The following is a 109419-nucleotide window of genomic DNA, read 5'->3' as shown; positions in this document are numbered from 1 at the left end:
GCCGGCCGACGGCGCGGGCGCCCGACCCGCCGCGCACCGCCGGTGCGGTGCGCACCCGGGGCGACCCGGGCGGGCACCCGGCGCGGGGTTCGCCCCGGCCACCGCCACCGGCTCCCGGCTGATCCGCAGCGCGCCCCCTCCCCGGGGACGCGCGTCCGCCCCTCGTCGACGTGCTCGACGGGCCCGGCCGCCCCCTTCCCCCCGCGGGTGGCCGGACCGCCGGCCCGCTCCCCGAGCAGATCCACCCCCGGCCGACCACGGCCGCCCCTGGCCTCCACCGCGGCACCCCGCCGCCGGGCAGACCCCTCCGCACGACGATCCGGCCTCGACCCCCCGCCGACTCACCCACCGGGTGCAGCGCGCGGACCCTCCAGGGAGGCCCCGGACCGCACCGCGGAGCGGCGCCCGGCAGCGGGAGTCCACCCGCCGCCCGACAGACGCTCCCGCACGACGATCCGGCCTCGACCGCCCGCCGACCCACCGACCCGGTGCAGCGCGCGGACCCTCCCGGGAGGCCCGGACGAGCGCGGCGCGGCCTGTCCGGCGACGGTCGCCGCGGCGGGAGGACCGGGTCCCGCCGGTACCCGGTGGGGGACGACCCGCCCCGTCGTCCCCCCGGGTCTCTGACCGAGCGCGACCCGGCCAGGCAGGCGCCCGGCCCGCCGGAGGAGGTGGACGCCCGCGGGACCCGGCCACGGTCACGGCCCGGCGCCGCGAGGAGGACGGCGGACGCGGCCCCGCTCCGGGGCGCGCCGCGACGAGACGACACGACGGGCGCTCCCGGGCGGCCCGGACCGGCACCGCCGCCGGCCCGCGCCGCCGGGAGCGCCCGTCCCGCGCGTCGGCACGCGGTGTCGACTGGGGCACACCGGTTGTCCTCCCCGCCCCGGCATGGGAGAAAGGACGGCGGACCACCGCTCCCGCACCGAATGGACTCCCGCTTCCCGTGACCGTCCCCGAGCAGCGTCCGGGGCCATCGGGAGCGACAGACCGCCCGCTGTCCGTGCTGCCCGACGACCCCGACTTCGCCCGGCTGCGCTTCGAGCTGGCCATCGACGCCGCCGGCATCGGCAGCTTCGACTGGGACCTCGAGACCGGCCGGCTCGCCTGGGACGACCAGCTGGTGGCGATCTTCGGCCTCGAGGCCGACGGCTTCGGCGGGACGATCGAGTCCTTCGCCGAGCGCCTGCACCCCGACGACCGGGACCGCACCCTCGCCGCGCTGCAGGAGGCGATCGACACCGTCGGCGCCTACGACGCCGAGTTCCGCGTCGTGCTGCCCTCCGGGGGGACCCGGTGGGTGCAGGGCCGCGGCCGTGCGCTGGCCGACGACCGCGGGCGGGCGGTGCGGCTGCTCGGTGCCGGCATCGACACCACCGACCGGCACGAGGGCGACGCCCGGGTGTCCCGGGTCCTCGAGACGATGCGGTCGGCGTTCTTCGCCCTCGACCGCGAGTGGTGCTTCACCTACGTCAACGCCGAGGCCGAGCGGGTGCTGCACCGCGGCCGCGACGAGCTCCTCGGCGGGGACATCTGGGAGCTGTTCCCCGCCGCCGTCGGCAGCGACTTCGAGGTCAACTACCGGGCGGCCATGGAGGGTGGCGAGGAGCGGGTCTTCGAGGCCTACTACCCGCCGCCGCTGGACGCCTGGTACGAGGTCCGCGCCTGGCCCGGTCCCGACGGGCTGTCGGTCTACTTCCTCGACGTCACCGAGCGCCGCGCCGCCGAGCAGCGGGCCCGGGACAGCGCCGCCCGGCTGTCGCTGGTCGCCGAGGTCAGCGCGCTCATGTCGGCGTGGCTGGGCTCCGGCGGCGCCGAGGAGCCGGCGCTGCAGCGGGTCGCCGAGGCCGTCGTCCCCGTGCTCGGCGACTGGGCGATCCTCACGCTGTCCGCCGGCGAGGACGGCCGGATGCGCGACGTGGCGAGCTGGCACCGCGACCCGGCGCTGCGGGCGGCCGCGTCGGCCTACGCCGACCTGCGGCTGGCGTCGATCCCCCCCGATGCGCCCGTGCTGCGGGCGCTGCACTCCGGCCGGCTGCTCACCGTCGACGACGTCCCGGCGGCCATCCGCCCCACGCTGCCCGAGGGCGAGGTGCGCGAGGTCTTCGACGCGCTCGCCCCGCGGACGGCGGTCACCCTGCCGCTGCTGGCCCGCGGGCGCACGCTCGGCGCGCTGAGCGTCTACCGCGGCGCCGACCGGCCGGCTGCCAGCGCCGAGGAGGTCGCCGCCGCCCGCGAGGTCGCCGACCGCGTCGCCCTGGCGCTGGACAACGCCCGGCTGTTCGACCAGCAGCGGCGGCTGGCCGAGGCCCTGCAGCGCAGCATGCTCACCGCGCCGCCGCAGCCCGACCACGCCGAGATCGTCGTCCGCTACCAGCCGGCGGTGGAGGCCGCCCAGGTCGGCGGCGACTGGTACGACGCGTTCCTCCAGCCCGACGGGGCGACCGTGCTGGTCATCGGCGACGTCGTCGGGCACGACACCGAGGCCGCGGCGACGATGGGCCAGCTGCGCGGCATGCTGCGCGGCATCGCCTACCGCGGCGACGTCCCGCCCGACGCCGTCCTGGCCGAGCTCGACGCCGCCGTCGACGCGCTGGGCATGCGGACGATGGCCACCGCGGTGGTCGCCCGCGTCGAGCAGACACCGGAGCAGCGCGCCGCCGGGACGACGACGCTGCGCTGGTCCAACGCCGGGCACCCGCCGCCGCTGCTGCTCACCCCCGACGGCGAGGTGCACACCCTGGGCACCGAGCGCGGCCAGCTCATGCTCGGCGTCGACCCGGGCGCCCGGCGCAGCTCGGCCGCGGTGGAGGTCCCCCGCGGTTCGACGCTGCTGCTCTACACCGACGGGCTGGTCGAGGGCCGCGACCTGCTGCTCGACGACGGGATCGGCCTGCTGGGGACCGCGCTGGCCCGCCTCGCCGACCTCCCGCTCGAGCGGCTCGGCGACGCGCTGGTCGCCCGGCTGCGCCCGGAGGGCCTCCAGGACGACGTCGCCCTGGTCGCCATGCGCCTGCACCCCCAGTAGGAGGACCCTCCTGCCCCCACCGCTCGCAGGCCCGCGGCGGGCCCCTGCAGGAGGGCCGTTCCGTCACCTCACCGGGGAGGGAGCACCGCCCAGACGGTCTTGGTGCCGTCGTCCGCGTACCAGCCGTGCGCCGTCGACAGCTCGGCGATGAGGTAGAGCCCCAGGCCGCCCTCGGAGGGGTCGCGGTCGACCGCCGGGGTGGGCGGGGTGCCGGCGGCGCCGTCGGACACCGCGACCAGGAAGGCGTCCCCGGTGTGGCGCACCACCGCCTCGACCGCGCCGCCGCCGTGGCGCAGCGCGTTGGAGGCCATCTCGTCGAGCACGAGGACCAGCCGGTCGCGCACGTCCGGGGAGCCGGGCGCGACGTGCGACCGCCGCAGCTCGTCGCGCACCCGGGGCAGCTCGGCGACGTCGGACAGCTCCCAGGACAGGCCGTCCCCGGCGGGCGGGGGTGACGCCGACGGCCAGGCAGGACCGGCCGTTCCGCGTGTCACCCCGTGCGCTCCTCGTGTCGGCGCCCGGTCGTGGACGCGAAGTCGAACACCTGCGTATGGCTCGCGCGACGGTCCCGTAAACCCGGCTGCGACCAGCGTCACAGGCGCGGAGTGCGGAACGGCACCGCCACGTCGCCGACACGGCTCCGGAACACGGGGCCGGGAGTCCCCCCGGCGTACCGACGAACCCGGCCGAGGAGCACCCGGATGGCCCTCCCCTCCCTGCGGGCGCGCACCGCCGCGCCCGCCGCGCAGGACCCCACCGACCCCGACGGCCGGCCGCCGTGGAACGTCGCCGTCCCGCTGGGACTGCAGCACGTCCTGGCCATGTTCACCTCGAACCTGGCGCTGGTGCTGGTCGGCCTCTCGCTGCTGCCGCAGGTCGCCGGCGTCCTCGCCGCCATCCCGCCCGCGGTGCTCGGCGGCGGGGTGCTCGTCCTGTTCGGCATGGTCTGCGCGATCGGCGTCCAGATGCTGGCCAGGGACGGCCTGGACACCCGCTCGCTGCTCGTGGTCGCGCTGTCCCTCACGCTCGGCCGCGGCATCGCCTCGGTGCCCGGCGCGCTGGACCGGGTCACCGGGCAGTGGGGCGCGCTGTTCGACTCGGGCATCGTCGTCGGGGCCGTCGGTGCTCCCCGGCCGGCCGGGGGCACGTCAGGCGGCGGCGAGCGCGGCGCAGTAGGCGGCGACGACGGCGGGGTCGCGCATCACCGGCCCCATCACCGCCACGCCGGACGCCCCGGCGGCGAGGCAGCCCGCCACGTCGCCGGGGCGCACGCCGCCCAGCGCCAGCACCGGCGGGGCGCCGGGGGCCAGCGCCGCGAGGCCGGCGGTGCCCAGCGCCGGCCCGTAGCCGGGCTTGGAGGCGGTGGGCGCGACGGGGGACAGGGTCACCCAGTCGCAGCCCTCGGCCGCCGCCCGCCCGAGCTCCGCCGCCGAGTGGCAGGAGCGGCCCAGCAGCGGCGGGCGGGCGGCGGGGACCGGGTCGGCGGCGGACAGGTGCACCGCCACCCCCGCCGGCGCCCCGGTCGCGCCGCCCCACACGAGCAGCCCGCCCACCGGGTCGAGCACCGCCCGCAGCTCGCGGGCCAGCTCCGCCCGCTCGGGCAGTGGCAGGTCCTTGTCCCGCAGCAGCACCGCCCGGGCACCGGCCGCCACGGCGTCCGCGACCACCTCGGGGAGCGGGCCGCGCGCCTGCGTCCGGTCGGTGACGACGAGCAGGCGGGGGACGGTCACAGCGCGGGCAGCCCCTCGAACGGCGTCGACGCCTCGGCGTGCCAGCGGCGCGGGATGCGCCCGGCCAGCTTCGCCAGCCGGCCGGCCTCCACCGCCTGCCGCATCGCCAGCGCCATCCGCTCGGGGTCGCGGGCGCGGGTGACCGCGGTGGCCAGCAGCACCGCGTCGCAGCCCAGCTCCATGGCCAGCGCGGCGTCCGAGGCGGTGCCGATGCCGGCGTCGAGGACCAGCGGCACGTCGACGGCCTCCCGCAGCAGCGCGATGGCGTGCGGGTTGCGGATGCCCAGGCCGCTGCCGATCGGCGAGCCCAGCGGCATGACCGCGGCGCAGCCGGCGTCGGCCAGGCGGCGGCCCAGCACCGGGTCGTCGGTCGTGTAGGCGAGCACGGTGAAGCCCTCGGCGACCAGCTGCTCGGCGGCGTCCAGCAGCTCGACGGCGTCGGGGAGCAGGGTGACGTCGTCGCCGATGACCTCGAGCTTCACCCAGTCGGTGCCGAACGCCTCGCGGCCCAGCCGGGCGGTGCGCACCGCCTCGCGGGCGGTCCTGCAGCCGGCGGTGTTGGGCAGCAGCCGGACGCCGGCCCGGTCGAGCACCTGCACCATCGAGCCGGCCGCCCCTCCTGCCCCGGCGACCGCCTCGACCCGCCGCAGCGCCACGGTCACGACCTGGGTGCCCGAGGCGCGCACCGCGGCCTCGAGCGCCTCCAGGCTGGGCACCCCGCCGGTGCCGAGCAGCAGCCGGGAGCCGAACGTCTCACCGCCCAGCTCGAACGGGTCGGCGGCGTCGTCCGGGCCCCCGTGCAGGGTCCCGCCGCGAGCCTGCGAGTGGTGCGGGGGAAGGGGGTCCTTCACTCATCCTCCTGCGGTCGGGGCGAGCACCTCGACGGCGTCGCCGGGGGCCAGCCGGGTCGCCGCCCAGCTGCTGCGGGGCACGACGTCGCCGTTGCGGGCGACGGCCACGCGGTCGTGACCCGCGGCGCGCTGGGCCACGAGGTCGGCCACGGTGGCGTCGTCGGCCAGGTCGGCCGGGGCGCCGTTGACGGTCAGCTGCACGTCAGTCCCTCCGGAAGCGGTCGGCGGTGAACGGGGCAGCCACCGCGGGCAGGGCGCCGGTGACCAGCAGCTCGGCGGTGGCCTCGGCGGTCACCGGGGTGAGCAGGACGCCGTTGCGGTGGTGCCCGGTGGCCAGCACCAGCCCGGGCAGCGACGACGGGCCGAGCAGCGGCGCGTTGTCCGGCGTCCCCGGCCGCCAGCGGGCCAGCGTCTCGGTGAGCTCCAGCTCCGAGACCTCCGGGACGACGTCGATCGCGTCGTGCAGCAGGTCGTGCACGCCGCCGGCGGTGACCCGGGCGTCGAACCCGCGGTCCTCGCTGGTGGCGCCCACGACCAGCCGGTCGCCGGCGTAGGGGACGAGGTAGACGGGCCGGCCGCGGACCAGGGCGCGCACGGTGCCCTCGAGCAGCCCGGCCGCGCCGGCCAGCCGCAGGACCTGGCCCTTGACCGGGCGGACCGGCAGCGGCGGGACGCCCGGGACCTGCCCGCTGCGCGCGCCGAGCGCGAGCACCGTGGCGCCGGCGGCCAGCAGGTCCCCCGTCGCCAGCCGCAGGCCGGCCGCCCGTCCGCCGTCGACGACGACCGCCGCCACCCGGTCGCGCAGCAGGGTCACCCCGGCCGACGCCGCCGCGGCCAGCAGCGCGGCGTGCACCGCCCGCCCGTCCACCGAGTGGTCGCCCTCGACCAGCAGCCCGCCGCGCACGCGGGTCGCCAGCGCCGGCTCGCGGCGGCGGGCCTCGCGCGGGGTCAGCCGCCGCGCGGCCAGGCCGAGCTCGTCCTGGAAGGCGTGCAGCGCGTCGAGCTCGCGGACGTCGTCCTCGTCGAACCCGACCACCAGCGTGCCGGCGGTGCGCAGCCCGACCGGCGTCCCGGCGGCGGCCTCGAGCTCCGCGGCGAACGCCGGCCAGCGGGCGAGGGAGTCCAGGCCCAGCCGCAGCAGCGGCTCCTCGCGGTAGCCGGCCTCGGTGACCGGCGCGAGCATCCCGGCCGCCGCGGCGGAGGCGCCGGTGCCCGGGGCGTCGTCGACGACGGTCACCGACAGCCCGCGGCGGGCGGCCCGCCAGGCCACCGCGAGCCCGACCAGGCCGCCTCCCGCGACGGCGACGTCGGTCACCGCCGGTGGCCCGCCAGGACGAGCGGCGCGGTGAGGACGACGGCCACGGCGAGCCCGACCAGCGACGCCGACCAGCCGTTGGCCGGGTCGATGCCGAGGTCGGCCTGCCGCGCGCTCCACCACGCCGTCCAGCCCGCCCCCGGGCCGGGGAAGTACGTGGGCAGGGTCAGCTGGTAGGCGACGAACCCCGCGGCCCACGGCAGCAGGAACAGCGGCCGGGCGGGCGCGGTGTCGGAGGTGTCCCAGCGCCCGCGCGGGGTGAGCCAGTAGGCCACGATCAGCACCCCGGCCAGCGGCACGAACACCGCGCCGATGAGGAAGAGGAACGGCTCGTAGGCGGCGACGTCGAAGGTCAGCGCGAGCAGCGTCGCGACCGCACCCACGGCGACGGCGAGCACCCGCCGGTCCAGCCGCGCGACGACGTTCTGCGCCGACACCGCCGTCGAGTAGAGGTTGGCGAACGCCTCGTCGAGCTCGACCGCGACCAGCACGAGCACCGCGACGGCGCCCAGCGGGACGGCCAGCAGCGCGCCGATGACGTCGATGCCCGCGCTGCCGTAGGCGGCCAGCGCCAGCACGCCGAGGGTGAACATGACGACGGTGGCGGCGCCGTAGCCCACCGCCGACCCGACACCGGCGGCGCGGGCGCTGCGGGCGTGGCGGGTGTAGTCGGCGGCCAGCGGCAGCCAGGACACCGGCAGCGCGATGACGATGTCCGCGGCGGTCCAGAACGACGTCGCCCCGCCGCCCTCCAGCGGCGGCAGCGGCTCGGCCAGCACCTGGACGAACAGGTAGGCGACGGCGGCCAGCGCGGCCCAGACGGCGTACCGGGCGAGCACCCGCACGACACCGAGGGGCCGCAGCGCCATCGCGGTGGCCAGCACCCCGGCGGCGACGACGAACGGCCAGCGCGGCGCGTCCAGCACCCGAGCGGCGGCCTCGGCGATGACCACGATCTCGAACGTCGCCCAGCCGACGCACTGCACGAGGTTGAACGCCGTCGGCAGCCAGGAGGTGCGCCGGCCGAGCAGCCCGCGCAGCAACACCATCCCGGGCACGCCCTCCCGCGCGCCGGCGGCGGCCACCAGCCCGAGCAGCGCCGACCCGAGCACCGCGCCGACGACGACCGCGGCGAGCGTGACCGCCAGCGACCGCCCCGGCAGGACGACGAACACCGCCGCCACCGGCAGCAGCAGGCTGACGCCGAGGTTCGCCCACAGGCCGAGGTTGGCGGCCGGGCCCAGCGTGCGCGGCGGCGCCTGGTCGAGGGTCAGGGGTGCGTCCGAGGTACGGACAGCGTCGGTACGGACAGGGTCCGAGGTGCTCACGGCCGCTCCCTACGCCGGCATTACCCGGTCAGGTTCCAGCGGTCGGCGGCGCGCTCAGCCGCCCTCTCAGCCCGGTTGCCCCGAGCTCCCGCACATGGCGGCGCCACCATAGCCACCCCGTAGGGTCGGGCGCCGTGCCGGTCGCCGACCTGCTCGTCCGCCACGCCGACGCCTGGGGCCGAGCCACCCGCCACCCGTTCCTCGACGCCGTCCGCGACGGCACGCTGCCACCCGCCGCCTTCGACACCTGGCTGGTGCAGGACGCGTACTTCGTCGCCGACCTGCTGCGCTTCCAGGCGCGGCTGCTCGCCCGGGCGCCCCGCGCGGCGCAGGGGGTGCTCGCCGCCGGTTGCGTCGCGCTGGTCGCGGAGCTGGACTGGTTCGGCGAGCAGGCCACCGCCCGCGGGCTGGACCTCGACGCCCCGCAGCTGCCGGCCACCATCGCCTACGGGGACCTGCTGTACCGGCTCGACGCCGCCGACCTGCCCACCGCGCTCACCGCGCTGTGGACCGTCGAGCGGACCTACCTCGACGCGTGGTCGGCCGCCCGGCCCGGCGCGGAGCCGTACCGGGAGTTCGTCGAGCACTGGACGGCGCCGGGCTTCGCCGAGTACGTGGCCGGGCTGGAGGCGGTGGCCGGCGGGGCGCCCGACTCCGTCTTCCTCGAGGTGGTCGCGGCGGAGACCGCGTTCTGGCAGATGGCGCTGGACGCGTGACCCTCGCGGCGGACCTCTGGGCGGGCAGCGCCGACCTCGCCGCCGCCGCGCGGGAGCACCCGTTCGTCACCGGGATCGCCGACGGCACGCTGCCGCGCGAGCGGTTCGCCGGGTACGTCGCCCAGGACGCGTTCTTCCTCGAGGCCTTCGCCCGCGCGTACGCGCTCGGGGTGGCGCACAGCCGCGACCGGGCGACGCTGGAGTCCTTCGCCGACCTGCTGGCCGGCGTCCGCGAGGAGCTGCGGCTGCACGACGGCTACGCCGCCCGCTGGGGCATCGACCTGGCCGCCGTGCGGCCCGCCCCGGCGACGCTCGCCTACACCGAGTTCCTGCTGGCCACGGCCGCGCTCGGCGACGTCGGCGAGGTGGCTGCGGCGATGACGCCGTGCATGCGGCTCTACGCGCACCTCGGCCAGGCGCTGGTTCCACGTGCAACAGGGCCGTACCGGGAGTGGGTCGACACCTACGCCGACCCCGGCTTCGAGGAGCTCGCCGCCACGCTCGAGGCGCTGCTGGACCGGCTGGCCGCCGGCACCCCGGCCGTGCGCCGGGCCTACCGGCGGGCGATGGAGCTCGAGGTGGCCTTCTTCGACAGCGCCTGGCGGCCCGGGGGTAGCGTCGGCGGGCAGTGACTCGGGGTGTCCGCCGTCCGGCGGGCTGAGAACACACCCGTCGAACCTGTCCAGGTCATGCTGGCGAAGGGATGTCACGGCGTGGATGCCGCTGCTCTGACCGCTGCCCGTCAGGCCCTGACGGGCGCCGCACCGCTGGTGCACTGCCTGACCAACACCGTCGTGCAGACGCTGACGGCGAACGCGCTGCTCGCCGTCGGCGCGGCCCCGGCGATGGTCGACGAGCCGCTGGAGGCCGAGGGCTTCGCCGCGGTGGCCTCGGCGGTGCTGGTGAACGTCGGCACCGTGAACCAGCGCACCGCGCAGGCGATGCGGCTGGCCGCCCGCTCGGCCGCGGCCGCCGGCACGCCGTGGGTGCTCGACCCGGTCGCCGTCGGCGCGCTGCCCTACCGCACCGAGCTCGCCGCCGAGCTGCTGGAGGCGCGCCCGGCCGTCGTCCGCGGCAACGCCTCCGAGGTCATGGCGCTGGCCGGCGCCGGGACCGGCGGCCGCGGCGTCGACTCCACGAACGAGGCCGACGAGGCGCTCGACGCCGCCGTCGCGCTGGCCGGGCGCACCGGGGGAGTGGTCGCCGTCAGCGGCGAGGTCGACGTCGTCACCGACGGGACCCGCACCGTCCGGGTGGGCGGCGGCTCGGTGCTGCTCACCCGCACCACCGGCGCCGGCTGCGCGCTGGGCGCGGTGGTCGCCGCCTACGTCGCGGCGACCGGCGACCCGCTGACCGGCGCGGTCGCCGGGCACGCGCACGTGGCGCTCGCCGCCGAGGCCGCGGCCGCCGTCGCCGGCGGGCCGGGGACCTTCGCGCCGCTGTGGCTCGACGCGCTCGACGCGGTCACCGACCTGTCCGCCGCGCGGGTGGACCCGTGAGGCCGGCGTTCGACCCCACGCTCTACCTGGTCACCGACACGGCGCTGGCCGGGCCCCGGGGCGTGCCCGACGTCGTCCGGGCGGCGGTGGCCGGCGGGGTGACCGCGGTGCAGGTCCGGGACAAGACGGCGTCGTGCCGGCAGCTGTACGCGCTGACGCTGTCGGTCAAGGAGGTCCTGGCCGGCACGGGCGTGGCGCTGTTCGTCAACGACGACGTCGAGGTCGCGCTGATGGCCGGCGCCGACGGGGTGCACGTCGGGCAGGACGACACGCCGGCCGCCGAGGTCCGCGCGCGGATCGGCCCCGACCGGCTGCTCGGGCTCTCGGCCGGGTCCGACGAGGAGCTCGCCGTCGCGCTGGCGCTGCCGCCGGGCACCGTCGACGTCGTCGGCATCGGGCCGGTGTGGTCCACCCCCACCAAGCCGGACGCGGGCACCGGCCTGGGGCCGGAGCGGGTGGCGGCGCTGGCGGCGGAGGCGGCGGCCGGCGGGCTGCGGTCGGTGGCGATCGGCGGCATCGACGTCGAGCGGGCGCCGCTGGTCACCGGCGTCGACGGGATCTGCGTCGTCTCGGCGGTGTGCGCCGCGCCCGACCCGGCCGCCGCGGCGCGGGCCCTGCGGGCGGCCCGGTGACCGGCCGGGCGGGGGTGCCCGTGGCGCTGACCGTCGCCGGCAGCGACCCCAGCGGCGGCGCCGGCATCCAGGCCGACCTCAAGACGTTCAGCGCGCTCGGCGTCTACGGCACCGCCGTCCTCACCGCGCTGACCGCGCAGAACACCCGCGGCGTCACCGGCGTGCACCCCGTGCCCGGCGCGTTCGTGGGCGAGCAGGTCCGCACCCTGCTCGACGACGTGACCGTGCACGCGGCCAAGACCGGCATGCTCGGCACCGCCGACGTCGTCCGGGCGGTCGCCGCGGCCCTGGCCGGTCGCGCCGCCGGGCCGCTCGTCGTCGACCCGGTCATGGTCGCCACCAGCGGCGACCGGCTGGTCGACGACGACGCGATCGCCGCCGTCCGCACGGAGCTGCTGCCGGTGGCCGAGCTGGTCACCCCGAACGTGCCCGAGGCGGCCGCGCTGCTGGACACCGCGCCCGCGAGCTCGGTCGACGAGCTCGCCGCCCAGGCGGAGGCGCTGCTGGAGCTCGGGCCCGGCGCGGTGCTGGCCAAGGGCGGGCACCTCGGCGGGGCGGAGAGCGTCGACGTCCTGGCCACCGCCGACGGCGTCGTCGTCACCCGGCGGCCGCGGGTCGACACCACCGCCACCCACGGCACCGGCTGCACGCTGTCCTCGGCGATCGCGGCGCTGGTGGCCCGCGGCGTCGGCGGGCCGGGGCGCTGGGAGCCGGTGGTCGAGCAGGCCCGCGACTTCCTGCAGCGGGCGCTGCAGGCGGGGGAGTCGCTGGGCATCGGCTCCGGCCACGGCCCGGTGCACCACTTCGCCGGTACCTGGCCCGCCTGAGCCCCGCCGCCCGCGGGAATCCCGTTGCGCCCCCCGATAGGACGGACGGGTGGAGATCGTGCGGACCGGCCCCGACGACGCCCGGTTCGCCGCCTGGTGCGGGGTCTGGGCGGCGGCGCAGCGCGCCGACCGTCCCGGCGAGGCCCCGCGGCCGGCGAGCGACCACGTCGCGCTGGGCCGGCGGCTGACCACCCCGGGCGGCGCGCTGCGGGGCACCCACCGGGCCGCGGTCGCCGACGGCGCCGTCGTCGGCGCCCTGCGCCTGCTGCTGCCGGTGCGCGACAACACCTCGGTGGCGTACGTCGACGTCGCCGTGCATCCCGCCGCCCGCCGGCGCGGCGTCGGCACCGCGCTGCTGGCGGAGGCGGCGCGGCTGGCCGCGGCGGCCGGGCGCTCGTCGCTGGTGGCCGAGGTCGACGAGCCCGGGCCGGGCACGGCCGGCCGCGCCTTCGCGCAGGCGCACGGGTGGACCTGCGGCCTGCAGGAGACCCGCCGCGACCTGCTGCTGCCCGTGGACGAGGACCGGCTGGCGGCCCTGGAGGCCGGGGCGGCCGCCGCGAGCGCCGGCTACGAGGTGCTCACCTGGCGGGACCGGACGCCGGACAGGCTGCTCGAGGACCGGGCGCTGCTCGGCCGCCGGATGTCGACGGACGCACCGAGCGGGGACGTGCCGGTCGGCGAGGAGGACTGGGACGCCGCCCGGGTCCGGGAGCAGGAGACCGTCGTCCTGGACCGCGGCCGCACCGTCCTGTCCGCCGGCGCGGTTCGGGACGGCCGGCTGGTCGCCTTCACCGAGCTGCACGTGCCGCTCGCGCAGCCCGAGCGCGCCCACCAAGGCGCCACCCTGGTCCTGCGCGAGCACCGCGGCCACCGCCTCGGCGCCCGCGTGAAGACCGCGGTCCTGCGCGAGCTCGCCGCGACGCTGCCCGAGGTCCGGCGGATCAGCACGTACAACTCCGACACCAACCGGCCGATGGTCGCGGTCAACGAGGCGCTCGGCTTCGTGCGCGCCGGCGGGCTGTCCACCTGGTCGACGCGCCTGCCCGCTTGACGCGGTCCCGGCGTCGCCGGGACCGTGCCGCATGGCGACCGATCGCCCCCGCCCCGTCTTCAGCCGCTGCTACGACCGGGTGAGCCGGCGCCTCGAGGAGGCCGGCATGGCCGACCTGCGCCGCGAGCTGCTCGCCGGGCTGACCGGCGTGGTGGTCGAGGTCGGGTGCGGCAACGGGCTGAACTTCCGCCACTACCCGCCGGCGGTCACCCGCGTCGTCGCGGTGGAGCCCGAGCCGCGGCTGCGGGCCGCGGCCGAGCGGGCCGCGGGGACGGCCGGCGTCGCCGTCGAGGTGCACGCCGGCACGGCCGACGCGCTGCCGCTGCCCGACGGCGCGGCCGACGCCGCCGTGCTGTGCCTGGTGCTGTGCAGCATCCGGGAGCGGGCGCGGGCGCTCGGCGAGCTGCGCCGGGTGCTGGGTGCCGGCGGGGAGCTGCGGTTCCTCGAGCACACCGTCGCCGAGGACCGGCGGCTGCGGCGGGTGCAGCGCCTGGTCGACGCCACCGTCTGGCCGCTGTTCGCGGGGGGCTGCCACACCGCCACCGACCAGGTCGCCGACATCGAGCGCGCGGGCTTCACGGTGCGGCGGGTGCGGCGCTTCGACTTCCCGCCCGCGCGCGTCCGCGTGCCGGCCAGCCCGCACGTGCTGGGGACGGCGGTCGCCTGATCAGTCCCCGCCGCGCGGGCCGGACAGCCGGTCCAGCCGGTAGCCGACGACGGCCAGGGCGTCCTCGACCGCCGACGACGTCCGGGCCACCGCCGACCTCGCCGCCGCCCGCTCCTGACCCGTCGCGCCTGACCGGACCCGCTGGTTGACTCGGCGGATGGTCTCGCCGATCCCAGAACCGGACCCGGTCATCGACCCGACGGAGCCGGTCCCCGACGACCCGGGCGAGCTGCTCCCCGACGCGCCGGAGCCCCTGCCGCCGGCGCCGGTCGAGCCGACGCCGGACGATCCCGGCGGTGACCCCGGCGGGGTCCCGGAACCCGCCTGAGGCCCGCGGCCGGCTCAGAGGACCAGGCCCACCAGCAGGTGGGCGTTGAGGCTGATGATCAGCAGGGCGACCACCGAACCCGCCACCGTGGTCACGCGCCGGTTCACCCAGCCGCCCATGAGGTCGCGGCGGCTGGTCAGCCACAGCAGCGGCACCAGCGCGAACGGGATCCCGAAGCTGAGCACGACCTGCGACCAGACCAGCGCGGTGGTGGGGTCGCCGCCGAGGACGAGCACGGCCAGCGCCGGGGCGAGGGTGACCAGCCGGCGGACGAGCACCGGGACGTGCCGCTTGAGGAACCCGGCCATCACGACCTGCCCGGCGTGCGTGCCGACCGAGGAGGAGGCGAACCCGCTGGCCAGCAGCGCGACGGCGAAGGCCAGCGCCGCGCCGGCGCCGAGCTGGTCGCCCAGGCCCGCGTGCACGCTCTCCAGCGACGCGATGCCGTCGTCGGCGGTGAACAGCTGCGCGGCGATGACCAGCATCGCCGCGTTGACCAGCCCGGCCAGCCCCATGGCCACCAGGACGTCGATCCGCTGGGCCCGCAGCAGCCGGCGCCGTCCCTGCTCGGTCCGGCCCGCGGTGACGACGTCGCCGTAGCGGCCCGGGGTCAGCGCGGAGTGCACGTAGATGACGTGCGGCATGACCGTGGCGCCGAGGATGCCCGCGGCCAGCACCAGGCTCTCCGGGCCGTCGAAGGAGGGCACCATGCCGCCGGCCAGCCCGCCGACGTCGATCCCCGACCCGACCAGCGTGTAGGCGAACCCGGCGCCGATGACCAGCAGCAGCCCGGTGATGACCCGCTCGAACGGCCGGTGCCCCCGCGACTGGGCGCCGAGCAGGACGAAGGCGACGACGGCGGTGATGACCCCGCCGATCGGCAGCGGCACGCCGAACAGCAGGTTCAGCGCCACCGCGCCGCCGACGATCTCGGCGAGGTCGGTGGCGATGGCGACCGCCTCGGCCTGCAGCCACAGCCCCCAGGTGACCGGCCTCGGCAGCCGCTCCCGGCAGTTGGTGGCGAGGTCGCGGCCGGTGGCCAGGCCCAGCTTGGCGGTGAGGCTCTGGATGAGCATCGCCATGAGGTTGGCCGCGACGATCACCCACAGCAGCGTGTAGCCGAACGAGGCGCCGCCGGAGAAGTTGGTGGCGAAGTTGCCCGGGTCGACGTAGGCGACGGCGGCGACGAAGGCCGGGCCGAGCAGCGGCCAGACGCGCCGGCGCCCGGTGGCGGCCGGCGGGGGCGTCCTGGGGGTGCCGACGAGCGTCGTCGGCAGGACGGCGGCCTCGGTCTTCGACAGGTACACGGGGGCCTCGCAGGGGACGGGACGGGGGTTCCTGCCCCCCGCTCTGCCCGCCCCGGGTGTCACGGTGGGGCCAGGACGTGGCCCCCGCGGGCCGAGGTGAGGCTGTCCTGGGTCAGCCGGCGGTGAGCCGCCGCGCGCGCTCGACGAGGGCGTCGATCCGGCGGGCGTGCGCTCCGCGCCAGTAGACGCGGCCGCAGTCCGGGCAGCGGGAGAAGTCGGTCGCGGTGCGCCGGGTGCCCGGCTCCAGCTCGCCGGCCACCGCGGCGGCGTCGACGGCGACCGGCACGCCGTTGCAGGCCGGGCAGCGGGTGAGCGGTGCGAGCGGCGGGCGGAAGCGGTCGAGGACGTCGGCGAGCTGCTCGTCGGGCGCCGCGCCGCGCACCCAGGCGCCCGCCGCCAGCGCGCGGCGCATGAGCAGCCCGCGGTCCTGGGTGAGCAGCACCCGGTCCTCGGCGACGGCGGCCGCGACCAGCTCGGCGTCGTCGGCGTCCGGGGCGCGGGCCTCCGGCGACCACGCGGCGTCCAGGCCCAGCAGCCGCATCCGCCGGGCCAGGGCGCCCAGCCCGACGTCGAGCAGGAAGCCCCCGGGCGGCACCGGCTGGGGCCGGGGGACGGGACGGACGACGACGGTCGCGCCCGGCGGCGGCCGCGCGTCCCGGGACAGGGGGACGCCGTCGACGAGCAGCTCGCCCACCTCGGTCAGCGGGACGCCGGCGGCCTGCACCAGGTGGCCCGCGGTCGCGTCGGGGTCGGCGGCGAGCACCCGCCGGCCCGACGCCCGGTCCCGCGCCGGCAGCAGCGGGCGCAGGGCGTCGTCGACCGCGACCGTGACCGTCACTCGGTGCTCATCCCGCCGCTCCGCGGCCCGTTCGCTCCGCTCCTCGCTCGCCGGCGCCCGCTGCGGTGCCCACTCACTCGATGACGACCCGCAGGCTCTTCATCGTCGGGTCGGCCGCGTCGGGGACGAGCATCCCGGCCTCGACCCCGCTGGTCAGGTAGTCCAGCGCCTCCTGGCTGACCCGCTCGCCCGGTGCGAGCACCGGCACGCCCGGCGGGTAGGGGCTGATCATCTCCGCGACGACGCGGCCGGCCGCCTCCGCGATCGGCACCTGCTCGACGCGGCCGAAGAAGGCGTCCCGCGGGGTCATGGCGTTCTCCAGCTCCAGGGCGCGCGGCTCGGGCAGGTCGACCCGCGGCGGGCGCTCCATCGAGCCCGCGCCGTCGACGAGCGCGCGCAGCGCCTCGACCAGCGTCGCCTCCGTCGCGTCGTCGTCGGCGTGGGTGAGGCGGGCGCTGATCCGGCAGGCGTCGGCCGAGCCGACGTCGACGTGCCGCTCGGCGCGCAGCCAGTCCCCGGCCTGGTAGCCGGTGATCCCCAGCTCCCGGACGTCGATCGTGAGCACCAGTGGGTCGAGGTCGAAGGCCATCCCGGGGCCGACGACCTCGCGGCCCATGAGGCGGAGGCCCGCCGTGCCCCGGACCGCCTCCGCGACCCGGCCGGCCCGCTCGATCGCCGCGCCCAGCAGCTCGTGGCCGTGCTCGACCATCTGCCGCCGCCAGCCGTCGAGGGTCAGGTAGACCAGCGCCGAGGAGCTCGTCGTCCCCAGCAGGTCCTCGCGCTGCTTGAGCACGTCGGGGTCCACCCGGTCGCCGCGGAGGTGGAAGACCGACGACTGCTCGACCGCCCCACCCATCTTGTGCACGCTCGTGACCACGACGTCGGCGCCGGCGTCCATGCCCCAGGCCGGCAGGTCGGGGTGGAAGGGCAGGTGGGCGCCCCACGCCTCGTCCACGATCAGCGGCAGGTCGCGCCCGTGCAGCACCTCGGCGACGCCGGCGACGTCGGCGCAGGTGCCCCAGTCGGTCGGGGTGATCAGCAGCATGCCCTTGGCCTCGGGGTGGGCGTCGAGCGCGCGCCGGACGTCCTCGGGCTCCGGCGGGTGGGCCAGCTGCCGCTCGGCGTCGAAGTGCGGGTGCACCCACACCGGCCGGATGCCGCTGATGATCAGCCCCGCGACCACCGACTTGTGCGCGTTGCGGCTGACCAGCATGGTCTCGCCCGGCCCGGCCACGGAGATCATCGCGCTCTTGACCGACAGCGAGCTGCCGCAGGTGGAGAAGAACGCCCGGTCGGCGTCGACGGCGTCGGCCATGAGGTCCTCGGCCTGGGTGACCACACCCTGCGACTCCCGCCGGTCGTCGAGCCCGTTGAGCGACAGGACGTCGCTGCGGAAGACGTCGGCACCGACGACCTCCAGCACCCGCGGGTCCACGCCGCGGCCCTGCTTGTGCCCCGGCGGGCCGTAGACGACGTCGCCGCGGCGGCGGAACTCCTGCAGGGCCTCGAGGACGGGTGCGCGTGAGTGGTCCATGCCGGGCCCCCTACCCCGTCGTCCCGCCGCGCAACTGCTTGAACGTTCATTGATCCCCGCGCACACTGGGTGCGCACCTCCGCGGAGGTGCACCCGTCCTCCCCGCACCAGGAGCCCGCGATGCCGGTCCAGCGCCTCAACCACGCCGTCCTCCACGTCCGCGACGTCGAGCGCAGCACCGCCTTCTACCGCGACGTGCTCGGCTTCCGGGTCAAGGCGGAGATCCCCGGCCGGGCGGTGTTCCTGCAGGCCGAGGCGTCGACCAACGACCACGACCTCGGCCTGTTCGCCGCCGGGGCCGGCGCCGGGCCGTCGCAGGCCGGCCGCTCGACCGTCGGGCTGTACCACCTGGCCTGGGAGGTGGACACGCTCGCCGAGCTGGCCCGGGTCCGCGACGCCCTGGCCGCCGCCGGGGCCCTGGTCGGCGCCTCCGACCACGCCACCACCAAGGCCCTCTACGCCCAGGACCCCGACGGCCTGGAGTTCGAGGTCTCCTGGCTGCTCCCCGCCGACCGGGTCACCGACGACGTCCGCGCGCAGGCCATGACGACCCGCCCGCTGGACCTCGACGCCGAGATCGCCCGCCACGGCGCCGACACCCGCGGCGGGATCGGGGTCTCCGTCGCGGTCTGAGCGGATGGGTCGGTCCCCGCCGGACCGGGCATGACCGGGGCGACCGCAGCCCGCGACCGACCCCCGGGAGTCCCCGTGACCCTGCCCACCGACCGCCCCCTCGCCCTCGTCACCGGAGCCTCCAGCGGCATCGGCCTGGAGCTGGCCAGACAGTTCGCCGAGAACGGCTTCGACCTGATCGTCGCGGCCGAGGACGACGAGCTGGACGCCGCCGCCGAGACGCTGCGCGGCCTGGGGGCGCACGTCTCGCCGGTCCGCGCCGACCTGTCGCGGTACGAGGGCTGCGAGCTGCTGGTGGCGGCCGTCCGCGGCGCCGGTCGTCCGCTGGCCGCCGCCGCGCTGAACGCCGGGGTCGGCGTCGGCGGGGCGTTCACCGACACCGACCTGTCGCGGGAGCTGGAGATCGTCGCGCTCAACTGCGGGTCGACGGTGCACGTCGGCAAGGCCGTCGCGCAGGACATGGCCAACCGTGGTGAGGGCCGGATCCTCATCACCTCGTCGGTGGCCTCGCAGGCGCCCCAGCCCTTCCAGGCCGTCTACGGGGCCAGCAAGGCGTTCACCCAGCACCTGGCGCTGTCGCTGCGCGAGGAGCTGTCCGACCGCGGCGTCAGCGTGACCGCCCTGCTGCCCGGGCCCACCGACACCGAGTTCTTCGACCGCGGCGACCTCACCGACACCCGGCTGGGCGCCACCGACGCCAAGGACGACCCGGCGCAGGTCGCCCGGCAGGGCTTCGAGGGCCTGATGAAGGGCGAGGCGTCGGTGTTCGCCGGGTCGCTGGCCAGCAAGGCGATGGGCCGGCTGTCGGCGATCACGCCGGGCAACGTGGCGGCCAAGCTCAACCGGAAGATGGCCGAGCCGGGCTCCGGGGAGGACTGAGCCCTCCGGCACGATCGGGGGCGTGACCGACGTCGTCCCCGCCCCCGTCGAGGTGCCCGCCGGCCCGCTGCGCCTGCGCCCGTGGCGGGCCGGCGACGCCGGGACCGTCCACGCCGCGCTCACCGACCCGGCCACGACCGTGTGGAGCAACCCGGGCCGGGTGGCAACGCTCGAGGACGCGCGGATCTGGGTGGCCCGCCGCGCCGACTGGAGCAGCGGGCGGATCGCCGCCTGGGCCGTCGTCGACGCCGCCGGCGGCGAGCTGCTCGGCTCGGTCAACCTGCACTCGATCGACCTCGACCAGGGCGACGCCGAGGTGGGCTACTGGACGGTGCCGGCCGCACGCGGCCGCGGGGTGGCCCCCCGCGCCGTCGACGCCGCGCTGCGCTGGGGCTTCGCCGCGCTGCCGGTCGACCGGGTCGAGCTGGTGCACGCGGTGGAGAACCCGGCGTCGGGCCGGGTGGCGGAGAAGGCCGGGTTCACCTTCGAGGGCCGGCTGCGCCGCTCGTTCCGCTACGGCGACGGCGTCAAGCACGACGAGCTGCTGTGGGCCCGCCTGGCCGACGACGACGTCCCCGACCTCAGCACCCGCAGCTGACCGGCGCGGTCAGCGGGTCGACGTCCGGGCGGGTGAGGCCGTCCGCGGTCTCGACCGGCAGCCCCTCCCGCGCCCAGTACTCGAAGCCGCCGATCATCTCCCGCACCCGGTAGCCGAGCAGCGCCAGCGCCAGCGCCGCGCGGGTGGCCCCGTTGCAGCCCGGGCCCCAGCAGTAGGTGACCACCGGGACGGACCGGTCCAGCTCGGCCTCCGCGCGGGCGGCGACCTCGCGGCCGGGCAGGTGGACGGCGCCGGGCACGTGCCCCTGGTCCCACGCCTCCCCGCTGCGGCTGTCCAGCAGCACGAAGCCCGGCTCACCCGAGCGCAGCGCGGCGTGGACGTCGGACACGTCGGTCTCCACGGTCAGCCGGCGGGCGAAGTGCGCAGCCGCGTCGGCGGGTTCGGTGTTCCAGTCCATGTCCGGGATCGTGCGGTCCGGCCCCCGCCCCGACGAGGCCCGCGCCTGCCACCGGGCGCCGGTTTCCCGCCTTCCGCGCGCGGAAGGCGCCCGGGGGTTGACGCCACGATCTCTGACATCTGAGATGTCAGTTGTGACCGCTCCGCTCGTGCCCGTCGGACGGGTGCTGCTGCGCGACCAGGCGCTGGCCCGCATCCGGTCCGCGATCGTCAGCGGCGACCTCGCGCCCGGCGTCGTCGTCAAGGACACCGAGCTGGCCACCCGCCTCGGCCTGTCGGTGGCGCCGGTGCGTGCCGCGCTGGCCAAGCTCGTCGACGAGGGGCTGGTCGAGGCCAAGCCGCAGAGCCACACGCGGGTCACCCCGCTGCGGCCGCGGCAGGTGCACGACGCCGCCGTCGTCGTCCGGGCGATGCACGAGCTGGCCGCCCGGGAGGCGGCCAGCCGGGTGACCGGCGACGACGTCGCCGCGATGCGCGCGGCCAACGAGCGCTTCGCCGCGGCCGTGGACGCCGGGGACCTCGACGCGGCGCTGGCCGCCGACGACGAGCTGCACGGCGTGCTGCTCGACCGGGCCGGCAACACCGCGCTGACCGCGACCGTCGAGCGGCTCACCCCCGCCGTCCGCCGCCTGGAGCGGGCCCGGTTCGCCGCGGCGCACGGCCGCGGGTCCGTCGCCCTGCACGAGCGCCTGATCGCCGCCTGCGAGGCCGCCGACGTCGACGCCGCCGTCGCCACCACCACCGAGATCTGGACGGCCCTGCTGTCCGAACTGGAGGACCCCCATGACGACCCTCGCTGACTTCCCCCGCACCCCGCTGCTGTTCGGCCCCTCGCCGGTGCACCGGCTGGACCGGCTCACCGCACACCTCGGCGGCGCCGGGGTCTGGGCCAAGCGGGAGGACTGCAACTCCGGCATCGCCTACGGCGGCAACAAGACCCGCAAGCTCGAGTACCTCGTCGCCGACGCGCTCGCCCGAGGCTGCGACACCCTCGTCTCGATCGGCGGCGTGCAGAGCAACCACACCCGGCAGGTGGCCGCCGTCGCCGCGCACGTCGGGCTGTCGTGCGTGCTGGTGCAGGAGAGCTGGGTCGACTGGCCCGACGCCGTGTACGACAAGGTCGGCAACATCCTGGTCAGCCGGCTCGCCGGGGCGGACGTGCGGCTGGTCAGGGCCGGGTTCGGCATCGGGTTCAAGGAGAGCTGGGAGGCCGCGCTCGCCGAGATCGAGGCGCGCGGCGGCAGGCCCTACGCCATCCCGGCCGGCGCCAGCGACCACCCGCTCGGCGGGCACGGGTTCGCCAACTGGGCGCTGGAGGTGGCGCAGCAGGAGGCCGAGCTCGGCGTCTTCTTCGACACCGTCGTCGTCTGCTCGGTCACCGGGTCCACGCAGGCCGGGATGGTCGCCGGGTTCGCGCTGCTCGAGGAGCAGGGCGGCCGGCCGCGGCGGGTGCTCGGCGTCGACGCCTCCGCCAAGCCCGCCGAGACCCGTGACCAGGTGCTGCGCATCGCCCAGCGGACGGCGCGGGCGATCGGCGTGCAGCGCGAGCTGACCCTCGACGACGTCGAGCTCGACGAGCGCTACCACGGCGGCGTCTACGGCATCCCCGACGCGGCGACGATCCGCGCCATGGAGACCGCCGCTCGCACCGAGGGCATGGTCACCGACCCCGTGTACGAGGGGAAGTCGATGGCCGCGCTGCTCGACCTGGTCGGCCGCCGCGAGATCGACCCGTCGTCGACCGTGCTCTACGCCCACCTCGGCGGCCAGCCCGCGCTCAACGGCTACAGCGCGCTGTTCTCCTGAGGAGACGGCGGCCGGTCCCCCAAGAGGCCGGCCGCCGATCCGGGGAGCCGGTCGCGGCCAGCTCGCCGGCCAGCTCCTCGACGCGGGCGAGGACGCCGGAGATCTCCACGTGGTCCTCGGCCATCTCGCCGAGCACCGGCTGCAGCTCCGGGAACCGCCGGGCCAGCACCGGGACGGCGCCGGCGTCCTCGCCGGTGTGGTGGGCGGTGCACGCGGCACAGCCCGGCGCCGAGGGGATGGGTCATCGGGTCCTGTCCGGGGTCGTGCGGGACGGGGGCGGGGACAGGGCCCGGCCGCCCGCCCGCAGGCCCGCGCCGATCACCCGGCGCAGCGCGACGACGGCGGCCGCGGTGCCCACCGACGACCACGTCGGCTCGGTGGCCAGGCGCAGCAGCCCCGCCGCGAGCAGGAGGTCCAGGAACACCGCGAGGGCGAGGCGCGGGCGCCGGGTGCTCGCGAGCGCCACCACCCCCGCGACCAGGGCGAGCCCGCTGACGCCGAGGGCCAGCAGCCCGGGAACGGGGCCGAGCGAGGTCACACCCCGCGCCCGCGGTGCTCCGCCGACGCCGGGTCGGGCGCCGGCGCACCGGTCTCCTCGGCCACCTGCCGCCGCTCCTCGGCGATCTCCTTCGACAGGAACCAGTTCAGCGCCGTGCGGATCGCCGCGACCGCCGCCAGCTGCCCGAGCTCGCGGAAGCTCGGCGCGACCGCCGTCCGCAGCACGTCGCTGGCCAGCTGGAACTCCAGGCCCAGGGCGAGGAACCGGCCCAGGGTGAGACGGACCGGCACGAAGGCCGACGACCCGCTGCGGCGCAGCCCCACCCACAGGAAGCGGGCGAAGGCCCACAGCGCGCCGACGACGATGACCACGGCCCCGCACGCCTCGACGACGGCGACCATGACGCCGACGACGTCGGCCAGCACTTCCTCCACCGGCGGCCCCTACCCGGTGCCGCCGCGGGTCTCACAGCGGGACGGCGAGCCCCTCCCCGTCCGGGGCGCCCAGCGCGTCCTCCAGGTCGGCGCGCCACGGGGCCAGACCGGCCCCGGCCAGGACGACGTCGCGGACCAGCGCGTGCCACCGGCCGACCCGGCGCACCATGCCGTGCCCCCCGGGCAGGGTGAACCGCGCGACCCGCGCGCCGGCCCGGTGCGCGCGCACGGCGAAGTCCGCCGACAGCCGCGCCGGCACCCAGCGGTCGCCGCGGCCGTGGGCGAGGACGACGGTGCGGCCGCGCAGGTGGCCGACCGGCTCCCCCGGCGGCGTCCACGGCGCGAGCCCGCAGACCGCGGTCACCGACGGGTCGTCGCCGGCGCGCAGCACCGCCCGGCCGCCCATCGAGTGCCCCACCAGCACCACCGGGACGTCGCCGTGCCGCTCACGCACGCGGTCCAGCGCCCAGCGGACGTCGGCGTGCGCGTCGGCGGCGGCTCCGTTCCAGCCCGCCACGCGGTAGCGGACCAGGTAGGTCTCCACGCCCCGCCCGGCCGCGGCGCGGGACACCGCCTCCTGGATCGCCCGCATCCGCACCAGGGACAGCGCGCGCTCCCGCGGCGGCTCGATGCTGGCCACCGTGCCCCCGTGCGCGAAGACGGCGACCGCGCGGGTGGGCGCGGTCGCCGGCAGGTGGTCGAGTGCCGGGACCCGCTCCGCGGTGGTCACCGGCGCCGTCGGCCACCGCCGCGCAGCCGCGCCCGCGCCCGGTCGCCGAGGTCGCCGGCCCGCAGCAGCCCGCGGCTGAGCTGGGTCGGCCCGGTCCGCCGCTCGAGGGCGAGCCCGGCACGCCGGAGCAGCCCGGTGCCCAGCGGGACGAGGACGGTCACGATGAACCAGACCCGCAGCCGGCGGGTGAGGAGCAGCCACATGTCCGGCCCCTTCCCGGTGCCGTCCCGCCTCAATCCGGGTCGGGCGCCAGCCGGACGACCATCTTCCCGGTGTTGGCCCCCTTGAGCAGGTCGAGGAAGGCGGGCACGGCGTTCTCCAGGCCCTCGTAGACGGTCTCGCGGACGGCGAGCTGTCCCGACCGGATCCAGCCGGACACCGTCTCGGTGAACTCGCCGTGCAGGTCGGTGTGGTCGCCGACGAGCAGCCCGGTGACCGCGAGCCGCTTGGCGATCATCAGCGAGCTGAAGTTCTTCGGCCCGGGCACCGACTCGGTGGCGTTGTAGCCCGAGATGGCGCCGCAGATCGCCACCCGGCCGTGCACGTGCAGCGCACCCAGCGCGGCGTCGAGGTGCTCGCCGCCGACGTTGTCGAAGTAGACGTCGACGCCGTCGGGCGCGGCCTGCGCGAGCAGGTCCTTCACCCGCCCGTCGTGGTAGTCGAAGGCGGCGGTGAAGCCGATCTCGCGCAGCCACGCCACCTTGTCCGGGCTGCCCGCGCTGCCGACCACCGCCGAGGCGCCGCGCAGCCTCGCGAACTGCCCGACCGCGCTGCCCACCGCCCCGGCCGCGCCGGAGACGAACACGGCGTCGCCCTCCCGGAAGGCGGCCACCCGGAACAGCCCGGCCCAGGCGGTCAGCCCCGGCATCCCGAGGACGCCGAGGGAGTAGGTCAGGGGCAGGTCCTCGGTGGCCGGCAGCTGCCGGACCGCGCGGGCGTCGAGGACGGCGACGTCGCGCCAGGCGGCGTCGGTGAGCACCAGCGCGCCCTCGGGCACGTCGGGGGAGCGGGACTCGACGACGCGGCCGACGGCGCCGCCCTTCATCACCTCGCCGACCTCCCACGGCGCCGCGTACGAGGGGCCCAGCCGCATCCGCCCGCGCATGTACGGGTCCACCGACATGGCGACCATCCGCACCACCACCTGGCCCTCGGCCGGGTCCGGGTGCTCGACCTCGACCAGCCGGAAGTCGTCGGGGGTGGGCTCGCCGTGGGGACGGGCGGCCAGGTGCCACTCGCGGGCGGTGATCGGCACGGTCGCTCCCTGCGTCGTCGATCCGGGTCCGCGGCTGATCCTGCCGCCGTCGGGACGCGGTCGCGCCGCCGGGTGGTGCGGCGGTCCTAGGCTCGGATCATGTCGTTCTCCCGGTACAAGACCCAGCCGGTGTCGCCGGAGGACGCGCTGCCGGGTCGTCCCGACCCGCTGCCGCACGTCCCGGAGACCCACGCGGTGAACGGCAACCGCATCCGGCCGCCGTTCCCCGGGGGGATGCGGACCGCCGTCTTCGGCGCGGGCTGCTTCTGGGGCGTCGAGAAGGTCTTCTGGCAGGTGCCGGGCGTCTGGTCCACGGCCGCGGGCTACGCGGGCGGCTACACGCCCAACCCGACCTACGAGGAGGTCTGCTCCGCGCGGACCGGCCACACCGAGGTCGTGCTCGTCGTGTTCGACCTCGCCGTCGTCAGCTACGAGCAGCTGCTCACGGTGTTCTGGGAGGACCACGACCCCACCCAGGGCATGCGGCAGGGCAACGACGTCGGCACGCAGTACCGCTCGGCGGTCTACGTCGCGACGCCGGAGCAGGAGGCCGCCGCCCGCGCCAGCCGCGACCGGTTCCAGGCCCGGCTGCACGAGGCCGGCTACGGCGACATCACCACCGAGATCGCCCCGCTCGGCGACTTCTTCTACGCGGAGGACCACCACCAGCAGTACCTGCACAAGGTGCCGAACGGGTACTGCCCGGTGCACTCGACCGGCGTGAGCTGCCCGGTCGGCCTCCCCGGCGTCTGAGCCCCGGAGGGTCACGTGGACGTCGTCCGCACGCCGGAGGAGCGGTTCGCCGCGCTGCCGGACTTCCCGTACCCGCCCACGTACGTCACCGTCGACGGCGGGGACGGCACGCCGCTGCGGGTCGCGGTGGTCGACGTCGGCCCGGCCTCCGGCGAGGTCGTCGTCCTGCTGCACGGCGAGCCGTCCTGGTCCTTCCTCTGGCGGCACGTCATCCCGGTGCTCACGGCCGCCGGCCTGCGCGTCGTCGCCCCCGACCTGGTCGGCTTCGGCCGCTCCGACAAGCCCACCGACCCGGCCGCCTACAGTTACGCGGCGCACGTCGAGTGGATGCGGCAGACGCTGTTCGAGGGTCTCGGCCTGGCCGGCGTCACGCTGGTCGGCCAGGACTGGGGCGGGCTGGTCGGCCTGCGCCTGGTGGCGGAGCACCCCGACCGGTTCGCGCGGGTCGTCGTCGCCAACACCGGCCTGCCCACCGGCGACGCCCCGATGAGCGAGGCCTTCCTCGCCTGGCAGCGGTTCGCCGCCACCGCGCGGGCGTTCGACGTCGGCCGGGTCGTCGCCAACGGCACGGTCACCGACCTGCCGCCCGAGGTGGTCGCCGCCTACGACGCGCCGTTCCCCGACGAGGCGTCCAAGGCCGGCGCCCGCGTCTTCCCGAGCCTCGTGCCGACGGCGCCCGACGACCCCGCCGCGGCCGCCAACCGGGCCGCGTGGGAGGTCCTCACCCGCTGGGAGAAACCGCTGCTCACCGCCTTCTCCGACTCCGACCCGATCACCGGCGGCGGCGACCGCGTCTTCCAGCGGCTGGTGCCCGGCGCCCGGGGCGTGCCGCACACGACCCTGCGCGGCGGCGGGCACTTCCTCCAGGAGGACGTCGGCCCGGAGCTGGGCCGCGTCGTCGCCTCCTTCGTCGCCGCCACGTGACCCCCGACGAGGTGCTCGCGCAGCTGCGGCGGGAGCCCGACGTCGAGGCGCCGGACCTGGTCGCCGTCGACGCCACCGACCGGCTGCTGCTCGACACCGCCGGGGACCTGACCGGGCAGCGGGTGGTCGTCGTCGACGACGCGTACGGCGCGCTCACCCTCGGCGCGGTCGCGGCCGGAGCGCGCGACGTCCGGGTGGCCCAGGACCTGCTGGTCGGCGAGCGGGCCCTGGCCCTCAACGCCGAGCGCACCGGCCTGAGCGGCACGCACCGCCCGGGGAGCCTGGACGCCGCCCTGTTCGACGGCGCGACGCTCGTGCTGGCCCGCGCGCCCAAGGCCTTCGACGCGCTGCGGGAGCTGACCGAGCTGGCCGCGGCGGCGGCCGCCCCGGACGTCACCGTGCTGGTCGGCGGGCGGGTCAAGCACATGACGCTCGGCATGAACGACGTGCTGCGCACCGGGTTCGCCGAGGTCTCGGCCACCCTCGCCCGGCAGAAGTCGCGGGTGCTGGTCGCCCGCGGGCCGCGACCCGGCGTCGCGCCGTCCTTCCCCCGCTGCCGGCACGACGACGCCCTGGACCTCGACGTCTGCGCGCACGGCGCCGCGTTCGCCGGGGCCCGGGTCGACGAGGGCACCCGGCTGCTCGTCGCCGCGCTCGACGCCGCCGCCCCGGACGCGCGCACCGCCCTGGACCTCGGCTGCGGCACCGGCGTGCTGGCCGCCGTCCTCGCCCGCTCCCGGCCGGACCTGGAGGTGACCGCCACCGACCAGTCGGCCGCCGCGGTCGCCTCCGCGCGGGCCACGCTCGCCCGCGCCGGGCTGGAGCGGGTGCGGGTCCTGCGCGACGACGCCGCCGCGACCGTGCCCGACGCGAGCGTGGACCTCGTCGTCTGCAACCCGCCGTTCCACCTCGGCGCCGCCGTCGTCACCGCCGCCGCCGACCGCCTGTTCGCCGCCGCGGCGCGGGTGCTGCGGCCGGGCGGGGAGCTGTGGGCGGTCTACAACAACCGGCTGCCGCACCGGGCGGCGCTGCGGCGGCTGGTCGGCCCGACCCGGGCGGCCGCGCACGACCGCCGGTTCACCGTCACCGTCTCCACCCGGCGCTGACCGCCGGGCTCGTCAGAGCGCCAGGACCAGGAGCTCGCACACCGCCCGCACGTTCTCCGGCGTGAGCGGTCCGGGCTCGACGGCCGTCAGTGCGGCGGGCGGGTGCTGCGGGTGCGCACCGGCGGCAGCGACGACCACGGGAAGTCGATCCACCGGTCGGTGCGCTTCCACACGTAGTCGCAGCTGACCACCGAGCGCGGCTTCTCGTAGACGACCGCCGTCCGCACGTCGGAGACGTAGCCCGCGCAGAAGTCGCGGACCAGCTCCAGCGTCTTGCCCGTGTCCGCCACGTCGTCGGCGACCAGCACGTTCGCGCCGGTCAGGTCGACGGCGTCCAGCGTCGGCGGGAGCACCACCGGCAGGTCCAGCCGCTCGTCGACGCCGGTGTAGAACTCCACGTTCATCACGAACAGGTTCTTGACGTCGAGCGCGTAGCCCAGCGCCCCGCCGAGGAACAGCCCGCCGCGGGCGATCGACAGGACCAGGTCGGGCTCGAAGCCGTCGTCGGCGACCTGCTGCGCCAGCTCCCGCGCCGCGGTGCCGAACAGCTCGTAGGTCAGGACCTCGCGCTCGTCGCTCACGGCCCCCACCTCAGCAGAAGCCCGGCGTGCCCAGCCACGCGACCTCGGCCGGCGGGACGTCGTCGCGGAGCACGGTGCCCTCGATGAGCCCGTAGGGGCGGTCGTCGGCGTGGTAGACGACGGGGTGGTCCGAGCCGGGGGTGTTGTCCAGGCCGTACGCCGAGAGGTCCTGCAGGAAGTGGTGCCTGTTGGGCATCGACAGCCGCACCTCGGCGACGTCGGGGGAGGACTCGAGCACCGCCTCGCCCATCCGGTACAGCGTCTGCTGCAGCGCGAGGGAGTGCGTGGCGGCGAACGCCTCGAGCAGCACCGTCCGGACGCCGGCGTACAGGCCCGACCAGTCCCTGCCGTCGAGTGCGCCGTCGGCCGGGGTGTACCGCCAGCGCGCGGTGACCGCGGTGGCGAGGACGCGGTCACGGGTCTCGGCCAGCGTCGTGTACCGGTCGCGGGGGAAGCCCCAGAACTCCGAGCCGGTGGTCTTGAGGACGACGAGGTCGGACAGGCCGGCCAGCACGTGCACGTCGTCGCCGTCCACGGTGACCACCGCCGTCCGGACCTCGCCGCCGGGCCGGCGGAAGGCGTGGTCGTGCGGCTGCCCGCCGACGGCGATCCGCTCCCAGCCGTAGGACTCCACGGCCACGCGGGCGCCGGTGATCCAGTCGTAGGACCCGGCCAGGTGGCGGGCCAGCCGCAGCCCGAACGCCTCCGGGGAGCCGACGCCGTCGCGGGCGAAGGCAAAGACGGTGTTCTTCTGCGTGTCGGTGGTCAGCACGTGCGCGTTGTCGCCCCGCGTGTGCGCGGCGGTGAAGTCCCCGCGCAGGCTGGTGCTCACGTTGAGGTCGACGAGCTCGTGCCGGGGGGAGCTGCGGTCGACCGCGACGACGCGGACCTCCGCCTTCCCGTACTGGTTGGGTCCGAGCACGATCGCCATGCGCGCAGCCTGCCGCACACCCGTTGCGCCGGTGTTGCACTGCGCCGGTGTTGCACTGCGCCGGTGTTGCACTGCGCCGGTGTTGCACGTGGAACCGGCGCGCCTCAGCTGCCCCGGTAGGTGGAGTAGGCGAACGGCGAGAGCAGCAGCGGCACGTGGTGGTGCTCGGCGGGCGCGGTGACGGCGAAGGTCAGCGTCACCTCCGGCCAGAAGGCGTCCACCCCGCGCCCGGCGAACCAGGGGCCGGTGGCGAACACCAGCCGGTGCGGGCCGGCGACGGTGGCGTCCTCGGTGAGCCGGCAGCGGCCGTCGGCGTCCGTGGTGCCCTCGGCGAGCAGGTCGTCGCCCGCGAACAGCCGGACGGCGACGCCGGCGGCCGGCCGCCCGGCGACGGCGTCGAGCACGTGGGTGGAGACGCTCACGACACGAGCTCCCGCACCCGCAGCTCGGTGATCTGGGCGAGCTGCTCGACCACCTCGGCGCGCTCGGCGTCGGCGTCGTTGCCGAGCCGGCGGCGCAGTTCGCCGAGCATCTCCTCCGGCGAGCGCCCGGCCGCGCGGATCAGGTAGACGTGCCCGAACCGCTCCTCGTAGGCCCGGTTGCCCTCGACGATCGCGGCGCGGGTGTCGTCGTCGGCCCCGCCCATCGAGCCCTGCTCGCGGCGGGAGGCCGCCGCCTCGGCCGAGGAGCCCTCCACCCGGTCGCCGATGCGCGGGTGCGCGGCCAGCGCCAGCTGCACCTCGTCCCACGGCAGCGACCGGGCCACCTCCCCGGCCCGGCGGACGAGGGTGTCGGCGTCGGGGAACGGGCGGCCGGTGACCAGCTCGGCGGCGAAGCGCGGCGCGGCGTTGCAGCAGCGCAGCTGCTCGACGGCGGCGTCGGCGGGCTCGCTGTTGAACTCGTCGAGGCGGGACACGGTGACAGGATGGCAGCCCATCCCGGCCGGCAGAGGGGACCAGCGGTGAGCCTCGACACCAGCGGAGTGCGCGTGGAGGGCCCCGACGTCGAGCGGTCCGGGGAGGTGCTGACACCCGAGGCGCTGGAGTTCGTCGCGGACCTGCAGCGCCGGTTCGGCCCGCAGCGCGACGCGCTGCTCGCCGCCCGCGCCACCCGCCGCGCCGAGATCGCCGCCGCCCGCTGGCTGGACTTCCGTCCGGAGACGGCGGAGATCCGCGACGGCGACTGGCGGGTGCCCCCGCCGCCGCCCGGCCTGGTCGACCGCCGCGTGGAGATCACCGGCCCGACCGAGCCGAAGATGGCGGTCAACGCGCTCAACTGCGGCGCGAACGTGTGGCTGGCCGACCTCGAGGACGCCAACACCCCGCACTGGCGCAACGTCGTCGGCGGCCAGCTGGTGCTCCGCGATGCCGTCCGCCGGCAGCTGGCGTTCACCACGCCCGAGGGCCGGGAGTACCGGCTGCGCGAGGACGGCGACCTGCCGACGATCGTGCCCCGCCCGCGCGGCTGGCACCTGCCCGAGCGGCACCTGCTCGTCGACGGGCAGCCCGCCGTCGGCGCGCTGGTCGACGCCGGGCTGTACCTGTTCCACAACGCCGCCGAGCAGCTGTCCCGCGGCAGCGGGCCGTACTTCTACCTCCCGAAGATGGAGGGCCGGCTCGAGGCCGGGCTGTGGAGGCTCGTGTTCGACCACGCCGAGCAGGTGCTCGGGATCCCCGAGGGCTCGATCCGCGCCACGATGCTGATCGAGACCATCCCGGCGGCCTTCGAGATGGAGGAGATGCTGCACGCGCTGGGCAGCCACGCCACCGGCCTCAACGCCGGGCGCTGGGACTACCTGTTCAGCGTCATCAAGGTCTTCCGGGAGGCCGGTCCGGACTTCGTGCTGCCCGACCGGGGCGCCGTCACCATGACCGCGCCGATGATGCGCGCCTACACCGACCAGCTCGTCGCCGTCTGCCACCGCCGCGGCGCCGTGGCCATCGGCGGCATGGCCGCGGCCATCCCCTCGCGGCGCGACGCCGAGGCCAACGAGCGGGCGCTGGCGAAGGTCCGCGAGGACAAGACCCGCGAGGCCGGCGACGGCTTCGACGGGTCCTGGGTGGCCCACCCCGACCTGGTGCCGGTCTGCCGCGAGGCCTTCGACGCCGTCCTGGGCGACCGCCCGAACCAGCTCGACCGGCAGCGCCCCGAGGTGTCGGTGACCGCGGCGCAGCTGCTCGACGTCGCCGGCGTCCCCGGCGGGCGCACGATGGCCGGGCTGCGGGCCGACGTCGAGGTGGCGATCCGCTACCTGGCCGCGTGGCTGGGCGGCAACGGCGCCGTCGGCATCCACGGGCTCATGGAGGACGCCGCCACCGCCGAGATCAGCCGCTCCCAGGTGTGGCAGTGGGTGCACGCCGGGGTGGAGCTCGACACCGGCGAGACGGTGACCGGGGAGCTGGTGCGCCGCGTCGTCGCCGAGGAGGTCGAGGGGATCGGCGAGCTGCCGCGCCTCGACGACGCGCGGCGGCTGTTCGAGCAGGTCGCGCTGGCCGACGAGTTCCCCGACTTCCTCACCCTCCCCGCCTACGAGCTCATCGATTGAAGACCCCCGTGCCCCCCGACACTCGCGAGCTCGCGACGGGCCCCTGCACGGGGGCCGAACCGATCCGAGCTGCGCCGTGACCCTGGGCGAGGACGTCTACGCCGAGCTGGACCGCCGCCTGGCACCCGTCGACGCCGCCCGCACGGCCGCGTACCCCGGCGAGCGGCCGGGGCGGCAGCCGGTGCACACCTGCTACGTGCCCGCCGACGCCGTCGTCCCGGGCCTGGCCGCCGCCTGGGGCGCCGCGGCGCTGGCCGCGCTCGACGAGCACGGCCTGCCCGACCTCGGTTACGACGCCGCGCTGCTCGAGCAGGTGCTGCCCCGGGTGCGCGCCAAGCTCGCCGCCGAGCCGGTCGAGGACCTGCGGGTCGACGCCGAGGACGGTTACCGCGGCCGGCCCGACGCCGAGGACGGCGACGTCCTGCGCGCGGCCGAGGCCGTGGCCGGCGACCTCGACGCCGGGACGGCGCCGCCGTCGGTGGGCATCCGGGCCAAGTCGCTGGAGGGACCCACCCGCCGCCGCGGCGTCCGCTCCCTCGACCTGTTCCTCTCCGCCGTCAGCGCTCCGCGGGCCACCGTCACCCTCCCGAAGGTGACCGACGTCGAGCAGGTGCGGGCCTTCCTGCCCGTCCTCGACGCGCTGGAGGCCGCGCACGGCGTCGCCCTGGACCTCGAGCTGCAGGTGGAGACCCCGCAGGCGGTGCTCGGCGCCGACGGCGCGGTGACCCTCGCGCGGATGGTGCACGCCGCCGGCCCGCGGCTGACCGGCCTGCACCACGGCACCTACGACTACAGCGCGGCGCTGGGCATCGCGGCGGCGCACCAGTCCTCCGACCACCCGGCGCTCGACCTCGCCAAGCAGCTCATGCAGGTCGCCGTCGCCGGGACCGGCGCCCGGGCGGTCGACGGCTCCACCAACGTCCTCCCCGTCGGCTCCCGCGAGCAGGTCCACGCCGGCTGGCGGGTGCACGCCGGGCTGGTCCGCCGGGCGCTGGAGCGCGGCCTCCACCAGGGCTGGGACCTGCACCCCGCGCAACTGGTCACCCGGTACGCGGCCACCTACGCCTTCTTCCGCGGCGCCCTGCCGGCCGCGGCCGCGCGGCTGACGGCCTACGTCGAGCGGGTCGACGGCGGGGTCCTCGACGAGCCGGCCACCGCCCGCGCGCTGGCCGGCGTGGTGCTGCGCGGCCTGGACTGCGGCGCCGTCGACCCGGCCGAGGCCGCCGCCGCGACGGGGCTGGACCGCGCCGCCCTCGACACCCTGGCCGGGCGGGGCGCGGCGGGTCCCGGGAGCAGCGCCTAGGCTGCCCTCCGTGGTGGCGCGGTGACCGAGGACGCGCTCGCCTCGCTCTTCTCCGGTGGTGGCGAGGTGGGCCGGGAGATGGCCGCTCGCGACTGGTCCGGCACGCCGTTCGGACCGCCCGAGCGGTGGCCGTCGTCGCTGCGCAACCTCGTGCGGATCGTCCTCACGTCGCGGTTCTCCATGTGGGCCGCCTGGGGTCCCGAGCTCTCGTTCCTCTACAACGACGCCTACCAGCGGGACACCCTGCAGGGGAAGCACCCGTGGGCGCTGGGCCGCCCGGCGTCCGAGGTGTGGGCGGAGATCTGGGACGACATCGGCCCCCGGATCGGGTCGGTCCTCGAGACCGGGATCGCCACCTGGGACGAGGACCTGCTGCTGTTCCTCGAGCGCAGCGGCTACCGCGAGGAGACCTACCACACCTTCTCCTACAGCCCGGTCGCCGACGACGACGGCCGCACGGCCGGGATGCTCTGCGTCGTCACCGAGAACACCGACCGGGTGCTGGCCGAGCGGCGGATGGCCAGCCTGCGCGACCTCGCGACGGCGGTGGCCGTCACGCGCACCGAGGCCGACGTGCTGGCCGCCGTCGGGGAGCAGCTCGCCCGCAACGACGCCGACCTGCCCTTCTCCGCCACCTACCTGGTCGACGAGGACGGCACCGCCCGCCTGGGCACCGCCACCGGGCTGACGCCGGGCTCGGCCGCGGCGCCGGGGACGCTCGCCGACGACGCGGTGTGGCCGCTGTCCCGGCTGCGCGCGGGCGAGCAGGTCGTCGTCGACGGCCTGGACCGCCTCCCCGGCCTGCCGACCGGCGCCTGGGACCGCCCGCCGGTGCAGGCGCTGGCCGTGCCGATCTCCTCCCCGCTGCCCGACGCCGCCGGCGTCGCCGGCTTCCTGGTCGTCGGCCTCAACCCGCACCGCGTCCTCGACGGGGCCTACACCGGCTTCCTCGAGCTGGTCGCCGGCCAGATCGCCTCGGGCCTGGCCAACGCGGGCAGCCACGCGGCCGAGCGGCGGCGCGCGGAGGCCCTCGCCGAGCTGGACCGCGCCAAGACCGACTTCTTCAGCAACGTCAGCCACGAGTTCCGCACGCCGCTGACGCTGATCATGGGCCCGGTCGCCGAGCTGCGGTCCTCCCCGGTGCTCACGGCCGACCCGCGGGTCGCCGAGGAGCTCGAGGTCGTGGAGCGCAACGCGCTGCGGCTGCAGAAGCTGGTCAACACCCTGCTCGACTTCTCCCGCATCCAGGCCGGCCGCATCGACGCCCGGTTCGAGCCGGTCGACCTCGCCGCGACCACCGCGGAGCTGGCCAGCGTCTTCCGCTCCGCCGTCGACCGGGCCGGCCTGCGGCTCACCGTCGACACCCCGCCGCTGTCCCAGCCGGTGCACGTGGACCGGGACATGTGGGAGAAGGTCGTCCTCAACCTGCTCTCCAACGCGCTGAAGTTCACCTTCGCGGGCGGCATCACCGTGCGGCTGCGGGAGGACGACGGCACCGCCGTCCTCACCGTCGCCGACACCGGCACCGGCATCCCCGCCGCGGAGCTGCCGCGGCTGTTCGAGCGGTTCTCCCGCGTCTCCGGGGCGCGCAGCCGGTCCGGGGAGGGCAGCGGCATCGGGCTGGCGATGGTCCGCGAGCTGGTCGGCCTGCACGGCGGGTCGATCGAGGTGGAGAGCGCGCCCGACGTCGGCACCGTCTTCACCGTCCGCGTGCCGCTGGGCACCGCGCACCTGCCCGCCGACCGCCTCGCCCCCGCGGCGGCCGAGGCGCCGGCGATCTCGCCCGGCGCCACCCCGTTCGTCGCCGAGGCGCTGCGCTGGCTGCCGGGGGAGTCCGACGACGCCCCCGCGGCGGCACCCGGCGCGCAGGGCGGCCGCGCCGGGCGGGTCCTGGTCGCCGACGACAACGCCGACATGCGCGACTACGTCGTGCGGCTGCTCGCGCCGCTGCACGAGGTCCGCGCGGTCGGCGACGGGCAGGCGGCGCTGGAGGCGGCCCTGGCCGACCCGCCGGACCTCGTCGTCAGCGACGTGATGATGCCGCGGCTGGACGGCATGCAGCTGCTGGCCGCGCTGCGCGCCGACGCCCGCACCTCCCGCGTGCCGGTGGTCCTGCTCTCCGCCCGCGCCGGCCAGGAGGCCGCCGTCGAGGGCCTGGCCGCCGGCGCCGACGACTACCTGGTCAAGCCGTTCTCCGCGCAGGAGCTGCTCGCCCGCGTCGACGCCCACCTGCAGCTCGGCCGCGCCCGCCGGGAGGCGGAGGAGCGGTTCACCACGATGGCCGACCTCGCGCCGGCGCTGATCTGGGTCGCCGGCGACGACGGCCGGCGGCAGTTCCTCAACGCCGGGTGGACGGCGTTCACCGGCCGCGCGGTCGAGGAGGAGCTCGGCGAGGGCTGGCGGTCCGGGCTGCACCCGCAGGACGCGCAGCGGTACGCCGGCACCGTGGCCGCCGCGGTCGCCGCCGGGGAGGGCTGGGAGGTCGAGTTCCGGCTCCGCCGCGCCGACGGCGCCTACCACTGGCTGCTCGAGCGCGCCGTGCCGATCGGCGGCACCGCCGGCGGCTGGGTCGGCAGCTGCACCGACATCAACGCCCGGTACCGGGAGACCGAGCGGCAGACCCTGCTCGCCGAGGTCGGCACGGCGCTGGACCGCGAGACCGAGGCCGAGCGGCAGCTGGCGGGCCTCGCGCGGCTGCTGGTCGACCGGCGCCTGGCCGACGTCTGCACCGTCCGCGTGGTCGGCGAGGACGGGCGGTTGCGCTACGCCGGGCGCGCCGGCGTCGACGGCGACGTCCGCGTGGAGCTCGCCGGGCTGGAGCCGCACGGCGGCCTGGGCCGCGAGGTGCTCGAGACCGGGGAGCCGGTGCTGCGGCCGCGCCTGTCCGGGGTGGGGGACGGCGGCGTCCGGCTGGACCTCCGCTCGGCGCTGGTCGTGCCGCTCACCGTCCGCGGCCGGGTGCGCGCGGTGCTGGCGATGGGCCGCCGCGACGACGCCCCGCCGTTCCACGACGACGACCGCGCGCTGGCCGAGGAGATCGCCACCCGGTCCGCGCTGGCCCTGGACAACGCGCTGCTGCTGGCCGACGAGCGGGCCACCGCCCGCCGGCTGGGGCTGCTGCAGCGCGTCACCGCCGAGCTGTCGGCCGCCACCACGCCGGTGGAGGTCGCCGAGGCGGCGGCCCGGCACGTCGAGGTCCTGACCGGCCGGGGCAGCTCCGTGGGCGTCTACGAGGTCGACGACGCCCGCCGGGCGCTGCGCCTGCTGTGGAGCAACGCCGCGGACCAGGACGCGCAGCAGTGGTCGGAGGTCCCGCTCAGCGCGTCGCTGGCGGTCACCCGGGCGGCCGCGGAGCGGCGGGCGGTGTGGATCGAGGACACCGCCGCCTCGCCGGACACCGCGCCCCCGCCCGGCGGTCCCGGCGCGGTGGTCGCGCTGCCGCTGCTGGTCGCCGGCCGCGTCGTCGGCGTCGTCGGCGTGGGCGCGCCGGCCGCCCAGCGGTTCCCGGCCGTCGAGCGCGGCATGCTCCTGGCCGTCGCCGAGCAGTGCGCCTCGGCGCTGGAGCGGGCCCGGCTCTACCGCGCCCAGCAGGACATCTCCTCCACGATCCAGCTCAGCCTGCTGCCCGCCGCGGTGCCCCGGCTGGAGCGGCTGGCGCTGGCCGCGGAGTACCTGCCCGGCGCCGCAGGCACCTCGGCCGGCGGCGACTGGTACGACGTCGTCGAGCTGGGCCGGGGCCGGGTGGCGATCGCCGTCGGCGACGTCGTGGGGCAGGGCCCGGCGGCGGCCGCCGTCATGGGGCAGCTGCGCAGCGCGCTGTCCACGGCGCTGCTGCAGGGCAGCTCCCCGGCCGAGGCGCTGGAGCTGCTGGACCGGTTCGCCGCGCGGCTGCCCGGCGCCCTGGCCTCGACGGCGGCCTGCCTGGTGCTCGACTGGGCCGCCGGCACCGTGCGGTGGGCCCGCGCCGGCCACCCGCCGCCGCTGCTGGTGGCCGACGGCGCGGCGACCTTCCTCGAGGAGGGCGCGGGCGCGGTCCTCGGCGCCCCGGGCCGGCGGCCCTACACCGAGGGCAGCGCCCCGGTCACCCCCGGGACGACGCTGCTGCTCTACACCGACGGCCTGGTGGAGCGCCGCCGGGAGCCGTTGGACACCGGCCTGCGCCGGGTCGCCGACGCCGCGGCCCGGCTGTCCGACGTCGAGCCCTGCCGGCTGACCCGCGCGCTGCTGGCGGAGGTGCTCGACGCCGACGCCCTCCCCGACGACGTCGCGGTCATCGCGGCCCGGCTGGTCCCCCCGCCGCTGCACGAGGTGCTGCCGGCCGACCCGTCCCGGCTGCGCGGGGTGCGGCGCACCGTCACCGCCTGGGCCCGGGCAGCCGGGATGGGCGGGGACTCCCTCGACGACCTGCAGCTGGCTCTCGGCGAGGCGCTGGCCAACGCCGTCGAGCACGCCTACGCCACCACCGCCGGCGAGGGCCGCTGCGAGTACCGGCTCGAGCGGACCGCCGACGGCAGCGTCGACGTCTGCGTGCGGGACGAGGGCGTGTGGCGCCCGGCGCCGGCCGACCGGGGGTACCGCGGCCGGGGGCTGGAGCTGATCTCGGCGCTGGCCGACGACGTCGAGGTGGGCCGCTCGGTCGACGCGAGCGGCACGGAGGGCGCGGGCACCACGGTGCGCTTCCGCTTCGTCCCGGCCGGCCCCGGGCGGGACGAGCCGGTGACCCGGCGCGCCGCCGCCCGCACCGACGCGGGCCCGGCCCGCCTGACCGTGGACCGGGGGCCCGGCGGCGTGCGGCTGGAGTTCGCCGGCGACGTCGACCTGGCCGCCACCCCGGCCCTGCGCGCCGAGGCGCTGCGGGCGCTCGGCGACGTCGCGGGCGGGACACGGGTGGTGCTGGACCTGCGGCAGGTGCCCTACCTGGCCAGCGCCGGCGTCGGGCTGGTGCTCGAGCTGCTCCGGCTGGCCGAGCAGCGCCGCGCGGTCCCCGAGGTGCGCACCGCGGAGGGCTCCGCGCCGGCCCGCGTGCTCGTCCTCGCCGGGGTGCCCGCCGTCCCGGTGGCCGCGCCGTAGTGGCGCCGGCCCACCCGTACGGGGGCGTACCGGGCACCCCGCGAGCGGACCCCCCGCACCGTGTCCCACAATCAGGGGAGATGGGCCGGAGCAGTTCCGGACCGGAGGCGGTCGAGGGGCCAGTGGAACCTGGGACGGGAGTCTCCGCCACGCAGGCGGAGCTGGACGACGCGCCGTCGCCCGCGCCCGTGGTCCGCCACTCGCACACCGCCGCCCTCGTCCGCTCCGACGACGAGACCACCGCCGTCGCCGCGTCCTTCCTCGAGGAGGGGCTGCGCCACGGTGACCTCCCCGTCGTCGCCGCGTCCCCCCGGACGGCCGCGCTGGTCCGCGACGCGCTCGGGGAGCGCGCCGGCGCGGTGGAGGAGGACGCGCGGATCTGCCTGCTCGGTGTCCGCACACCCGACGCGATGGTGGTGACCCGCCGGCTGCTGGACCGGGCGCGCGCCACCGGCTCGGGCCGGCTGCGCGTCCTCGGTGAGGTGCAGTTCGGTACCACGGCCCGCAGCCGGCGCGAGGGCGAGCGCTACGAGTCGGCCGCCAACGCCCTGCTCGCCACGGCACCGCTGACGGCGCTGTGCCTCTACGACCGGCGGTGGCTGCCCGACGAGGTCGTGGCCGGTGCCCGCCGCACCCATCCGGAGCTGGTCATGGGCGGGGTCCGGGTGAGCAGCTCGGAGTTCCGGCAGCCGGCGGAGTTCCTGCGCGAGCTCGCGCTCCGCCGCGACCCGGTCGAGGCCGGGGAGCCCGTGTACGCCGTCGACGGGGCGCCGGCACTGGCCGGCCTGCGCGGAGAGCTGCGGCGGGTGTTCGGCGAGGTCGTCCCCGACGAGGACCAGCGCGCCGACCTGCACCTGGGCGTGAGCGAGGTGGCGGCCAACGCCTTCCGGCACGGCCGGCGGCCGATCTCGGCCCGCGTGTGGGCCGACCGCGACACGCTGGTGGTCACGATCACCGACTCCGGCACCGGCTTCGCCGACCCGCTCGCGGGCTTCGTGCCGGCGCACGGCGACGACCTCGCCGCCGGCGGCATGGGCCTGTGGCTGGCCCGCAAGCTGTGGGACTCGGTGGACCTGGTGCCCGGCCCCGCGGGGCTCACCGTCCGGCTGGCCGCCGGCCTGGCCGACCCCGTGTCGCGGCGGGGCGCGGCTTGACGCTGCCGTTCTCTCACTGCTGAGGTACCTGCGTGGAGGACGCGGTCGACCTCATCCTCGAGCAGTGGGCCCGGGAGCGTCCCGACCTCGACTGCTCGCCGATGGGGGTCATCGGCCGGATCACCCAGCTGCAGCGGGAGGTCCACCTCGCCCAGCGCGCGACCTTCGCCCGGCACGGCCTCGACGCGCCGTCCTTCGACGTCCTCGCCGCGCTCCGGCGGGCCGGGGAGCCCTACCAGCTGACGCCGACGGCGCTGATGCGCACCGCGCTGGTCACCTCCGGGGCGATCACCCAGCGGCTGGACCGGCTGGAGGAGAAGGGGCTGATCACCCGCACCCGCAGCGAGGCCGACGGGCGGGCCGTCGTCGTCACGCTCACCGACGCCGGGCGGGCGGCGCTGGACGCGGCCCTGCCCGACCACCTGGAGACCGAGCGCGGCCTGCTGGCCGGGCTGTCCGAGGACGAGCTCGCGCAGCTGGCCTGCCTGCTGCGCCGGTTCCTCGTCACGCTGGGCCGGGTGCCGCAGCGGCCCTAGCCCGCGGGCGGCACGTCCGCGGGGCGCAGGTCGGGGCGGACCCGGACGTAGCGCAGCGGGTGCCGGAACACCCCGGCGGTGAGCGCGGCGTCCGCGCTGACCTCGACGACGGCCGTCGGCTGCACGCGGGTGAGTGCCACCGACAGCCGCCCGCCGCCGAAGCGGCCGGTGCCGATCCGCTCGGGCCAGGGGTGGTCGTCGCCGGCGGGGGTGAGGACGGCGGCCAGCTCCGCCGACTGCGCGGGGGAGAGGGGACCGGTGCGGCCGACGACGACCAGCTCCCCGTCCCGCCAGCGGCCGGCGACCAGCTGGCTCGGGCGGTCGACCGGCCCGATGACGCCGCCGGCGAGCACCTCCGTCGTCTCCCAGGACTTGACCTTCAGCCACTCGCGGCGCCCGCCCGCGTACCGGGTGGCCGCACCCTTGGCGACCAGGCCCTCGACGCCGAGCGGGCGCAGGTCCGCGGCCCAGCCGCGGGCCTCCTCCGGGTCGGCGGTGACCGGCGAGAGCTGCAACGGCGGCGCCCACCGCCGCGCGAGCTCCTCGAGGGCGGCGCGGCGGCTGCGGAACGGCCGGCGGCGCTGGTCGGAGCTGCCGGCGGCGAGCAGGTCGAAGGCGACGTAGGAGGCGGGGTGCGCGGCGGCCAGGGCGGCCATCCGGGAGGGGGCGGTCACCATCCGGCGCTGCAGCAGCCCGAAGTCCAGCCGCTCGCCGTTCCAGACGACGGCCTCGCCGTCGAGGACCGTCCCGGCCGGGACCTGGGCGAGCGCGGCCGCGGCGAGGTCGGGGAAGCGGTCGGTGAGGTCACGGCCCTGCTTGGACCACAGCCGGGTGCCGGCGCGGCCGCGGACGACCACCAGCCGGTAGCCGTCCCACTTGGGCTCGTAGCGGCAGCCGCCGGGCAGCGCGGACGCGACCGGGAGGTCCCGCACCGGCCTGGCCAGCTCCACGGCGACCGGCCCGGCGAGGTCCGGCGGCAGGTCCGGCAGCCCGGGAGCGGAGAGCGGCACCGGGACAGCGTCGGGGGTGCGCGCCCCCGGCGCAGGCCCCTGAGCTGCGAACTCACCCGTTCAGGGTGGGTCGCCACCCTGCGCGACGGCTCCGGGCGGCGGCACGGCCGGGGTCCCGCCGTCCAGGCACGATCGGGTAACGCCCTACCGGGTGGCCTCCAGCCGGGCGGCCAGCGTGCCGGCGAAGTCCTCGGCGACGGCGAGCTCGGCCCGCAGCGCCTCCACCCGCGCGAGGGCGGCCTCGTGGAACACCCGCAGCCGGCCGGTGAGCACCGTGTCCCCGGGCCGGGCGGCGAGGTCGTCGAGCAGGGTGAGCAGCTCGCGCACCTCGTCGAGGGTGAGACCCAGCGGCTTCATCCGCTTGACCACCTCCAGCCGGGCCACGGCGTCCTCGCCGTAGAGCCGGAAGCCGCCCTCGGTGCGGCCGGAGGGCAGCACCAGGCCGCTCTCCTCGTAGAAGCGGATGGTGCGCAGGCTCAGCCCGGTCCGCTCGGCCACCTGACCGATCTGCAGCAGCCGTCCCATCAGTGCGCCCCGGCCAGCTGCCCCGAGTGCCGCTCGTAGCGGGCCGCCGAGTGGGGGTCCAGCCCGGTGATCTCCACGGTCTTGCCGTGCCCGGCGTACCGCTGGGTGAGCGCGTCGAGGGTGGCCACGGTGGAGGCGTCCCAGACCGAGGCGGCGGAGAGGTCGACGACGACGCGGTCCGGGTCGCCGGCGACGTCGAACTGGTCGAGCAGGTCGTTGCTGGAGGCGAAGAACAGCGCGCCGGAGACGCGGTACACCCGGGTGCCGTCGGGCGCGGTATCCGGGGTGACCCGCACCAGGTGGGCCACCCGGCGGGCGAACAGCACGCACGCCACGAGCACCCCGACGCCCACGCCGATCGCCAGGTTGGACGTGGCGAGGACGACGGCCACGGTCGCGAGCATGACCGCCGTCTCGCTGCGCGGCATCCGCGGCAGCGTGCGGAGGCTGTGCCAGTCGAAGGTGGCCGCGGAGACGAAGACCATGACGGCGACCAGCGCGGCCATGGGGATCACCGCGACGACGTCACCGAGGACGACGACCAGCACGAGCAGCAGAGCCCCGGCCAGGAAGGTCGACAGCCGGGTGCGGGCGCCGGAGCGCACGTTGATCATCGTCTGGCCGATCATCGCGCAGCCGCCCATCCCGCCGAACAGGCCGGTGACGACGTTGGCCACGCCCTGGCCCCACGACTCGCGGGTCTTGTCCGAGCGGGTGTCGGTGAGGTCGTCGACCAGGCGCGCCGTCATGAGCGACTCCATGAGCCCGACGAAGGCGACGCCCAGCGCGTAGGGCGCGACGATCCGCAGCGTCTCCCAGGTCAGCGGCACGTCGGGCAGCGCGAACCCGGGCAGGCTGTCGGGCAGGGCGCCCTCGTCCCCGACGTCGGGCAGGTCCCAGCCGGCCAGCACGGTGACCGCGGTGAGCAGCACGATCGCCACCAGCGGCGCCGGGACGGCCGTGGTCAGCCGCGGCAGCAGCACGATGACCGCCAGGCCGGCGGCGACCAGCGGGTACACCAGCCACGGCACGCCGACCAGGTGCGGCACCTGGGCGGCGAAGATGAGGATCGCCAGCGCGTTGACGAAGCCGACCATCACGCTGCGCGGCACGAAGCGCATGAGCCGGGCCACGCCCGCCACCGCCAGCAGCACCTGGAACACCCCGCCCAGGACGACGGCGGCGAGCAGGTACGGCAGGCCGTGGTCGTGCACGAGCGGGGCGACGACGAGGGCGACCGCCCCGGTGGCCGCGCTGATCATCGCGGGCCGGCCGCCGGTGAACGCGATGACGACGGCCATGGTGAACGAGGCGAACAGGCCCACCTGCGGGTCGACGCCGGCGAGGAGCGAGAAGCTGATCGCCTCGGGGATGAGCGCCAGGGCGACGACGAGACCGGCCAGCACCTCGGTGCGGGCGACGCGGGCCGAGGTCAGCCAGGCGGGACGGGACGGGCGCAGGGCAGGGGAGGACATCGGGTCCGTTCGGGCAGGCGGGCGCTGGGGCGGGCACGCGCGCGCGTCGTCGGGCCGGTGCACTCTGCAACGATCCTGCCAGCACCCTCCCCTCACGTGAGGGTCGAGTCGGTGCGGTGCTCGTCACCCACGAGGGCGGAAGCGGTTGACCGCCACAACGGTTGAGTCTTCAACGAGTCGGTCCCGTCGTCGTCCCGGAGGTCCCGGTGTCCCGTCCCGTCCTGCAGGTCATCGCCGCCAGCACCCGTCCCGGCCGCCGGGGCATCGCCGTCGCCCGCTGGGTGCAGCGCCTCGCGCAGGAGCACGGCGGCTTCGACGTCGAGCTGGTCGACCTCGCCGAGGTGGGCCTGCCGGTGTTCGACGAGCCCGACCACCCGCGGCTGCAGCGGTACACCCACCAGCACACGAAGGACTGGAGCGCGACGGTGTCCCGCGCCGACGCGTTCGTCTTCGTGACCCCGGAGTACAACCACTCCTTCCCGGCGTCGCTCAAGAACGCCCTGGACTACCTGTCGGTCGAGTGGGCCGACAAGGCGGCCGCGCTGGTCACCTACGGCGGCGTCTCGGCGGGCCTGCGGGCGTCGTCGGCGGTCAAGCCGGTGCTCGGCGCGCTGCGGCTGCACACCGTCCCCGAGGCGATCTCCGTGCCGTTCTTCGCGCAGTTCCTCGACGACCAGGACGAGTTCGTGCCCAACGCCGAGCTCGAGGCCGGCGGCAAGGCGATGCTCGACGAGCTCGCCCGCGTCACCCCCGCCCTGCGCTCCCTCCGCGCCGCCTGACGGAGGACCCCGCCGCCCCCCACCGCTCGCACGCCCGCGGCGGGCCCCGGCAGCGGGGCCGGGGTCAGCTGCGGCGGAGCAGGAGCAGGGCCCAGGCGGCGAGCGAGGGGCCGTCGGTGAACCGGCCGTCGCGGACCATCGCCCGCAGCTCGGCCTCCGGCGTGAACGCCGCCACCATGTCGGCCTCGGTCACCTCGCGGGCGGTCGGGCCGGGCGTGAGGTCGGTGGCGAGCCAGACGTCGAACTCCTGGGTGGACAGCCCCGGCGCGAGGTCCGCGTGGCCCAGGTGCTCGAGCCGGCCGGCCCGCAGCCCGGTCTCCTCGGCCAGCTCGGCGCGGGCCAGCTCCTCGGCCGTCCCGCTGCTGCCGGCCGTCCAGGTGCCCTGGGGGAACTCCCAGGCCCGGCGGCCCACCGGGTGGCGGAACTGCTCGACCAGCCAGAAGCCGTCCCGCTCGGCCGCGATGACGACGGCGAAGTCCGGTTTCTCGACGACGGAGTAGACGCCGGTGGAGCCGTCCACCCGCTCCACGGTGTCCTCGCGCACCCGGATCCACGGGTTGCGGTAGACCTCCCGGCTGCCCGTCGTCCGCATGCGCGGCAGCCTCCCAGAGGCGGAGCATGGAGGCGGAGGTGGTGGGGTGACCCAGCGGAAGCCGCCCGGGGTGTCGTTCGAGACCTGGGTCGAGCGGCAGATCGGCCAGGCCCAGGACCGCGGCGACTTCACCGGGCTGCGCGGCGCCGGCAGGCCGCTGCCGGCCTTCGACCCGAACGAGACCGCCTACGACTGGGCGGTGGCCAAGGCCCGCCGCGAGGGCGTGGCGCCGGCGGACATGCTGCCGCCGGGCCTGGCGCTGCGCCGGGAGCGCGACGAACTGCCCGCGCGGGTGGCCGCGCTGCCGTCGGAGGACGCCGTGCGCGCCGTCGCCGAGGACTACAACGCCCGGGTCGAGGCCTTCTGGCGGCGGCCGGCGGAGAGCCGCTGGTCGCCGGTGCCGGGCCTGGCGGACGTCGACGCGCTGGTCGAGGGCTGGCGCCGCGACCGCCCGCCGCCGGCGCCCGAGCCGCCGGCCGCCCAGGTGCCGCCCACGCCGCAGCGCCGCCGCTGGTGGCAGCGGCGGCGCTGAGTCCCTCGCGAGATCAGGGCACGCGGTCGAGGAAGCCGAGCACGGTGCGGATGCGGCCGTCCCCGTCGGTCACGGCGACGTCGAACCCGGTGACCGGCGGCTCGGCGCCCTCCGGACCGAGGTGCCACGTGAAACGCACCTGGCCGTGGTGGGCGTCGGCGGGGCCGGCGAGCCGGAAGACGAAGCCCGGGAACTGTGCCTGGACGGCGGCGATGGTCGCGTCCAGTCCGTCGCGGCCGGCGACGTCGGCCAGCGGGTCGGTGTAGGTGACGTCCTCGGTAAACAGCGCCTCGACCAGCGCCCGCCGCGCGGCGGGGTCGGTCGCGTTCCAGGCGGCGAGGTAGCGGTCGGCGAGGTCGGGCGTGGCGGTCACGGTGGTCTCCTTCTCGTGGGGTCAGCGGGTGCGGAGGGCGGTGAGCTGCAGGGCGGCGAACCCGGCGACGACGGCGGCCTGGAGGAGCACCCAGACCGTCCCCGCGGCGGTGAGGTCGAAGCGGCCGGCGACGACGGCGACGACACTGCCGGCGGCCCACAGCGCGTTGGCGCCGACGACGACCTCCGCGGCGCCCCGCGGGACGCGCGGGCGGGCGGCGACGAGCGCGACCCCGGCGGCGAAGACGGCGAGGAAGGCGCCCAGCCCGCGCAGCGCCCCGGCGGGGACGCCGAGCAGGTCGGACAGCAGCGGCGCGGCGGCCAGGTAGGCCAGGCCGTTGGCGCCGGTGACGACGGCGTCCAGGCGCAGCGCCACGCGGAGCAGGTCGAGGGGACGGCGGGTGGGAACGGTCGTTGTCATGGCGGTGTTCGTCATGGCGACGACCGTGGCGCTCCCGGGGAAGGGCGTCGATTACCTCGCGGGTAGGCGACGCGGGGCGCGGTCGTCGCTAGCGTCCGCGCCGTGACCACCGCGGTGCGCCCGGACGTCGGGGAGCTGCTGCGCGGCTGGCGGCAGCGCCGCCGGCTGTCCCAGCTGGACCTGGCCAACGACGCCGGGGTCTCCGCCCGGCACCTGAGCTTCCTGGAGACCGGCCGGTCGCGGCCGAGCCGGGAGATGGTGCTGCGGCTGGCCGAGCGGCTGGAGGTGCCGCTGCGCGAGCGCAACGACCTGCTGCTGGCCGCCGGCTTCGCCCCCGCCTACGGCCGCCGGGGCCTGGACTCCCCGGACATGGCCGCCGTCACCCGGGCGCTGGACCTCGTGCTCGCCGCCTACGAGCCCTTCCCGGCGCTGGTGGTCGACCGGTCGTGGGAGCTGGTGACCGCGAACGCGAGCGTGGCGCCGCTGCTCGACGGCGCCGCCGCGCACCTGCTCGAGCCGCCGGTCAACGTGCTGCGGCTGAGCCTGCACCCCGAGGGGCTGGCGTTGCGGATCGCCAACCTGCCGCAGTGGCGGGCGCACGTCCTGCACCGGCTGGGCCGCGAGGCGCACCTGACCGGCGATCCGCAGCTCGCCGCGCTGCACCGCGAGCTGGCCGCGCTCCCCGGCGGCACCGACCGCTCGACGCCCGACGGCATCGCCGTCCCGCTGCGGATCCGCGCCGGCGACACGGTGCTGTCCTTCCTCAGCACGGTGACCACCTTCGGCACCGCCGTCGACCTCACCGCGGCCGAGCTGTCGGTCGAGGCGTTCCTCCCCGCCGACGAGGCCACCGCCGCGGCCCTGCGCGCCCCGTTCACCGGCGGCGAACCCGCGCCTGCCCGGGCGGTGGCGGGGTAGGGGACCGGCACGCGACGACGACCAGGGAGGCCGACCATGACCGAGGTGCCGGGCACCGACCGCGAGCAGGCCGAGGAGCAGGTGCTGGAGGAGACGCCGATCCGGCCGGAGGGCGTCGAGGAGGACACCTCCACGCAGGGCGACGAGGGCCAGACCGGCGACAGCGCCAAGCCGGGCGCCGGCAGCACCGACCCCGTCACCTGACCGGTCCGGGTGGCGGGAACGGCCGTTCCCGCCACCCGGAGCACGGCCTACAGGACGTCGAACTCGTTGGACGTCGCGCCGCCGGAGAGCAGCGCGTAGCCGGGGCCGCGGTCGAAGAACGGCTCGTCCCCGGTGCGGGCCGCGCGCATCTCGTCCCGCAGCACGGCGGTGGCAGCCTCGTCGGCCGACCCGTCCTCGAGCACGACCACGCCGTAGTCCTCGCGGGCGCCGGAGACGCTCACCTTGCGCCAGGCGACGTCGCGGAGGACCTCCTCCACCGGCCGGTCCAGCGGGTCGCCCCAGCCGCCGCCGCCGGTGGTGCGGATCCGCACCACCGTGCCGGCCGGCAGCGGTTCGGCGTCGGCCAGCGCGTCGACGTCGTGCTCGTCGGGGCCGCCGGGGTCGACGGTCACCTGGAACGGCCGTCCCGCGCGACCGCCGTTGACGCCCCAGCAGGACAGGATCGAGCGGTCGGCGATCGACATGAAGTGCGCGTCGCGCAGCACCCGGATGTGCTTCTCGTAGCCGCAGCCGCCGCGGTACCGGCCCGGGCCGCCGGAGTCCAGCGCCAGGCCCAGCCGCTCGACCCGCAGCGGGAAGCGGGACTCGGTGAACTCGGTCGGCAGGTTCCGCGAGTCCGGGACGACGTGGATGGTGTCCTCGCCGTCGGCGTAGTACCGCCCGCCCGAGCCGCCGCCGAGCACCTCGCGCATGAGGTAGGGGTTGCCGTCGAGGTCGGTGCCGTAGACGCCGGTGTAGCGGATCGTCTCCTGGTCGGCGGGCATCCGGCCGCCGGTGGCCTTGGCCAGCACGCCGGCCAGCACGCCGAGCAGCCGCAGGATGACGAACGTCCGCGCGTTGGTGGGCGCCGGGAAGACCGGCGTGAGCAGCGTGCCCTTCTCGGGGAAGCGCATCTCGATCAGCGGGACGACGCCCTCGTTGACGTCGAGCTCGGCCATCCGCTCGGGCGTCTCGGCGAGGTTGCGCAGGATCGGCGCCAGCCACTTCTTGAGGAAGTTGCCGTCGGCGTAGTCGCCGCAGTGGTTGATCGGGCCCTTGGCCTGCGGGCCGGTGCCGGTGAAGTCGATGACCAGCGGGGTCTCCCGCGTGGAGTCCATGGTCAGCGTGATCCGCTGGCGGTGGAGCTTGGGCTCCTCGACGCCGTCGTGCTCGGCGTAGTCCTCCCAGACGTAGGTGCCGTCGGGGATCTGCGACAGGATCTCCCGCCGGTACACCTCGGTGGAGTTGGCCAGGATCGCGTCGAAGCAGGCCTCGACGGCGGCCACGCCGTACCGGTCGAACAGCTCGCCCAGGCGCCGGGCGCCGGCCAGGCACGCGGAGCACTCGGCGTCGAGGTCGGCGGCCAGCGAGTCGGGCATCCGCGAGTTGCGGGTCATGATCTTCAGGGCCGACTCGTTCGGCACGCCGCGGTCCCACAGCTTGATCGGGGGGACCATCAGGCCCTCCTCGTACACGCTGGTGGCCGCGCTCGGCATGGAGCCGGGCACCGCGCCGCCGATGTCGTCGTGGTGGCCGAACGCCTGGATGAAGGCGACCACCCGGGGCTCGCCGGTCTCCGGGGAGGCCGCGAACACCGGGACGGTCACGCACAGGTCGGGCAGGTGGCCGATCCCGCCCTCGGACAGGTAGACGTCGTTGTGGAAGAAGACGTCACCGACGTTCATGGTCTCGATCGGGTAGTCGCGCACCACCGGGTGCACGAGCGCCGAGTACGAGCGGCCGGTGAGCTTGCGCAGCTGCCGGTCGTGGATGCCGGCGCGGAAGTCGTGGGCGTCGCGGATCATCGGCGAGCGCGACGTGCGCCCGATGGAGGTCTCGACCTCCTTCTCGATCGCGGCCAGCGTGCCGGCGACGATCTCGACGAGGACCGGGTCGGCCTCGACCGTGCCGTTCTTGAGGCTCATCGGTCCGACTCCTTGGTGAGCAGCAGGTTGCCGTAGGCGTCGACGGTGGCGGCGAAGCCGGGGTGGACCGGGACGGTGGAGCCGAACTCCTCGACGATCGCCGGGCCGCTGACCACGTCGCCGGCGCCCAGCCGGGTGCGGTCGTAGGTCGGGGTGTCCACCCAGTCGTCGAAGAACACGCGGCGCGACCCCGTGACGGCCCGGTCCGTCCCGCCCTCCCGCTCGGGCAGCCGGACGATGTCCGGGCGGCGGATCGGCCCGATGCCGCTGACGCGCAGGTTGACCCACTCGACGGCCTGGCGCGGGTCGTCGGCGAAGTCGTAGCCGTAGAGCCGGCGGTGCGCGGCGTGGAAGGCCTGCGCGACGTCCTCCGCGGCGGCGCGGTCGAGCTCGCCGTCGGCCACCGGGACGCGGACCTCGAACGCCTGGCCCACGTAGCGCAGGTCGGCGGTCCGCTGCATCCGCTGCTGGTCGCGCCCGAAGCCCTCGCCGTCCAGGGCGGTCCGCGCCTGCGCCTCGAGGTCGCCGAAGACCGCCTGCACGCGCGCCAGGTCCAGGTCGAGGTGCTTGGAGACGACGGTCTGCACGTAGTCGTTGCGGACGTCGACGGTGAGCAGGCCGAACGCGCTGACGTTGCCCGGGTTCGGCGGCACCAGCGTGCGGGGCAGGTTGAGGACGTCCATGAGCCGGCAGGCCAGCAGCGAGCCCGAGCCGCCGAACGTGGTGAGCGTGAAGTCGCGGACGTCGAGGCCCCTGGCGACGGTCACCTGGCGCAGCGCGTTGGCCTGGTTCCAGGCGGAGATCTCCAGGATCCCGGTCGCGGTGCGCTCGAGGTCCATGTCGAGCTTCCCGCCGAGCCGCTGGAGGCCCTCGCGCGCGGCCTCGACCGACAGCGGGATCTCGCCGCCGAGCAGGTGCGGGGGGATCCGGCCGAGGACGACGTGGGCGTCGGTCACCGTGGGCTGGTCGCCGCCACCGGGGTAGCACATCGGGCCGGGGTCGGCGCCGGCCGACCTCGGGCCGACCTTGAGCGTGCCCTCGGGCGACAGCCAGGCGATCGAGCCGCCGCCCGCGCCGACGGTGACGACGTCGATCATCGGGATCTTGCTCGGGTAGTCGCCGACCGAGCCCTCGGTGGTCAGCGCCGGCTCGCCGTCGACGACCACCGTGACGTCGGTGGAGGTGCCGCCGCCGTCGCAGGTGAGCACCCGGTCGAAGCCCGCCGTCCCGGCGATGAGCGCGGCACCCAGGGCGCCGGCCGCGGGGCCGGACAGCATCGTGGTGATCGGCTGGTGCACGACCTCGCCGGCCGACAGCACGCCGCCGTTGCTCTTCATGACGTAGAAGGGCACGCCCGGCGCGATCTCGTCGAGCCGGGTGCGGATGTTGGTGACGTAGGCGCCGACCCTCGGCTTCACGGCGGCGTCGACGAGCGTGGTCACCGAGCGCTCGTACTCGCGGTACTCGCGCAGCACCTGCGAGCTGATGCTGACGACGGCGTCCGGGTGCTCCTCGCGGATCACGTCGAGCATGCGGCGCTCGTGGGCGTCGTCCGCGTAGGCGTGCAGGAAGCAGACGCCGATGGTGGTGATGCCGGCGTCGCGGAAGAAGCGGGCGGCGGCGCGGGCGTCGTCCTCGTCGAACGGCCGGACCTCGGCGCCGGTGTGGTCCAGCCGCCCGCGCACGGTGCGCACCAGGTCGGCCGGGACGATCCGCGGCGGCTTGACCCAGAAGTAGCTGTTGCCGTAGCCGTCGGGCACCGACTGGCGGGCGATCTCGAGCACCGACTCGTAGCCCTCGGTGGTGACGAACCCGATCCGGTCGAGCCGGCCCTCGAGCAGCTGGTTGGTGGCGACCGTCGTCCCGTGGCTGACCGCCGTCACCGCGGAGCCGTCCAGGCCCATGAGGCCGAGCACCTTGCGGACGCCGGCCAGGAAGCCCTCGGCGGGGTCGGCCGGGGTGGACGGCGTCTTGGTGGTCGTCGTCCGGCCGGTCTCCTCGTCGACGGCGACGACGTCGGTGAACGTGCCCCCGGTGTCGATCCCGATCCGCACCCGGCGCGCCGCTGCCATGGGTCGATACCTTAGCGCTGAGGGATCTCGGCGGGAAGGGACGCGCGGCGGGTCGGGAGACCGTGTCGGGGGACGGTGAGCGATCCGGGGCGGTCGCGGAACCGGACGGTCCGGGACCGTACCGATCGACGGTTGTCGGCAGGTCGTGTTGTGATCGCCTGTGCGGGGCGCCCGGTCCCGCCGGCGCGGGGAGGGAGGGGCCCGGGGTGCACGGCGGCTGCGGGGACGGCTCCTCCGGGGTCCGGTAGCGACCGGGTGGACGCCCGGCTGGCGCACGAGTTTGTGGAGGGCACCGACGCCCTCGTCTGCGTCGTGGACGGGGAGGGCCGCATCCTGCTCGCCAACCCGGCGCTGCAGCGGTTCACCGGGCGGACCCTCGACGAGCTGGTGGGACGCTCGTTCGCCGACGTGTGGGTGGTGCCGGAGCACCGCGCCCTGGCCGTGGACGCCGTCGGGCGGGCCGTCGCCACCGGCCGGGCGTTCCCGCAGGAGGGCGACTGGCTGACCGCGGACGGCACCCGCCGCCTGATCTCGATGCAGAACAACGTGCTCACCGGCGCCGACGGCCGCCCCTACGCGGTCGCGTGCGTCGGCATCGACGTGACCGACCAGCGGCGGCGGGAGGCGGTGCTGTCGGAGCGGGCGCGCACCGACCGGCTCACCGGGATCCTCAACCGGGGCGCGTTCTTCGAGGAGCTGACCGCCCGCCTGGAGCCGGCGGCCGACCGCGACTGCGGGGTCCTGTTCTGCGACCTCGACGGGTTCAAGGTGGTCAACGACGTGCACGGGCACGCCGTGGGCGACGCGGTGCTGGTCGAGGTCGCCGCCCGGCTGTGTGCGGAGGCCGGACCCGACGGGGTCGTCGCCCGGTTCGGCGGGGACGAGTTCGTGGTCCTGCGCCCCGGCTGCGACGAGACCGCGCTCGACGACCTCGCCGCCGCGGTGCGCGAGCGGGTCGGCGCGCCGGTGCCCACCGCGGCCGGCCCGGTGGTGGTCGGCGTCAGCGTCGGCGGGGCGCTGGGCCGGCCCGGCGCCGCGCCGGACGAGGTCATCGCCCGGGCCGACCGCGCGATGTACGGCGCCAAGACCCGCCAGCGCCGCCGCTCGGAGCGGTGAGGGACACCGTCCCTGTCGTCGCTCGCAGGCCCGCGGCGAGCCTCCGGGCGGGGCCGGAGGAGCCCTATCCCCTGGGCCGGCCGATCCCGGTGGCGTAGAGGACGGCGAGGACCGCCCCGGACGGGGCGAACCAGATGAACCACGGGTAGGCGGGGTCGCCGTTGCCGAGGGAGACCAGCAGCCAGACGACGACGTTCACCGCCACCGCGGCCGCCCACACGGTGGTGAGCACCCGCATCGCCGTCCCGCCGCCGGTGTCGGAGAACACCCGGTGCCGCGGCGCCGGGGGCGGCGGGGACGGCGGCTCGGGCAGGTCGCGGGTGGTCCGCTCCAGCTCGCCGCGGGTGCGGGCGGCCCAGACCGCCGCCACCCGCTCGTCGAACTCGTGCAGGTCGAGCTGGCCGGCGCCGACCGCCCGGTGCAGCCGGTCCTGCACCGCCCTCCGCTCGACGTCGGAGACCCGCAGTTCCTCGGCCCGCACCGGCTCGCCCATGCGCCCGATCGTGGCACCGCCGGACGCCCCGCGGGGTCCGTCGAGCGGTGGACCGTTCACTCCGCGACGGCGCGCAGCAGGCGGGCCAGCTCCGCGCGCTCGGCGGCGGACAGCCGGGCGAACAGCTCACGGGTGTCCGCGCGGCGGGCGGCGTCCACCTCGCCCTGCACCCGGCGCCCGTCGGCGGTCGCCCGCAGCAGCACGGCGCGGCGGTCGGTCGGGTCCGGCGTGCGCTCCACCAGGCCCCGCTCCTGCAGGGCGTCGGCCACCTCGGTCGCCGAGCGGGGCGCGATGTGCAGCGCCTCGGCCAGGTCGGACAGCCGCACGCCCTCCTGGAGGACCACCACGCGCAGGGCCCGCGCCTGGTGAGGGGACAGCGCCCACGGGGCCAGGACGTCCCGCCAGCGCCGGCGCTGGGTGCGGGCGGCGCGCATCACCAGCTCGCCGAGCTCGACGCCCTCGTCGTCCACGGGGGAATGCTACCGATGACAGTGTGGTTACCGGAACGTGAGGTAGCCTCAGCAACCACGGAGGTGGTCACCATCGAGGAGACGGGGAGTGGACGCGGGAGGGGCGGGTCCGGGCGGACCGTCGATCCCGCGGACCGGGCGCAGCTGGAGCGCGCGCCGGTCTCGCTGCGCCGGGTCGCGGCGCTGTTCCGCCCGTACCGCTGGCAGGTCGGGACCGTGGTGGCGCTCATCGTCGCCTCCTCGGTCGTCGCGCTGGCGACGCCGTTCCTCGTCCGGCTGGTCATCGACGAGGCCCTGCCCCGGCAGGACGTGCGGCTGCTGGTCCGGGCGGTCGCCGGCATGGTGGCCGTCACCGGGGTGACCGCCGTCCTCGGCGTCGTGCAGACGTGGCTGTCCACGACCGTCGGGCAGCGGGTCATGCACGGCCTGCGCACCGCCGTCTTCAGCCACCTGCAGCGCCAGTCGCTGGGCTTCTTCACCCGCACCCGCGGGGGAGAGGTGCAGTCGCGGCTGACGAACGACATCGGCGGCATGCAGTCGGTGGTCACCTCGACGGCGACGTCGCTGGCGGCCAACGCCACCACCGTCGTCGGCACGGTGGCCGCCATGGTGGCGCTGTCCTGGCGGCTGTCCCTGCTCTCCCTGGTCGTGCTGCCGCCGGCGATCGCGCTGACCCGCAAGGTGGCGCGGATGCGCCGCGCGGTCACCGCCCAGCGACAGCGGCACCTCGCCGACCTCCACGGCCAGGTCGAGGAGGGGCTGTCCGTGAGCGGCGTGCTGCTGGGCAAGACCCTCGGCGCCGGCCCCGCCGCCTCGCGCCGGTTCGCCGCGACGTCGGCGGACCTGGTCGGCCTCGAGGTGCGCTCGCAGCTGGCCGGCCGCTGGCGGATGGCCTCGATGAGCGTCGTGTTCGCCGGGATCCCCGCGCTGGTCTACCTGTTCGCCGGGCTGCCGGCGACCTCGGGCGGCATGACCATCGGCACGCTGGTCGCCTTCACCGCGCTGCAGGGGACGCTGTTCCGCCCGCTCATGGGCCTGCTCGACGTCGGCGTCTCGGTCACCAGCTCGATGGCGCTGTTCAGCCGGGTGTTCGAGTACCTGGACCTGCCGGTGGAGATCGACGACCCGGCGTCCCCGGTCGAGCTGGACCCGGCGGCGGTGCGCGGCGAGGTCCGCTGGGAGGGCGTGGACTTCACCTACCCCGACGGCGCCCGCCCGGCGCTGGCCGGCGTCGACGTCGCCGTCCCCGCGGGCACGACGCTGGCGCTGGTGGGCGAGACCGGCTCGGGGAAGTCGACGATGGCCTCGCTGGTCGCCCGGCTGGCCGACCCGACCGCCGGCCGCGTGACGATCGACGGCGTCGACCTGCGCGACCTGCGGCTGGCCACGCTCGCGCAGGTGGTCGGCGTCGTCTCGCAGGAGACGTACCTGCTGCACGCCACGGTGCGGGAGAACCTGCGGCACGCCCGGCCCACCGCGACCGACGCCGAGATCGAGGCCGCCGCCCGCCGCGCCCAGGTGCACGACGTGATCGCCGCGCTGCCCGACGGCTACGACACCGTCGTCGGCGCCCGCGGGCACCGGTTCTCCGGCGGGGAGAAGCAGCGGCTGGCCATCGCCCGCACGCTGCTGCGCGACCCGCGGGTCCTGGTGCTCGACGAGGCCACCAGCGCCCTGGACACCGCCACCGAGCGGGCGGTGCAGGCGGCGCTGGACGAGGCGCGCCGTGGCCGGACGACGATCACGATCGCGCACCGGCTGTCCACGGTGCGGCACGCCGACCGGATCGTCGTCCTCGAGGCCGGCCGGGTGGTGGAGTCCGGCACGCACGCGGAGCTCGTGGCCCGCGGTGGCCGCTACGCGGGGCTGGTCGCCGCCGGCGACGCCGCCGACGACCTGCTCGCCGCCTGACTCAGGCGGTCTCCACCGCCTTCAGCGGGACGCCGCGGAAGGCGGCCAGCCGCTCTGCCTGCTCCTCGATCCCGGCCCGGGCGGCGGGGGAGAGGCGGGTCCACGGCTCGACGGCGACGGTCAGCGTCCTCCCGGCCGTCCGTGGCCGCCAGACGCCGGCGATCCCGCCGTCCGCGAGCACCGCGCCGGGCCGGCCGAGCACCGGCCACATCGCCTTCCGGTGGCCGGCGTCGGGGACCAGCGTCCCGCGGTCGCGGGCCTGCAGGAACAGGTCGAAGGGGCCGAGCAGGCGTACGCCCCGGGGCGTCGGCGCACCCAGCCGGCCGGCGTCGTCGGCCGGCAGCCAGCGGCGCTGCCCGTCCACCTCCACCTCGACGACGTCGTCCGGCCAGTGCGCCTTCACGTCCTCGACCGGCGCGTCGAGGTAGCCGGCCACGTGCTGCGGCGTCGCCGGCCCGAGCAGGTGCAGGTACGCGCGGACGACGTCGAGCCGGTCGGGGACGGTGTCCTGCGGCGCGAGGCCGGGCACCGGCTGCAGCACCGGCGGGGAGGTGCCCGGCTGCAGCTCCAGGCCGGCCCGCAGCGCGGCCAGGCGGAACGGCTGCTCGTAGAGGTGTACCGCGTCGCAGGGGCGGCAGTACCGGTTGTAGGGACCGGGGTCGTCGTCGCGGGCCAGGGCGTCGGACACCGCCCGCGACACCTCGCCCTTGACCGTCGGCGCGGTCACGATCTCGCGCATCCGCCCGGCGATGGTGTCCAGGGCGGTGAGCACGGGGATGCCGGCCGCCTTGAGCGGCCTCGCGGCGTCGTGGACGCGCTTGGCGGCGTCGGCCTCGGAGAACGGCGCGGTGACCGCGGCGACGGCGGGCAGGTCGGCGCGGCGGTACAGGTGCGGGGCGCCGCGCAGCGTCCACGCGGTGGCCAGCTCCGCGTCGTCCGGCACGACGCCGCGGATCGCCAGCGCCCACAGGCCGCCATCGGGCCCGGTGTCCTGGACGCCGAGGTCGAGGACGGCGGTGTCGGCGGCCGTCCCGGCGTCGCGGTCGAGCTGCTGGGTGGTGACGCGGTACGCGAGGACGTCGTCGGCGGTCGCGGTCGGCACGCCGCGGACCCTAGGGCCGGCCGGGGACGGACGGTCCGTCCCCGGCCGGGGAGGTCAGTCGCGCCGGCCGTGCGCGGCGACCGACAGCGGCTCCCAGCGCCGCCACTCGGCGAGCCGGGACTCGTAGTCGCGGGTGGCGATGGCGAGCGGGCCGTCGCCGAGGAACACCCGCAGCGGCGGCTCGTCGGCGTCGACGAGCTGCAGGACGGCGTCGCGGGTGGCGACGGGGTCACCCGGGTTCCCGGCGCGGGCCCTCCGCTGCTCGGCGGCCTTCTCGCGGAAGGCGTCGTAGGCGGGGAGGGGCTCGGCGTGCCTCGCCGACGAGCCGCCCCAGTCGGTGCCGTAGGCGCCCGGCTCGATGATCGTCACCCTGATCCCGAAGTCGGCGACCTCGGCGGCCAGCGACTGGCTGAACGCCTCGAGCGCCCACTTGGAGGCGTTGTAGACGCCGATGTTCGGGAAGGCGCTGATGCCGCCGATCGAGGAGACCTGCAGGACGTGCCCGGAGCCCTGTGCCCGCATGACCGGCAGCGCGGCCTGGGTGATCCACAGCGCGCCGAACAGGTTGGTCTCGAACTGGGCGCGGGCCTCGGCCTCGGAGACCTCCTCGATCATCCCGAACTGGCCGTAGCCGGCGTTGTTCACGACGACGTCGAGGCGGCCGAACCGCTCGGCGACCTGCCGGACGGCGGCGACGCCGGCCTCGCGGTCGGTGACGTCGAGCCGCAGCGGCAGGACGGCGTCGCCGAAGCGCTCGACGAGGTCGTCGAGGGCGGCGGTGTCCCGCGCGGTGGCCGCGACGGAGTCGCCGCGCTCGAGGGCGGCGATCGCCCACTCGCGGCCGAAGCCGCGGGACGCGCCGGTGATGAACCAGGTCTTGGGCATGCCGGCGACAGCGCCGCCGCGGGACGGGGTGTTCCCGGCCGGGAGGTCAGCGCCGGCCGCGGCGGACGCTCTTCACGCCGTACATGGCCATGTCGGCGCGGTTCATGACGGTGTCGGGGTCGTCGCCGGGGCCGCCGGTCGCCGTCCCGGTGCTCACGCCCACCCGGACCTCGCCGTCGGCGACGTCGAACGGCTCCCGCACCGCCGCCTCGATCCGGTGGGCCCGGGCGGCGGCCGCGCCGGGGTCGATGCCCCGGGAGACGACGACGAACTCGTCGCCGCCGAGGCGCGCGACGACGTCGTCCGGGCCGGCGAGCGCGCGCAGCCGCCCGGCGACGGCGACCAGCAGCCGGTCACCGGCCGCGTGCCCGAAGCGGTCGTTGACCGCCTTGAAGCCGTCGAGGTCGCAGAAGACCAGGCTGCACCCGTCGCCGGTCTCGACGTGCAGGCGGGCGGCGAGGACGGCGAACAGCGCGCTGCGGTTGGCCAGGCCGGTCAGCGGGTCGGTGACCGCCTGCTGCCGCACCTGCGCCTCCCGCTCGCGGTGCGCGGTGACGTCGATGCCGATGAAGGCGACGGCGTAGGGGGTGCCGTCGGCGCGGGTCAGCACGCTGGTCTGCAGCTCGACGCGGCGCTGCCGGCCGTCGCCGGTGCGCCAGTCGACCTCGCCGGGGATCGCCGGCCGGCCGGACAGGACCATCGCCACCGCGGCGCGGGCCAGCTCGACCTCCTCGGGGAGGGTCACCACCTCCCAGAACGGGACGCCGACCAGCTCGGCGGCGCTGCGGCCGGTGAAGCGCTCGAAGGCGGGGTTGGCCAGCAGGACCCGCCCGTCGCCGTCGCAGACGAGCACGAGGGCCGCCGTCGCCTGGACGGCCGCGCGGGCCAGGCCGTCGAGGGCGGTGGGGGTGACGGAGACCGTCGCCGTCCGCGGGGTGCCGCCGGACGGGGACGGCCGTCGGGATGCGTGCACGGTCGATCTCCTCGGGAGGGTTCTGTCCCCCCTTCATCGGCTCGGGGGACCGGTTGCTCGCGCGCGCATCCCCCGTCGGGGGTGCCCGCGCCCTTGGTGGTGGCGTGCTCGACGGCCGCACCCGCTGCGCCGGCCGCCCGGCGCCTGAGGGTCAGGCGGGCTGGTGCTCCGCGGCCCGGGGCGCGGGGACGGCGGGGCCCACCGGGGACAGCGCCTCCGGCGGGCCGGGGCGGCCGTAGTACCAGCCCTGGCCGAGGTCGACGCCCAGGTCGCGCAGCCGGACGGCCTCCTCCGCCGTCTCGATGCCCTCGGCGACCACCGTCACGCCGCAGCCGTGCCCGAAGGTCACCAGCGACTCGACCAGCTTGGACAGCACCGGGTCGGTGTCCAGGCCGCTGACGATGCTGCGGTCCATCTTGATGACGTCGGGGTCGGTCACCACGATGTGCCGGAGCGAGGAGAAGCCGGCGCCGACGTCGTCGATGGCCAGCCGCATGCCGGCCGCGCGGAAGGGCACCAGCGCGGTGGTGAGCGCGTCGTAGTCCTCGACCGGGTCGTGCTCGGAGAGCTCGAGCAGGACGCGGTCGTGGGGCAGGTCGCCGAGCAGCGTGGCGAACCCCGGGGTGAGCAGGGTCTGCGGGGACACGTTCATCGCCACGTAGCCGCCGACCCGGTCCAGGTGGGCGGCCGCGCCGCGGAGGGCGAGCAGCTCCACCTCGGAGCCGCGGCCGACGCTGTGGGCCTCCTCGAAGACGACGTCGGGCCCCTTGCCCCACTCGCGGGGGAAGCGGCTGAGCGCCTCAGCGCCGACGCGGGCGCCGGTGACCAGGTCGACGATCGGCTGCAGGACGACGTCCGGGCCGCCCGCGGCGACCAGCGGGTCGAGCCGGCCGTCGATGTCGTCGCGGCGCTGCCGCTCGCGGACCTCGGGCTCGATGATCACCGACGCCGCCGACGCGAGGACCTGCATCAGCGCCTCGTCGCGGCGGGTGAGCTCCTTGTCCGAGGTGAAGCCGAAGGCGCAGAAGGTGCCGTAGAGGCTGCCGTCGGAGAGCGTGACCGGCGTCGAGACGTAGCTGCGGATGCGGGGGATGCGCGCCGAGGGCAGCGACATCGCCAGCGGGTAGCGCGTCACGTCGTCGATGACGGCGGGCAGCTCCCCGTCGAGGATCGCCTGGCAGAACGAGGTGTCCTGGGCGATCTGCGCCTTCTCCCGCACGAGCACCGGCACCCGGGTGTCGACCACCTCCAGGTGCTGGGTGGTGCCGTCCAGGCGGCTGAGGAACGCCACGCTCATGTGCAGCGACGTGCGAGCCGTCCGCAGCAGGTCGGCGATCTGCTGCTCGGCGTCGGTGCGCTGACGGGTCATCGGGTGCTCCTCGTCCGGTGGGGGTGACGACCTCCCATCGGCGCCGGTCGTGCACAACTGGAGCGGGCCCGACGGGACTCACCCGGACCGATGAGTCCCGGCGCCGCCCGCCGTCTGCACCTCCGACCGCACCACCCCGGAGGAGAGACCGATGCGCCCGCTCACCGTCACCACGTTCCTGACCCTCGACGGCGTCACCCAGGCCCCCGGCGGGCCGCAGGAGGACCCGTCCGGCGGCTTCCCCTACGGCGGCTGGCTGGTGCCCTTCGCCGACGAGGCGATGGGGGAGCAGATGGACGCCTGGTTCCGTCCGGCCGAGGACTTCCTCCTGGGCCGGACGACGTACGAGATCTTCGCCGCGCACTGGCCGCACGTGGACGCGACCGGTGACCCGGTGGCCCAGGCGCTGCAGACGAAGACCAAGCACGTCGCGTCCCGGACGCTGACCTCGCTGGAGTGGTCCACCGCCCGGCTGCTCGGCACCGACGTGCCGGCCGCCGTCCGGGAGCTCAAGGCCGCCGACGGCGGTGAGCTCCAGGTGCACGGCTCGATCGGGCTCGTGCAGACGCTGCTGGCGGAGGACCTGGTCGACGAGCTGCGCACCATCGTCTTCCCGGTGGTCCTCGGCACGGGCAAGCGGCTGTTCGAGGGCGGCGCCGCGCCGCGCACCTGGGAGCTGGTCTCCTCGACGACCACCTCGACCGGCGCGGTGATGACCGCCCACCGGCGCACCGGCGAGGTGGCCACCGGCTCCTTCGCGCTGGAGGACGCGGACACCACGGTTTGACATCCGTACTCACGGGTGTACGGTCCTCCCGTCTCGGTTGGACAATCCAACCGGGACGGGAGGAGGGACCCGTGACCGTCGTCGCTCTCGAGGCGCCGCTCGTCTTCGACCCGTCCTGGCGGTCGTTCACCCACGTGCAGGGCGGCCTGGTGGCCGGGCACCTGATGGCCGCCGCCGCGGACCGCACCGGCGCCGCGCCGCGGGCGGTCACCGCCCACCTGCTCGCCGGGGTGGAGCCGGGGGTGGAGACGGCGGTCGACGCCGTCCCCGACCGCACCGGCACCACCGGCAGCGTGCGGGCCACGATGAGCCAGCGGGGCCGGGTGCTCGCCGTCGCCCAGGTGCTCACGCTGGCCCGCCCGGCCTCCCCGGTCTCCGAGAGCGCCCCGCCGGCGCCCGGGCCGACCGTGCGCGAGGGCGTCCCGTTCCGGCTGCCGCGGGAGTTCGTGCCGATCGCCGACCACACCGAGATCCGCGCGCTCGGCACCTCCCGACCGCTGGCCGGCGGGCCCGAGCCGCGGCTGTCCGCGTGGGTGCGCATCGACGGCGACCTCGAGCCGCTGGTCCAGCTCGGCGTGCTGCTCGACGCGCTGCCGCCGTCGCTGTTCGCCGTCCGCACCACGCCGGCGGTGATGCCGACCGTCGAGCTCACCGCGCACCTGGCCGGCCCGCCGCCGGGGACCGGCGCGTGGGTGCGGATCGACCAGGTCACCACCTGGGCCGACGCCGACGTCGCGGTCGACGACGCCGAGCTGCGCGCCGTCGACGGCTCCCTGGTCGCCCGGGCCCGCCAGACCCGCCGCCTGCTCGCGCGCTGAGCGGCGCGGCTCGCGTCCCGCGGGAGCGCCGTCAGTCCAGGCCGCCGCGGGCCACGAGCTGGCGGGCGATGACGTCGCGCTGGATCTCGTTGGTGCCCTCGCCGACGATCATGAGCGGGGCGTCGCGGAAGTAGCGCTCGACGTCGAACTCCGTGGAGTAGCCGTGCCCGCCGTGCACCCGGATGGCGTCCAGCGCCACCTTCATCGCCGTCTCGGACGCGAACAGCTTGGCCATGCCGGCCTCCATGTCCGACCGCTGCCCCGACTCGTGGCGCTCGGCCGCGTACAGGACCAGCTGGCGGGCGGCGGTGAGCGAGGTGGCCATGTCGGCGAGCAGGTTGCCCACCGCCTGGTGCCGCCAGATCGGGCGCCCGAAGCTCTCCCGCTCCTGGGCGTAGCGCAGCGCGTCGTCGAAGGCCGCCTGCCCGACGCCGAGCGCCCGCGCCGCCACCTGGATCCGGCCGGTCTCCAGCCCGGTCATCATCTGCGCGAACCCGCGGCCCTCCACCCCGCCGAGGACGGCGTCGGCCGGTGCCCGGTACCCGTCGAAGACCAGCTCGCAGCTCTCCACGCCCTTGTAGCCGAGCTTGGGCAGGTCCCGCGACACGGTCAGGCCGGGACCGTGCTCGACCAGCAGCACCGACACCCCGCGGTGCCGCGGCTGCGCCTGCGGGTCGGTCTTGCACAGCAGCGCCACCAGCTGCGACCGGCGCGCGTTGGTGATCCACGTCTTCGCGCCGTCGACGACCCAGCCCTCGCCGTCCCGCCGCGCGACGGTGCGCATCGCCTGCAGGTCCGACCCGCCGCCGGGCTCGGTGAGCGCCATCGTCGCGCGCACCTCGCCGGTGGCCATCCGCGGCAGCCAGCGGTCCTGCTGCTCCCGCGTCCCGAACGCCCGCAGCAGCCCGGCGACGACGGTGTGCCCGCCCATCGCCCCGGCAAGCGACATCCACCCGCGCGCGAGCTCCGCGGTGACCAGCGCGTAGCAGGGCATCGACACCGGCGCCCCGCCCCACGGCTCCGGGATCGCCAGGCCGAAGACGCCGAGCTCCTTCATCCGCCCGATCAGGGCCTCCGGGTACTCGTCCGCGTGCTCCAGCTCGCGCGCCACCGGCCGGACCTCGCGGTCGACGAAGGCGCGCACGGTGGCGACGACGTCCCGCTCCTCCGGGCTCAGCGCGGTCACCGGCGGGCCTCCGCGAGCACCGCGGTCCCGGTGACCGACGCCGGCTGCCCCACCGCCGCCGCGGTGAGCGCGAACCGGTCGCCGTCGAGCCGGCCGGTCGCCCGCACCGGCGTGCCCGCGTACGCCGGCCGGGTCAGCCGGTGGCCGAACGACGTGACGGACCGGTCCGGGGTGTGCCGGCGCGGCACCTCGAGCAGCAGCAGGGCGAGCAGCGGTCCGTGCACCACGAGGCCGGGGTGGCCCTCGACGCCGGTGGCGTAGGGCTGGTCGTAGTGGATGCGGTGCGCGTTGTAGGTCAGCGCGCTGAACCGGAACAGCAGCGGCGGGTCGGGCAGCACCTCGACCACGTGGTCGCCGTCGACGGCGGGCGACCCGGCGCCCGCCGGGGCGGGGGACGCGCCGGCCTCCTGGGAGCGGTAGACGACGTCCTGCTCCTCGGTGACCAGCAACGCGCCGTCCGCCCGGTACTCGCTGCGCACGGTGACCAGCAGCACCTCCCCGCTCCGGCCGGCCTTGACCTCGCACCGGGCCAGGGACGACGTCCGCTCGACGACGGCGCCCACCCGCAGCGGCGCGGCGACCTCCATCCGCCCGCCGGCGATCATCCGGCGCCGGTGCGGCAGCGGCGGGAGGAAGTGCCCGTCGCGGGGGTGGCCGTCGTCGCCGAGGTCGGCGGTGGCCGGCCGGTCGAGGAAGGTGAACCAGTGCCAGCCCGGCGGCAGCGGGTCGCCGTCGGCGAGGGGCGGCGCGGGCCGGTCGAGGACGGCGGCGAACGCGGCCGCGGGTCCGGGCAGGACCGGCGCGGCGTCGGTCAGCGGGCCCGGGGACCAGCCCGCGACGGCGTCGGACAGGAGGGACACGGCGTCATCGTGCCGGGTCACCGGCCGAGGGCACAGCGCCGCCTGTGACGCCGCCCGCATCCCGGAATGGCCCGGTCCCGCGGGGTGTCGGAACACCCGTGGACCTGTTCTCTCCCGTGAAGCTCGGCGACCTCGAGCTCGCCAACCGCGTGGCCATGGCGCCGCTGACCCGCATGCGATCCGGCAAGGAGGGTGTCCCCGGCGACCTCGTCGTCGAGCACTACGCGCAGCGCGCCTCGATCGGCCTCATCGTCACCGAGGGCACCTACCCGACCCACGAGGGCCAGGCGTTCGTCGGCCAGCCCGGCATCGTCACCGACGAGCAGGTGGCCGGCTGGCGCCGCGTCGCCGACGCCGTGCACGCCCGCGGCGGCCGGATCGTCGTGCAGGTGATGCACGGCGGCCGCGTGACCCACCCCGACGTCAACGGCGGCCGCCGCGTCGTCGCCCCCAGCGCCATCGCCATCCAGGGCGAGGGGCACACCGAGAAGGGCAAGCAGCCCTACCCGGTGCCGCACGCGCTGACCACCGACGAGGTGCGCCAGGTCGTCCGCGACTTCGTCCGCGCCGCCGAGCGCGCCGTCGAGGCCGGCCTCGACGGCGTCGAGATCCACGGCGCCAACGGCTACCTGCTGCACGAGTTCCTGTCCCCGGCGTCCAACGTCCGCGACGACGAGTACGGCGGCTCCCCGGAGAACCGCGCCCGCCTGGTGGTGGAGGTCGTCACCGCGGTGTCCGAGGCGATCGGCGCGGGCCGCGTGGGGCTGCGCATCTCGCCGGAGCACGACATCCAGGACGCCCTCGAGACCGACCGCGAGGACGTGCGCGCGACCTACGGCACGCTGGTCGACCAGCTGCGCCCGCTGGGCCTGGCCTACCTCTCCGTGCTGCACCGCGAGCCGGCCGGCGACCTGGTCCAGGAGCTGCGCAGCCGGTTCGGCGGGCACCTGATGGCCAACAGCGGCTTCGGTTCGGTCACCACCCGCGAGGAGGCGCTCGCGCTCATCGAGGCCGCCCACGCCGACGTCGTCGCCGTGGGCCGGGCGGTCATCGCCAACCCCGACCTGGTCGAGCGCTGGGCCGGCGAGCACCCGGAGAACGAGATCCGGCCGCACCTGTTCTACGCGTCCGGCGCCGAGGGCTACACCGACTACCCGGCGCTGCGCGCCGGCTGAGACGCCGCACGGACCGGGACCCCGGGTCCCCCTCCGCTCCTGGGAGGGGACCCGGGGTCCCGGACCGTGCTGCTCGCGCCGGGTGTCAGCCGGGCCGCCGCGCACCCCCGGACGGGAAGTCGGCGGCGGGGTGCCGGTCGGAGCTGATGCCGAGCACGTTGCCGAACGGGTCGACGACGGCCACGCTGACGATCGGTCCGTGCGGCGTGAGCGGGATGTACTCCTTGGCGCCCATCGCGGTGAGCCGGTCGAGGACGGCCTCGAGGTCGTCGACCCGCCAGTACCCGACCGCGCCGCCGGTGCCCGGCGTCATGCCCGGCGGGGCGAAGGCGAGGTCGGCGATCGCCAGCGACGTCCCCCCGTCGACGGTGAACGTCGCGTAGCTGGGCCGCCCGCTGGGGCCGGGCCGGGTGAAGCGGGGCCCCGAGCCCAGCAGCTCCGTGTACCAGGCGACGGCCGCGGCCACGTCCTCGGCCCAGTAGGTGAGCGTGGCGATCCCGCGCAGGCTCACGCCGTCCCCTCCCGCGGCGTGGGCACCGGGTCCCCGGGCGCCCAGTCCGGTGCCGTCCAGCGGTGGAACACCCGGGCCACCGAGTCGCGCGGGCTCTGCCACGTCTCCGGGCGGTACGGGCTGACGTAGGGGGCGAGGTCCTGCATGACCTTGGCGAAGGCGGGCCGCATCGACTCGTGGTTCTCCCGCACGGCCGCGGCCTTGACCCGGTCCTGCTCCAGGAGGTGCACGAAGACGTCCTCCATCGAGTAGAGCCAGCGACCGGTGACGCCGGTCTCCGTCGGCAGCCCACCCGCGTCGGACGCGGCGAACACGCGGGCGATGTCCTCCTCGGTGCCCGGCCGCATCCGCTGGACGATCACGGTCATCTCCCGGTCGGGGGAGACCTCGCCCTCGGGCAGCCAGGTGTAGAAGTGCTTGGCCACCGAGTGCGACGGGTTCTGCCAGTAGCTGGGGTAGGGCGTCACGTAGGGCGCGATGACCTCGGCGATCTGCTGGAACGCCGGCAGACCGCGGCGCTGGCCGGAGACCTCCGGGTCCTCCTTGCGCTCGATGACGTGCAGGTACAGGCCCTCGTACGAGAGCAGGATCCGCCCGACGACGCCGAGGTCCTGCGGCCGGGTCGTCCGGTCGTAGTAGGCGAACACCGGCCCCACCTTGTCCTCGCTGCCGGGGACCATCCGGCAGACGATGACGTTGCGGAACGGCCGCCAGGAGCCGGAGGACCAGCTCGCGGGGGCCGTGGCCGTGGTCGCGAACTCGACCGTGTCGTTCGCCCACGGCGGTTCCGTGGGCGTCGAGGTGGCGTCGGCGGCGGGGTCTGCCGAGGGCGTCGCCGGCGGCGTGGTCTGGGTCATCGGGTGCCTCCTGGGGTGGGTGTGGGGGTGAAGCGCAGCGGCAGTGCGAGCAGACCGCGGAAGGCCGAGGCGGCAGGCAGCCACTGCAGCTCCTCCACGGGGACGTCGAGGCGCAGGTCGGGCAGCCGCAGCAGCACCTGCCGCAACGCCGTCGTCGCCTCCAGCCGGGCCAGCGCGGTGCCCAGGCAGTAGTGGATGCCGTGGCCGAAGGCCAGGTGCTGGGTGGGACCGCGCCCCAGGTCGAGGCGGTCGGGGTCCTCCGTGAGCGCCGGGTCGTGGTCGGCCGAGCTGAGGACGACGGTCACGATCGAGCCCTGCGGGATGGTCACGCCGCCGATCTCGAGGTCCTCGGTGGCGAACCGGAAGCTCGACACCGGCACCGACCCGTCGAAGCGCAGGAGCTCCTCCACGGCGTCGGGCACCCGGTCGAGGTCGGCGAGCAGCGCGGCCAGCTCCTCGGGGTGGGTCAGCAGCGCGACGACGGCGTTGCCGAGGAAGTCCGACGTCGTCTGGTAGCCCGCGAACAGCAGCAGGAAGCAGGTGGAGACCAGCTCCGCCTCGGACAGCCGGCCGTCGCCGTCGCGGGCGGCGATCAGACCGCTGACCAGGTCGTCGCCGGGCCGGGCGCGCTTGGCCGCCACCAGGCCGGTGAAGTAGGCGTGCAGCCGCTCCTGGGCCGCGCCGATCGCCGCCCGGTCCTCCTGCGGACTCCGCCCGCCGGTGCCCACGGTCCGGATCACCTGCGTGCCGGCGAGGATCTCCTCGTGGTCGGCCTCGGGGATGCCGAGCAGGTCGCCGATGACCGCCAGCGGCAGCCGCAGGGCGAACTCGTCGACGAACTCGGTGGACCCGCGCGGCGCGATCCGGTCGAGCAGCCCGGCGACGATCTGCTCGACCCGCGGGCGCATCGCCTCGATCCGCTTCGGGGTGAACGCCTGGGTCACCAGGCGGCGCAGCCGGGTGTGCTCGGGTGGGTCGGAGTTGAGCATGTTGGTGTTGATCTGCCGGGCCTTCTCGCCGAACACCGCGAGGTAGGTGTCGCCGGCCCGGTACAGGTCCTTGGACAGCCGCGGGTCCGACAGCGCCTGGCGGGCGTCGGCGTACCGGGTGACCAGGAACGAGTCGAAGCGGGGGGTGCGCACCTTGACCACCGGGCGCTCGGCGCGCAGCCGGGCGTAGACCGGGTAGGGGTCGGCGCGGAACTCCGGGGTGTAGATCTCCTGGCCCGGGACGACGTCGTCCGGGGGCGCGGTGTCCGGGGGTGCGGCCGGTCGGGGCTGCGCGGTCTGGGTCATGTCGGCTCCTGGGGGTGGCGGTCAGGGGGCGAAGACGCCGGCGAGGTGGTCGAGCAGGGCGGCCTCGTCCAGCGGGCGGCAGCGGAAGCCGACGTGGCCGTCGGGACGGACCAGGTAGGCCGCCGTCCCCGCGCCCGCGGTGCCGTAGGCGGCGGCGAAGGAACCCTCGGCATCGCGGACGACGGGCAGGTCGACGAGGAACGGCACCCGGGCGTCGGGAGCGGCCACGAGGTAGGCGCCCACCTCGCCCCGGGTCTGCTGCCGCACGCCGACGGCCAGCTTCTCCAGGTCCGACACCTGCTCCTCCGACGCGCCGGCGTCGACCGACAGCAGCAGCGTGGAGCGGGTGCCGCGGGTGAGGTCGAACAGCCGCAGCGGGTGGGCGACGCCGAAGCGCCGCAGCCCGTGCACGTCCGGCGCGCGGTGCCCGGGCTCGGGCCCGGCGGGGAAGCCGCCCGGGGCCGCCTCGCCCACCAGCGGGCTGCCGGCGTAGTTCATGGTCATCTGCATCTCGAGCAGGAACTGCGCCTTCTCGTCCTCCATGTCCATCTCGTCGGTGAACGCGATGGCCACGGCCCGGTCGACGATCATCTTCCCGGCGGGACGGCGCTCTCCGTCGTAGCTGTCGAGCAGCCCCGGCGCGGCCAGCCCGCGGACGGCGAGGGCCAGCTTCCAGCCGAGGTTCCAGGCGTCCTGGATGCCGGTGTTCATGCCCTGCCCGCCGGCCGGCGGGTGCAGGTGCGCGGCGTCGCCGGCGACGAAGACCCGCCCCTCGCGGTAGCGGTCGACGATGCCGTGCTTGATCCGGAAGATCGACGACCAGCGCAGGTTGCTCGCCGTCGTCCCGGGCGGGCCCAGGTCGTCGATCGCGGCCTGCATGTCGGCCAGCGTCGGCGGCTCGTACTCCTGCCAGAAGCCGGGCGGGACGACGCCGGAGCCGACCGCGTCCTGCCACCGCTGCGGGGCCAGGGTGGCGATCCGGTAGCGGTTGCGGCCCTTGAGCGGGACGCAGACGAGCATGCCGGTGAAGTCGTCCTCGTTCTCGATGCGCACGAACCGCACCAGGTGCCCGGCGGGCAGGTCCCAGTCGACGTCGACGTCCCCGAGCATGAACAGCTGCGGGAACATCGACAGCCCGCCCTCGAAGGCCAGCCCCAGCCCCGAGCGGACGGCGCTGTGCGCCCCGTCGCAGCCGACCAGGTACTGCGCCCGGGTGGTCTCCTCCTCGCCCGAGGCGTGCCGCAGCCGCGCGGTGACGCCCTCGTCGTCCTGGGAGAAGGCGACCAGCTCGACGCCGCGCTCGACGACCACCCCGAGGGAGGTCAGCCGCGCGCCGAGGAGCCGCTCGGTCTCGTACTGCGGCAGCCCGAGGTGGGCGTAGGGCAGCTCGTCGAGGCCGGCCCAGTCGACCTGGTGGGTCTGCACGCCGTTGACGAACACGGTCTGGCCGTGCAGCCAGATCCCGGCGTCCATCGCCTCGGTGACGATGCCCTGGTCCTCCCAGATCTCCATCGTCCGGCAGTGGATGCCGATCGCCTTGTCCGCCTGGGTGGAGGCCTCGGGGCGCTTGTCCACGACCCGGACGGCGACGCCGCGGCGGGCCAGCTCGATGGCGTGGGTGAGACCGGCCGGCCCGGCGCCGACGACGAGCACCTCGACCGCGCGTCCGGGGGTGCGCGAGGCGTCCCCGAGGTCGGCCGGCACCGGCAGCGCCGCCGCGGCGGCCGCGTGCTCGTCGTCGGGCTTCTCGACGAACTCCTGCACGCTGGCGCTGGGCACCGTGGTGACCGGCGGCCCGGCCACCGCCTCCAGGTCCGGCTCCGGCGCCACGGGGACGGCGGCGGGGACGGGGGCGGGGACGGGGGTCGCCGACGGTGGCTCCGGGCGCACGCGCAGCGCGAACACCCGGCGGTCCTCGCCGCGGGCCAGCCAGCGGCCCAGCGGCCCGGCGGCCCAGTTGCCCGGCTCCGCGGCCCAGTCGGTGAAGTGCTGCTCGGACTCCCACTCGGCGACGACGTGGTAGCGCCGGCCGTCGGACTCGCGCAGCAGCTCCTCGCGGGCGTGGCCGGGGGCGCTGCGGGCCAGCTGCGCGGCGGCGAGGTAGGCCAGCTCGAAGGCCTCCTGCTCCCCGGGCTCGACGGCGACGGCGGAGTCGACGCGCACCCGCGCCACCTCGACGTCCCCACCGGGCGGGGGCAGCGGCGGGAAGTCCGCGTCCGGATCGGTCCGCTGGCGGATCTCGAGCACCTCGCGCCGGAACTCCACCGAGTGCCAGCGGGCCAGCGGCGCGCCGGCCGCCATGTGCGAGGGGTCCTCGACCCACTGCACGAAGTCGTCCTCGGACTCCCACTCGGCGAAGATGTGGTAGCGCAGCCCGCTCGCGTCGCGCAGCAGCTCCTCGCGCACGTAGCCGCGCGAGTCGCCGATCCGCTGGGTGACGGTGGTGTAGGCGCGCTCGAAGGCCACCTGCTCGCCGGGCGCGACGCTGGTGGAGAAGTCGATGCGCACCGGCCGGCGCGGCTCGGCCGGCCGCACGGCCAGCACCGTGGACGTCTCGCGGGCGGTGTCCTCGCGCAGGTCGCGCAGCGCCGCGGTGAGGTCCTCCCGCGCGGCGCTGCCCTCGAAGGCGTCCGCCGCCGCCCGGTCGGTCCAGTCGCTGACGAACCCGAACCAGCGGGGGTCGTCGGCGTCGCGCACCAGCTCCTGGCGCAGGTTGCCCGGCACCCGGGCCACCGCGGCCGCCGCCTGCTGCCAGGCCGCCGCGAAGGCGTCCTCGCAGCCCTCCCGGGCGCGCACCCGCAGGACCGTCCGCACCCCGGGGGCGGTCGCCCTCCCCCCGGTCCCCGGTGCCGTCATGCCGGGGCCTCCACCGGCCGCCCCGCGCCGGGGACGACGGCCAGCACCTCGTAGGTGTTGCGGGCGGCGTCCTCGCGCAGGTCGCGCAGCGCCTCGGTGAGCGTCTCCCGGGCGCTGCTGCGGCCGAACGCGTCGACGCTGGCGCGGTCGGTCCAGTCGCTGGTGATGACGAACGTGCGCGGGTCGTCGGCGTCGCGCACCAGCTCCTGGCGCAGGTTGCCCGGCACCCGGGCGATCTCGGCGGCCGCCCGCCGCCAGGCCGCCTCGAAGGCGGCCTCGCAGCCCTCGCGCGTCCGCATCCGCAGCATCGTGCGGATGCCGGCCCGCTCTCCCGCGGCGGTCACGCGGCCTCCTCCGCGCGGTGCCGGCGCAGCACCAGGCTGCTGTTGAAGCCGCCGGCGCCGCGGGCGAGGACCACCACGGTGGCCAGGTCCTGCACGCGGCCGGCGCGGACCAGGTCGACCCCCGGCGGCGTCTCGACCGGGTCGTCGAGGAAGGCGGTGCCGGGCACGATCCCGTCCCGCATCGCCAGCAGCGCCGTCGCAACGTTCAGCGCCGACCCGCCGGCCATGAGCCGGCCGGTCCACGACGACGGCGCGGTCACCGGCACCGGGGCCGCCCGCCCGCCGAACACCGCGCCGATCGCCTCCAGCTCCAGCCGGTCCAGCTCCGGGACGCCGGCGCCGTCGGCCACCACCAGGTCGACCTCGTCCGGGGAGACGCCGGCGTCGGCCAGCGACAGCCGGATCGCCCGGGCGTACTGCGTCGCGTCGGGCGCCGGGTCCTCGTGGTGGTGGGCGTCGTGGGTGGCGCCGTAGCCGGCGACCTCGCCCCACACCTTCGGGGCGCCGCGGGCCGCGGCCGCGCCGGGCTCCTCCAGCAGCAGGATCGCCCCGCCCTCGCCGACGACGTGCCCGTTGGCCCGCCGGTCGAAGGGCTTGTAGGCGTCCTCCGGGCGCCCGGCGCCCGACAGCCGGCCGCCGGTGGCCTGGCACAGCACCGCGTACGGGCACAGCCCGGCCTCGGTGCCGCCGACCAGCACCGCCGGGGTGCCGCGGCGGACCACCCGCCGCGCCCAGCCGATGCTGTCCAGCCCGCCCGCGCCCTCGGTGACGACGACGCCCGAGGGGCCCTTGAAGCCGTCGCGGATGGAGACCTGGCCGGTGGAGGCCGCGTAGAACCAGGCGATCGACTGGTAGGCGCCCACCGACCGGGGGCCCTTGGCCCACAGCCCCTGGATCTCGTGCTGGCTGAACTCGTTGCCGCCCGAGCCCGAGGCCAGGAACACCGACGTGGCGTAGACGTCGTCCTCGGGGGCGGTGTAGTCCGCGTCCTGCGCCGCGAGGGTGGCCGCCGCCAGCGACATCCACGTCCACCGGTCGGTCTGCACCATCAGCTGCGGCGAGACGTGGTCGGCGGGCACGAAGTCGCGCACCTGCCCGGCCAGCGGGACCCCGTAGCGGGCGGCGTCGAAGCCCTCCAGCGGCCGGATCGCCGGCTCCCCGCGGACCAGCGAGGCCCAGTGCTCCTCGACGCCGACCCCGGTGGGGGCGACGACGCCGATCCCGGTGACGAGCAGCCCGGTCACGACTCCCTCCGCGTGGGGCCGGCCAGCACGATCGCCGACTGGAACCCGCCGAAGCCGCTGCCCACGGAGATGGCGACGTCGACCTTCTGCTCCCGCGCCACCTTCGGCACGTAGTCGAGGTCGCACTCGGGGTCGGGCACCTCGTAGTTGGCCGTGGGGGGGAGCACGCCGCGCTGCACCGCCAGCGCGGTCGCGGCGATCTCGATGGACCCGATCGCGCCCAGCGAGTGCCCGACCATCGACTTGATCGAGCTCATCGCCACGCTGCCGGCGGCGGCGCCGAGGCTCTTCTTGACCGCCGCCGTCTCGTGCCGGTCGTTCTGCTTGGTCCCCGAGCCGTGCGCGTTGACGTAGCCGACCTCGTCCGGGGCGATGCGGCCCTGGTCCAGCGCCCGGGTGATGGCCTCGGCCATCTCGGTGCCGTCGGGCTTGAGCCCGGTCATGTGGAAGGCGTTGCAGCGGTTGGCGTAGCCGGTGATCTCGCAGTACACCTCCGCGCCGCGGCGGCGGGCGTGCCCGAGCTCCTCGAGCACGAGCACCGCCGCGCCCTCGCCCATGACGAACCCGTTGCGGCGGGCGTCGAAGGGCTTGGAGGCGTGCTCGGGGTCGTCGTTGCTGTCGGTGGTCGCCCGGATGGTGTCGAAGCAGGCCATCGAGATCGGCGAGATCGGGGCGTCGCTGGCCCCCGCGATGACGACGTCGGCGTCGCCGTCCTCGACCAGCTGCGCGCCGTAGCCGACCGCGTCGATGCCCGACGTGCAGCCGGTGGAGACGACGGTCGCCGGCCCGTGCGCGCCGAACCGGACGGCGAGCTCGGTGGCGCCGCAGCTCGGCACCAGCGCGGAGGCGAGGAACCGCGAGGCGTACCGCGGGTCGACCTCCCACAGCCGTCCCGAGTCGCTGACCTGCACGTACTCCTGCTCCAGGCGCATCGTCGCGCCGACCGCGCTGCCCAGCGTCACGCCGACGCGGTCGCCGTCCGGGCCGTCGTCGGTGCCGAAGCGCAGCCCGCTGTCGGCGACCGCCTCGTCGGCGGCGACCATCGCCATCTGGACGAAGCGGTCGTTGCGGTACACCTCGTGGGCGGTCAGGCCGAGCTTGCGGCCGTCGAAGTCCACCTCGGCGGCCACCTGGGAGCGGAACCGGGACGGGTCGAAGAAGGTGATCCGACGGGTCGCCGTCCGCCCCTCGGTGAGCATGTCCCAGAAGCCCTCGCGGCCCATCGACCCGGGGGCGACCACCCCGATCCCGGTGACGACGACCCGGCGCCGGTCGGCGCTCACCGCACGCCCGGGGGCAGCTCGGTGTCCACGTGGCCCAGCTCCGGCCGCGGGGCCAGCGGACCGCACAGGAAGACGAACGTCGCCGTCGTGCCCGTGTCGTTGACGATCCGGTGCCGCACGCCGATCGGGATGTGGACGGCGGACTCGCCGACCAGGCGGCGCTCCTCGCCGTCGAGGGTGACCAGGACGTCGCCCTCCTGGCAGTAGAGGAACTCCTCCGAGTACGGGTGCCAGTGCTCGGTCACGACCTCGCCGGGCTCGAGGGTGAGCGTGCCCATGAAGCCGGCGGTCGAGCCGACGCTGGCCGGGGACAGCAGCACCCGGATGTCCCCGCCGCGGCGGCGGTTGGGCGCGGTGTCGGCGCGGTGGACGGTGGGGCCGCAGCGCGTCGGGGTGGCCGGCGCGTGCTGGATCGTCGTCATGTCTCTCCTCGGGAGCGGGTCAGGTGGGGACCGAGCCCGCGAGCGCGGGACCCGGGACGGCGGTGGGGACGGGGGTGCCCGGCCCCGCCGCCAGGTGGACGGGCAGGTGCGGGTGCACCTGGGCGACCAGCGGCCCGAGCACCGGGACGGCGCCGATCTCGACGACGGACGTCGCGCCGGCACCGGCCAGCGCCCGGGAGGTGGCCTCCCAGAGCACCGGTGCGGTGAGGTGGCGGCGCAGCGCCGAGCGCAGCCGACCGGGGTCACGGGTCGGCTCGCCGTCGGCGTTGGGGACGACGGGCACCAGCGGGGCCGACCAGTCCAGGTCGGCCAGCGCGGTCGCGAGGTGCGCGGCGACCGGCTCCATCAGCGGCCCGTGGCACGGCGCCCGGCCGGGCAGCCGGACCAGTTCCAGGCCCGCCTCGCGGACGACCTCGGCCGCGCGGGCGAGCTCGGTGCGGCCGCCGGAGAGCACCGTGCGCTGCGGGGCGTCGAGGGCGGCGACGCACAGCGGGCCGTCGTCGCCGACCGCCGCGACGGCGGCGCGGGCCACCTGCTCGGCGCCGGGGCCGAGGACGGCGGCCAGGCCCGCGCAGGAGGGCCGGGGTGCCAGGCACAGCAGCTCGGCGCGCCAGTGCACCAGCTCGACGACCTGGTCGAGCTCGAGGGCGCCGGCGGCGACGAGGGCGGCGAACTCGCCCACGCCGTGCCCGGCGACGACCGCCGGGAACAGCCCGCGGGCGGTCAGGCTGCGGAAGCCGGCCACCCCGGTCACGACGACCTCGAGGTGCGCCGCGACGGGGTCGGGGGCGGTCGCGGGGTCCCGCCACCAGGCGGCGACGTCGCGGCCGACGACGGCGTCGACCTCGGACACGGTGGCCGCGGCCACCGGGTCGGCCAGCCACGGGTCGACCATGCCCGGGCGGGAGCCCTCCTCCCCGGGCAGGACGACCGCGGGACCCCGCGGCGCGGTCACCCCACCGCTCCCCGGGTCGCGGCCGCCTCGACCTTGTCCCGGATGATCCCCATCTGGACCTTGCTGTTCGCGTCGATCCGCCGGGTCATCGTCTCGGTGTCGACCGGTGCCTCCGGCCGCATCCGGAAGTCCTGCACCCAGCGCATCCGGGTGCCGCCGTCCTCGGCCGTGTAGCTCCAGTGGATGTCCATGAACTCGAACGGGCCGGGCTCCACGCGGCGCGCGCGCACCTCGTGGGTGGCCGGGTCGAGGGTCCGCTCGGACACCCAGCTCCACACCCGCCCGGACTCGTCCGGGTGCATGGTCAGCCGGAACCGGAACCAGGTGTCGGTGGACTCCAGGATCTCGACGCTGCGGTACTCGGTGAACAGGTCCGGCCAGGACCGCAGGTCGTTGGTCATCGACCAGACGTGGTCGAGGTCGGCGTGGATGAGGATCGAGTTGTCGGTGTGGCCCACGGTCAGGCCGGGCTCGACGGTGCTGCTCATGGGGGCGCTCCGTTCGGGACGGGGGATCAGGCCGGCTGCGCCTGGGCCGCGGACACGGCCCGGACGATCTCGCCGAACGTGTAGTTGTCGGGGCTGTCGTCGGGCATCGCGGTGCCGAAGCGGTCCTGCAGCTCGGTCTGCATGGACAGGAAGGCCAGCGAGTCCAGGCCGACGTCGGCGAAGCGGGCGTCGGGGTCGTCGGTGTGCGCCTCGGCCGGCAGGCCCGCCTTCTCGGTGAGCAGCTGCATGAGGTCGGCCTGGGTGAACGGGGCAGCGGACATGGGAGGGTCCTCCTCGGGACGGGAGTGGGGGACGGGCACCGGACCGGCGGGGTCGCCGGCCGGGACGAGGTGCAGCGCGCCGCGCGCGGCGGGCAGGGCCGGCTCCCGGGACGCGGCGATGGCCGTGGCGCGGGCCACGAGGTCGGGCAGCCGGCGGTCGAGGAACTGGACGTCGTGCCGGTCGGCGCGCACGTCGGGGTCGCGCAGCAGCGCGCGGTGCAGGGCGGCGGTGGTGTGCACGCCGGGGCCCTCGACGCGCAGCTCGGCCAGCGCCCGGTCCATCCGCCGCACGGCCTGCTCGCGGTCGGGCGCCCAGACGACGAGCTTGCCCAGCAGCGAGTCGTAGTGCGGGCTGACCTCGTCGCCCTGGCGGTAGCCGGTGTCGAAGCGGGTCCACGGGCCGTCGGGGACGCGCAGCACGTCGAGCCGGCCGGGTGCGGGGGCGAACCCGCGGGCGGGGTCCTCGGCGTTGATCCGGCACTCGATCGCCGCGCCGCGCACGACGACGTCCTCCTGCCGCAGCCCCAGCCGCTCCCCGCCGGCCACCAGCAGCTGCTCGCGGACCAGGTCCACGCCGGTCAGCAGCTCGGTGACCGGGTGCTCGACCTGGATGCGGGCGTTCATCTCCATGAAGTAGGCGCGCCCGGCGTCGTCGACGAGGAACTCCACGGTCCCGGCGCCGCTGTAGCCGACCGACAGCGCGCCGCGGACCGCCATCTCGCCGAGCCCGGCCCGCTGCTCGGGCGTGAGGTGCCCGGCCGGGCCCTCCTCCAGCAGCTTCTGGTGCCGCCGCTGCAGCGAGCAGTCGCGCTCGCCGAGGTACACGCCGTTGCCGTGGGCGTCGCAGAGCACCTGGACCTCGACGTGCCGGGCGCCGGACAGGTAGCGCTCGACGTAGACGGTGGGGTCGCGGAACACCGCCCGGGCGACGGTGCGGGTGGTGGCGAACGCCTCGGCGAAGTCGGCGGGGTCGTGCACCACCGTCATCCCCCGGCCGCCGCCGCCGGCCGCGGCCTTGATGATCACCGGGTAGCCGATCTCCGCGGCGACGGCCAGGCCTTCCTCGGCGGTGCGCACCGGGTCCACCACGCCGGGCAGCAGCGGCAGGCCGGCCGCGGCCATCAGCCGCCGCGCGGTGGCCTTGTTGCCCATCTGCTGCATGACCTCCGGCGGCGGGCCGACGAAGGTCAGCCCCTCGGCCTCGCAGATCTCGGCGAAGTCGGGGTCCTCGGAGAGGAAGCCGTAGCCGGGGTGCACCGCGTCGGCGCCGCTGCGCAGCGCCGCCTCGACGACGTTGGGCACGTGCAGGTAGCTGGCCCGCGGCGCCGGCGGGCCGATGTGCACGGCCTCGTCGGCCATCTCGACGACGGCGGAGCGCCGGTCGGCCGTGGAGTACACGGCGACGACCTCGATGCCGAGCTCCCGGCAGGCGCGGGCGACCCGGACGGCGATCTCGCCGCGGTTGGCGACCAGCAGCCGGCCGATCACCTCGGTCCCCCGGACGGGCGCAGCAGCACCAGGACCTGGTCGTACTCGACCGACTCGGCGTCGCCGACCCGGATCTCCGCCACCGCGCCCGCGGCGTCGGCCACGATCGGGTTCATCAGCTTCATCGCCTCGACGATCCCGAGCGTCTGGCCGGCCTCGACCTCGTCGCCGACCCGCACGAACGGCTCCGCGCCGGGGGAGGGCGCGGCGTAGAAGGTGCCCACCAGCGGCGCCCGGACGGCGATCGTGCCCTCGGGGACCTCCGGCTCCTCGCCCGCCGGCTCCGGGACCGCGGCCGGCCCGGAGGGCGCGGCGACGGCCTGCAGCCCGCCGGGCACCGGGGCCGGCGCGGCGGCCGCGGGGACGGCGTCGGCCGCCCACTCCACCTCGACGGCGCGGTCGCCGCTGCGGACGGTCAGCCGGCGCAGCGGCCCGGGCAGGGCGCGGGCGAGCTCGACCACCTCGTGGTGCAGGCCACTGGTCTCGTCCCCGGCCACGGGCTCCTCCGCCGCCTGTCCCGGCCGCGCCGGCAGCTCAGCGGGCCGCATCCCCGCCACCTCCCTCGGGCGCGGGCCCGACGACGCGCAGCGGCCGGTCGCCGTCGCCGCCGATGCGGGCCAGCCGGGCGGCCCGGGTGCCGAGCAGGGTGCCGACGTCGAGCCGGGCGAGCTCGTCGAGCTCGCGCACGAGCGCGGCGCGGACCAGGCCGGCGGCCGCGAGCGGGTCGGCGTCCGCGCCGCCAGGTGGCTCGGGCACCACCGAGGTGGCGATGCCGCTGGCCCGCAGGTGCGCCGCGCCCAGGCGCATGGCCCGTGCGGCGGTGGGCGCGGCGGTCGCCGTCCGCCAGAGGATCGCGGCGCAGCCCTCCGGGCTGATCACCGACAGGTAGGCGTTCTCCAGGACCAGCAGCCGGTCGGAGGTGCACAGCGCCAGCGCCCCGCCGCTGCCGCCCTCGCCGGTCAGCACCGCGACCACGGGCACCCGCAGCCGGCTGCTGCGCATGATGGTCTCGGCGATCGCGTGCGCCTGGCCGCGCTCCTCGGCCGCCGGCCCGGGGTGCGCGCCGGGGGTGTCGACCAGCGTGACCACCGGCAGGCCGAAGGTCTCGGCGTGCGCCATGAGCCGCATCGCCTTGCGGTAGCCCTCGGGGTGCGGCATGCCGAAGTTGCGCGCCACCCGCTCGCGCACCGAGTGGCCCTTCTCGTGGCCGATCACCACGACCGGGCGCCCGTCGAGGACGGCGACCCCGCCGACGACGGCCGGGTCGTCGGCGAACGCGCGGTCGCCGTGCAGCTCGACGAAGTCGTCGAAGACGGTGTGCAGGTAGTCCAGCGTCGTGGGCCGGCCCGCGACCCGGGCCCGCTGGACGACGTCCCAGGCGTCCGCGTCCTCGGCGCCGTCGCCCGCCGGTGCGTCGTCCCGGGGCACCTCCGGCGCCGGCACCGGGGCGGCGGCCGGGGGAGGAGCGGGACGGCGGCCGTGCAGCTCGAGCAGCCGCACCAGCAGCGGGCGCAGCTCCGCGCGGCTCTCCACCCGGTCGACCAGGCCGTGGGCCAGCAGGAACTCCGCCGTCTGGAAGTCGCTGGGCAGCTCGGCCCGGATGGTCTCCTGCACCACCCGCGGGCCGGCGAAGCCGACGTGCGCGCCCCGCTCCCCGACCAGGACGGCGGCCAGGGTGGCGAACGACGCCGACACCCCGCCGTAGGTGGGGTCGGTGAGCACGCAGACCGACAGGAGGCCGGACTCGTGCAGCTGGGCGAAGGCGTGGCTGACCCGCGCCATCTGGAACAGCGAGAACACGCCCTCCTGCATGCGGGCGCCGCCGCTGGCGCAGACGGTCACCAGGGGCAGGCCGCGCTGCAGGGCGAGGTCCGCGGCCGCGCTGACGCGGCGGCCCACCTCGATGCCCATGCTGCCGCCGAGGAAGCCGAAGTCCATCGCGGCGAGGACCACCGGGGTGCCGCCGATGCGGGCGGTGCCGAGGACGACGGCCTCGCTCTCGCCGGAGCGGGCGGCGGCCTCGTGCAGCCGGTCGCGGTAGTCGCGCAGGTCGGTGAAGTCCAGCGGGTCGGCGGGCCCGGGCGGGCAGGCGTGCTCGTCGAAGCTGCCGTCGTCGGCCAGCAGCGCGATCCTCGCGCGGGCGCCCAGCCGCAGGTGGTGGTCGCACTCGGGGCAGACCGACAGGTTGCGGTCCAGGCGCTTGCGGTAGAGCAGCCAGCCGCAGCTGGGGCAGCTCACCCAGTCGACCGACCCGGGCGCCGCGGCGTGCGGCCGGGCCGGCGTCGTCGCGGTCACGACCGCTCCGCCGACCACTCGTAGAACCGGCGCGCCATGGCGTCCCGCGGCGACCGCCAGTTCGGGTCGTAGGCGACGATGTAGGGCCGCAGCTCCTCGCTGACCGCCCGGAACGCCGGCAGCGACTGGGCGACCGCCATGGCCTCCTGCTCGGGGCGGTCGAACTCGATCAGGTGCACGTAGAGGTCGTGGAAGGTGAACAGCTGCCGGCGCCGCACCCCGATCTCGTACGGCATCGACGTCGCGTCGGAGCGGGCGAAGACGTCGGCGACCTTGTCCGCGTCGGCGGGGGTCATCCTCGCGATGATCATCGTCTGGTGCACGGGCACTCCAGCGTCGCTGTGGGCCGGCAGGGAGCCGGCGGACCGGTGCGGCCGGCGGGCCGGGACGGATGCCCGAGGACGCTAGGGCGGCGGGACGGCCGTCCGACAGCGCCACGGGTCGGATCCGTCGCGCCCGTCCCGGGGATGGGACGCCCGGTCGCGAGGGTGCGCACCGGCGGGATGGGTGGCCCGTCCCGGGGTCCAGCGCCCGGGGACGGGGGCAACGCCCACCTTCCGGACCGGGAGACCGCGACTCGGGTATGAAACCGGAGGCCGATCACGCTCACCGCGTCGTTGATCGGTGGCGGCGGGTGACCGTCCGTCGCTAACTTCCGGGTCCTGGGACCAGCGGCGCCGGGCGCCGTGCATCGGACCTGAGCGGAGCAGACGCATGGGTGGCGAGCTGGAGGGAACCGTCCCGCCGCCTCACGACGGTCTCCGACCTCCACCGCCTCACGACGGTCTCCGGCCTCCACCGCCTCACGACGGTCTCCGGCCTCCCGGGCCCCCGGCCCGCGTCCTGATCTGCGACGACCACGAGGTGCTCCGGCACGGGCTGCGCGCGGTGCTGCGCTGGGCGCCCGACCTCCTCGTCGTCGCCGAGGCGGCCGACGCGGCACGGGCGCTCGAGCTCGCCACCGAGCTGCACCCCGACGTGACCCTGCTCGGCCTGGGCGCCCAGGGGCCGGCGATGACCGAGCTGGTGCGGGCGCTGACCGCGACCGGCACCCGGGTGGTCCTGCTCGGCGAGGCCGGCAACGGCGGCGACCTGGTCGAGGCCCTGCGCGCCGGCGCCCGCGGCTACGTGTACACCACCGTCAGCTCCGACCGGCTGGTCGAGGGCGTGCGCTCCGTGGTCCGCGGCGAGACGCTGCTCGACGCCGCCGTCACCGGCGAGCTGCTGCACCACCTCGACGGCGTACGGAGCTCGGCGGGGACCGACGAGACCGGCGGGCGCAACCCGCTCACCGCCCGGCAGCAGGCGGTGTCCGAGCTGGTGGCCGAGGGCCTGACCAACGCGGAGATCGCGGCGCGGCTCCAGGTCAGTCGCGCGACCGTCAAGGGCCACATCACCGTCGCCCTGCGCCGGCTGGGTCTGCGCGACCGGACGCAGCTGGCCATCCACGTCAACCGCACGGCCCGGCCGGGCCCCGGCTGGGAGGCCGGCCCCGTCGGCGGCTGACCTCCGTACCCGGTTCGCCACTCTCCGTGCAGGCCCGGCGTACACGCCGGGGGACTCCCGCGCCCTGCGCACACGAACCTGGACGGGACCTGTGAAGGGCGTGCACATTACCTGGCAACGCCGGACGGTTGCGCGCTACCGTTCGGCGCGTCCGACTGAGACGGACGGGTCCCCCCGGGCGGAGATCCCGCCCGGAGCCCCGTCAGCGCCACCCGGACAGGAGGAACGCATGAGTTCCGACGACGTCCTGCAGGGCCCGGGCCCCGCGGCACGCGGGACATGGCGACCGGTCGGCCCGGCACCGGGCGTGCCGGTCAGGGGACGGAGCACGCAGCCGCGTCCGCGCCCGGTCCTGCGGCCCGCGCGCCCGCTGGCCATCCGGCCGCCGTCCAGCCTGGTCCGTGTGCTGCTCTGCGAGGACCGGGAGGTCTTCCGGCTGGGGCTGCGCGAGGTCCTCGAGGCGCAGCCGGACATGGCCGTCGTCGCCGAGACCCACCACCTGCCCGGGGCGCTCGCCGCCATCGAGGACGTGCCCGCCCAGGTCGTCGTCGCCCGCCAGGGTCTGGTGCAGGGGGCCACGCTGCCGCTCCTGCGTGAGCTCTGCCGCCGGGGGACCGCGGTGCTCGTGCTCGCCGAGCCGCGTGAGGAGGCCGGTCCCGAGCTCGTGCAGGTGCTGCGGGCCGGCGTCCGGGGTTACCTGCCGCGCTGCTCGGCCGCCGCGCGACTGGTCGAGGCCGTGCGCGCGCTGGCCCGGCACGAGCCGGCCATCGACTCCTCGGCGACCACCCAGCTGGTGCGCTACCTGACCGACCCCACGCCACCGGCCGAGGTCCCCTGCCGCCCGTTGGACCGGCTCACCGACCGGCAGCGCGAGGTCGCCGAGCTGGTGGCGCAGGGGCTGAGCAACGAGGAGATCGCGCGGCGGCTGTTCCTGAGCCTCGCGACGGTGAAGAGCCACCTCACCGCCTCCATGCGGCGGCTGGGCGTCCGCGGCCGGACCCAGCTGGCCATCCTCGTGAACCGGGACCGCTCGCCGGCGGCGTGAGCGCGGACGACGACGGCGCAGCCCGCCGTCCCGTCCCCGCCGCGGGTGGGCGACCTGCGGCGCTGCGCCCGGCGCCCGCAGACCAGGGAGGCCACCGCATGGACCCCTCCACGAGGAGGCGGACCCGCTCCGGTGCCGCCCGTCTCGCGGCCGCCGCCGCCACGGGGGTCCTGCTCGTCGCGGCGCTCCCGGCCGGGGCCGCCTCGGCCCACGTCGGCCCCCACACGCTCCACGTCGGGCCGGGGCAGCAGTACACCCGGATCCAGGACGCCGTCGACGCGGCACGCTCGGGCGACACCATCCGGATCGCACCCGGGGACTACCACGAGGCCGTCTGCGTCCAGGGCAAGGGCCTGACCGTCCGCGGCGCCGGCGCGGGGGTGACCAACGTCGTGTGGCCCGAGTGGCGGACCGTCCGGGACCTGCCCGCGGTCCCCTCGACCCCCTGCTGGGAGGCGCAGGAGCGCGCCGACGCCGAGGGCGACCCGGACACGCTCGCCGACGACGTCTCCGGTCTGTTCTTCCTCGATCCGGACGGGCCGGTCCTGGTCGGTGGCCTGTCGACCCACCACCACCCCGCCAGCGGGATCGTCGCGCGGGGAGCCGACGGCTTCCGGGTGGCCGGCACGTCGGGCTTCGCCCACGACCGCTACGGCGTCGTCGCCGTCGACTCGACGGCGGTCCGGATCACGGACAACCGCGAGGTCGGCCTCGACCGCGGCACGGCGAGGGTGCCGGACTCGGGCACCGCCGGTGTCGCGGTCGTCGACTCCGCCCGTGCCGACGCGACGGTCTCCGGCAACCACGTCGAGGGCTACGACGTCGGGATCTCGCTGCGGGAGGCGCGCGGCGGCCGCGTCACCGGGAACACCCTGACGGGCAACTGCATCGGCCTGCTGCTCGCCGACGACGTCGCGACGGAGGTCCCGAGCGGCGGGTTCGGCATCACCGGGAACACCTCGACGGACAACGACCGGTACTGCCTCCAGGGCAGGGAGGTCGAGTCCTACGTCTCCGGCATCGGCGTGCAGGTGGTGGACGCGGACGACGTCACGGTCGCGGGCAACGTCATCGCCGACAACACGGCCGACCTGCCGGCGGGGGTGCCGTCGCCGACGCACCCGGCCGCCGGACTGGTGCTGACCACGCTGCCCGGGTCCGACGCCGGGCCCGTGGAGGACGTCCGGGTGTCCAACAACTACTTCGGGGACAACCACGGCCTCCTGCCCGTCGGCACGCCGCCGACCGGGTCGGTCGCCGTCGACATGGACGTCTTCGTCGGCGACCCCTCCGCCCTGCCGTCGCTCCCGCCCGGTGGGGGGCTGGAGTTCCAGGGCAACCGCTGCGACACGGGCCTCCCGGCGGACATCTGTGGCGAGCCCTACCCGGTCTGACCCGTGGCCGGCGCCCCCGGCGCCACGACCCCCGTCAGCGGGTCCGGCGGCCCAGCAGCCAGCCCACGAGGACGCCGAGCAGGGTGAGCCCGGCACCGCCGAGCGCGCCGACGGCGAGGGTCTGCACGTCCGACGACGGCGCCGCGGCCGGGGCCTCGGCGCGCCGGAAGACCTGCGGCTCCGGGGCGGCCGGCGTCCCCGCGGGGACGGCCGCGGGCGCCTCGGTGGAGCTCACCGCCGCCGAGGTCGCGCGGGCGGCGGCGGGCGCGGCGGCCACGGGGGCGCCCTCGGTGAGCTCGCGGTCGATCGCGGCGAAGAACTGCCCGGCCATCCGCTTGGCGACGCCGGAGATCATCCGCTGCCCCACCCCGGCCACCGGCCCGCCGACGACGGCGTCGGCCGAGTAGCTGAGCGTCGTCCCCTCCTCGTGCGGCTCCAGGTCGATGGTCACCTTCGCCCGCACGTTGCCCGGGGCGCCGGCGCCGGAGGCGTGCATGACGTAGGACGAGTGTGGCTGCTGGTCGGTCAGCCGGACCTCGCCGGCGTAGGTGCCGCGGATGGCGCCCACGCCGACCGAGACGTCCATCCGGTACTCGTCCTCGCCGGTGCGCTGCAGCGACTCGCAGCCGGGGATGGTCCGCGCGAGCACGGCCGGGTCGGTGACGACCCTCCAGACCTCCTCGGGCGTGCCGTGCAGCACCGCCGAGCCGTCGAGGTTCACGCGGGCACTCCCGTCTGGAGGGACGCCCGGGTCCGCTCCGCCGTCTCGTCTCTCATCAGGTCGTACAGCTCGGTCGGCGAGATCGGCATCGACGCGATCCGCCGTCCGGTGGCGTCCTCGATCGCCGAGGCGATCGCGGCCGTCCCCGGGATGACCCCCGCCTCGCCGGCGCCCTTGATCCCCAGCGGGTTCAGCGGCGACGGGGTCTCCTGGTGGTCGATGACCACGTCGGGCACCTCGGAGGCGTAGGGCATGAGGAAGTCCATGAACGACGCGTTCTGCAGCTGCCCGTCGCCGTCGTAGGCCATCCGCTCGTACAGCGCCCCGCCCACGCCCTGGGCGACGCCGCCGTGCACCTGGCCCTCGACGATCATCGGGTTCACCACGTTGCCGCAGTCGTGCACGACCGCGTACCGGACGACGTCGATCTCCCAGGTCTGCGGGTCGATCTCCACCACGGCGGCGTGCGCGCCGGAGGCGAACGTCGAGCGGATCGGCGAGTAGTAGTCGCGGTGCTCCAGGCCCGGTGCGTCCCCGGGCGCGACCGGCGGCTTGCTGTCGTCGTGCGTGGCGAACTGGGTGGCCTGCTTGGCCGCCTCGTCGAAGGCGTAGCGCAGCGGGTTGGACAGGACGGCGACCGTGCGCAGCGGGACCGACGCCCCCGGCGTCCCCCTGACCTGCACCAGGCCCTCGTCGATCTCCAGGTCCTCCGGGTTGGCCTCGAGCACCTCGGCGGCGATGCGCAGCGCCTTCTCCCGCACCCCGCGGGCGGCCAGCGCGACGGCGTTGCCGCTCATCACCGCGGCGCGCGAGGCGAAGGTGCCGACGGCGTACCCGAAGCGGCGGGTGTCGCCGGTGTGCACCTCGACGTCCTCGATCGGCACCCCGAGCTCGGAGGCGACGATCTGCGCGAACACCGTCTCGTGGCCCTGGCCCTGCGAGGTGAGCCCGGTGGAGACCAGCACCTTGCCGCTGCCGAGCACCTGGACGTGCCCGCCCTCGTAGGGCCCGGGCCCGGTGCCCTCCACGTACAGCGCCATGCCGACGCCGAGCAGCCTCCCGCGCGCCTGCGCGTCCGCGCGCAGGGCGGCGGCCTCGTCCCAGCCGACCAGCGCGACCAGCTTGTCCAGCAGCCCCGGGTAGTCGCCGGAGTCGTAGATCACCGGCCGGCCGTCCTGGAACGTCAGGCGGTGGTCGTAGGGGAACTGGTCGGGCGTGATCAGGTTCCGGCGGCGCACCTCGGCGCGGTCGAGGCCGAGCGCGTCGGCGATGCGGTCCATCGTCCGCTCCATCGCGTAGCAGCCCTGCGGCCGCCCGGCCCCGCGGTAGGGCGTGACGATGACGGTGTTGGTGTAGACGCTCTCGACGACCACCCGGTACACGGGGATCACGTACGGGCCGACCAGCTGGGTTGCCGTCACGATCGGGACGATGATCCCGTAGGGCGTGTAGGCGCCGTTGTCGTGCCAGACGTGCACGTCGAGCGCGGTGATCCGGCCGTCGTCGTCGTAGCCGACGGTGATCTCCTGCCGCTGCTGGCGCTCGTGCGCGCTGGAGACGAAGTGCTCGCGCCGGTCCTCGGCCCACTTGACCTCGCGGCCGAGCCGGATCGCCGCCATCGGCACCAGCAGCTCCTCGGGCCACGGGTGCACGATCTTGACGCCGAAGCCGCCGCCGACGTCGGGCGCGATCACCTCGACGCGGTCCAGCGACAGCTCGAGCTTGGCGGCGATCGCCGCGCGCACCGACGTCGAGGCCTGGGTGCTGGAGTGCACGCGCAGGCTGCCGTCGTCGGCGTCCCAGCGGGCGTGCACGCCCTTGCCCTCCAGGGGCGTGCAGGCGCTGCGCTCGATGTACTGGGTGAACGACAGCGTGTGCGGGGCGGCGCCCAGCGCCGGCTCGACGTCGCCGGTCTCCTGGTGGTGCCGGGCGGCGACGTTGTCGGGGATCTCGTCGTGGACGGCCGCGCGCGCCTCGCGGGCGGCGTCCACCCCGACGACGACCGGCAGCTCCTCGTAGGTGACGACGATCCGCTCGGCGGCGTCCTCGGCCACGTACCGGTCGGTGGCCACGACCATGACGACCGGCTCGCCGACGTGGTTGACCTCGCCGTTGGCCAGCGGGTACCCGGTGCGCGGCGCGTGCAGCTGCGGGTGGGGGATGAGCACCGGCAGCGGCTCGGCCATCGGGCCGGTGAGGTCCTCGTAGGTGTAGATCGCGACCAGGCCCTCGACGTCCAGCGCCGCCTCGACGTCGACGTCGACGACGCGGGCGTGCGCGTGCGGGCTGCGCACGAACGCGGCGGCCAGGGCGCCGGCGCCGATGTCGTCGAGGTAGCGGCCGCGGCCGGTGATGAGGCGGGCGTCCTCGCGCCGGCGGACCGGCTCCCCGAACAGCTTGGTCGTCACCGGGCGTCCTCCCGCATCGCGGCGGCGGCGTGCCGGACGGCCTTCTTGATGTTGGCGTAGCCGGTGCACCGGCAGAGGTTGCCGCCGACGAGCTCGTCGACCTCCTCCTCGGTGATCTCCGTGCCCGCGTCCCGGGCCTCGAGGCCCGCGGCGATCGTCACCAGGAAGCCCGGCGTGCAGAACCCGCACTGCAGGGCGTGGCACTCGCGGAAGGCCTCCTGCACCGGGTGGAGCACCTGCCCGCCCTGGTGGTCCTCGCGGGTCAGGCCCTCGACGGTGGTCACCTCCGCGCCGTCGACCTGCACGGCGAGCACCAGGCAGGAGCGCACGGGGTCGCCGTCGACGAGCACCGTGCACGAGCCGCAGACGCCGTGCGCGCAGCCGACGTGCGTGCCGGTCAGGCCGAGGTCGTCGCGCAGCGCGTCGGCGAGGACGCGGCGCACCGGGACGGTCACCTCCCGCGGGACGCCGTTCACCGTCACGCGGACGGTCCGCTCCGTGTCGATCCGGGGGGTGTCGACGGAGGTCATGCAGCGGTCCTCTCGGCCGCCTCGCGGGCGGCGTCGGCCAGCGTCCTCTCGGTGAGCACGCCGACCAGCAGCCGGCGGTAGTCGGCGCTGGCGTGGATGTCGGTGTCGGGGTCGACCAGCGTGCGGGCCAGGGCGCCGGCCGCGGCCCAGTCGGCGCTGTCGACGGGCTTGCCGGCGACGGCCTCGGTGAGGTCGTGCACCTCGGGCACCAGCCCGACCGACAGGTAGGACGCGCGGACGGCGGCCACCCGGCGGTCCGCGTCGAGGGTCACGACGACGCCGGCCCCGCAGACGGCGTAGTCGCCCTTGCGCCGGGCGATCTCGGCGAAGGCGGTGCCCGAGCGCTCGGGCAGAGCGGGGAAGAAGGCGTCGACGACGACCGCGCCGCCGGGCAGCGAGGTCTCCAGCGGCCCGACGAACAGGTCCCGCCAGCCGACGGTCTCCCGGCCCGAGGGCGTCGCCACGGTCACCGAGCCGCCGGTGAGGGCGAGCACCGAGGTCATCTCGCCGGAGGGGTCGGCGTGCGCGATCGAGCCGACCGTCGTGCCGCGGTTGCGGATGGCCGGGTGGGCGACGTTCGCCGTCGCCCGGGCCAGCAGCGGCTGGACCCGGGCGGCGGCGCCGTCGCGGAGCAGGTGCGCGTGCCGGACCAGGGCTCCCACCCGCACGCCGTCCCCGGTCGCCTCGACGGCGTCGAGGCCGGGCACCCGGTTGACGTCCACCAGCGTGGCCGGCGCCGCCAGGCGCATCGCCAGCAGCGGCAGCAGCGACTGCCCGCCGGCGAGCACCTTGGCGCCGGGTTCGGCGGCCAGGACGTCGAGTGCCTCGTCGAGGGACCGGGGGTCGGCGTAGCGGAAGGGGGCGGGCTTCACTTCTCGAGCATGTCCCTGCGTCGGTCGGTGCCGGGGCGGCCCACCTGGTCGACCGACGACGGGTCGGCGCTGTACTCGCGGGCCCCGGGGGTGTAGTCGTGCGCCCCGGCGTGGCCGAGCGCGGGACCCGTGCCGCCGGCGTACTCCCGCTCGGCGACGAGCGCCGCCTTCATCTCGGCCGGCGCGAGGGCACGGGCCACGTGCCACCCGAGCACCGCCACGATGGTGCCCAGGGCGATGCCGCCCAGCGAGAAGGTGTCGGTGATCTGCAGGTTCACGTTGCCGATGGCGATGATGATGCCCGCGGCGAGCGGCACCAGGTTGATCGGGTTGGCGAAGTCGACCCGGTTCTCCTTCCAGATCTTCGCGCCGAGCAGGCCGATCATCCCGTAGAGGACGACGGTGATCCCGCCGAGCACGCCGCCCGGGATGATGTTGATCAGGGCGCCGAACTTCGGGCAGAGGCCGAGCAGGATCGCCACGAGGGCCGCCACGTAGTAGGCCGCCGTCGAGTAGACGCGGGTGGCGGCCATGACGCCGATGTTCTCGGCGTACGTGGTCGTCGGGGAGCCGCCGACCGAGGAGGCCACGACGGTGGCGACACCGTCGGCGGCGATCGCGCGGCCCATGTAGGGGTCGAGGTCGCGCTTGGTCATCTCGGCGACCGCCTTGACGTGGCCGGCGTTCTCCGCGACCAGCGCGATGACGGCGGGCAGCACCAGGAGGCTGAAGTTCAGGGAGAAGCTGGGCGCGGTGAAGTCCGGCAGGCCGAACCAGTCGGCCTGGCCGACGGTGTCGAAGTTGATCCGGTCGCGGGTGACGACCTCGCCGGTGCCGTCGGGCGAGGTGATCTGGCCGGCGGTCGCGTCGAGCAGGATCGACAGCAGGTAGCCGAAGACCAGCCCGAGCAGGATCGAGATGCGGGCCCAGAAGCCGCGCAGCAGCAGCGAGGCGACGATGACGAAGGCCATCGTGGCCAGCGCCACCCACTGGTCCTGGGGCCAGTAGATGCCGGCGACCACCGGGGCCAGGTTGAAGCCGATCAGGAGCACGACCGCGCCGGTCACCGCCGGCGGCAGGATCGCGTGCAGGAACCGGACCCCGGCGAAGTGGATGAGCACGCCGACCAGCGCCAGCACGACGCCGGAGACCAGGATCGCGCCGACGACGTCGCCGGAGTCGCCGCCCTGCGCCCGGACGGCGACGACGCCGCCGACGAACGAGGCGCTCGTGCCCAGGTAGCTCGGCACCTTCCCGTTCACGATGAGCAGGAAGATGATCGTCGCGATCCCGCTCATCATGATCGCGAGGTTGGGGTCGAGCCCCATGACGATCGGGAAGACGAAGGTCGCCCCGAACATCGCGACGACGTGCTGGGCGCCGATGCCGATGGTGCGGGGCCACGACAGCCGCTCGTCGGGCGCGACGGCCTCGCCCAGCGGCGGCGTCTTGCCGTCGCCGTAGAGCTTCCAACCGAACGCCATGGGGTCCTCCTCGCGAGGCACAGCCGATGCGGGCCGGGAGGTGCCGCCACCCCCGGGAGGCCGTCACAGTGTCACGCGACACGCGGGCGCGAAAGTGCCTCAGCGCTAAATGTTCGACCGGAAACAAGATCGTTGCGCCGCCGATATCTCACCGCTGAGGGATCTCCCGGTACGGTCGGCGGGGTGAGCGATCCAGGCCCCGGAGAGGGCGTCCGGCACGTCTCCCTGCGCAGCGGCGTCTACGCCGACTCGGTGCGGTTGATGCAGGTCAGCCGCGACGTCGGCGCCCGGGAGGGGGTGACCGCCGTCCTCGTCGCCATGGCCACGCCGCTCAACGTCGAGCTCGCCGCGGGCATGGGGCTGGCGCCCGCGGAGACCCCCGCGCCCGACCAGCTGCTCATCGCCGTCCGGGCCGTGGACGACGACGCGCTGGCCGCCGCGGTGGCCGCCGTCGACGCCGCCCTGGCCGAGCGCGAGCGCTCCCGCGCCACCGCCGACGCCCAGCCGGCCCGCACGATCGGCGCCGGCCTCGACGACCTCGAGCCGGGGACCCCGGCACTGGCGATCGTGAGCGTCCCCGGGCAGTACGCCGCGCTCGAGGCCGCCGACGCGATCGCCGCCGGCCGCAGCGTGCTGGTCTTCTCCGACGGCGTCCCGGTCGAGCAGGAGGTCGCGCTCAAGCGCGCCGCGCACGCCGCCGGCGTCCTGGTCATGGGCCCCGACTGCGGCACCGCGATCGTGTCCGGCGTCGCGCTCGGCTTCGCCAACGTGGTGCGCCCCGGGCCGGTCGGCGTCGTCGCGGCGTCGGGGACCGGCGCGCAGCAGGTGTCCTGCCTGCTCGACGCGGCCGGCGTCGGCGTCTCGCACGTGATCGGCGTCGGCGGGCGCGACCTGTCCGAGGCCGTCGGCGGCCTGGCCACCCTCGACGCGCTGGCGGCGCTGGACGCCGACCCGGCCACCGAGCGGGTGCTCGTGGTCTCCAAGCCGCCGGCGCGGTCGGTGGCCGAGGCCGTGGAGCGGGCCGCCGCGGGGCTGTCCACGCCGGTCCGGTCGGCCGCCCTGTCGCCGGAGACGCCGGACCTCACCGCCGCCGTCGAGGCGCTGCTGACCGACATGGGCCTCGACGTCCCCGTCTGGCCCTCGCGGCCCGGCCCGGCGGAGGCCGCGCTGCCCGGGGCGGTGCTCAAGGGCCTCTACTCCGGCGGCACGTTGGCCGACGAGGCGATGCTCCTCGCCGCCCCCGTGCTCGGCGACGTCCGGTCCAACACCCCGCTGCGGCCCGAGCTGGACCTCGGGACGGACCTGTCCGCCCGCGGCCACGTCGTCGTCGACTTCGGCGACGACGCCCTCACCGTCGGCCGCGCCCACCCGATGATCGACCCGACGCTGCGGCTGGAGGCGATCGAGCGGCTGGCCGCCTCGGGCGAGCCCGCCGTGCTGCTGCTCGACGTCGTCCTCGGCCACGGCGCCGACGCCGACCCGGCGGCGGCCCTCGCCCCGGCGCTGGCCGCCGCGCGCGAGCGCGCGCACCTGCCGGTGGTGGTCGCGCTGGTCGGCACCGAGGCCGACCCCCAGGGCTGGAGCCGGCAGGCCGACGCCCTCGCCGCGGCCGGTGCCGCGGTCTTCGCCTCCAACGCCGCGGCCACGCGGTACGCCCTCGACCTGCTGGGAGCGCAGCGATGAGCCTGGGTGGTCTGCTGGACGGCCCGCCGGCGGTGGTGGCCGCGGGTGTCGACGTCTTCTCCGGCGCGCTGCGCGCCCAGGGGGCGTCGGTGGCCGACGTCGACTGGCGGCCACCCGGCTTCGGCGACGCCGGCGACCTCGCCGCGCTGGCGCTGGACCCGCGACGGGCGGCGGCCAACCGGACGGCGGTCGAGCGGGTGCTCGCCGCCGGGTCGGTGCTGGTCGACGTCCGCCCGGCCCGGGAGGTGCTCGGCCTCGAGGGGCGCACGCTGCTCCACTCCGGCCCGCCGCTGACCTGGGAGGCGGCGTCGGGGCCGATGCGCGGGGCGCTGATCGGCGCCTGCCTGTTCGAGGGCTGGGCGTCCACGGTGGCCGACGCCGAGGCGCTGCTCGCGTCCGGCGGCGTGGAGCTCGAGCCGTGCCACCACCGCTCCGCCGTCGGCCCGATGGCCGGGGTGACCTCGCCGTCGATGTGGGCGTGGTGCCTGGAGGACCCGGTGGGCGGCGGCCGGGCCTACTGCAACCTCAACGAGGGCCTGGGCAAGGTGCTGCGGATGGGCGCCTTCGGCGAGGAGGTGCTCACCCGGCTGGCCTGGATGCGCGACGTCCTCGGCCCGCTGCTGGCCCGCGCGGTGCGCTCGATGGCCGAGCCGCTGGACGTCAAGGCCGTGCTCGCGCAGATGCTGCAGATGGGCGACGAGGGGCACAACCGCAACCGCGCCGGATCGCTGATGACCCTGCGCGAGCTGTCCCCGGCGCTGGTCGCCCTCGACGCACCGTCGGACGACGTCGCGGCGGCGCTGCGCTTCATCGGCGGCAACGAGCACTTCTTCCTCAACCTCGGCATGCCGGCGGCGAAGCTGGCGATGGACGCCGCCCGCGACGTCCCGGGCTCGACGCTGGTCACCGTCATGGCGCGCAACGGCACCGAGTTCGGCGTGCAGACCGCCGGCACCGGCGACCGCTGGTTCACCGGCCCCGCGCAGACGCCGGTCGGCCTGTTCCTCGGCGACTACGGCCCCGAGGACGCCAACCCCGACATCGGCGACTCCGCAATCATGGAGACCTACGGCGTCGGCGGGTTCTCGATGGCCGCCGCGCCGGCGATCGTGCGGTTCGTCGGGGGCACCGTGCCCGACGCGCTGGCCACGACCGAGCGGATGTACCAGCTCACCCTGGCCGAGAACCCGGCGATGGCCATCCCCATCCTCGGCTTCCGCGGCGCCCCGACCGGCATCGACGTCCTCGCCGTGGCCCGCACCGGCTGGCTGCCGCAGATCAACACCGGCATGGCCGGGCGGGTGGCCGGCACGGGTCAGGTGGGCGCGGGCCTCGTGCAGCCGCCGCGGGAGTGCTTCGAGCAGGCGCTGGCCGCCCTCGCCGAGGAGGCCCGCGCGGCGACCGCGGCCTGACCCGGGTCCCGCTTGCCGGGCCCGGCGGGGACCGGCCAGGCTGCGGCGCATGGGGACCAGCGCCCGGCCGGACGACGGACCGGACGACGCCCTGCGACGGACGGGTGCGCCGCAGAACGAGATGCCGGTGGCCCTGCCGCAGAACGTGCTGCTCGCCCGCACCGACGACGCCGTGGTGGCCCTGTTGGGGATGCAGGTCTACTCGACGGGCCTGGCGTTCGACCTCGGCGTCCGGATCCGGCCGGGGAGCCTGTCCGGGGCCGAGCTCCACGAGGTGCTCTGGCGGCCCGGCGTGCCACCGCTGCTCCTGGGGCTCGAGCTGGCCGACGGCACGCGGGTGGACAACGTCGGCGAGCCCGGGCAGGGCGGGGACGTCGTCCTCACCCAGGGGAGCGGCTCGGGCAGTGAGAACTCCGTCGACCACTCCTGGTGGTTGTCCCCGCTGCCGCCGGCCGGGCCGCTGACGGTGGTCGTGCGGTGCCCGGAGCTCGGTGTCCCGGAGACCAGCACGGTGCTCGACGGGACGGCGATCCGCGAGGCCGCCGACCGGGCGGTCACGCTGTGGCCCTGGGAGCCCCCTCGACGGCGCGGCCCCGACCTGCCGCCCTCCCCACCGGAGATCCCGGAGGACAGCTGGTTCGCCCGCCGCTGACCGGAGATCCCGCGGGACCGCTAGGCCGGGCCGCAGGCGAGCAGGGTGTCCAGCGCGGCGGCCAGGCCCTCCCCGCCGGTCAGCGGGGCCCGGAACGGCACGCGCAGGTCGTGGCAGGAGTGCCGCGCCTCGACGCGGAACCGCACCCCGTGCCGGTCCAGCCCGAGCAGGCGGACGTCGTCGCGCGGGCCGGCCCAGGCCCGCACCCGGCCGCGCAGGGTGTCCAGCGCACCGGCGTGCACGGTGGCGAGGCCGGACTCGTCGGCGCTCACCGGGTCAGGCCGCGCGTCCGCGAACTCCTCGGGCTCGACCTCCGACGACGTCCCGGCGTCGGTGAGCAGCACCTCGGCGAGGTCCAGGCGCAGCAGCACCGCGCCCAGGCCGACGTCGAGCAGCGCGTCCGAGGGGCGGACGTCGGCGAGGTCGAGCAGGGCCGCCTGCACGCCGGCCGGGTGCACCGGGGTCAGCCAGCCGGACAGCTCCACCTGCCCGCGCACCGGGTGCTGCACCGGGAAGGGCGTGCGGTCGGTGACGGTCAGCCGCGCCGGCAGGTCGCCCAGGGGCGAGGTCCGCAGCGCCGTCGCCAGGCGCCCGTCCGCGGGGACGACGACGAGCACCTGCCCGGACGCCGTCGTCCCGGTGACCGTGACCTCGACCGCGCCGACGCCGACCGCGTGCAGCGCCGCCGAGGCCCGGGCGGCCACCGTGCGGGCGCGCTCGGCGGGGGAGGGCTGCGGGATGCCGGTGGTGCCCGAACCGGCGCGGGAGGAGGGGCCGGCGGTCATCGATCACCTCGGGTGTCGGGATGGGGGTAAGGTGAACCTAACCTAACTCGACGACGGAGGTCCCGTTGAACACCCCGCGCCCCAAGGTCCGGCTCAGCCGCCGGCTCGGCCTGCCGCTCACCCCGAAGGCCGTGAGCTACTTCGAGCGCCGCCCGTACCCGCCGGGCGAGCACGGCCGCAAGCGCAAGCAGCAGAGCGACTACTCGACCCGGCTGCTGGAGAAGCAGCGGCTGCGGGCGCAGTACGACGTCAGCGAGACCCAGCTGCGCCGGGCGTTCGACCGGGCCCGGCGCACCGGCGGCAAGACCGGCGAGGCGCTGATCCAGGACCTCGAGTCGCGGCTGGACGCCACGGTGCTGCGGGCCGGGTTCGCGCGGACCATCTACCAGGCCCGCCAGTTCGTCACCCACCGGCACGTGCTGGTCAACGGCCGCCGGGTGGACCGCCCGTCCTACCGGCTGCGCCCGGGCGACTGGATCTCGATCGCCGAGGGGTCGCGGACCCGGGAGCCGTTCCAGGTCGCCGCGTCCGGCGCGCACGCCACCGCCCCGGCCTACCTCGAGGTGCGGCTGGCCGACCTCACCGCCCGGGTGGAGCGCGTGCCCGCCCGCGAGGAGGTCCCGGTGGTCTGCGAGGAGCAGCTGGTCGTGGAGTACTACTCCCGCTGACCCGGCACCAGCACCCCGACGTCGTCGGCGAAGGACAGCCGGGCGGCCGTGGCGCCCTGCAGGTCGTCGCGGCCGAGCCCGGCCACCATCTCGCGCACGAGGAACCCCTCGGCGGTGACGTCGAGGACGGCGAGGTCGGTGTAGACGCGGTCGACCACGCCGGCGGCGGTGAGCGGGTAGGTGCAGCGCGGCACGAGCTTGGGCTCGCCGGCCTTCGTCGTGTGCGTCGTCATCACCAGCACCCGCTTCGCGCCGACGGCGAGGTCCATCGCGCCGCCGACCGCCGGCGGGTGCGAGGCGTCGTCGGTGGCCCAGTTGGCGAGGTCGCCGTGCTCGGAGACCTGGAAGGCGCCGAGCACGGTCAGGTCGACGTGGCCGCCGCGCATCATGAGGAACGCGTCGGTGTGGTGGAAGAACGCCCCGCCGGGCAGGAGGGTCACCGGCTGCTTGCCGGCGTTGATCAGCTCGGGGTCCTCCTCGCCCGGTGCCGGGGCGGGACCCATGCCGAGGATCCCGTTCTCCGAGTGGTAGACGACCTCCCGGTCGTCCCCGACGCAGTCGGCGACCAGCGTGGGCAGGCCGATGCCGAGGTTCACGTAGGCGCCGTCGGGGATGTCCCGGGCGATCCGCCGTGCGACGTCCCGCGTGTCCAGCCTCACGCCTCGCCCACCTCCACGACGCGGTCCACGAAGATCCCCGGCGTCACGATCACCTCCGGGTCCAGCGCACCCAGCTCCACGAACTCGTCCACCTGGACGACGGTCAGCGCGGCCGCCGCGGCCATCGTCGGGCCGAAGTTCCGCGCGGCGGTGCGGTAGACGAGGTTGCCCCAGCGGTCGGCGCGCGCGGCCCGGACCAGGGCGACGTCGCCGGGCAGGGGCTCCTCGAAGACGTGCCGGCGGCCGTCGATCACCCGCACCTCCTTGCCCTCGGCGAGGCGGGTGTCGGCACCGGTCGGGGTGAAGAACCCGCCGAGGCCCGCGGCCGCCGCGCGCATCCGCTCGCTGAGCGTGCCCTGCGGGACCAGCTCGAGCTCCACCTCGCCGGCGCGCCAGCGCTCCTCGAACCAGACCGAGCCGGCCGAGCGCGGGTAGGAGCAGACGATCTTGCGCACCCGCCGCTCGCGCAGCAGCGCCGCGACGTCGGTCTCGCCGGAGCCGGCGTTGTTGGTGACGACGGTGAGGTCGGTGGTCCCCTGGTCGAGCAGCGCGTGCACCAGCTCCACCGGGACGCCGGAGGCGCCGAACCCGCCGATGAGCACGGTCGCGCCGTCCTCGATGCCCGCGACGGCGTCGGCCAGTGACCCGACCCGCTTGTCGATCATCCGCACCTCTCCGGTCCGTCGGCGTGCCCCGACGCTAACCGGCCGGCGCGCGCCCGGCTCCACCCGCCGGGGTCGTGGTTCCGCGGACCCTCCTGAGCGCGGAGACGCCACCGGCCGGCGCCGGGTGCCGTGAGGGCCCCGACGCCGGCCGGTGACGGTCGGTTCAGCTGGACAGGCGGACCAGCCGCTGGATCAGCGACCGGCTGGGGAACCGGTCCTGGCGGATCTTGTCCAGCAGGATCTCCGCGTACTCCTGCTTGCGCCACGGCGTGAGGAGCGCCTCGACGTCGTCCATCATCGTCGCCGACGGGTAGTGGTCGGTCTCGATCTTCTCCAGGAGGACGTCGAGGACCTCCTCCCGGACGCTGAGCGAGATCGCCGCCTCACGCAGGGACGCGGGGACCTCGCCGTTCTCGGTCTGCGACACCGTCGCCTCCTCTCAGCGGGTCCCGGCGGGTGCTGCCCGCCGCGCCCGTCGCCGCGGGGGCGCGCCGCCCCCGGATCCGTCGCCGGAGGATGCCCCCGCGGGGACCGGCTCCTCCTCGGGAGCCTCCTCCGGGGCCTCCTCGGGAGCCTCCTCCTCCTCGGGCTCCTCCTCAGCGCCCTCCTCGCCGGCCTCCTCCTCGCCGGCTTCCTCCTCGCCGGCTTCCTCCTCGTCGTTCCCGGCTTCCTCGTCGTAGCCGGTCTCGTCCTGGTCCTCGGCCTCTTCCGGGGACTCGGCACCGGTCTCGTCCGGCTCCGGCTCGTCGGGTCCGCGGACCACCTCGCCGTCCCGGATCTCCCCACGCCAGCTGCCGGTGGCCTCGCCGCGCATCATGATGAAGCGCCGGAAGTGCTTGAGGTCCAGCCGGGCGCGGCGACCCTGGGCCCGCCAGATGTTGCCGGTCTTCTCGAACAGGCCCTGCGGGTAGTACTCCATGACCAGCAGGACCTGCGTGAGGTCGTCGGCGAGCGGGTGGAACGTGATGACGCCCTTGGTCGTGCCCTTGGCGCCCTCGGTGGTCCAGACGATCCGCCGGTCCGGGATCTGCTCGGTGACGGTGGCCTTCCAGTTCCGCCGGGACTTGAACACCTTCACCCGCCAGTTGCTGGACACCTCGTCGGCCTGGTCGACCGAGTCGACGCCCTTCATGAAGCTGGCGAACTCCTGGTACTGCGTCCACTGGTCGTAGGCGACGTTCACCGGGACGCCGACGTAGACGTCCTCGACGATGTTGACGAACTTCTTGTTGCCGCCGGCCCCGCCGCCCTTGCGGAAGACGCCCTTGATCTTCTCCTTGATGCCGGAGCCCACGCCGCCGAGCACCGCCTTGACCGGGCTGTCGCCCTCGGCCAGCCGGGAGATGGCCCCGGTGGCGGCGGGGGCGACGAAGCCGCCGCCCTCGGCCTTCTCCTTGAGGTTGTCGGTGACGCCGCCGACCTTGCTGCCGAGCGACTTCACCGCGTCGGTGGCGCGGGCCTTGGCGTAGTCCTTCGCCGCGTCACCGAGGCGGCCGATCACGGGGTTGCTGGCGAGCCCGCCGAGCAGGCCCCCGCCACCTCCGCCACCGCCGCCGCCGGTGTCCTGGTTCTCCTGGTTCTCCGTGCTGGTCATGCCCGGGTTCCTTCCGTGCGCGGACGACGGGGTGAGCGGCCCTGCGGCCGGGCGCGGCGTGCCGGCTCGGCCTCGTTCTGGCGGCCCTCGTCACGGCCGGCGGCCTCCTGGCCGCCGCCGGACGCGGCCTCGCCGGTCTGCCGGGACCGTCGGCGGGGGGCATCGGCGGGCTGCTGCCCCCGGTCGCCCTTGGCCCCGCGGGCCCGGCCACCCTCCTGGCGGCTCTGCGGACGCCGGGCCCCACGGCGCGGCGGCAGCGGGGTCTCCTGCGGGGTCTCGTCCTCGCCGGTGCCGGCGTCGTCCGACTCGGCGCTGTCCGACTCGGCGCTGTCCGACTCGGCGGTGTCATCACCCGGCGAGCCACCGGCCTGGCCCGGGTCGACGTCGACGTCGGCGTGGCCGGGGTCGGGGGTGCGGTCCTCGCTGTCGCCCTCGTCCTCGCCCTCGTCCTCGCCCTCGTCCTCCGTGGACGTGGCGTCCTCGGCCGTGGCCTCGTCGGACTCCTCGTCCTCGTCGGAGCTGTCGCCCTCCGCGGTGAGGCCGGTGTCGCCCTCGGCCTCGTCCTCGTCGGACTCCTCGTCCTCGTCGGACTCCTCGTCCTCGTCGGAGGTGTCGTCCTCGGCGGTGAGGTCGCCCTCGGCCTCGTCCTCGGCGTCCCCCTCGTCCTCGTCGGACTCCTCGTCCTCGTCGGAGGTGTCGTCCTCGGCGGTGAGGTCCTCGTCCCCCTCGTCCTCCGCCTCGTCCTCCGCCTCGTCCTCGTCGCCCTCCTCGTCGTCGTAGGCGTCCTCGTCGTCCTCGTAGTCGTCCTCGTCGGACTCGGCGTCCTCGTCGGCCGTGTCGTCCTCGGCGGTGAGGTCCTCGTCCGCCTCGTCCTCCGCCTCGTCCTCCGCCTCGTCCTCCGCCTCGTCCTCCGCCTCGTCCTCGTCGGACTCCGCCTGGTCCTCGTCGGACGCGGTCTCGGACTCGCCGGTGTCCTCCGCGACCCCGGCGTCCTCGGACTCGTCCGCCTCGGTGTCCTGGTCCTCAGCGGTGTCCTGGTCCTCGGTGTCCTGGTCCTCGGTGTCCTGGTCCTCGGTGTCCTGGTCCGCGGTGTCCTGGTCCGCGGACCCGGCGGTGTCCTCGTCACCGGCCTTGCCGGAGTCCTCGGCGGTGTCCTCCTCCTGGCCCTTGCCCTTGCCGGTGATCGCCCGGAGGCCACGGCGCAGCACGCCGGTGCCCGACTCGGCCGCGCCGCCCGCGGCGCCGCCCGCGGCGCCGGCCGCCTTGCCGGCGGTGTCGGTGGCCGTGGAAGCGGCCTCGCCGGCGGTGTCGGTGGCCTTGAGCGCCGCCTCGCCCACGGTGTCGGCGGCCTTCCCGGCCTTCTCGTTCAGGGCGGCCGTGCGCTGCTCCAGCGCCTTGGTCAGCGCCGCGAGCTGGGTGTCGAAGGTGGCCGTCGCCGCGCTCCTGCCGGCCTGGAGCAGGGGACCGCGCAGCTGGGTCAGCAGCTCCTTGGCCTCGTTGCTGCTGGCGACGGACAGGAGGGCCTCACGCAGGAGGCGCTTGGGGTCCAGGGCGGACTGCGAGCCGGCGACCCACATGGCGAAACTGAGTGCGGCCCGGCCCTTCTTCATGCGGCCCAGCAGGTAGCCACCGAGCGTGGCGGCCCCCAGCTTGAGCACGGACGGGGTGGGACTCTCGGTCACAGTGGTCCTCTTCTCCCACCAGGGACCCGGTCCCCGGTGCACCTGGTCGATCGACTGCCGCCGGCCCCCGTACCGACGGTGTGCTGCTTTCCCTCACCACCCCCATCGCGAACGGGGTGCGGGCTGCGAACCCACGACCACGTCGTCCAGGAAGCTGTAGACGGGCATCGGGCCCACGTACTCGACGCTCGCGCTGCCGGCGGCGGCCTCCCGCAGCCGGGCGACCGTGGCGTCGGCGTCGTCCAGCCGGTCGCGCCGGACCAGGTACGCCGTCCGCGACACCTGGTCGTCGACGTGCAGCTCGCGCGACTGCTCGGCCACCCCGGACAGCTCCTGCGTCCAGGTGGCGGCGAGCTCGGCCTGCAGGTCGGCGACGCGCGCGGCCACGGCCTCGCCCACCGCCATCCGGTCGGCCAGCGAGGCCCCCGGCACCCGGGCGCGCGCGGCGAGCCGCGCGATGTCCGGGTCGTCGCGGCTCACCGCGGCGACCGAGGCGTCGGTGTCGAAGTCGAGGTCCAGCCGCAGCTCGACCAGGTCGGCCACGGCGGCCAGGCGCTGGGCCAGCTCGTCCGCCGACGGCTCGAGCACCTCGGCCCGGACGGCGTCCTCGTCGGGCGCGACGGTCCCGAACGGCAGCGGCAGCACCGGGACGGTCACGACCAGGGCCACCAGCAGGTCGAGGTGCGCGACGGCGTCGTCGCCCACCAGGTCGCCGTCCGGCGCGTCGGACACCACCGCCGCCAGCGGACCGGCGACGACGGCGCGCGGCTGCTGCAGCCGGCCGGGCGGCACCCGGCCGACGGCGGGGGCGTCGGACTCACGGACGACGCCGTGGACGAGCAGCACCGTCAGCTCCGGTTCTGCGGCCGCCGCGACGCCGGGGCACCGCGCTCGCCGCCGCCGCGCGAGCCGCCGTCGCCCTCCTCCTCGCGGTTCCGGTCGCGGCCGGTGAGGGAGCCGATGACGTCCTGCGCGGTCTCCCGGGCGCCGCTCAGGGCTCCTTTCGTCGCCGACTTCGGCCCACCCTGTGTCACCTCGCGGATGAGGCCGGGCAGGCCCGCGACCTGGTCCTGCGGCTGCAGGTCCAGCCGGTTGACCGCCTCGGCGAAGCGCAGGTAGGTGTCGACGCTGGCGATGACGATCCGCGCGTCGATGGTGAGCAACTCGATGCCCACCAGCGCCACGCGCACGTACGCGTCGATGACGATGCCCTTGTCGAGGACGACGTCGAGGACGTCCGCGAGGCCGCTGGGCCGGGGGGCGCGGTTGACGGAGGACGTGGACATGGTCATGGCTGTCTCCTGCTCGGGTCGGGGTCAGGGGGCCGTGCTCGGGTGCCCGTGGTGCCACCGCGCGCCAGCGCGGTGAGGTCGAGGGGCAGGTACAGGTCCTCGGGGACGACGCCGAACGCGTCGATCAGCTCGTCGAAGGTGGCCTCCAGGTCGATCAGCGCCCGGCCGAGCTGCTCGACCTGGGCGTCGGTGAGGTCGCCGGCGTCCACCCGCCGCAGCGCCTGGCGCTCGACGACCTGGCGGACGACCTCCAGCAGGGACACGACCAGCCGCCCCAGCGAGCGGCCGACCTCCTCGCCGCTGCCCTCGAGGCGGCGGGCGGCGCCGGACGGTCCCCTCCGCCGCGGTGGCGGGAGGTCGGGGCCGGTCACCGGAGGGCCTCCGTGCCGGCCGGCTGCGGCTCCCGGGGCTGGACGGCGGTGAGCAGCAGGCGCAGGTCCAGCCGGACCAGGTCGATGCCGGCCAGGGTGATGACGACGTCCCCGCCGACGTAGGCGCCGCGCTGCAGCACCCGGTCGAGCAGCTCGACCAGGCTCGTGCCCCGGGTGTCCCCGCCGAGGATGCCGGTCCGCTCAGCCACCGTGGCCCTCCGCGGTCAGCGCGGCGAAGGAGTACGGCGGCCAGGGGCCACTGACCTCCAGCGCGAGTCCGTCGTCCTCGAGCTCGGTCCGGAGGTCCCCGACCGCGGCGAGGAACGCCTCCTCCGCGTCCGGCACCACCAGGCAGGCGAGGTCGAGCAGCAGCCCGGATGCCGGCGCGGCGCCGCGGTGCAGGCACTCCCGGACGTGCGGGTCCAGCGCCTGCTCGAGCCGGTCGGCCGCCCGGGCGGCGTCGCGGGCGGCCTCCTCCCGCTCGCGCAGCGCCTGCCGGCGCCGGGCCAGGTACGCGGTGCCGGTCAGCTCCTCCCGGTCGGGCCGGGACCCGCCGTCGGCGGTCTCCTCGCCGCCGGCCGGGCGGACCAGCCGGACGCCCCACTCGCGGGCGTCGCCGATGCGGGTCAGCTGCTCGCGGGCCACGGCGGCGTGCTCGGCCAGGAGGCGGCGGGCGGCCGTCTCGTCGGGGACGGCGGTGCCCAGCCGCAGCGGCAGCACCGGACCGGCGGCGACGGCGGCCCGGACGACGGCGTCGTGGCCGCGGGCCAGCAGCGCCAGCCGCCCGCCCTCGGACAGGTCGTCGGGGTCGACCTCCAGGTCGGCCCGCGGCACGCGGCGCACGAGCAGGCCGAGGTCGCCGTCGGTGACCAGTTCGAGGGGGCGCCCGCCGTGGGGGGCGCCGGGCGGGTCCGCGGGCACCGGGAGGTCGGCGGGGGCCAGCGCGAAGGCGTACAGCACCTCGCCCGGCAGCGGGGCCGCGTCGGTCCGGGGCGGGGGCACGGGAGGCGGGGCCGGCTCGGGCGGCGCGGCGGGCTCCGGGCGTGCGGCGGCGGCCGGCGCGGGGGCCGCACCCGCGGCCCGGCCGGCGAGGACCTCCGCCACCAGGGCGTCGGCGACCAGGCCGGCCAGCCGCTCGACCGCCAGTTCACGGCCCCGGACGACCGCGTCCGCCAGCACGTCGGGGCCCAGCTCGCGGGCCACCCGGGTGAGGCGGTCGGGGACGTCGGGGCCGGTCACGGCTGCTCGGCTCCCCGCCGCTCCGGCGCCCCGTCCGTCGCCTCGTCCGAGGCCGCCGGGCCGGCCTCGAGGCCCTGCCGGCGGACCAGGTCCTCCAGCTCGGCGACGCGCGCCCGCAGCGCGGCGACCTCGCCGTCGTCGCGCTCGCCGTCGTCGCGCTCGCCGTCGTCGCGCTCGCCGCTCTCGACGGCCGGCGCGGGCCGGCCGGAGAAGAACGGGTCGTGGCTCCACCAGTCCAGGCCCATCTCGCGGGCGGTCTCCGCGGAGGACACGAACAGGCGCAGCTTCAGGGTCAGCAGCTCGATGTCGAGGATGTTCACGACGATGTCGCCGGCGATGACGATGCCCTTGTCGAGCACCCGCTCGAGCACGTCGGCCAGCGAGTCGGGCTGCCGGCCGAGCGCTCCGCTGCCGACGCCGACCTGCCGGCGGGCGACGGGGCCGCTCATGCCTGGTCCACCTGGCCCCGGCTGAAGCGGCGCAGCCGCTCGAACCCGGTCAGCGTGCCGGAGCCGTCCATGTCGACCCGGTAGGTCGCCATGACGCTCGTCGTGGTGGGGATGCGCTCGAGCTCGACGACGTCGACCAGCACGGACCACCCGTCGCCGTCCCGGCGCACGCCGGTGGTGGCGACGGGTTCGAGGCCCGTCAGAGCCATGAACTGCTCCAACGCGCCCCGGACGGCGCCCACGAGTCCCCCGTGACCCTCGCGATGATCCGTGTCCATGGAAGGCCCACTTCACTCGTCGAATGATCAGGATGCGCCTCTACCCTGCCCCCTTCCAGGGGAAACGGGTAGATCACGGACCGGTCACGGTGCACCGGGGCCGGTCCCGGGGCACCGCTGACCCGTGGACGTCGTCGGGGTGAGCAAGCGGTTGTCCTACGTCCTGCGGCACCGGCCCGACAGCGTCGGCATCGCCCTCGACGAGGCCGGCTGGGTCGACGTCGACGTGCTGCTGGCCGCTCTCGCCGCGCACGGCACGCCGCTGACCCGCGGGGACCTCGACCGCGTCGTCGCCGGGAACGACAAGCGGCGCTTCGCCTACGACCCGGGCGGCACCCGCATCCGCGCCAGCCAGGGGCACAGCGTGCCGGTCGCGCTCGGGTACGCGGCCGAGTCGCCGCCGGCCGTGCTGTTCCACGGCACCCCGGTGCGCCACCTGCCGTCGATCCTCACCGAGGGGCTGCGGCCGGGCCGCCGGCACGCGGTGCACCTGAGCCCCGACGAGGCGACCGCCCGGACGGTCGGGGAGCGCCGGGGCCGCGCCGCCGTCCTCCGCGTCGACGCGGCGGGGCTGGCCGCCACCGGGGCGGTGTTCACCCGGTCGGCCAACGGCGTGTGGCTGGTCGACGCCGTCCCGCCGGCCTTCCTGGCCGTCCTCGACGGATGACCCCGGCTGCCGTCCCCGGACCGCCGCCGGGGCCGGTGCGGCCGAGGACGGGCGGTGATCCGCGACGTCGTCGTCGGGGAGCCGTCCCCCGGCGAGTGGGCCGACGCCGAGATCCGAGGAGTCCCGTGCGCATCGACCTCTCCGGCCGCACCGCGGTCGTCACCGGCTCGTCCCGGGGCATCGTCGCCGGTCGGCCGCGACCTGCCCTGGAAGGAGGCGCAGGGGCGGTTCACACCTCGCCGCCGGCCTCGGCCACCACGGGCGGCGCGCTGCGCGTCGACGGCGGCTGCGTCGACGCGATCCTGCCGTGAGCGGGACCCGCGGGGGAGCGCCCCGCGGGTCCCGCGCCGGCCTCAGGCCCTGACGATCGCCGCGACCGGGCCGCCGCCCGACGGGCCCTGGTGCACCGCTGCCACGGACACGAACACCGCCGGGTCGCCGGTCACCGACGCCGCGACGCCCCCGACGGTCGCCTTGATCTGCCGGTGCCAGAAGACGTCGGAGTCGTCGAGCATCGCGTTGCGCCGGCCGCGGACGTAGCCGGTCGGGTCGGCCTCGCACTTGAGGAAGACGTTGACCAGCCGGTCGCCGAGGTCGCTGACGTGCGGGCGCTCGGGCAGGTCGAGGCCGGCCTGGCGGATGGCGTCCCAGATGCCGTCCTGGTCCAGGGCGTCCTTCATCACCGAGTGGCCGATGCGGTAGTTCCCGCCGTGCCCGCGCGCGTTGCCGACGACGACGATCTGCGCCCGGTCGAGCTCCACGCCCGACGAGCACGAGGCGACGGCGCTGTACAGGGACAGGTCGCGCATGACCTGCTCCTGCTCGGGCATCTCGATCTCGCCGAGCGCCACCGCGATGCCCAGCGCCGTCGTGCCGTTGGACAGGTCCATCGAGCCGTGCGGCTCGTCGTAGTAGGTGTCCTTGCCGCGGTTCTTCGCGTCGCGGATGGTCTCGATGGTGAGCAGCGGCGTCTTGGTCTGCACGTAGTGGACGTCGGCCGGGTCGGTGATCCCGGCGGCCTCCATCGCGCGGCGCACGCCCTCGGCGACCTTCTCCACCATCGCGATGCGGCCGATGTCCTCGGGGAGGATGACGTCGCTCATCGCGTAGCCCACGGTCAGCCGCGGCTCGTCGGTCTTCTCGACGGCGTCCTCGGGCAGCGTCGCGAAGATCGTCGCGTGCGGGCTGATCACGCCGTCGGTGCCGCCGGACCACACGATCGGGATCTCGGCGACCTCCTCCTTCGACCGGCTGCCCTTCTCCAGCAGCACCTCGCGGAAGGCGCGGTCGGCGATGATCCGGGTGTAGTCGTTGACGCCGCCGTTGCCCTCGGTCTTGCCGATGACGGCGACGACCCGGTCGGCCTCCATGACGCCGTCGTCGATGAGCTTGGCCAGCTCGCTGGCGTCGCTCACGTTGTGCAGCGGGACCTTGCGGACCTCGATCGGTGCGGGCACGGGACCACTACTCCTTCGTTGTCGGGGTTCGGCCCTCCTGCAGGGTCCCGCCGCGAGCGTGCGAGCGGCGGGGGCAGGAGGGTCCTTCTGCTTCTCTGTGCGGCGGTGAGCACGTTCTCTGTGCAGCGGTCTCTATGCAGCGGTGACCACGGTGCCGACGGCGTCCCCGGTGACGGCGTCGGCGATGTTCTCGAGCGAGGTGACGACGGCGCGCTGGCCGCCGCCCTCCACGAAGCGCAGGACGGCCTCGACCTTGGGGCCCATGGAGCCCCGGGCGAACTGGCCCTCCCCGGCGTGCGCGCGGAGCTCGGCCACCGTGACCCGGCCGAGCGGGCGCTGGGACGGCGTCCCGAAGTCGACCATCACGTTCGCGACATCGGTGGCGATCACCAGGGTGTCGGCCTCCAGGTCGCGCGCCAGGACGGCGGCGGTGAGGTCCTTGTCGATGACGGCCTCGACGCCCCGCAGGGCGGCGCCGTCCCCACCGTCGTCCGTCACCGGGATGCCCCCGCCACCGGCGCAGACGACGACGAAGCCGGCCGCGGCGAGGGCGTGGATCGCGGGGGAGTCGACGACCGACCGCGGCTCGGGCGAGGCGACCACCCGCCGCCAGCCCCGCGGGCCGCGGTCCTCCCAGACCTGGCCGAGGGAGACGAACCGCTCGGCCTCCTCGCGCGGGAGGAAGCGGCCGACCGGCTTCGACGGCTCGCGGAAGTGCGGGTCGTCCGCGTCGACCAGGGTGCGTGTGACCAGCCCGGCGGTGCGCTGGGGCAGCCCCCGGGCGGCCAGGGCCGCGTCCAGCTCGTCGGCGACGGTGAAGGCGATGGTGGCCTGGGTCTGCGCGACGTTCCAGTCCAGCGGCACCGGCGGCACGACGTGCGCGGCGAGCTCGTTCTTGACCAGCAGGTTGCCCACCTGCGGGCCGTTGCCGTGGGTGAGCACCACCTCGACCCCGGCGGCCACCACCTCGGCGACGTGGCCGGCCGCCTCGCGGATCGCGTTCCGCTGGGCCTCCGGGGTGGCCGAGCCGTCGGCACCGGTCATGGCGTTGCCCCCGAGGGCGATCACCACGCGGCGGGACGTCACCCCGGCGACCCTAGCGGCGTTTCTCTTAGCGGTGAAGTAGTTGCCGGGACCTCCTACCCCTCGCGCGGTCCCCGATCGCGGGACCATCCGGGCAGGAGCGGGGGCCGCCAGGAGGGAGACGGCGATGCGGGTCCACTTCGGCTTCGACACCCGCGCCACCCCGGCCCAGGTCCGCGAGGCGTTCACCGACGTCGGCGACCGGCGGCTGGAGGTGTGGTCGAAGACCCTCGACCCGGCGAGGTACGAGGTCCGCGAGCAGGGCGAGGGCTGGGCCGTGCTGCGCGAGGGCAGCGCGGGCGTCCCGTTCTGGGTGCTGCTGCGCTACGAGTGGCCGGACCCGGACCGGGTCACCTGGACGCTGCTGGACAGCGACCACTGCGACCGCGGCACCGGCGAGGTCCGGATCACCCCGCGGGACGACGGCGGCAGCCACGTCGACGTGACGTGGCGCCACAGCGGCGGCCGCGGGCTGCGCGGGCGGGCGGTGCTGCTGGCCCAGGGCCTGATCGCCCCTGTCGCGCTCCCCCGGGTCTATCGCGCCGCCCTCGACCGGGCGGCCGGCTGAGCCTCAGCGGCGCCAGAAGTCGAAGCGGTCCCGCCCGGGCCGGAACCCGGCGGCCTCGACGACGTCGACGGCGAGGTCGAAGCGCTGGCCCACCGCGCCGGGCTGGTGGGCGTCGCTGCCGAAGCTGACCGCCTCGCCGCCCTCCTCGCGGAACCAGCGCACCTGGTCGACCGACGCCAGCGGGCTGCTCGTGTTCACCTCGAGCGCCCGGCCGGTCCCGGCCAGCGCGCGGAACACCGCCCGGTACTCCTCCTCGTAGTCCTTCTCCACGTACCGGTGCGCCCCGCCGGGCCAGTACCGCCGCGGGAAGTCCACGTGCGCGAGCACCTGGAAGACGTCGCTGCTCTCCACCATGTCGACGACCTCGGCCAGGTAGCGGCGCATCGTCCCGTCGGCGTCGGAGTAGAGCAGCTGCCCCACCCCGTACAGCCGGCCCTCGTGGTGCAGCGAGTGCAGTGACCCCAGGATCCGGTCGACCGGCGCGCCGGACAGGTGGGCGGCGACGCTGGACTCGAACAGGTGCGGCTCGCCGGCCTCGACGCCGGACCAGATGCGCAGCTCGGGGAACCGCTCGCGGACCTCGGTCAGCTCGGCCCAGTAGCCCTCGGTGTCGATCGGCTCGTGCCGCGAGGCGTGCCGGTCGACCAGGCCGAGGGTGGTGGCCCGGTCGTCGGGGCCCCACACGGTGAAGTCGAGGTGCTCGGTGAAGGCGATCGCCGGCAACCCCTGCGCCACGGCCTGCTCGCAGGCACGCGCCATCGTCACGCTGCTCGGGGTGTCCCACGACCACCCGGTGTGCACGTGGTTGTCCGGCGGTCGCATCGTCCCCATCCTGCCCGTCGTCCCCCGGTCCCGCTCGCACGGTCCCGCTGTCGGGGGACCCACCTACTGTCGGGGGCCATGAGCACCGCCGCGCCCCCGTCCGATCTGGCCGCCGAGGCCCTCGGCGTCCTCCGCGAGCTGACCGGCCGGCCCGACGCGGTGTTCCGCGAGGGGCAGGACGCCGCCGTCGCCGCGCTGGTCGAGCGGTCGGAGCGGGCGCTGGTCGTGCAGCGCACCGGCTGGGGCAAGTCGGCGGTGTACTTCGTGTCCACCGCGCTGCTGCGCCGCCGCGGCGCCGGGCCCACCCTGCTGGTCAGCCCGCTGCTCGCGCTGATGCGCGACCAGGTGGCCGCCGCGGCCCGCGCCGGCATCCGCGCGGTGGAGATCTCCAGCGCCAACGCCACCGAGTGGGACGACGTCGCCGCGCGCCTGGCCGCCGACGACGTCGACGTCCTGCTCGTCTCCCCGGAGCGGCTGACCAACCCGCGCTTCCGCGAGGAGCAGCTGCCCGGCCTGGTCGCCCGCTGCGGCCTGCTCGTCGTCGACGAGGCGCACTGCGTCTCCGACTGGGGCCACGACTTCCGTCCCGACTACCGCCGCATCCGCGACCTGCTCGGCACCCTGCCCGCCGGCACGCCCGTCCTCGCCACCACCGCCACGGCCAACGAGCGCGTCGTCGCCGACGTCGCCGAGCAGCTGGGCGCCGGCGGTGCCGGGGTGACGACGGTCCGCGGCCCGCTGGCGCGCGACTCGCTGCGCCTGGGCGTGCTGCGGCTGCCCACCGACCGCGCGCGGCTCGCCTGGCTGGCCGCCCACCTCGGCGACCTGCCGGGCAGCGGCATCGTCTACACGCTCACCGTCGCCGCGGCCGAGGAGACGGCGGGGCTGCTGCGCGACGCCGGGCACGACGTGCGCGCCTACACCGGCCGCCTCGACGACGCCGACCGCAAGGAGGCCGAGGAGGCGCTGCGGGAGAACCGGGTGAAGGCGCTGGTCGCCACCTCGGCGCTGGGCATGGGCTTCGACAAGCCCGACCTGGGCTTCGTCGTCCACCTCGGGGCGCCGTCGTCGCCGGTCAGCTACTACCAGCAGGTGGGCCGCGCCGGCCGCGCCGTCGACTCCGCCGACGTGCTGCTGCTGCCCGGCCCCGAGGACCTCGCCATCTGGCAGTGGTTCGCCACCTCGTCCATGCCGCGGGAGGACCACGCCGCGGCGGTGCTCTCGGCGATGGCCGACGGGAAGGCGTGGTCGGTGGCCCGGCTGGAGACCGTGGCCGACGTCCGCCGCTCGCGGCTGGAGCTGCTGCTGAAGGTGCTCGCCGTCGACGGCGCGGTGGAGCGGGTGCAGGGCGGCTGGCGGTCCACGGGCCGCCCGTGGGTCTACGACGCCGACCGCTACGCCCGCGTCGCCCGCACCCGGGAGGCCGAGCAGCGCGCGATGATCGCCTACGCGAAGCCCGTCGACGAGGCACGTTGCCGCATGGCGTTCCTCCAGGAGGCGCTCGACGACCCGACCGCGGCTCCCTGCGGCCGCTGCGACGTCTGCGCCGGCCCCTGGTACCCGACCGACGTCCCCGCCGGCGCGGCCGAGGCGGCCTCCGCGGCGCTGGACCGCCCGGGCGTCGAGCTCGCCCCGCGCGCCCAGTGGCCCACCGGCGCCGACCGGCTCGGCGTCGCGGTGAAGGGGAAGATCGCGCCGGCCGAGCAGGTCGACCCGGGCCGGGCGGTCGCCCGGCTCACCGACCTGGGCTGGGGCCAGCGGCTGCGCACCCTGCTCGGTGACGACGGCGTCGGTGGCACGGTGACCCTCGACCTCGAGGCGCCCGGCATCGAGGAGGACCCGGACGCCGCCTTCGACGTGCCGGTGCAGCGCTCGGTGTCCGACGTCCCGCCGGACGAGGACCTGCTGCGCGCCTGCGCCCGCGTGCTGGGCGCCTGGGACTGGGCCGAGCGACCGGCGGCGGTGGTCGCCGTCCCCTCGCGCCGCCGTCCGCGGCTCGTGACCGGGGCGGCGCAGGGCCTGGCCCGGCTGGGGCGGCTGCCGTACCTGGGTGAGCTGTCGCTCGCGCACGGCGGCCCGACCGGTGGCCCGGGCGGGAACAGCGCCTTCCGGCTGGCCGGGGTGTGGCAGCGGGTCGTCGTCGGGCCGGAGCTGCGGTCGCGGCTGGACGAGCTGGGGCCGGTGCCGGTGCTGCTCGTCGACGACCTCGCCGACTCGCGTTGGACGATGACCGTCGCCGGGCGGGAGCTGCGGCTCGCGGGGGCCTCCCGCGTCCTGCCCTTCGCGCTGGCGCTCACCGCCTAGGGACTCGTACACACGTTCGAGCGCCGCTAGCCTGCTCGGCATGACGCTCGCGCACCAGCCGTCGATGTTCGACGTCGCCGAGGAAGCCGCGCTCACCCCGCTCCGGGGCCGGGTGCGGCGGCACGCGCTCAGCCGCGGGGCGTGGGTCGACCACCTCCCCGGCTGGGTCGCGGGCTCCGACGAGGTCCTCGAGGTCCTGCTCGGCGACATCGGCTGGCGGGCCGACCGGCGGCAGATGTACGACCGCGAGGTCGCCGTCCCGCGGCTGCTCCGCTGGTACGGGCGCGGCGAGACGCTGCCGCACCCGCTCCTGACCGAGGCCCGCGCCGCGCTCGACGCGCACTACGCACCAGAGCTCGGCGAGCCGTTCGTCACCGCCGGCATGTGCCTCTACCGGGACGGCCGGGACAGCGTGGCCTGGCACGGCGACCGGCTGGGGCGCAGCCGCACGCAGGACACGATGGTCGCGATCGTCTCCTTCGGGTCGCCGCGGCCGCTGCTGCTCCGTCCGGCGGGCGGGGGCGGCGAGACCCTGCGCTTCCCGCTGGGGCACGGGGACCTGGTGGTCATGGGCGGCTCGTGCCAGCGCACCTGGGAGCACTGCATCCCGAAGACGACTCGGCCGGTCGGACCGCGGGTGAGCGTGCAGTTCCGTCCCGCCGGCGTGGTCTGACGCGGGCGTCCAGCAGCACGGCCGAGGCCGGGAAGACGGGCGCGCTGCGCGCTGTTGCACCTCGTGTCCGCTCGCCTGCCGACCGCGTGGCGAGCGACACGGGGACCCCCCCGTGCACGACCCCTCAGCGGCCGTGTAATGTTCTCTCTGCACCGAGCGAGAACGGACCGGGCCGGAAGGCCCGGGAAACCGCCGGGAGGGCCCGTGGGGCCGGACCGTTGCGGAGCCGGTGTTACAGTGGGGAACACCGCCTCGAACGAAGGCCTGGAAAGGCCGGGGTTCGAGCGCGTCCGCTCCTTGAGAACTCAACAGCGTGCCGAAAGTCAGTGCCAAGTAACAAA

General features: G+C 76.2%; 113 protein-coding genes, 1 pseudogene and 1 riboswitch. Of the genes and pseudogenes, 43 read left to right on the top strand and 71 right to left on the bottom strand.

Annotated elements, in window-relative coordinates; translation table 11 throughout:
* The first annotated feature begins 1003 nt into the window (after positions 1–1003).
* Positions 1004–3028: a SpoIIE family protein phosphatase gene (locus tag ACFO3M_RS17015; protein WP_387991352.1), complete on the top strand. Its 2025-nt coding sequence runs from the start codon at positions 1004–1006 to the stop codon at positions 3026–3028.
* Between the two features lie 68 nt (positions 3029–3096).
* Here ACFO3M_RS17015 and ACFO3M_RS17010 read toward each other — a convergent pair whose 3' ends face one another.
* Positions 3097–3522: an ATP-binding protein gene (locus ACFO3M_RS17010; RefSeq protein ID WP_387991349.1), complete on the bottom strand. Its 426-nt coding sequence runs from the start codon at positions 3520–3522 to the stop codon at positions 3097–3099.
* A 207-nt stretch (positions 3523–3729) separates the two neighbouring features.
* On the opposite strand from ACFO3M_RS17010, the pseudogene ACFO3M_RS17005 reads away from it, so the two are divergent.
* Positions 3730–4068: pseudogene (locus ACFO3M_RS17005) on the top strand (solute carrier family 23 protein); the annotation flags it as partial.
* A 108-nt stretch (positions 4069–4176) separates the two neighbouring features.
* On the opposite strand, the gene ACFO3M_RS17000 reads toward ACFO3M_RS17005, so the two are convergent.
* The 5 genes from ACFO3M_RS17000 to ACFO3M_RS16980 are packed head-to-tail and all read right to left on the bottom strand — an operon-like array spanning position 4177 to position 8252.
* Entirely contained in the window at positions 4177–4758 is a 582-nt protein-coding gene (locus ACFO3M_RS17000) for a thiamine phosphate synthase (protein WP_387991346.1), read from the bottom strand.
* Positions 4755–5609, bottom strand: coding sequence for a thiazole synthase (locus tag ACFO3M_RS16995; protein WP_456902097.1), 855 nt, complete (start codon positions 5607–5609; stop codon positions 4755–4757). Before ACFO3M_RS16995 ends, ACFO3M_RS17000 begins: the two co-directional genes overlap by 4 nt.
* Positions 5610–5810 (bottom strand): sulfur carrier protein ThiS, encoded by a 201-nt coding sequence (gene thiS / locus ACFO3M_RS16990; RefSeq protein ID WP_387991343.1) that lies wholly within the window; start codon positions 5808–5810, stop codon positions 5610–5612.
* A 1-nt stretch (position 5811) separates the two neighbouring features.
* On the bottom strand, positions 5812–6924 hold the full coding sequence (thiO, locus tag ACFO3M_RS16985; protein ID WP_387991340.1) for a glycine oxidase ThiO: 1113 nt from the start codon (positions 6922–6924) through the stop codon (positions 5812–5814).
* A complete protein-coding gene (locus ACFO3M_RS16980; RefSeq protein ID WP_387991338.1) occupies positions 6921–8252 on the bottom strand; it encodes a purine-cytosine permease family protein in 1332 nt (443 codons plus the stop codon). Before ACFO3M_RS16980 ends, thiO begins: the two co-directional genes overlap by 4 nt.
* A gap of 134 nt (positions 8253–8386) precedes the next feature.
* Between ACFO3M_RS16980 and ACFO3M_RS16975 the strand changes: the two genes are divergently transcribed.
* The 7 genes from ACFO3M_RS16975 to ACFO3M_RS16945 all read left to right on the top strand — a co-directional run bounded on the left by ACFO3M_RS16975 (position 8387) and on the right by ACFO3M_RS16945 (position 13644).
* Positions 8387–8968, top strand: coding sequence for a thiaminase II/PqqC family protein (locus tag ACFO3M_RS16975; RefSeq protein ID WP_387991335.1), 582 nt, complete (start codon positions 8387–8389; stop codon positions 8966–8968).
* Positions 8965–9600 carry a TenA family protein gene (locus ACFO3M_RS16970; RefSeq protein ID WP_387991332.1) on the top strand — a complete coding sequence of 212 codons (636 nt, stop codon included), beginning with the start codon at positions 8965–8967 and terminating at the stop codon, positions 9598–9600. The genes ACFO3M_RS16975 and ACFO3M_RS16970 overlap by 4 nt, the downstream gene beginning before the upstream one ends.
* Positions 9593–9689: riboswitch (TPP riboswitch) on the top strand. Its footprint overlaps the gene before it by 8 nt.
* Positions 9682–10467, top strand: a complete 786-nt coding sequence (thiM, locus tag ACFO3M_RS16965) for a hydroxyethylthiazole kinase (RefSeq protein ID WP_387991330.1) — start codon at positions 9682–9684, stop codon at positions 10465–10467. (Overlaps the previous riboswitch by 8 nt.)
* Positions 10464–11099 carry a thiamine phosphate synthase gene (thiE, locus tag ACFO3M_RS16960; RefSeq protein WP_387991327.1) on the top strand — a complete coding sequence of 212 codons (636 nt, stop codon included), beginning with the start codon at positions 10464–10466 and terminating at the stop codon, positions 11097–11099. The genes thiM and thiE overlap by 4 nt, the downstream gene beginning before the upstream one ends.
* 20 nt (positions 11100–11119) lie before the next feature.
* On the top strand, positions 11120–11926 hold the full coding sequence (gene thiD, locus ACFO3M_RS16955; protein ID WP_387991324.1) for a bifunctional hydroxymethylpyrimidine kinase/phosphomethylpyrimidine kinase: 807 nt from the start codon (positions 11120–11122) through the stop codon (positions 11924–11926).
* Positions 11927–11975: 49 nt separating this feature from the next.
* Entirely contained in the window at positions 11976–12977 is a 1002-nt protein-coding gene (locus ACFO3M_RS16950; RefSeq protein ID WP_387991321.1) for a GNAT family N-acetyltransferase, read from the top strand.
* A 31-nt stretch (positions 12978–13008) separates the two neighbouring features.
* Entirely contained in the window at positions 13009–13644 is a 636-nt protein-coding gene (locus tag ACFO3M_RS16945) for a class I SAM-dependent methyltransferase (protein ID WP_387991318.1), read from the top strand.
* A gap of 342 nt (positions 13645–13986) precedes the next feature.
* On the opposite strand, the gene ACFO3M_RS16940 is transcribed toward ACFO3M_RS16945, so the two are convergent.
* The 3 genes from ACFO3M_RS16940 to ACFO3M_RS16930 all read right to left on the bottom strand — a co-directional run bounded on the left by ACFO3M_RS16940 (position 13987) and on the right by ACFO3M_RS16930 (position 17651).
* Entirely contained in the window at positions 13987–15279 is a 1293-nt protein-coding gene (locus tag ACFO3M_RS16940; RefSeq protein ID WP_387991315.1) for an Nramp family divalent metal transporter, read from the bottom strand.
* A gap of 112 nt (positions 15280–15391) precedes the next feature.
* The gene (locus ACFO3M_RS16935; protein ID WP_387991312.1) at positions 15392–16117 is read right to left on the bottom strand and encodes a Mut7-C RNAse domain-containing protein; all 726 of its coding nucleotides are present in this window, start codon (positions 16115–16117) and stop codon (positions 15392–15394) included.
* Between the two features lie 73 nt (positions 16118–16190).
* On the bottom strand, positions 16191–17651 hold the full coding sequence (locus tag ACFO3M_RS16930) for an aminotransferase class I/II-fold pyridoxal phosphate-dependent enzyme (RefSeq protein ID WP_387991309.1): 1461 nt from the start codon (positions 17649–17651) through the stop codon (positions 16191–16193).
* A 120-nt stretch (positions 17652–17771) separates the two neighbouring features.
* Here ACFO3M_RS16930 and ACFO3M_RS16925 point away from each other — a divergent pair, with 120 nt between their 5' ends.
* The 3 genes from ACFO3M_RS16925 (at position 17772) to ACFO3M_RS16915 (ending at position 19761) form a co-directional block, all read left to right on the top strand.
* Positions 17772–18284, top strand: a complete 513-nt coding sequence (locus tag ACFO3M_RS16925; RefSeq protein WP_387991307.1) for a VOC family protein — start codon at positions 17772–17774, stop codon at positions 18282–18284.
* Positions 18285–18359: 75 nt separating this feature from the next.
* On the top strand, positions 18360–19163 hold the full coding sequence (locus ACFO3M_RS16920) for an SDR family NAD(P)-dependent oxidoreductase (protein WP_387991304.1): 804 nt from the start codon (positions 18360–18362) through the stop codon (positions 19161–19163).
* Between the two features lie 22 nt (positions 19164–19185).
* Positions 19186–19761, top strand: a complete 576-nt coding sequence (locus ACFO3M_RS16915) for a GNAT family N-acetyltransferase (protein ID WP_387991301.1) — start codon at positions 19186–19188, stop codon at positions 19759–19761.
* On the opposite strand, the gene ACFO3M_RS16910 is transcribed toward ACFO3M_RS16915, so the two are convergent.
* Entirely contained in the window at positions 19745–20179 is a 435-nt protein-coding gene (locus ACFO3M_RS16910) for a rhodanese-like domain-containing protein (RefSeq protein WP_387991298.1), read from the bottom strand. The genes ACFO3M_RS16915 and ACFO3M_RS16910 overlap by 17 nt on opposite strands.
* Positions 20180–20312: 133 nt before the next feature.
* Here ACFO3M_RS16910 and ACFO3M_RS16905 point away from each other — a divergent pair, with 133 nt between their 5' ends.
* Both ACFO3M_RS16905 and ACFO3M_RS16900 read left to right on the top strand, forming a co-directional pair.
* The gene (locus ACFO3M_RS16905) at positions 20313–20978 is read left to right on the top strand and encodes a GntR family transcriptional regulator (protein ID WP_387991295.1); all 666 of its coding nucleotides are present in this window, start codon (positions 20313–20315) and stop codon (positions 20976–20978) included.
* Entirely contained in the window at positions 20962–21984 is a 1023-nt protein-coding gene (locus ACFO3M_RS16900; RefSeq protein WP_387991292.1) for a 1-aminocyclopropane-1-carboxylate deaminase, read from the top strand. Before ACFO3M_RS16905 ends, ACFO3M_RS16900 begins: the two co-directional genes overlap by 17 nt.
* Here ACFO3M_RS16900 and ACFO3M_RS16895 read toward each other — a convergent pair.
* From ACFO3M_RS16895 to ACFO3M_RS16870, 6 genes are all read right to left on the bottom strand, one after another.
* A complete protein-coding gene (locus ACFO3M_RS16895; protein WP_387991290.1) occupies positions 21956–22153 on the bottom strand; it encodes a hypothetical protein in 198 nt (65 codons plus the stop codon). The two genes, ACFO3M_RS16900 and ACFO3M_RS16895, sit on opposite strands and share 29 nt — an antisense overlap.
* A gap of 72 nt (positions 22154–22225) precedes the next feature.
* Positions 22226–22522 carry a DUF1622 domain-containing protein gene (locus ACFO3M_RS16890; protein WP_387991287.1) on the bottom strand — a complete coding sequence of 99 codons (297 nt, stop codon included), beginning with the start codon at positions 22520–22522 and terminating at the stop codon, positions 22226–22228.
* Complete coding sequence (locus ACFO3M_RS16885) at positions 22519–22917, bottom strand: DUF1622 domain-containing protein (protein WP_387991284.1); 399 nt, start codon at positions 22915–22917, stop codon at positions 22519–22521. The genes ACFO3M_RS16890 and ACFO3M_RS16885 overlap by 4 nt, the downstream gene beginning before the upstream one ends.
* A gap of 31 nt (positions 22918–22948) precedes the next feature.
* On the bottom strand, positions 22949–23647 hold the full coding sequence (locus ACFO3M_RS16880) for a serine aminopeptidase domain-containing protein (RefSeq protein WP_387991281.1): 699 nt from the start codon (positions 23645–23647) through the stop codon (positions 22949–22951).
* The gene (locus ACFO3M_RS16875; RefSeq protein WP_387991279.1) at positions 23644–23850 is read right to left on the bottom strand and encodes a hypothetical protein; all 207 of its coding nucleotides are present in this window, start codon (positions 23848–23850) and stop codon (positions 23644–23646) included. Before ACFO3M_RS16875 ends, ACFO3M_RS16880 begins: the two co-directional genes overlap by 4 nt.
* Positions 23851–23879: 29 nt before the next feature.
* On the bottom strand, positions 23880–24902 hold the full coding sequence (locus ACFO3M_RS16870) for an NADP-dependent oxidoreductase (RefSeq protein WP_387991276.1): 1023 nt from the start codon (positions 24900–24902) through the stop codon (positions 23880–23882).
* A gap of 99 nt (positions 24903–25001) precedes the next feature.
* Here ACFO3M_RS16870 and msrA point away from each other — a divergent pair, with 99 nt between their 5' ends.
* The 3 genes from msrA to ACFO3M_RS16855 are packed head-to-tail and all read left to right on the top strand — an operon-like array spanning position 25002 to position 27685.
* Entirely contained in the window at positions 25002–25655 is a 654-nt protein-coding gene (gene msrA, locus ACFO3M_RS16865) for a peptide-methionine (S)-S-oxide reductase MsrA (protein ID WP_387991273.1), read from the top strand.
* Positions 25656–25670: 15 nt separating this feature from the next.
* On the top strand, positions 25671–26579 hold the full coding sequence (locus ACFO3M_RS16860) for a haloalkane dehalogenase (RefSeq protein WP_387991270.1): 909 nt from the start codon (positions 25671–25673) through the stop codon (positions 26577–26579).
* Positions 26576–27685: a class I SAM-dependent methyltransferase gene (locus ACFO3M_RS16855; RefSeq protein ID WP_387991267.1), complete on the top strand. Its 1110-nt coding sequence runs from the start codon at positions 26576–26578 to the stop codon at positions 27683–27685. The genes ACFO3M_RS16860 and ACFO3M_RS16855 overlap by 4 nt, the downstream gene beginning before the upstream one ends.
* Positions 27686–27771: 86 nt before the next feature.
* Here the strand turns inward: ACFO3M_RS16855 and ACFO3M_RS16850 are convergent, their stop codons facing one another.
* The 4 genes from ACFO3M_RS16850 to uraD form a co-directional block, all read right to left on the bottom strand.
* Positions 27772–28266: a phosphoribosyltransferase gene (locus ACFO3M_RS16850; RefSeq protein ID WP_387991264.1), complete on the bottom strand. Its 495-nt coding sequence runs from the start codon at positions 28264–28266 to the stop codon at positions 27772–27774.
* Positions 28267–28276: 10 nt separating this feature from the next.
* Positions 28277–29197: a factor-independent urate hydroxylase gene (gene pucL / locus ACFO3M_RS16845; RefSeq protein ID WP_387991261.1), complete on the bottom strand. Its 921-nt coding sequence runs from the start codon at positions 29195–29197 to the stop codon at positions 28277–28279.
* Between the two features lie 104 nt (positions 29198–29301).
* The gene (uraH, locus tag ACFO3M_RS16840) at positions 29302–29619 is read right to left on the bottom strand and encodes a hydroxyisourate hydrolase (RefSeq protein ID WP_387991258.1); all 318 of its coding nucleotides are present in this window, start codon (positions 29617–29619) and stop codon (positions 29302–29304) included.
* Positions 29616–30113, bottom strand: coding sequence for a 2-oxo-4-hydroxy-4-carboxy-5-ureidoimidazoline decarboxylase (gene uraD, locus ACFO3M_RS16835; RefSeq protein ID WP_387991255.1), 498 nt, complete (start codon positions 30111–30113; stop codon positions 29616–29618). Before uraD ends, uraH begins: the two co-directional genes overlap by 4 nt.
* Before the next feature lie 45 nt (positions 30114–30158).
* Between uraD and aceB the strand changes: the two genes are divergently transcribed.
* The 5 genes from aceB (at position 30159) to ACFO3M_RS16810 (ending at position 39805) form a co-directional block, all read left to right on the top strand.
* Complete coding sequence (aceB, locus tag ACFO3M_RS16830; protein ID WP_387991253.1) at positions 30159–31742, top strand: malate synthase A; 1584 nt, start codon at positions 30159–30161, stop codon at positions 31740–31742.
* A 76-nt stretch (positions 31743–31818) separates the two neighbouring features.
* Positions 31819–33045, top strand: coding sequence for a DUF6986 family protein (locus tag ACFO3M_RS16825; RefSeq protein WP_387991250.1), 1227 nt, complete (start codon positions 31819–31821; stop codon positions 33043–33045).
* 21 nt (positions 33046–33066) lie between these two features.
* Positions 33067–38115 carry a SpoIIE family protein phosphatase gene (locus tag ACFO3M_RS16820; RefSeq protein WP_387991247.1) on the top strand — a complete coding sequence of 1683 codons (5049 nt, stop codon included), beginning with the start codon at positions 33067–33069 and terminating at the stop codon, positions 38113–38115.
* A 188-nt stretch (positions 38116–38303) separates the two neighbouring features.
* Positions 38304–39269, top strand: a complete 966-nt coding sequence (locus tag ACFO3M_RS16815; protein WP_387991244.1) for an anti-sigma factor RsbA family regulatory protein — start codon at positions 38304–38306, stop codon at positions 39267–39269.
* A 32-nt stretch (positions 39270–39301) separates the two neighbouring features.
* Positions 39302–39805 (top strand): MarR family winged helix-turn-helix transcriptional regulator, encoded by a 504-nt coding sequence (locus tag ACFO3M_RS16810; RefSeq protein ID WP_387991241.1) that lies wholly within the window; start codon positions 39302–39304, stop codon positions 39803–39805.
* On the opposite strand, the gene ACFO3M_RS16805 is transcribed toward ACFO3M_RS16810, so the two are convergent.
* The 3 genes from ACFO3M_RS16805 to ACFO3M_RS16795 form a co-directional block, all read right to left on the bottom strand.
* On the bottom strand, positions 39802–40815 hold the full coding sequence (locus ACFO3M_RS16805; RefSeq protein ID WP_387991238.1) for an ATP-dependent DNA ligase: 1014 nt from the start codon (positions 40813–40815) through the stop codon (positions 39802–39804). The two genes, ACFO3M_RS16810 and ACFO3M_RS16805, sit on opposite strands and share 4 nt — an antisense overlap.
* Positions 40816–40959: 144 nt before the next feature.
* Positions 40960–41340, bottom strand: coding sequence for a MerR family transcriptional regulator (locus ACFO3M_RS16800; protein ID WP_387991235.1), 381 nt, complete (start codon positions 41338–41340; stop codon positions 40960–40962).
* Entirely contained in the window at positions 41340–42815 is a 1476-nt protein-coding gene (locus tag ACFO3M_RS16795) for a SulP family inorganic anion transporter (protein WP_387991232.1), read from the bottom strand. Before ACFO3M_RS16795 ends, ACFO3M_RS16800 begins: the two co-directional genes overlap by 1 nt.
* Positions 42816–43021: 206 nt before the next feature.
* Here ACFO3M_RS16795 and ACFO3M_RS16790 point away from each other — a divergent pair, with 206 nt between their 5' ends.
* Complete coding sequence (locus ACFO3M_RS16790; protein WP_387991229.1) at positions 43022–43594, top strand: NADPH-dependent FMN reductase; 573 nt, start codon at positions 43022–43024, stop codon at positions 43592–43594.
* A gap of 64 nt (positions 43595–43658) precedes the next feature.
* Here ACFO3M_RS16790 and ACFO3M_RS16785 read toward each other — a convergent pair whose 3' ends face one another.
* On the bottom strand, positions 43659–44186 hold the full coding sequence (locus ACFO3M_RS16785) for an NUDIX domain-containing protein (protein WP_387991226.1): 528 nt from the start codon (positions 44184–44186) through the stop codon (positions 43659–43661).
* 46 nt (positions 44187–44232) lie between these two features.
* Between ACFO3M_RS16785 and ACFO3M_RS16780 the strand changes: the two genes are divergently transcribed.
* Positions 44233–44718 (top strand): DnaJ family domain-containing protein, encoded by a 486-nt coding sequence (locus tag ACFO3M_RS16780; RefSeq protein ID WP_387991224.1) that lies wholly within the window; start codon positions 44233–44235, stop codon positions 44716–44718.
* Positions 44719–44731: 13 nt separating this feature from the next.
* Here ACFO3M_RS16780 and ACFO3M_RS16775 read toward each other — a convergent pair whose 3' ends face one another.
* Entirely contained in the window at positions 44732–45091 is a 360-nt protein-coding gene (locus ACFO3M_RS16775) for a nuclear transport factor 2 family protein (RefSeq protein ID WP_387991221.1), read from the bottom strand.
* Between the two features lie 21 nt (positions 45092–45112).
* A complete protein-coding gene (locus tag ACFO3M_RS16770) occupies positions 45113–45511 on the bottom strand; it encodes a hypothetical protein (protein ID WP_387991218.1) in 399 nt (132 codons plus the stop codon).
* A 102-nt stretch (positions 45512–45613) separates the two neighbouring features.
* Between ACFO3M_RS16770 and ACFO3M_RS16765 the strand changes: the two genes are divergently transcribed.
* Positions 45614–46429, top strand: a complete 816-nt coding sequence (locus ACFO3M_RS16765; RefSeq protein ID WP_387991216.1) for a helix-turn-helix domain-containing protein — start codon at positions 45614–45616, stop codon at positions 46427–46429.
* Between the two features lie 36 nt (positions 46430–46465).
* Positions 46466–46633 carry a hypothetical protein gene (locus ACFO3M_RS16760; protein WP_387991213.1) on the top strand — a complete coding sequence of 56 codons (168 nt, stop codon included), beginning with the start codon at positions 46466–46468 and terminating at the stop codon, positions 46631–46633.
* A gap of 47 nt (positions 46634–46680) precedes the next feature.
* Here ACFO3M_RS16760 and ACFO3M_RS16755 read toward each other — a convergent pair whose 3' ends face one another.
* A complete protein-coding gene (locus ACFO3M_RS16755; RefSeq protein WP_387991210.1) occupies positions 46681–48558 on the bottom strand; it encodes a hydantoinase B/oxoprolinase family protein in 1878 nt (625 codons plus the stop codon).
* A complete protein-coding gene (locus tag ACFO3M_RS16750) occupies positions 48555–50630 on the bottom strand; it encodes a hydantoinase/oxoprolinase family protein (RefSeq protein ID WP_387991208.1) in 2076 nt (691 codons plus the stop codon). The genes ACFO3M_RS16755 and ACFO3M_RS16750 overlap by 4 nt, the downstream gene beginning before the upstream one ends.
* A 255-nt stretch (positions 50631–50885) precedes the next feature.
* Here ACFO3M_RS16750 and ACFO3M_RS16745 point away from each other — a divergent pair, with 255 nt between their 5' ends.
* Complete coding sequence (locus ACFO3M_RS16745) at positions 50886–51746, top strand: GGDEF domain-containing protein (RefSeq protein WP_387991205.1); 861 nt, start codon at positions 50886–50888, stop codon at positions 51744–51746.
* Positions 51747–51810: 64 nt separating this feature from the next.
* Here the strand turns inward: ACFO3M_RS16745 and ACFO3M_RS16740 are convergent, their stop codons facing one another.
* On the bottom strand, positions 51811–52239 hold the full coding sequence (locus tag ACFO3M_RS16740) for a DUF1707 SHOCT-like domain-containing protein (RefSeq protein WP_387991202.1): 429 nt from the start codon (positions 52237–52239) through the stop codon (positions 51811–51813).
* Between the two features lie 56 nt (positions 52240–52295).
* Positions 52296–52709, bottom strand: a complete 414-nt coding sequence (locus ACFO3M_RS16735; RefSeq protein WP_387991199.1) for a MarR family winged helix-turn-helix transcriptional regulator — start codon at positions 52707–52709, stop codon at positions 52296–52298.
* A gap of 63 nt (positions 52710–52772) precedes the next feature.
* Between ACFO3M_RS16735 and ACFO3M_RS16730 the strand changes: the two genes are divergently transcribed.
* A complete protein-coding gene (locus tag ACFO3M_RS16730) occupies positions 52773–54620 on the top strand; it encodes an ABC transporter ATP-binding protein (protein WP_387991196.1) in 1848 nt (615 codons plus the stop codon).
* A gap of 1 nt (position 54621) precedes the next feature.
* Here the strand turns inward: ACFO3M_RS16730 and ACFO3M_RS16725 are convergent, their stop codons facing one another.
* From ACFO3M_RS16725 to ACFO3M_RS16710, 4 genes are all read right to left on the bottom strand, one after another.
* Positions 54622–55722, bottom strand: a complete 1101-nt coding sequence (locus ACFO3M_RS16725; RefSeq protein ID WP_387991193.1) for a winged helix DNA-binding domain-containing protein — start codon at positions 55720–55722, stop codon at positions 54622–54624.
* Between the two features lie 54 nt (positions 55723–55776).
* Positions 55777–56607: an SDR family oxidoreductase gene (locus tag ACFO3M_RS16720; protein ID WP_387991190.1), complete on the bottom strand. Its 831-nt coding sequence runs from the start codon at positions 56605–56607 to the stop codon at positions 55777–55779.
* Positions 56608–56653: 46 nt separating this feature from the next.
* Positions 56654–57580: a diguanylate cyclase domain-containing protein gene (locus tag ACFO3M_RS16715; RefSeq protein ID WP_387991187.1), complete on the bottom strand. Its 927-nt coding sequence runs from the start codon at positions 57578–57580 to the stop codon at positions 56654–56656.
* Between the two features lie 151 nt (positions 57581–57731).
* On the bottom strand, positions 57732–58949 hold the full coding sequence (locus ACFO3M_RS16710; RefSeq protein ID WP_387991184.1) for an EAL domain-containing protein: 1218 nt from the start codon (positions 58947–58949) through the stop codon (positions 57732–57734).
* A 151-nt stretch (positions 58950–59100) separates the two neighbouring features.
* Here ACFO3M_RS16710 and ACFO3M_RS16705 point away from each other — a divergent pair, with 151 nt between their 5' ends.
* On the top strand, positions 59101–59736 hold the full coding sequence (locus tag ACFO3M_RS16705; protein ID WP_387991182.1) for a dihydrofolate reductase family protein: 636 nt from the start codon (positions 59101–59103) through the stop codon (positions 59734–59736).
* Positions 59737–59807: 71 nt separating this feature from the next.
* Entirely contained in the window at positions 59808–60554 is a 747-nt protein-coding gene (locus tag ACFO3M_RS16700; protein ID WP_387991179.1) for a thioesterase family protein, read from the top strand.
* A 31-nt stretch (positions 60555–60585) separates the two neighbouring features.
* Here ACFO3M_RS16700 and ACFO3M_RS16695 read toward each other — a convergent pair whose 3' ends face one another.
* Both ACFO3M_RS16695 and ACFO3M_RS16690 read right to left on the bottom strand, forming a co-directional pair.
* A complete protein-coding gene (locus ACFO3M_RS16695; protein WP_387991176.1) occupies positions 60586–61740 on the bottom strand; it encodes an acyl-CoA dehydrogenase family protein in 1155 nt (384 codons plus the stop codon).
* Entirely contained in the window at positions 61737–62600 is an 864-nt protein-coding gene (locus tag ACFO3M_RS16690; protein ID WP_387991173.1) for an HTD2 family dehydratase, read from the bottom strand. The genes ACFO3M_RS16695 and ACFO3M_RS16690 overlap by 4 nt, the downstream gene beginning before the upstream one ends.
* 98 nt (positions 62601–62698) lie before the next feature.
* Between ACFO3M_RS16690 and ACFO3M_RS16685 the strand changes: the two genes are divergently transcribed.
* Entirely contained in the window at positions 62699–63775 is a 1077-nt protein-coding gene (locus tag ACFO3M_RS16685) for an alkene reductase (protein ID WP_387991171.1), read from the top strand.
* 85 nt (positions 63776–63860) lie between these two features.
* Here ACFO3M_RS16685 and ACFO3M_RS16680 read toward each other — a convergent pair whose 3' ends face one another.
* The 14 genes from ACFO3M_RS16680 to ACFO3M_RS16615 are packed head-to-tail and all read right to left on the bottom strand — an operon-like array spanning position 63861 to position 78426.
* A complete protein-coding gene (locus ACFO3M_RS16680) occupies positions 63861–64286 on the bottom strand; it encodes a VOC family protein (RefSeq protein ID WP_387991168.1) in 426 nt (141 codons plus the stop codon).
* A complete protein-coding gene (locus ACFO3M_RS16675; RefSeq protein ID WP_387991166.1) occupies positions 64283–65143 on the bottom strand; it encodes a TcmI family type II polyketide cyclase in 861 nt (286 codons plus the stop codon). Before ACFO3M_RS16675 ends, ACFO3M_RS16680 begins: the two co-directional genes overlap by 4 nt.
* Complete coding sequence (locus tag ACFO3M_RS16670; protein WP_387991163.1) at positions 65140–66438, bottom strand: cytochrome P450 family protein; 1299 nt, start codon at positions 66436–66438, stop codon at positions 65140–65142. The genes ACFO3M_RS16675 and ACFO3M_RS16670 overlap by 4 nt, the downstream gene beginning before the upstream one ends.
* A 21-nt stretch (positions 66439–66459) precedes the next feature.
* Complete coding sequence (locus tag ACFO3M_RS16665) at positions 66460–69294, bottom strand: FAD-dependent monooxygenase (RefSeq protein ID WP_387991161.1); 2835 nt, start codon at positions 69292–69294, stop codon at positions 66460–66462.
* Positions 69291–69638, bottom strand: coding sequence for a putative quinol monooxygenase (locus ACFO3M_RS16660; protein ID WP_387991159.1), 348 nt, complete (start codon positions 69636–69638; stop codon positions 69291–69293). Before ACFO3M_RS16660 ends, ACFO3M_RS16665 begins: the two co-directional genes overlap by 4 nt.
* A complete protein-coding gene (locus tag ACFO3M_RS16655) occupies positions 69635–70882 on the bottom strand; it encodes a beta-ketoacyl synthase N-terminal-like domain-containing protein (protein WP_387991156.1) in 1248 nt (415 codons plus the stop codon). The genes ACFO3M_RS16660 and ACFO3M_RS16655 overlap by 4 nt, the downstream gene beginning before the upstream one ends.
* On the bottom strand, positions 70879–72165 hold the full coding sequence (locus ACFO3M_RS16650) for a beta-ketoacyl-[acyl-carrier-protein] synthase family protein (RefSeq protein WP_387991153.1): 1287 nt from the start codon (positions 72163–72165) through the stop codon (positions 70879–70881). The genes ACFO3M_RS16655 and ACFO3M_RS16650 overlap by 4 nt, the downstream gene beginning before the upstream one ends.
* Entirely contained in the window at positions 72162–72587 is a 426-nt protein-coding gene (locus ACFO3M_RS16645; RefSeq protein ID WP_387991150.1) for a cupin domain-containing protein, read from the bottom strand. The genes ACFO3M_RS16650 and ACFO3M_RS16645 overlap by 4 nt, the downstream gene beginning before the upstream one ends.
* 19 nt (positions 72588–72606) lie before the next feature.
* Entirely contained in the window at positions 72607–73563 is a 957-nt protein-coding gene (locus ACFO3M_RS16640) for an ACP S-malonyltransferase (protein ID WP_387991147.1), read from the bottom strand.
* Positions 73560–74051 carry an SRPBCC family protein gene (locus tag ACFO3M_RS16635; RefSeq protein ID WP_387991144.1) on the bottom strand — a complete coding sequence of 164 codons (492 nt, stop codon included), beginning with the start codon at positions 74049–74051 and terminating at the stop codon, positions 73560–73562. Before ACFO3M_RS16635 ends, ACFO3M_RS16640 begins: the two co-directional genes overlap by 4 nt.
* A 26-nt stretch (positions 74052–74077) precedes the next feature.
* Positions 74078–75820 carry an acetyl-CoA carboxylase biotin carboxylase subunit gene (locus ACFO3M_RS16630; protein ID WP_387991142.1) on the bottom strand — a complete coding sequence of 581 codons (1743 nt, stop codon included), beginning with the start codon at positions 75818–75820 and terminating at the stop codon, positions 74078–74080.
* Entirely contained in the window at positions 75817–76368 is a 552-nt protein-coding gene (gene accB, locus ACFO3M_RS16625; protein WP_387991139.1) for an acetyl-CoA carboxylase biotin carboxyl carrier protein, read from the bottom strand. Before accB ends, ACFO3M_RS16630 begins: the two co-directional genes overlap by 4 nt.
* Positions 76355–78115 carry an acetyl-CoA carboxylase carboxyltransferase subunit alpha gene (locus ACFO3M_RS16620; RefSeq protein ID WP_387991136.1) on the bottom strand — a complete coding sequence of 587 codons (1761 nt, stop codon included), beginning with the start codon at positions 78113–78115 and terminating at the stop codon, positions 76355–76357. Before ACFO3M_RS16620 ends, accB begins: the two co-directional genes overlap by 14 nt.
* Positions 78112–78426, bottom strand: a complete 315-nt coding sequence (locus ACFO3M_RS16615) for a TcmI family type II polyketide cyclase (protein ID WP_387991358.1) — start codon at positions 78424–78426, stop codon at positions 78112–78114. The genes ACFO3M_RS16620 and ACFO3M_RS16615 overlap by 4 nt, the downstream gene beginning before the upstream one ends.
* A 403-nt stretch (positions 78427–78829) precedes the next feature.
* Here ACFO3M_RS16615 and ACFO3M_RS16610 point away from each other — a divergent pair, with 403 nt between their 5' ends.
* From ACFO3M_RS16610 to ACFO3M_RS16600, 3 genes are all read left to right on the top strand, one after another.
* Complete coding sequence (locus ACFO3M_RS16610; RefSeq protein ID WP_387991133.1) at positions 78830–79621, top strand: LuxR C-terminal-related transcriptional regulator; 792 nt, start codon at positions 78830–78832, stop codon at positions 79619–79621.
* Between the two features lie 403 nt (positions 79622–80024).
* Complete coding sequence (locus ACFO3M_RS16605; protein ID WP_387991130.1) at positions 80025–80666, top strand: response regulator transcription factor; 642 nt, start codon at positions 80025–80027, stop codon at positions 80664–80666.
* Positions 80667–80764: 98 nt separating this feature from the next.
* The gene (locus tag ACFO3M_RS16600; protein WP_387991127.1) at positions 80765–82060 is read left to right on the top strand and encodes a right-handed parallel beta-helix repeat-containing protein; all 1296 of its coding nucleotides are present in this window, start codon (positions 80765–80767) and stop codon (positions 82058–82060) included.
* A gap of 34 nt (positions 82061–82094) precedes the next feature.
* Here ACFO3M_RS16600 and ACFO3M_RS16595 read toward each other — a convergent pair whose 3' ends face one another.
* From ACFO3M_RS16595 to ACFO3M_RS16575, 5 genes are read right to left on the bottom strand one after another with little or no spacing between them, the layout of a single operon-like run.
* Entirely contained in the window at positions 82095–82781 is a 687-nt protein-coding gene (locus tag ACFO3M_RS16595) for an SRPBCC family protein (protein ID WP_387991124.1), read from the bottom strand.
* A complete protein-coding gene (gene cutA, locus ACFO3M_RS16590; RefSeq protein ID WP_387991121.1) occupies positions 82778–85189 on the bottom strand; it encodes an aerobic carbon-monoxide dehydrogenase large subunit in 2412 nt (803 codons plus the stop codon). The genes ACFO3M_RS16595 and cutA overlap by 4 nt, the downstream gene beginning before the upstream one ends.
* Complete coding sequence (locus ACFO3M_RS16585) at positions 85186–85719, bottom strand: (2Fe-2S)-binding protein (protein ID WP_387991118.1); 534 nt, start codon at positions 85717–85719, stop codon at positions 85186–85188. Before ACFO3M_RS16585 ends, cutA begins: the two co-directional genes overlap by 4 nt.
* Complete coding sequence (locus ACFO3M_RS16580; protein WP_387991115.1) at positions 85716–86591, bottom strand: FAD binding domain-containing protein; 876 nt, start codon at positions 86589–86591, stop codon at positions 85716–85718. Before ACFO3M_RS16580 ends, ACFO3M_RS16585 begins: the two co-directional genes overlap by 4 nt.
* Positions 86588–88075 (bottom strand): uracil-xanthine permease family protein, encoded by a 1488-nt coding sequence (locus ACFO3M_RS16575; RefSeq protein ID WP_387991113.1) that lies wholly within the window; start codon positions 88073–88075, stop codon positions 86588–86590. The genes ACFO3M_RS16580 and ACFO3M_RS16575 overlap by 4 nt, the downstream gene beginning before the upstream one ends.
* Positions 88076–88258: 183 nt before the next feature.
* Here ACFO3M_RS16575 and ACFO3M_RS16570 point away from each other — a divergent pair, with 183 nt between their 5' ends.
* The 3 genes from ACFO3M_RS16570 to ACFO3M_RS16560 are packed head-to-tail and all read left to right on the top strand — an operon-like array spanning position 88259 to position 91822.
* On the top strand, positions 88259–89758 hold the full coding sequence (locus tag ACFO3M_RS16570; protein WP_387991110.1) for an FdrA family protein: 1500 nt from the start codon (positions 88259–88261) through the stop codon (positions 89756–89758).
* On the top strand, positions 89755–91170 hold the full coding sequence (locus ACFO3M_RS16565; protein ID WP_387991107.1) for a YlbE family protein: 1416 nt from the start codon (positions 89755–89757) through the stop codon (positions 91168–91170). The genes ACFO3M_RS16570 and ACFO3M_RS16565 overlap by 4 nt, the downstream gene beginning before the upstream one ends.
* A 49-nt stretch (positions 91171–91219) precedes the next feature.
* Entirely contained in the window at positions 91220–91822 is a 603-nt protein-coding gene (locus ACFO3M_RS16560) for a hypothetical protein (RefSeq protein ID WP_387991104.1), read from the top strand.
* A 20-nt stretch (positions 91823–91842) separates the two neighbouring features.
* Here the strand turns inward: ACFO3M_RS16560 and ACFO3M_RS16555 are convergent, their stop codons facing one another.
* A complete protein-coding gene (locus ACFO3M_RS16555; RefSeq protein ID WP_387991101.1) occupies positions 91843–92607 on the bottom strand; it encodes a DUF2470 domain-containing protein in 765 nt (254 codons plus the stop codon).
* A 65-nt stretch (positions 92608–92672) separates the two neighbouring features.
* On the opposite strand from ACFO3M_RS16555, the gene rpsD reads away from it, so the two are divergent.
* Positions 92673–93275 carry a 30S ribosomal protein S4 gene (gene rpsD / locus ACFO3M_RS16550; protein WP_387991098.1) on the top strand — a complete coding sequence of 201 codons (603 nt, stop codon included), beginning with the start codon at positions 92673–92675 and terminating at the stop codon, positions 93273–93275.
* Here the strand turns inward: rpsD and ACFO3M_RS16545 are convergent.
* The 12 genes from ACFO3M_RS16545 to ACFO3M_RS16490 all read right to left on the bottom strand — a co-directional run bounded on the left by ACFO3M_RS16545 (position 93263) and on the right by ACFO3M_RS16490 (position 101504).
* Positions 93263–93934 carry a 3-oxoacid CoA-transferase subunit B gene (locus tag ACFO3M_RS16545; RefSeq protein ID WP_387991095.1) on the bottom strand — a complete coding sequence of 224 codons (672 nt, stop codon included), beginning with the start codon at positions 93932–93934 and terminating at the stop codon, positions 93263–93265. The genes rpsD and ACFO3M_RS16545 overlap by 13 nt on opposite strands.
* Positions 93931–94599: a 3-oxoacid CoA-transferase subunit A gene (locus tag ACFO3M_RS16540; protein ID WP_387991092.1), complete on the bottom strand. Its 669-nt coding sequence runs from the start codon at positions 94597–94599 to the stop codon at positions 93931–93933. The genes ACFO3M_RS16545 and ACFO3M_RS16540 overlap by 4 nt, the downstream gene beginning before the upstream one ends.
* Before the next feature lie 163 nt (positions 94600–94762).
* A complete protein-coding gene (locus ACFO3M_RS16535; RefSeq protein ID WP_387991089.1) occupies positions 94763–95026 on the bottom strand; it encodes a hypothetical protein in 264 nt (87 codons plus the stop codon).
* Between the two features lie 12 nt (positions 95027–95038).
* Positions 95039–96193, bottom strand: a complete 1155-nt coding sequence (locus ACFO3M_RS16530) for an SRPBCC family protein (protein WP_387991086.1) — start codon at positions 96191–96193, stop codon at positions 95039–95041.
* Positions 96190–97875, bottom strand: a complete 1686-nt coding sequence (locus tag ACFO3M_RS16525) for a hypothetical protein (protein ID WP_387991083.1) — start codon at positions 97873–97875, stop codon at positions 96190–96192. The genes ACFO3M_RS16530 and ACFO3M_RS16525 overlap by 4 nt, the downstream gene beginning before the upstream one ends.
* 93 nt (positions 97876–97968) lie before the next feature.
* Positions 97969–98721, bottom strand: a complete 753-nt coding sequence (locus ACFO3M_RS16520) for a GvpL/GvpF family gas vesicle protein (RefSeq protein WP_387991080.1) — start codon at positions 98719–98721, stop codon at positions 97969–97971.
* Between the two features lie 2 nt (positions 98722–98723).
* Positions 98724–99167, bottom strand: a complete 444-nt coding sequence (locus ACFO3M_RS16515) for a gas vesicle structural protein GvpA (protein WP_456929695.1) — start codon at positions 99165–99167, stop codon at positions 98724–98726.
* Complete coding sequence (locus ACFO3M_RS16510; protein WP_387991077.1) at positions 99164–99538, bottom strand: gas vesicle protein K; 375 nt, start codon at positions 99536–99538, stop codon at positions 99164–99166. Before ACFO3M_RS16510 ends, ACFO3M_RS16515 begins: the two co-directional genes overlap by 4 nt.
* A complete protein-coding gene (gene gvpJ, locus ACFO3M_RS16505) occupies positions 99535–99747 on the bottom strand; it encodes a gas vesicle protein GvpJ (protein WP_387991074.1) in 213 nt (70 codons plus the stop codon). Before gvpJ ends, ACFO3M_RS16510 begins: the two co-directional genes overlap by 4 nt.
* Entirely contained in the window at positions 99740–100777 is a 1038-nt protein-coding gene (locus ACFO3M_RS16500) for a GvpL/GvpF family gas vesicle protein (RefSeq protein WP_387991071.1), read from the bottom strand. Before ACFO3M_RS16500 ends, gvpJ begins: the two co-directional genes overlap by 8 nt.
* On the bottom strand, positions 100774–101226 hold the full coding sequence (locus ACFO3M_RS16495; protein WP_387991068.1) for a gas vesicle protein: 453 nt from the start codon (positions 101224–101226) through the stop codon (positions 100774–100776). Before ACFO3M_RS16495 ends, ACFO3M_RS16500 begins: the two co-directional genes overlap by 4 nt.
* Positions 101223–101504 carry a gas vesicle protein GvpO gene (locus tag ACFO3M_RS16490; RefSeq protein ID WP_387991065.1) on the bottom strand — a complete coding sequence of 94 codons (282 nt, stop codon included), beginning with the start codon at positions 101502–101504 and terminating at the stop codon, positions 101223–101225. The genes ACFO3M_RS16495 and ACFO3M_RS16490 overlap by 4 nt, the downstream gene beginning before the upstream one ends.
* 124 nt (positions 101505–101628) lie before the next feature.
* On the opposite strand from ACFO3M_RS16490, the gene ACFO3M_RS16485 reads away from it, so the two are divergent.
* Both ACFO3M_RS16485 and ACFO3M_RS16480 read left to right on the top strand, forming a co-directional pair.
* Complete coding sequence (locus ACFO3M_RS16485) at positions 101629–102171, top strand: RNA 2'-phosphotransferase (protein WP_387991062.1); 543 nt, start codon at positions 101629–101631, stop codon at positions 102169–102171.
* Between the two features lie 125 nt (positions 102172–102296).
* Positions 102297–102482 carry a hypothetical protein gene (locus ACFO3M_RS16480; protein ID WP_387991059.1) on the top strand — a complete coding sequence of 62 codons (186 nt, stop codon included), beginning with the start codon at positions 102297–102299 and terminating at the stop codon, positions 102480–102482.
* A gap of 42 nt (positions 102483–102524) precedes the next feature.
* On the opposite strand, the gene bar is transcribed toward ACFO3M_RS16480, so the two are convergent.
* Both bar and ACFO3M_RS16470 read right to left on the bottom strand, forming a co-directional pair.
* On the bottom strand, positions 102525–103628 hold the full coding sequence (bar, locus tag ACFO3M_RS16475; protein ID WP_387991056.1) for a barbiturase: 1104 nt from the start codon (positions 103626–103628) through the stop codon (positions 102525–102527).
* 132 nt (positions 103629–103760) lie between these two features.
* Complete coding sequence (locus tag ACFO3M_RS16470) at positions 103761–104714, bottom strand: carbamate kinase (protein ID WP_387991053.1); 954 nt, start codon at positions 104712–104714, stop codon at positions 103761–103763.
* A 124-nt stretch (positions 104715–104838) separates the two neighbouring features.
* On the opposite strand from ACFO3M_RS16470, the gene ACFO3M_RS16465 reads away from it, so the two are divergent.
* Positions 104839–105279 carry an SRPBCC family protein gene (locus tag ACFO3M_RS16465; RefSeq protein WP_387991050.1) on the top strand — a complete coding sequence of 147 codons (441 nt, stop codon included), beginning with the start codon at positions 104839–104841 and terminating at the stop codon, positions 105277–105279.
* A 3-nt stretch (positions 105280–105282) separates the two neighbouring features.
* Here the strand turns inward: ACFO3M_RS16465 and ACFO3M_RS16460 are convergent, their stop codons facing one another.
* Positions 105283–106101, bottom strand: coding sequence for a PHP domain-containing protein (locus ACFO3M_RS16460; protein ID WP_387991047.1), 819 nt, complete (start codon positions 106099–106101; stop codon positions 105283–105285).
* A gap of 78 nt (positions 106102–106179) precedes the next feature.
* On the opposite strand from ACFO3M_RS16460, the gene ACFO3M_RS16455 reads away from it, so the two are divergent.
* Together ACFO3M_RS16455 and ACFO3M_RS16450 are read left to right on the top strand one after the other, a co-directional pair.
* Positions 106180–108405 carry a RecQ family ATP-dependent DNA helicase gene (locus ACFO3M_RS16455; RefSeq protein WP_387991044.1) on the top strand — a complete coding sequence of 742 codons (2226 nt, stop codon included), beginning with the start codon at positions 106180–106182 and terminating at the stop codon, positions 108403–108405.
* 40 nt (positions 108406–108445) lie between these two features.
* A complete protein-coding gene (locus ACFO3M_RS16450) occupies positions 108446–109078 on the top strand; it encodes an alpha-ketoglutarate-dependent dioxygenase AlkB (protein WP_387991041.1) in 633 nt (210 codons plus the stop codon).
* Positions 109079–109419 lie beyond the last annotated feature (341 nt).

The organism is Geodermatophilus arenarius (assembly GCF_042654585.1).
Taxonomy (GTDB): domain Bacteria; phylum Actinomycetota; class Actinomycetes; order Mycobacteriales; family Geodermatophilaceae; genus Geodermatophilus; species Geodermatophilus arenarius.
The sequence above is the reverse complement of the archived record's forward strand: the minus strand, read 5'-3'. Positions and strand labels throughout refer to the sequence as shown.

Excerpts from the sequence above, each read along its gene's own strand:
- ACFO3M_RS16945 (WP_387991318.1), top strand. The coding sequence starts at position 13,009 with ATGGCGACCGATCGCCCCCGCCCCGTCTTCAGCCGCTGCTACGACCGG.
- ACFO3M_RS16930 (WP_387991309.1), bottom strand. The coding sequence starts at position 17,651 with ATGGACCACTCACGCGCACCCGTCCTCGAGGCCCTGCAGGAGTTCCGC.
- ACFO3M_RS16925 (WP_387991307.1), top strand. The coding sequence starts at position 17,772 with ATGCCGGTCCAGCGCCTCAACCACGCCGTCCTCCACGTCCGCGACGTC.
- ACFO3M_RS16910 (WP_387991298.1), bottom strand. The coding sequence starts at position 20,179 with ATGGACTGGAACACCGAACCCGCCGACGCGGCTGCGCACTTCGCCCGC.
- ACFO3M_RS16900 (WP_387991292.1), top strand. The coding sequence starts at position 20,962 with ATGACGACCCTCGCTGACTTCCCCCGCACCCCGCTGCTGTTCGGCCCC.
- ACFO3M_RS16875 (WP_387991279.1), bottom strand. The coding sequence starts at position 23,850 with ATGTGGCTGCTCCTCACCCGCCGGCTGCGGGTCTGGTTCATCGTGACC.
- msrA (WP_387991273.1), top strand. The coding sequence starts at position 25,002 with ATGTCGTTCTCCCGGTACAAGACCCAGCCGGTGTCGCCGGAGGACGCG.
- pucL (WP_387991261.1), bottom strand. The coding sequence starts at position 29,197 with ATGGCGATCGTGCTCGGACCCAACCAGTACGGGAAGGCGGAGGTCCGC.
- ACFO3M_RS16800 (WP_387991235.1), bottom strand. The coding sequence starts at position 41,340 with ATGGGACGGCTGCTGCAGATCGGTCAGGTGGCCGAGCGGACCGGGCTG.
- ACFO3M_RS16795 (WP_387991232.1), bottom strand. The coding sequence starts at position 42,815 with ATGTCCTCCCCTGCCCTGCGCCCGTCCCGTCCCGCCTGGCTGACCTCG.
- ACFO3M_RS16785 (WP_387991226.1), bottom strand. The coding sequence starts at position 44,186 with ATGCGGACGACGGGCAGCCGGGAGGTCTACCGCAACCCGTGGATCCGG.
- ACFO3M_RS16770 (WP_387991218.1), bottom strand. The coding sequence starts at position 45,511 with ATGACAACGACCGTTCCCACCCGCCGTCCCCTCGACCTGCTCCGCGTG.
- ACFO3M_RS16760 (WP_387991213.1), top strand. The coding sequence starts at position 46,466 with ATGACCGAGGTGCCGGGCACCGACCGCGAGCAGGCCGAGGAGCAGGTG.
- ACFO3M_RS16755 (WP_387991210.1), bottom strand. The coding sequence starts at position 48,558 with ATGAGCCTCAAGAACGGCACGGTCGAGGCCGACCCGGTCCTCGTCGAG.
- ACFO3M_RS16750 (WP_387991208.1), bottom strand. The coding sequence starts at position 50,630 with ATGGCAGCGGCGCGCCGGGTGCGGATCGGGATCGACACCGGGGGCACG.
- ACFO3M_RS16740 (WP_387991202.1), bottom strand. The coding sequence starts at position 52,239 with ATGGGCGAGCCGGTGCGGGCCGAGGAACTGCGGGTCTCCGACGTCGAG.
- ACFO3M_RS16720 (WP_387991190.1), bottom strand. The coding sequence starts at position 56,607 with ATGCCCAAGACCTGGTTCATCACCGGCGCGTCCCGCGGCTTCGGCCGC.
- ACFO3M_RS16710 (WP_387991184.1), bottom strand. The coding sequence starts at position 58,949 with ATGACCCGTCAGCGCACCGACGCCGAGCAGCAGATCGCCGACCTGCTG.
- ACFO3M_RS16705 (WP_387991182.1), top strand. The coding sequence starts at position 59,101 with ATGCGCCCGCTCACCGTCACCACGTTCCTGACCCTCGACGGCGTCACC.
- ACFO3M_RS16675 (WP_387991166.1), bottom strand. The coding sequence starts at position 65,143 with ATGACCCAGACCACGCCGCCGGCGACGCCCTCGGCAGACCCCGCCGCC.
- ACFO3M_RS16670 (WP_387991163.1), bottom strand. The coding sequence starts at position 66,438 with ATGACCCAGACCGCGCAGCCCCGACCGGCCGCACCCCCGGACACCGCG.
- ACFO3M_RS16665 (WP_387991161.1), bottom strand. The coding sequence starts at position 69,294 with ATGACGGCACCGGGGACCGGGGGGAGGGCGACCGCCCCCGGGGTGCGG.
- ACFO3M_RS16645 (WP_387991150.1), bottom strand. The coding sequence starts at position 72,587 with ATGACGACGATCCAGCACGCGCCGGCCACCCCGACGCGCTGCGGCCCC.
- ACFO3M_RS16635 (WP_387991144.1), bottom strand. The coding sequence starts at position 74,051 with ATGAGCAGCACCGTCGAGCCCGGCCTGACCGTGGGCCACACCGACAAC.
- accB (WP_387991139.1), bottom strand. The coding sequence starts at position 76,368 with ATGCGGCCCGCTGAGCTGCCGGCGCGGCCGGGACAGGCGGCGGAGGAG.
- ACFO3M_RS16615 (WP_387991358.1), bottom strand. The coding sequence starts at position 78,426 with ATGATCATCGCGAGGATGACCCCCGCCGACGCGGACAAGGTCGCCGAC.
- ACFO3M_RS16610 (WP_387991133.1), top strand. The coding sequence starts at position 78,830 with ATGGGTGGCGAGCTGGAGGGAACCGTCCCGCCGCCTCACGACGGTCTC.
- ACFO3M_RS16600 (WP_387991127.1), top strand. The coding sequence starts at position 80,765 with ATGGACCCCTCCACGAGGAGGCGGACCCGCTCCGGTGCCGCCCGTCTC.
- ACFO3M_RS16585 (WP_387991118.1), bottom strand. The coding sequence starts at position 85,719 with ATGACCTCCGTCGACACCCCCCGGATCGACACGGAGCGGACCGTCCGC.
- ACFO3M_RS16575 (WP_387991113.1), bottom strand. The coding sequence starts at position 88,075 with ATGGCGTTCGGTTGGAAGCTCTACGGCGACGGCAAGACGCCGCCGCTG.
- ACFO3M_RS16565 (WP_387991107.1), top strand. The coding sequence starts at position 89,755 with ATGAGCCTGGGTGGTCTGCTGGACGGCCCGCCGGCGGTGGTGGCCGCG.
- ACFO3M_RS16560 (WP_387991104.1), top strand. The coding sequence starts at position 91,220 with ATGGGGACCAGCGCCCGGCCGGACGACGGACCGGACGACGCCCTGCGA.
- ACFO3M_RS16555 (WP_387991101.1), bottom strand. The coding sequence starts at position 92,607 with ATGACCGCCGGCCCCTCCTCCCGCGCCGGTTCGGGCACCACCGGCATC.
- ACFO3M_RS16540 (WP_387991092.1), bottom strand. The coding sequence starts at position 94,599 with ATGATCGACAAGCGGGTCGGGTCACTGGCCGACGCCGTCGCGGGCATC.
- ACFO3M_RS16530 (WP_387991086.1), bottom strand. The coding sequence starts at position 96,193 with ATGACCAGCACGGAGAACCAGGAGAACCAGGACACCGGCGGCGGCGGT.
- ACFO3M_RS16515 (WP_456929695.1), bottom strand. The coding sequence starts at position 99,167 with ATGACCATGTCCACGTCCTCCGTCAACCGCGCCCCCCGGCCCAGCGGC.
- ACFO3M_RS16495 (WP_387991068.1), bottom strand. The coding sequence starts at position 101,226 with ATGAGCGGCCCCGTCGCCCGCCGGCAGGTCGGCGTCGGCAGCGGAGCG.
- ACFO3M_RS16490 (WP_387991065.1), bottom strand. The coding sequence starts at position 101,504 with ATGGACACGGATCATCGCGAGGGTCACGGGGGACTCGTGGGCGCCGTC.
- ACFO3M_RS16465 (WP_387991050.1), top strand. The coding sequence starts at position 104,839 with ATGCGGGTCCACTTCGGCTTCGACACCCGCGCCACCCCGGCCCAGGTC.
- ACFO3M_RS16460 (WP_387991047.1), bottom strand. The coding sequence starts at position 106,101 with ATGCGACCGCCGGACAACCACGTGCACACCGGGTGGTCGTGGGACACC.
- ACFO3M_RS16455 (WP_387991044.1), top strand. The coding sequence starts at position 106,180 with ATGAGCACCGCCGCGCCCCCGTCCGATCTGGCCGCCGAGGCCCTCGGC.
- ACFO3M_RS16450 (WP_387991041.1), top strand. The coding sequence starts at position 108,446 with ATGACGCTCGCGCACCAGCCGTCGATGTTCGACGTCGCCGAGGAAGCC.